Origin of the sequence: Lujinxingia vulgaris (assembly GCF_007997005.1) — a bacterium.
Lineage (GTDB): Bacteria > Myxococcota_A > Bradymonadia > Bradymonadales > Bradymonadaceae > Lujinxingia.
On the sequence record NZ_VOSL01000054.1, the window covers coordinates 230,686 to 346,028 of the forward strand.

Sequence of the window (115,343 nt, forward strand, 5' to 3'; positions counted from 1 at the left end):
CATCGCGCCCTCCCCCACGCGCGCGCCTCACAGCCCCCACGGAGCCCAAGATGTCCAGCAACACCGTCGTACTCGCCTTCTCCGGAGGCCTCGATACCAGCTTCTGCGTCCCCTACCTCAAAGAGAAGGGCCTGGACGTGGTCACCCTCTTTGTCGACACCGGCGGCGTCGATGATGAAGAGCGCGCCTACATCGAAGCGCGCGCCATCGAGCTTGGCGCGGTCGCCCACCACACCGTCGATGGCGGCGATGACATCTGGGAAGAGGTCGTGGTGCCGCTGGTGCAGGGCGGTGAGATCTACCAGCAGCAGTACCCGCTGCTCTGCTCCGATCGCTACATCATTGTGCGCAAGTCCCTGCAACTCTGCCGCGAGCTGGGTACCAAAAAGTTCGCGCACGGCTGCACCGGTATGGGCAACGACCAGGTGCGCTTCGACCTGACCGTCAAGACCCTGGGTGATTTTGAGATCCTGGCGCCCATCCGCGACATCCAGCAGGAACACGGCAACGTGCGCGAGTACGAAAAAGCCTTCCTCGAAGAGCGCGGCTTCTCCACCCGCGCCAAGGCCTCGCGCTACACCATCAACGAGAACCTGCTCGGCGTGACCACCTCGGGCTCGGAGGTCGACGAGTGGGAAGCCCCCGGCGATGAGACCTACCAGCTCACCGCCCACCCCTCCCAGTGGCCCCGCGAGGCGCTGCGCGCCTCGATCACCTTTGAAGAAGGCGTCGCCGTCGCTCTGGACGGCGAGCCCATCGCCGGCCCCGAGCTCATCTCGGTGCTTAATAAGCGCTTTGGCGCTTACGGCGTCGGCCGCGGCTACTACACCGGCGACACCACGGTGGGACTTAAGGGCCGCATCGTCTTTGAAGCCCCCGGTCTGACCTGCCTGCTCGCTGCGCACCGCGCGCTCGAAGAGGCCGTCTCCACCGGCTACCAGAACCAGTTCAAGCCGGTCGTCGCCCAGAAATGGGTGGAGCTCGTCTACAAAGGCTTCTTCTACGAGCCGCTGAAGTTCGACCTCGAAGCCTACATCGAGAGCTCGCAGATCTTCGTCAACGGCACGGTCACCCTGGAGACCTGGGGCGGCAAGGTCAGCGCGGTGAAGATCGACTCGCCGCACATCCTGCGACGCGCCGGCGCGGTCTACGCCCAGTCCGCCGACTGGAACGTGACCGAGGCCGAGGGCTTCATCAAACTTCTGGGCCAGAGCTCGACCCTGCACGCGCTGGTCAACAGCGACGAGGACTGAGCGATGGCCAACGACCTCCTTGAGCAGACTCTGGAGCATCTTCGCGCGCTGGTCGGCTTTAAGACCCCGAACCCGCCGCGTGAGATGCGCGCCGGTGAAGGCATCTTCGCCTACATCCGCAGCGCGCTCGACGAGGCTCCCGGAGACTTCAGCATCGAGGAGGTCGACCTGGGCGAGGGCTGCGTCTGGCTTTATGCCAGGCGCGGCCAGCCCGAACTTCTCTTCAATGTGCACCTGGATACCGTCCCGGCCGCCCCCGACTACAGCGCCGATCCCTGGACCCTTCGCATCGAAGATGAACGCGCCATTGGCCTGGGCGCCTGCGACATCAAAGGGGCCGCAGCCGCGCTGCTCGCTGCAGCCCAGTCAAGCGAGGGACCCTGCGCGCTGCTCTTCACCAGCGATGAAGAGGCCGGGCAATCGCGCTGCGTCGGCGAGTTCTGCGAGCGCGCGCCTCATGACTATGAGGCGGTGTTGGTGGCCGAGCCTACCGGCGTACGCGCGGTGCTCGCGCACCGCGGCATCCGCACCTTCAGCGGCACGTTTCATGGTCGCGCCGGACACTCATCGGGCCCGCGCGCGTTGGAGGAGAGCGCGCTGCACAACGCCGCGCGCTGGATCACCCGGGCGGTCGAACATGCGCGGCAGGCACGCGACGGCGACACCCACGAGCCAGCCAACTCGGAGGTGCGGGGCTGGGAGATCACCCAACACCTGCGCGGCCATTGCTTCAACGTCGGGGTCGTCGAAGGCGGCAAAAAACCCAACATCGTCGCCCCCTCGGCTTTTCTTCGCTGGGGCGTTCGTCCTCGCCCCGGAGACGATCCGGGCGGCGTCGCAGAGGCCTTTATGACCCTGGCTGAAAACGACGCGGTCACCTGGACCAACGGCTTCGTCGGCCCCTCACTCCCGGCCGAGTTCGGCCCCCGGGGGCTCGACCTGCTCAAGCGCGCCACCGACGTCTGCGAACGCTACGCGTTACCTGCTGGCCCTGCGGTCGACTTCTGGACCGAGGCCGCGATCTTCTCCCAGGCCGGCTGGCCCGCCATTGTCTTCGGACCGGGTGACATCGCGCAGGCCCACACCGCCGACGAGTTTGTCTCGCTGGAGAACCTGAAGCACGTCGCCGCCCACTACCGACGCCTCATGAGCCCGGCGACCTCCTGAACCTCCGGTCGGCTCGCCAGGCCCTCCCCGGCACGACGCCCACGCATCTGCCCCGACCTCCGGCACCCATCTCCGCAGAGAAGTTGCCTCCGCACCCGGGGAGCGCTAACGTGGCCTCGTTCCAGTGGATTGTCCCCTCTCTGCGAGCCCGACTGTGACATCGATGCCATCCGCAACGTCGTTTCTACGCCTGTCGACCCTCGCCATCGCCGCCGCGCTCTCCGCCAGCTGCTCACTCGCGCTGGAGTTGAACCAGTGCGTCAGCGACGATGAGTGCGGCGCTACCGGCCAGTGCTTCGACGGACTTTGCAAAGAAAATGAACGTGTTGAGATCACCGACCACATCGTCGAAGACACGGTCTGGACCGCGGACAACACTTACCTGCTCAAAGACCTGGTGATGATTGTCGCCCCGGCGACTCTCACCATCGAGCCGGGCACCCGCATTCTCGCCGAACGCAGAGCCGGGCTGGTCTCCCTCAAAGGCGCCAAACTCATCGCCGAAGGTCGACGCGATGCGCCCATCGTCTTCACCAGCGCCAGGCCGGTGGGGCAGCGCCTGGCCGGCGACTGGGCCGGGCTCGCCATGGTGGGCCGCGCCCCCACCAACCGCGTCGACTTCAATCTGCGCATCGATAGCGAACAAGACACCAGCGTCGGCGGCAGCGACGAGTCCTGGGATTGCGGCACTCTGCGCTACGTGCGCGTGGAGTTTGGCGGCGCCGAGCTCTCCAACGGACAAAAAGCCCTCAAAGGCATCACCCTGGCCGGCTGCGGCAGCGAGACGACCGTCGAATATGTGCAAACCCACTTGAGCGATGATGACGGCATCGCCGTCTTCGGCGGCAACGTCGACCTGCGCTACGCCGTGAGCACCCGCGCTCAGGATGACGGTATTGACCTCGACACCGCCTGGCGCGGCACGGCGCAGTTTCTGGCCATTCAACAAGACATCAACAGCCGCGAGGGCATCGAGATCGAGAACCTCGCCGAAGATCCCGACGCCTCACCACAGACCGACGCGCGCATCTACAATTTCACGGTGATCGGCTTCAATCGCGACGGTGATGGCCAACGCGGCCTCTATTTCAAGCTCGGCGGTCTGGGCACCCTCTCCCACGGCATCGTCCTCGGTCAGGACGGCGCCGGGCTGCATATCGAAGGCCCCGAATCCATCGCCCACGCCAATGAAGGGCGCGTCATCGTCGAGAACACCCTCTTTTTCGACCAGGGCGACTCTGGCGAGGACTACTTCGAGCCCGACGCTCCCGGCGATGAGTTCCCCTCCCTGGGCGACTACAGCGCCTACCAGGCCGAAGAGACCGGCAACCGCTTCGGCCTCGACCCGGGCTTTTCCGACCCCTACAACCTCGGCAACCCCTCCTGGATCCCGGCCGCAGAACACACCACAGACCGCGATCTGGAACGCCCCCCGGAAGGGTTCGACCCGACCGCGGTTTTCCTCGGCGCGTTCTCCCCGAGCGCCGCGCCGTGGACCGAGGGCTGGACCTCCTACCCCCTCAACTAGTCCCGTCGGCTTCGAGGACTGCCCCGCGCCTGGCGACCCATCGTCTGATCTCGCACCCTGGTAGGGGCATGCGTCGCCTCATGCCCCATGCTCGTCTCCCTCCCTCGGACGTCCTGTCCATGCGCCATCAAGCCCTTCGCTGAGCTCCCCGCGGCGGTGTTTTCTCCACGGCTTCAGGCTTCCTCACTTCCTGTGCTCGCCACGGTTGCATCCCCTGCCTTCGAGCACTACCCTCGCGCCGCCAGCGCCCCTCCCTCCGCACGACGAGGCCCTCCCATGCCGAACACCCGCAACACCATCGTTCGTCTTCTTCAGAATATCGGCAGCCGCAAAGAGGTCGAGCAATACCTCAAGCAGTTTGCCAGCGTGGAGTCCAGGCAGTTCGCCGTCATCAAAGTCGGCGGCGGGGTGCTGCGTCACGACCTGGAGGCGCTGGCCAGCTCTCTGAGCTTTCTGCACCAGGTGGGGCTCTTCCCTATCGTCGTGCTCGGCGGCGGGCCGCAGCTCAACGAGGCGCTCGACGAAGCCGGCATTGAGACTCCGCGCATCGACGGCATGCGTGTGACCTCGCCAGATGCGCTTGAGGTCGCCCGCAAGGTCTTCCGCGATGTGAACCTCCAGCTCGTCGACGCCCTCGAAGCGCTGGGAACCCACGCCCGCCCCATCACCAGCGGCGTCTTCGAGGCCGAGCTCCTCGACCACGAACGTTTCGGGCTGGTGGGCGAAGTGCGCGGCATCCACACCGAGGCCATCGTCTCGGCCATCCGCAGCGGGTGCCTGCCCATCCTCTCCAGCCTCGGCGAGACCCCCGCAGGCCAGATCGTCAACATCAACGCCGATGTGGCCGCCCGCGAGCTCGCTCTGCGCGTTGAGCCCTTCAAGATCGTCTTCCTCACCCCCACCGGTGGGCTGCTCGATCAATACGACCGCATCATCCCCTCGGTGAACCTGACCGAAGACTTCGAGAGCCTGATGCAGCAAGACTGGATTCACTCCGGGATGCGCCTCAAGCTCCAGCAGATCAAGGAGCTCCTCGACAAGCTCCCCCTCTCCTCCTCGGTCTCCATCACCACCCCCGGGCAGCTCGCAAAAGAGCTCTTCACCCACCGCGGCTCGGGCACGCTGGTGCGCCGCGGTGAGGCGGTGCACTGCCACCCCAGCCTCGATGGCCTGGACACAGGACGCATCCGCGAGTTGCTTGAAGCCTGCTTCCAGCGCCAGCTGGCCGAAGACTACTTCTCGCTCAAGCCTTTTCATCGCATCTATTTGACCGACTCCTACCGGGCCACGGCCATCCTCACGATGGAGGAGGGGCTTCCCTACCTCGATAAGTTCGGCGTGACCCGCAAAGCCCAGGGCGAGGGCCTCGGCCAATCCTTGTGGGCGCGCATGAAGCGCGAGAACAGCAAGCTCTTCTGGCGCGCGCGTACCGAAAATCCCATCAACACATGGTACTTCCAGGAGTCCGACGGCACCTACCGCGAGGGCCCCTGGACGGTCTTCTGGTATGGGATGGAGAGCTTTGAAGAGATGAAGCGCTGCGTCGAGATCGCCCTGGCGATGCCCGCGACCTTCTTCGAGCACGCCGTGGCCGACACCTGAGCCCAACCTCTCTCAGCCGCCCCCTCGCCTTAAGCCTCCTCCTCGCCACACCCCGAGCCGCATATGCAGAAAAAACGCGTCGGATTGATCGGCGCCCGTGGTCACACCGGCGCGCAACTCATCCCCATGCTCGCTCGCCATTCGGGCGTGGAGCTGGCCTGCGTCAGCTCCCGAGAGCTCGACGGTGAAGCGGTCATCGACCACATCGCCGACGCTCCCGCGGGGCTGAACTTCCAGGCGCTGGCCCCCGAAGACGTCGCTGCGCTTAACCTCGACGCCGTCATCCTCGCGCTCCCTAACGGCGTGGCATCGCGCTTTGTTGAGGCCATCGATCGCGCCGGCGCCTCGCCGGTGATCATCGACTTAAGCGCCGACCGACGCTTCGACGCCGGCTGGACCTACGGGCTCCCCGAGCGCAACCGCGACGCCATTTCCAAGGCACGTCGCATCGCAAACCCCGGATGCTACGCCACCGGCATGCAGCTCGCGCTCCTGCCCTATGTCGATCTTCTTGCCAGCGCGCCGCGCGTCTTCGGCGTCTCAGGCTACAGCGGCGCCGGCACCACGCCCTCGCCCAAAAACGACCCGGAGGTGCTGCGTGATAACCTCCTCCCCTATGCGCTCACCGGGCACATTCACGAGCGCGAAGTCAGCCACCAGCTTGCCCATCAGGTGATCTTCATGCCGCATGTGGCGCCCTTTTTTCGGGGCATCACGCTGACGATCACTTCAGAGCTAACTCGCCCGCTCAGCTCCGAAGAGGCTGTCGCGCTGGCGCGCTCACGCTACCAGGGCGAGGCCCTCATCACGGTCAGCGAAGACATCCCGCTTGTGCGCGACGCGGCCTACACCCACCGCGTGAACATCGGCGGCTTCGCCACCACCTCTGAGGGGCGCCTGACGCTGGTCGCTACGCTGGACAACCTGCTCAAAGGCGCCGCCACCCAGGCGATGCAGAACCTGAACCTCGCCATGGGCTTTTCCGAGCTCGAAGGAGTCTCCCCATGACAACGCCTCTCTGGGACAAAGGTCAAACCGACATCGACCGCGAGCTGATGGCGTTCACCGCCGGCGAAGATGTCATTCTCGACCGCCAACTCTTTCGCTACGACATCCAGGCCAGCAGCGCACACGTTCGCGGTCTGGGGCGCATCGATATTCTGAGCCGCGAGGAGGTCGACGCCCTCACCGGCGCGCTCCAGGATCTAAACCTCGCGTTTGAGGCCGGCGAGTTTCTGCTCAATGACCGCTTTGAAGATGGCCACTCCGCCATCGAGTTCTACCTCACCGAAAAGCTCGGCGAGTTGGGCAAAAAAGTGCACACCGGCCGCAGCCGCAATGACCAGGTGCTCGTCGCCCAGCGGCTCTTTTTGCGCGATGCGCTCGGCAGCATCGCCGAGCACAGCCAGGCGATCGCCGGCGCGTGCCTGGAGCGCGCCGACCAGAACCGTGACACGCCGATGCCCGGCTACACCCACCTGCAGCGCGCCGTCCCCTCTTCGGTGGGCATGTGGTTTGCCGGCTTCGCCGAGGCCTTCCTCGACAACGCGGAGCTCGCCCGATCCACTGCGCGCTGGCTCAATGCCAACCCCCTGGGCACCGCCGCGGGTTACGGCGTCAACCTGCCCCTCGATCGCAGCGGCGTCGGCGAGGAGCTGGGCTTTGCGCGCATGCAGATCAACCCGATTTACACCCAGAACAGCCGCGGAAAATTTGAACTTCAGGCCTTGATGGCGCTCTTACAAGCGCTGCTCGACCTGCGTCGCCTGGCCTGGGACTTAAGCCTCTTTACCACCGAGGAGTTTGCGTTTGTCGATCTTCCGGACGCCTACACCACCGGCTCCTCGATCATGCCGAACAAGCGCAACCCGGACGTGGTGGAGCTGCTCCGAGCCGCGACCAGCCCGGCGATCGGGGCGGTCAATGAGCTCCTCTCGCTTCTCTCACTTCCGAGCGGCTACCACCGCGATCTTCAGCATACCAAGGGTCCTGTGCTGCGCGCCTTGACCCGCGGCATCACCGCGCTCGGCCTGACCGCCCCGCTGCTTCAGGCGCTGAGCTTCGATGAGCGACGCCTCAAAGACGCCATCACCGGCCCGATGTACGCCACCGACCGCGCCGTCGAGCTCACCACCACCGGCGTGCCCTTCCGCGACGCCTACCGCCAGGTGGGCGCCGAGCTCGACCAGCTCAACGCACGCACTCCGGCCGAGAGCCTGCAGAGCCGCACCTCCCCCGGTGGCTGTGCTGACCTGCGCCTGGATGAGCTCCGAGAGCGACTTCAAGCCCTCGCGACATCCGGGGCCTGAAGACGCCCTCCGGGGCCACCTACTCGCCCGATCCCCCCGCGACCCGGTCTCGAATCAGGACGAGACGATGGCGCCACGCGCGCCATCGCCTCGTCAGTGTGGAGGTCAGGTTTGAGCCAGCGCCTCCCTTATCAGGCCTGCGCCCCGGGCGACGCCGCCGCACGCCCGGCGCGAACCCAGCGCTCGGCCGACTCCTCCTCACCCACATCGAAATAACGCACCTCGGTATGCATCAGCGGCGCGCTCATCTGGCCGATCCAGGCGTCTTCGCGCGCATCGCCCACCACCCCAAAGCGCATCACCGAGGCCAGCTCGCGCTGGGACAGCCCCAGCTCCTCCCACACGTTCGATGCGTCCAACCCTTCGGTCGACTCCACCACCACGAGCATGTTGAGCTGTCCGTGCTCCCCGAAATAGCGTTTCAGACGCGGGATCACACGATCGTAATCTTCCCCCTGAACGCGACCATCGACGCGCAAGATCACAAAGTTGCCACCCTTCGGATTGTCCAATTCGAACATGTCTCCCCCAGGTTCTGGTTGTCTCAGATCCATCCAGGGTTGCGAACCTCATCGCCTGGACCAGACGGCATCGCATCACCGCCTGGCCGCGCCCGGGGCGACCGCCGGTCATGTCGCAACACAGGTCCACACGACGCCTCGACACACCGGCCCTCGCAACCCCTAAAAAATCTACGCGCCGCCTCCCGAGTTGCGAGTCCCAATCGCCCCGGCCCGCCGGCCCCTCCCTTTTGGCCCCACGCCCCGCACCGCGCCCCACCAACGGGACGCGCCAAATGCGCCCTCACCACGCGCGCGTTTCCGCATTGTGGGCCCTCAGAAGAACCCGCGAAACTGCACGTAATAGAACCCGCCGTAAGCCCCGAATTCACTGCCGATCTCCGGCTGCGGCATCAGGCTCACGCGCTCGCCAATCCCCTCAAACGCCCCGAAACTCACGTCGGAGTTATCCGACAACGCATAAAAAACCGAGGGGCCCACAAGCACACTGCCATCGAGCAGGTTGACCTGCGCCGTCACATTCGCCTGCAGCCGCCCCTCCCCCTGATACCCCACCATCGCGCCGGCGTAGTGCTTGCCCAGGTAGTACGACTCCCCGCGGGCAAGCGCCTCCTGAACCGCCGGCTCAAGATAACGCTCCGCCTCACGGACCCCTGTGCCGTTGTAATGGTACTCCGCGCTCACCACCCAGCTCTGCCGCAGAACATCCGCGCCGAGCGTCACCCTGGGTCGAAACCCGGTGCGCGCATCGCGCTCCAGCGGCACATAGCCCTGCGCCCGCGCTTTCCACGACGAGAAGTCGTAGCTCGCCCCGAACAAGAGCGCGGCGCGCTTCCAGAACCGCCCGCCGCCGACCGACACATCCGCATCACCCATGGTGCGCGACGCCCGCAACCCAAAGGAAGCATCCTCCCAGCCCCCCCGATCCGAGACCACCATATCGAGCTCCACCCCGGCGCCCGGGTAGACGAGCACGCGCGCGGCGTCGACGCCGGGCTTCTCGGTCTGATCGAGCTCCAGCGGGCTGAACTGCGCCCACACATCGGCCACCGGAAAGAGCATGGAGCGCCCCCAGGTGATCGCCTGACGCCCGACCACCACCTCGCCCCAGGGCGCAAAATAACGCAGCACCAGCCGGTCCACGTCGTGGGTCAGACGCACGCCGGGCTCATCGATCAGATCCCACTCCCAGTCCACGCTGCGCGCCGGCGTGACGCTGCTTCCGAGGCCGTAACTTCCGCCCTCCTCAAGCAGGGCTCCCGAGACCACGCGCGACAACAGACGTTGATCAAACTCCACCATCAGCGCCCCCCCGAGGCTGGCTCGCCATTGCAGTCGGAGCGCCTGACCGTGCAAACCACCGTAGGTGGCATCCCCCTCAATGCCCGGCCGCACCACCCCGCCGGCGCTCTGCACATAGCCGCCCAGGCTCAACCCGTAGCCCTCCCCCTCCAACAACTCCCAGGCGCTCGCATCGCGCCCGGGCAGCAGCACCGCCGCCACGCAGAGCAGCGTCACAACCCCCATCCGGGTTCGCCAGCCTCCACCTTCGCGTCGCTCCCGAGATCTCCCATCCATCTGCCGCCTCCTCCTCATTCCCACCCTCGCATCCCCCGGGCCCGTGCCCCCGCATCGACTCACGCCCCCTCATCCCGCTCATCGGCCACCACCCGTCCCGAGTCGAGCCGGATCACCCGCCGCGCGCGCTCGATGACCATCTCGTCGTGGGTTGAAAACACGAAGGTCACCCCGCGCTCCCGATTGAGCTCCAGCATCAAATCCAGCAGCGAAGCGCTCGTCGCGCTGTCGAGGTTTGCCGTGGGCTCATCCGCGAGCACGATGCGCGGGCGACTTCCCAGCGCTCGGACCACCGCGACGCGTTGCTGCTGCCCGCCGCTCATCTCGTGAGGTTTGCGATCTTTATATTCGGCCAGCCCCACCCGCTCAAAGAGCGGGTCGAGGATGGCGTGACGCTCCTCCCGGCTCACCCCCTGCATCAAGAGCACAAACTCGGCGTTTTCCCAGGCGGTGAGCACCGGGATGAGGTTGTAGGCCTGAAACACAAAGCCGATATGCCCCAGCCGATACTCCGCGGCCTGCGTCCGGCTCATCCCACTGACCCGCTCCCCCTCAATGCGCACCTCCCCGGAGCTCGGATCGTCGAGGCAACCGATCATGTTGAGCAGCGTCGTCTTTCCCGAGCCCGAGGGCCCGGCCAGGGCCGTAAACTCCCCGCGCTCCACCTTCAGGTTAATCCCCCGCAACGCCCGTACCTCCACCTCACCCTGATGGTAGATACGCTCCAGATCCCGCACCTCAATCAGGGGTGCGTCCTCGCCAGCTGCTGAATCACTCATTCGTAGAACCTCATCGCCTGCGACGGCGCCAGGCGCATCGCCCGCACCGCCGGATACACCGCGCTGATCATCACCACGGCCAACACCATCGCCGACGCCAGGAGCCAACGCCCCGGCTCCAGATGACTGCGCACCACCAGGTCGTTCATCGCGATGCCCGCCATCTCCATATCGCCCGCCCCCATCGCCGCCATATCGATCCCCACCGAGGCGATCGTCAGATGCCCCGTAAGCCCCAGCACCAGGCCGGCGAGCATCCCGACCAGCGCCAGGTAGAACGCCTCCCAGATCACGAGGCGTCCGACCTGCCCCGGCCCCACACCCAGCGCGCTGAGCAGGCCGTACTCCCGAACCCGCTCCATCACCGCCATCAAAAAGGTGTTGGCGATGGCAAAGAGCACGATCAAAAAGATCACCACAAAATAGATCCCGTTGACCGCCGCATCGAACTCCAGAAGCCCGCTCATCTCCGGGACGGCCTGCTGCCAGCTCAACACCTCCAGGGCCTGCGCGCCTTCGACCTTTTGCAACGCCGCGATCACCTCGTTCTGCGCCTCCACAGCGCTCACAAGCACGCCGACCTGCGTCAGCGCATCGCCCATGCCCACCGCCTCCTGCGCGAGCTTGAGCGGCGCGTAGGCCTGCAGGTCGGCCTCCCCTGCCATGCCGCTTGTGAGCAACCCGCTGACATAAAAGAGCGCCCGGGTGACCTCCCCGTCGACCCGCGAGGCCGTCAACACCACCTTATCGCCCACCTCCACACTCAAACGCTGCGCCAGCCCCTCGCTGATCACCACCGGCGAGTCGAGCTCTTCGGAGAAAAACTCCCCGGCCACGAGGTCCTCGCGCAGGTCGGCCAGGGCCTGCTCCCGCTCCAGCACAACCCCGCTCAGACGCACCGCCTCATTGCCGCGGGCGCTGGAGAGCAGACCGTTGATGATCACCCGCGGCATCACCGCCTCAACCTCGGGCATCGCCTCGGCGCGAGTCATCACCGGCTCCGGGTCGGCCACCACCACATCGCTGCCCTGCCCCTCCCACCAGCCCGCGCCATGCACCAGCACACTTCCCCCGGTGGCCTCCCGGGCCTTCTCCTCCATCCTCGCGTAGCTGTCGGCGCTGACCCCCATCGAGATCAGCATCAGCCCGTAGGAGAACGCGATCGCCGAGGCGATGATCACCGTCCTCGTGCGATTTCTCCAAAGATTGCGCCAGGCGATCTTCCACATCCTCAGCTCCTCCCCGAAATCGCCGGTGCGATCGCCACCCGCGCGCTCTGCGTGGCCGGCCACAGCCCGCATAATAGACTCACCACAACCATTACCACCGCCGGCTCCACGATCGTGCGCAGCTCCACCGCCGTGTAAATCCGCTCGTCAAAGGAGACCCCCATGTAGCTAAAGGAGGTCTGTGGCGAGAAGATCGACAAGTCCAGGCCGGCGCTGGCGTGGTAGAGGCTCAAGCCCGCGCCAAGCAGCACCCCGAGCAGCGCTCCCATCACCCCGAGCACCACCGTCTCCAACACCACGATCCAGAAGAGCCGCCGCGGGCTCACCCCAATCGCCATCAACACCCCGAACTCTCGGCGACGCTCCAACGCGCTCATGCGCTGGGTGTTCATAATGCCCAGACTCGCCACCAGGTAGATGATCAGATACATCACCGCGTTCGAGCTTCCGGTCAGCTCCACCATCTCCGCGATGCTCGGCAAGACCTCCTGCCAGGGCCGCACCGCCATCTCCTGATCGTTGACGATCTCTTCGATCACCGGCGAGAGCCGCTGCGCCAGCGCCGGCGCCTGCGAGAGGTCGGCGGCGCCAATCACCACCTCGTGCACCTGGCCCTCCAGCGCGCCCAGGTAGCGCGCCCGCTCCAGATGCACATACGCCGCCTGCCGATCGATGATCGTGGTGCCGGTGCGCACCACCCCGACGACCTCAAACACATCGTTCCCCAGCGATCCGTCGGCGGCCTCCAGAAAAACCACCAGCTCATCGCCCACCTCGGCCTTGAGCTGACGCGCCAGGCGATCCCCGAGCACTACCTCCCCGGGCCCATCGACGATGTCCTGCTCCGACAACCAGCGCCCCTGCACCACCGCCTCCTCCACCGGCGTGGCCTGCGCCTCAAGCTGCGGATCCACACCGAGGATCTGCGCGACCTGCGAGCGCTGCTCATCGCCAAGCAGTCCAAAGAGGCGCACCCGAGCGCTCACCGCCTCCACCCCGGCTTCACCCTGCAGGCGCTCCAACCCCTGCGGCGTCATGGCAAAGGAGCGGTAGATCACCGGCTCTTCCACATAGTCGGCGCGCTCGATCTGAACCTGCAGCGAGTCCAGGGCGGTGCTCCCCCGCACCATCGCGCCCATCCACCCGTCGAGAAAACTCACCGTCCAGATCATCATCGCCACCGCCAGCGCCACCCCTCCCGAGGTCAGCACGCTGCGCCACCGGTTGCGCAATAGATTTCGCAGTGCCAGGCGCACGATCATCGCGTCCTCGCCACACGTCGTAAGCCCTGCCGCGTAAACGTTGAAGCATCCACGGGCACATCAAAGGCCATCTCCAGATACTCCATCCGCGTGTACTCCCCGGGCTCCGAGGGCCGCATCGTCATCACCCGCGGAAGTCGGCGCCCTCCCATCTGCGCGACCTCCGAGAACTCCATCGTCCGCTCCACCTTTCCGCCCGAATAGAATCGGGCACGGCGCGGAAGCCCATCCTCGCTGCCAACCTCATAGACCACCTTCTCCCAGACCACCGGCGCCCCCTCTCTGGGCCGAAGCTCCACCTGGACCACCCGCTCCCCATCAAGCTCCGCCCACAGCAGCTCGGCATGGTAGTCGTCTTCAAGGCTCGTCTCGCGCATCAGATCGTCGTTGGAGAAGTGACTCCCCATCCACGACTCGCTCAACATCCCCGTCGGCACGCGAATCAGGCGGTCGGCACGCGGCGCGTAGTTCCAGAGCCCCTCCTCAGAGCGCAACGTCGCGGTGCCCGCCTCTCGCGCCGGCGACCGAATCACCATCAGCGCCTCATCGCGCCCCCGACTCCATTGCTCGATCTCCAGCTCCCGGGAGCCCCGCTCATTGACGACCGTCATCTTCAGCCGCCCCCGAGAGCTTGAGGCCATATAGAGGCGGTCAAGCCGCTCAAGCACCGCGCCCAGCTCCGGCAACTCCGCCGCCTCTCCCGGAGCCTCTCCCGCCTCAGCATCCGCACGTCCGGCCTCCGGCGCCTTCGCCTCACTCCCCGCAGGCGCCCAGGCTGCCATCAACCCCAGCATCATCGCACACAGCCACCTTGAGCCTCGCTCCCTCATCGCCTCTCCTCGTCTGCATCGACATCCCACGCCACCGCCTCATCAGGGCTCCAGAGGCGCCGGTACGCATCGAGCGCCCGCGTCAAAAACGCCTCCACATCGCGCTCCTCCATCGTATCGATATGCTCAAGCATCCATCGATCCGAGGCCTCTCCCAACGCCATCGTCATCGTCACAAGCCAGGCCATCGGTACGTCCTCGCGCACAAGCCCCAGCTGCTGCCCTCGCTCCAACACACGCTCGGTGTGCCGCTCCCCCCACGCCTGGATCTTCGCCGCCGCCTTCTCCGAAAGCCCTCCCGGCCCTCCCTGCTTCAAGGAGCGCACCAGCCGCACATACCAGCTGTCCCGACGCAACGCCTCCAACCCCAACCGCCCCATCCGCTCGATCTCCGACCAGAACGTCTCCTCGGTCAGCGCCTCCACATCAAACCCACCCACCCGGCTCAAGAAGCGCTCGCTGGCCTTCGTAAACACCGTCGCAAAGAGGTCCGCTTTGTCTTCAAAATAGTAATAGAGCGACCCCTTGCTGATCTTTGCCCGCCGAATGATCTGATTCACCGACGCCGATTCGTAGCCGCGCTCGGCAAACTCCTCACCGGCCGCCTCCAGGATCTCCTCCTGGCGCTCCCCATCCAGATTCTCAAAACGCGTCCTGACCACGCTCTCTACTCCTGCTCTCAACGCTCTCGCGTTCGCTCCGACCGGCGACGCATGTAACACCACGTCTAGCTCGCCATGCTCTAAACCAACCATTCAAACCAATCGGTTCGACCAGCTGGTCTAGTCATAATAAGATAAATTCATACGTAATCAAGAGCGGCACAAATCAGCTGCCCGATCCTCACCGCCCATCACGTCTTCGAGCGCGTGCCACGCCGGCGCACATCCGCGTGCCACGCGGTCAGGAACGAAGGGCTCAAGCCCTCAATGCCCCCCCTTGATTGCGATCACACATCATCCCCCCTCTGGCGTCACTCCACCTCAAACACCATCCCCGCCCCCTCCAGGCGTTCGATCAACGCGCCGCCCAGCGCAGCTGCTGTGGTCAAAACGCCGCCCCCGACCGCCGCATCGCCGACCGCATCCTCCCCGTCGGCCAGCAGCATCGCCGACTCACTGAGCATCAACGCCGTCGCCCCGTAGCCCGGATCTTTGTCCGCCTCCACCCGCACCACCAGCGGGGCCTCTCCCGCCTTCATCGCCCCCACATCTTTCCAGCCGTACACCTTCACACAGAAGCGTCCCTCCTCCATCGTCTTCTCGGAGGGCCCCTCGCCGGCCGCCGGCAACACAAAGCGCCGCAGCAACGCCCGCGTCGGCTTAAAGGCAAGCCCCGCCACAAGGCCTCCCAACCCCAGGGTCATCGACCACGCTCCCACCGCCCCGCCGACCCCGCGCCCCAGCCGGACGACTTCGCCGTAACGAAAATCACGTCCATACTCAAAACCCCGGAGCGCATTGCTACGCCGGACCACCTTCTCGTTGACCCTCGCCATCATAAAGGGCCCCGTCCACGCCCCGATCGCCGGGTCAAAACGCGCCCGATCCTGCGGCGCCCGATCCGCGCCCGGCGCCTCCCCGGCCGGATAAAGCGCGTAGGGATCGGCCAGACGCTCCCGCACCGTCGCATCCCGCGACGCCCGCTCCACCGTCTCCGCCGCGCTCGCTACCGTCCCGCCCGAAAACCCGCCCCGGGCGTCCCACAAATAGAACTTCGCCAGACCCGCAGGCGCCTCCCACCGCCGCTGCGCCTCCTGCTGCAGGCGCAACACCCCGAGATCGCTGGGAATCGAGTCAAACCCGCAGCTATGCACAATGCGCACCCCCGCGCTCCGGGCGGCCTCGTGATAGTGCTCGATCATCTCCGCCACCCAGTCCATCTCACCGGTCAAATCGCAATAATCCGCCCCCTCCTCCACACACGCTTTGACCACCGCCTCCCCGTAGAGCGCGTAAGGCCCCACCGTCGTGCACACCACCCGGGTGCGCGCGGCCATCGCCCTCAAACTCTCCGCATCACCGACATCGGCCACGACAACACTCGGCGCCACGCCCCCCGAGGCAAGCTCGGCGATCAGCGCCTGCAACTTCGCCTCATTGCGCCCGGCCACCGCCCAGCGGCGCGCCCCGCCCTGCTGCGCCAGATAACGCGCCACCAGACGCCCGGTAAACCCGGTCGCACCAAACACCACCACATCAAACTCGCGATCGCTCGAAACCATCCCATCCTCCTTCGCGTTGCCATCACCGATCATCGTCGTTCTCACTCAACCTGCCTCGCCACGCCTACGGTCACAACCCACCTTGATACGTCGGCTGCTGCGCCCACCTTTTCTTCGTTCTTCATCACATCCAGGGGGATCTCCCTGCAGCCTCTATCTCAGTGGGCGACGAACTTATGAGCTTCGAGCTGAGCTTTGTCTTCTTATTGACCCTGGTCGCTCTGGTGCTCTTTGTCACCGAGCGCATGCGCGTCGATCTGGTCGCCCTGCTCACCATGGCCGCGCTGCTTCCCACCGGCATCCTCACGCCCGCCGAAGGCTTAAGCGGCTTTAGCAACGAGGCCACCGTCACCATCGCCGCGATGTTCGTGCTCAGCCGCGCCCTCCACCGCACCGGCTCGCTCAAACACATCGCCACCCACCTGGGCCGCCTCTACGCCTACGATCCTCGCCTGGCCACCGCGGCAATGATGCTGGGCGTGGCGGCCATGTCGGCCTTCATCAACAACGTGGCCGTGGTCGCTATCATGCTCCCGGTACTCCTGGGCGTCAGCCGGGCCAACGGCATCAACCCCTCCAAGATCATGATGCCCCTCTCCTTCGCCGCGATCTTCGGGGGCACCTGCACGCTGGTGGGTACCTCCACCAACATCCTCATCAGCGGGCTTCTTACCGATCTGAACCAGCCGGCCATCAACATGTTCGAGATGACCCTGGTCGGCCTGCTCTTCCTGATCGCCGGCACCGGCTACATGCTCACCGTCGGCGGCGCCATCCTCCCCGACCGCGACAACCCCGACTACCGCCGCGACGACTCCGAGACCCAACCCTACCTCACCGAGCTGCGCTTCAGCGCCGACTACCCCGACATCGGCAAAGCCCCTCACATCATCTTAGGGGGCACCGAGGCCACGCTCCTGGCCATGATTCGCGACGATCAGGTGCTCGACGCTCCCGAAGAACGCCCCCTGCAACCCGGCGACATCCTGCGCATCTCCGCGCCGGCCACCGTCGTCCGAGACCTGCTCGACACCCCCGGCGTCACCTCCCTCGCTGACCCCCAGCCTGAACCCGAAGACCATCAACCCATGGAGCTCATCGAGGTCGTCATTGCCCCCGACGCCGCCGTCGTCGGTCGCAGCCTCGGCGAGTCGGGTTTCGCCAGGTACCACCCCGCGCGGGTGCTGGCCCTGCGGCGTTCGGCCGACACCGTCGTCGATCAGCTCCTCGACGTCCCCATCCAGGGCGGCGACGTCCTGCTGATTCAGGCCATGCCCGGCCAGGTCCCCATCCTCCAGGACAGCCCCGACTTCATCGTCGTCTCGGAGATCGGCCTCTGGGAGTTCAAACACGCCTTCACCCTCCCGGTCATCGCCGCCCTGCTGGCCGTTATCCTGCTCGCCGCCTTTGGCGTTGCCCCCATCGTCACCCTGGCCAGCGCCGCAGCGGTGCTCGTCGTGCTCATCGGCGTCATCTCCATCGAAGAGGCCTACGAGGCCATCGACTGGCAGGTGATCTTCCTGCTCGGCGGCCTCATCCCCCTGGGCATCGCCCTCGAAAAGACCGGCGGCGTCACCATGCTCGCAAACGCCACCCTGGCGCTCGTCGGTGACTTCGGCCCCCGCGTCATCCTCACCACCTTCTTTCTGATCACCATGGCGATGACCGCGATCATCTCCAACCAGGCCACCGCCGTGCTCATCACCCCGGTCGCCGTCAGCGCCGCCATCAGCCTCGGCGTCGACCCGCGCCCCTTTGTCTTCGCCATCGTCTTCGGCGCCTCGGCCAGCTTCGCCTCCCCGGTCGGCTACCACACCAACGTGATGGTCTACAGCGCCGGCGGCTACCGCTACATGGACTTCGTGCGCGTGGGCATCCCCCTCTCCCTGCTCTTTCTGATCGTGGCTGCCTTCGTCATCCCCTGGTACTGGCCGCTCTGAGCCTGACCTCCAGCCCCCTTGCTCGAGCCTCAGGGCGTGATCGCCACACAGATCTTCCCGAGATGGCCACCGCGCTTCATCACCTCAAAAGCCTCCACGGCATCCTCAAATCCCACCACTCGGTCCACCACCGGTCGCAGCTCATGCTGCGCCATGGCCCGATTCATCCTCTCGAACATCTCGCCATCGCCCACGATCACCCCCTGCACACGGATGTTCTGCATCAGGATCGGCACCACATTGACCTCCTGCACCCCGCCGGCCAGCACGCCGATCAGCGCTATGGTGCCCCCCACCCGCACCGCATCTACCGACTCTTTGAGCGTCCCGGCCCCGCCCACCTCCACGACCACATCCACGCCTCGCCCTCCCGTCATCTCCCGCACCGCACGCCCCCAGGCCGGCGTCTCGCGGTAATTAAGAACCTGCGTCGCCCCGAGCTCCTTCACCCGCTCGAGCTTCGCATCACTGCTCGACGTCATGATCACCTCCGCCCCCATCATCCGGGAAAACTGCATGGCAAACACAGACACGCCCCCCGTGCCCAGGCAGAGCACCACGTCGCCGGCGCGCACGCCCCCCTGCTCCACCACCGCGTGCCAGGCCGTCACACCGGCGCACCCCAGCGTCGCCGCCTCCGCGTCACTCAGATAATCGGGCACCTCCACCACGCTCCCCACATCGCAGACCATCTCCTCGCGCAGCGTGCCGGGCAGCGGCCCACCCAGGGTGGTGCGCAACTTCTCCCGGGTCGGCGCACCGCTTCGCCACCCCTGCGCAAAGATCGGCGAGACCCGTCGCCCGAGCCACGCCGCATCGACGCCCTCTCCCACCTCCACCACCTCGCCAACCCCGTCCGAACACGGCGTCAGCGGCAGGGGCTGGCGCGGGTTGTAGTGCCCCTGCATCATCATCAAATCCCTGAAGTTGAGCCCGACCGCCCGCATCGCCAGCCGCACCTGCCCCCGGCGCACCGGCTCCGAGGGCACCTCCACCATCGTCAGCCGATCCAGCCCAAACGCCCCTTCGATCTGCCAGGCTCGCATACCCATCCTCTCCTCTCGCAACCTTTTTACACACTCCGCGCCATTGCGCGCAGCGATCGTTGTAACTACACTCTCCTACATCTTAAGGTCCACCAACTGACCTGGCGAGGACGAGATGGCAACTTCTAGCGGCTCCATCCATCGCACGATCTGGAACTCCCTCAAGATCACCGGCTGCGCGCTCAGCGTCGCCGCCATCGCCTGGGGGGTCGGCGTCTTCACCCCGCAGGGGGAGGTGGCGAGCTCCCACGCCGACACCGCCTGGCTCAGCCCCTTTAAGCGCTCCAACACCGAACGCTTTAACACTGCGCTCGAAAAACTCGGCCACCCCGAACCTCGCCGCTACGACCTCAACGGCAACACCGTCTACTTTTCGACCACGACCTCGTTGAAGACCCCGCAGGAGCTTCTTCTGGACTACCAGGACGAGTTTGTGCGCCAGGGCATCAACCAGGACACCTTCACCGCGCTCGCTCCCGCCGATGAAGAAGCTCGCCTCCTCAATGCCCTCCAGGGCGGTCTGAGCCCCATCGCCATCTCGCCAGACCATATCGCGCTGGCCGGTGTGCTCACCAAGAACCGCGCCGACTCCCCCGAAGCGCTGCGCGACGACTACCTGGGCACGGACAACCCCCACGAGCTCTTCCGGGCCCATCGTTATATCGAGATCTCCCGCGATCCCGACCGGCGCCACACCGAGGTCGTCGCCTCCTGGAGCGACGAAGCCTTCGACTACAGCCGCATGGTCCCCGGAAACGACGCTGACCACCAGGCCTTCGACGAGCTTGTGCCGGCCTGCCCGGGCTGCACTCGCCTGACCCGTTTCGCCGACGAGAACCCCGGCGCCCACCAGGTCGACCTGACCTTCGCGTCGCCGGCGTCGGCCGACACGCTGATTCATTTCTACGACCAGGCGCTCCCCTCCCGCGGGTGGTCGCTGGCCGATGAGGGCGACGCCATCGCCCTTGCCTCCGAGTTCTTCGAGCTCCCCGAGACCGGCCACACCCGCCGCTACACCGGGCCCGACAACCTGGGGCTGACGCTGGTCTTCCAGCGCGACGCGCGCACCGGCCACACTCTGGTGCACGCCGCACGCTCGCGCTGACCCGCTCAAGGGACGCTTCGGGCTTGCCCCGGGCGCTCCCGGTGTGAACCTTTTGTGATGTTGCATCGTCATCACTTCACCCCGGGAGTCGACCCATGAGCACGTCTACGATCTTCCTCGACGACAACATCCTCTCCTACCTGCGCCACTTCTCGATGCGCGAGCCCAGCCGCTTTAAGCGCTGCCGCCATGACACCTCAGAGCTGCCGATGGGCAGCATGCAGATCGCCCCGGAGCAGGGTCAGTTTCTGCATATGCTCCTGCAGATCATGGGGGCACGCCGCGCGCTGGAGCTCGGAAGTTTCACCGGCTACAGCGCCCTCTGGCTTGCCAGTGCGCTGCCCGAAGACGGCTGCCTGGTCGCCTGCGAAGTCAACGAGAAGTGGGCCTCCCAGGCGCGCCACTGCTGGGAGGAAGCCGACCTGATGAAACGCATTGAGCTGCACGTGGAGCCGGCGCGCCAGACCCTGGATCGCCTCCTTCAGCGCGACGCTCAGAACACCTTTGATTTCATCTTCATCGACGCCGACAAAGAGCCCCTGGATCACTATTACGAGGCCGCCCTCAAACTGGTCCGCCCCGGCGGACTCGTCGCCGTCGACAACGTGCTCTGGGGTGGGAAGGTCGCCGACTCCTCGGTGCACGACCCCGACACAAGCGCCATCCGCGCGCTCAACGAGAAGATCCACAGCGATGAGCGCATCGACTTAAGCGTGGTGCCCATCGGCGACGGCATGGCGCTTTGTCGCAAACGCGACGCCTGATCCCCACGCACTCCCGGCCTTGAAACACAATGAGCCCGCCTCCCCTCTCCGGGAAGGCGGGCTCTGTAAACCTGGCTCAAATCCGCCGGTCACGTAACGCCCTCAGACCTCGAGTCCGAGGGCGACGCGTCTGCGCCTTATTCGGCGACCTTCACGAACTTCAGGGTCATGCGGTCACTCTCACCGATGGCCTCAAACTGCTCCGCGGTCTCTTCACCACCGCGCAGCGAGGGCGGCAGCGCCCACACACCATCTTCATAGTCGCGCGTGTCGTTGGGGTTGGCGTTAATCTCGGAGCTCTCCACAAGCTCAAAACCCGCCGCTTCCACCGTCGCGATCACAAAGTCCTGTGGCAGGTAGCCCTTGGGCGCGGTGACGGCAGGATCGCTGCCCTCGGCCGCGCGATGCTGCACCACACCGAAGATCCCGCCCGGCTTGAGCGTCTCATGAACAGCTTCGAGCGCCGCATCCAGTATGCCGTTGTTGTACCAACCGTGCATGTTGCGGAAGGTCACGACCATATCGGCACTCTCCGCCTCTCCGATCTCAACGACGCTCGGAGGCGCAAACGTACCAACCTCGACATCTCCCAGCGTGTCGGTGTTCTCACCGACCCATGCCTCGTATGCCGCTGCCGTCTTACTATAGTAGCTCTCGGGATCCTCCGGATCCGCCAGCAGGTTACCGGCCACCAGCTTGCCATTCTCCGCCAGCACCGGTGCCAACACCTCGGTATACCAGCCGCGACCGGGGGACAGCTCCACCACCGTCATATCGTCGCTAAGACCGAAAAAGAGCAGCGTCTCCACCGGATGACGCGCCTCGTTGCGAGCGCGGTTCTCTTCGGAGCGATGCGTGCCCTCGGCGGCCGCCTCCAGCTTGGCCTCCACCGACATCGAAGGCGCCGACTCCGGATCGGCCTCCTCTTCCGCTTCCATCGCTTCGGCTTCGGCAGCCACTTCTTCTTCGACCGGCATCTCGTCGCTCTTCGGCTCATTCGACGAGCACGCCGCAAGTCCAACCACCAGCGCCAGCAACATCCATCGCGTCTTCACGTTCACTTGTCACTCCTTATCAGGTACGTAACGTCTGCAAAAACCAGGGCTGCAGCCGCTCTGATGTAGCATCGTCAGCGGCCCGGGCACAAACTCCGCCCAGACGTTTAACACCCGAAACTCAAAGGCAACCGATGACTTCGTATCAAGACGTACTTGAGTACTGGTTCGGCACCACCTCCGCGCTGGAAGACGGCAACTTCCCCCAGGAGCAGTTTCAGATCTGGTTTGGAGGCGGTGATGCGGTTGACCGCGAGATCACCGAGCGTTTTGCCGGGCTGGTCGAAGAGGCCCGCGACGGCGGCCTGCAGAGCTGGCTCGAGCGCGCCGAGAGCCGCCTGGCCCTGGTGCTGCTCCTCGACCAGTTCACTCGCAACATCTACCGCGGCACCGGCGAGGCCTTCTCCGCCGACGCGCTCGCGCTGAAGTACGCGTTGGATGCCATTGAGGTCGGCCACGACACCGCCCTCTCTCCCATCGCGCGCTCCTTCTTTTATTTGCCACTTGAGCACGCCGAGTCCCTGGATCTCCAGGAGCGCTGCGTCACCCTGATGGAAAACCTCACCCACCAGGCCCCCGACGGTCAGGTGGAGCTTTTTCAGGGCTTTCTCGACTACGCCGTGCAGCACCGCGATATCATCGCGCAGTTCGGGCGCTTCCCGCACCGCAACGCGCTGCTCAGCCGCACCTCCACCCCCGAGGAAGAGGCCTACCTGGAGGCCAACGACGTGCACTTCGGGCAAAAAGCCTGATCCCCTCTCCGCGCTCCGGCGCCTGCCCGCAGGCGCCGGAGCCATCCTGAACGCCTCAGCGCGCCCGGCTCATAGCGTCAGCTGCCGATCTTCGATGCAGATCCCACCTTCGCAGGTCGTCCGCAGCGGGCAATCTCCCGGATCATCGCAGCTTACCCGGTTGCAGAACCCCGACTCACTGCAACCAAACATCGGATCGGGGCAGATGCCGCCTTCGCACCTCTGAATCACGCAGGCTCCTCGCGAGCAGCGCATCCCGGGCGGGCACTCCACATCCCCGGAGCACGACGCCACGCACGAGCCGAACGTGCACTCATAGCCCGCCTCACACCCGGCAAATTCGCTGCATCCTGCGCAGATCCCCCCGGGCGCGGTGCGCGTGCATGAGGTCCCCCCCGGTCCCCCGCCGGGGCAGTCGGCGCTCACGTTACACTGCCCGCTCGGACGTCCCGCGTTCGGATCCTCACCGGCATCCCCCTCATCACCGCCATCCTCCTCCCCGCCGGACGCATCGCCTGCGTCATCGTCCGCGTCGGTGGGCTCTGAGGCGTCTTCCACATCATCGCCCCCGTCATCGGCATCCGGGTTCGGCTCACCGGAGTCGCCCTGAGCATCGGCGTCACCGTCGTTCGCGTCTTCGACGTCGAGATCGGTGTCCTGCCCGCCGACGCCCGGATTTCTCCCGGTGTCCTCATCGACCGCAGCGTCGCCACCATCCTCACAGGCCGCACCGCACCCCGCATCCAGCGGAGTCGGATCGACCGGATCGTCAGTGCACGCCCCGAGCAGCCCCACACACAGCACAAGCACGCTCACCACACGCAGCATCATCTTCATAAAAGCTCCTCACTCAAACCTGTCTCAATCCGGCCCGCCGCCGGGATCACATCGCTCCATCGACGCCGGTTCTTAGATTTAATGCGTTCCTTTCTAATGGTGGCCCCCAACCAGGGAGGTGTCCATGTCGAACGTAACCTTGGCACACTCAAAGCGGCGCCAGCCCGTGCTCACGCTCGCCACGATCCTCGTTGGCGTCATCGCGACGTTGCTCCTGAGCCCGGCACCGTCAGCGCATGCCCGACACCCTCCTCGCGAGCCGGCCTCCGCCGAGGCCTTCGCCACCCACAACCCCTACGCCCCCCTCTCTCCGCAGCTCCTCTTCCCTTCGCCCACACCCACGCTCATCGTCGCCGGCGACACCAGCTGCGCCCTCGATCAGCAGTCCCGCATAAGCTGCACCGGCCCCGGCGTCACCGAGCTCCCGACCGCCACGCCCATCGCCACCATCGCCGCCGGCGCAAAACACATCTGCGCGCTCGACATCACCGGTTCGGTGCATTGTGTTGGCGACCGCTCCCACCACCAGCTCGCGCTTCCCGCCGACACCTACGTCGATCTGGCGCTCGGTGACCACTTCTCCTGCGCGCTCACCTCCGGCTCGCGCGTGCGCTGCGCTGGTACCCACGCACAGGGCCCGATGACCTCGCCAGCGGGCGCGTTCCGCCAGGTTGTCGCCACAGACCAGCAAGCCTGCGCGCTGCGACAGTCCGGTCAAATCCACTGCTGGGGCGCCACGCCGAGGTCACCCTTTGCGCTACCCGAAGGTCGCTTCGTGAACCTCGTCACCACCCACCAGCGCATCTGCGCGCAACGACCCGACGGAACATCCCTCTGCTGGGGCCCCCCGGCGCCACCCACACCCTGAGTCCTGAGCCCCCAACGAGGCGCCTACCCCCCCACCGGCTCCACATCGCGTTCCGTCTGCGTCTGGGTCTGCAACAGCGCCTCGGAGGTGGCAATGACGTCGGCATCACCACTCTCACGGGCGATCGCCAGGTTGACCTCAAACATCTCGCGCAGATCGGGGGCCTGCATCCCGTTGGCGCGCACATACCCCTCCACGACCGCTGCATACTCGCGCCAGACCGTCCAGCTCCCGCCGGATGCCAGGCAGGCGAGCATGCCCGAGAGCGTGTAGATCTGCTCGCGCACCATGCCCGCACGGCTCCACGCCCCCTCAGCCTCACTCAACAGGACCATCGCCTCCGAGAAGCGTCGCTGCGAGACCATCATCATGCCCAGATTCGAGCGCGCGATGTTCGCCTCCGGCGCCATCACGTCTTCCCAGCGGGCGATAGACTCCAGATACATCGCCTCCGCCTCGTCCCATCTCTGCTGCTCGCGGAAGATCTCCCCATAGGTGTTGAAGAAGGTCCCCGGCGACACGCGCTCAAAGAGCTGCGCATCCTCGCGAACCTCCTCCATCAACGCGCTGGCACGCTCCGGCTCCCCGACCTGAAGACAGGCCGTGGCAAGCCCCACCGTCGCCACAGCCTGCCCTCCCTTATCTCCAAACTCACGCCAGATCTCCCGGGCCTGCGCATACGCATCGACGGCCTTCTCCCGCTCCCCACGCTCGTTCCACGCGCTGGCGAGCCGCAGCATCGTGCCGGCCAGCTCGCCTCGGCGCGCTTCATCCTGGCAGGCATCCCGGGCTTGCAACAGGATGCGCTCCGCCCCTTCGAAGTCGCCGCGCGCAAACGCCAGCGAGGACTCCAGCCAGAGGGCAGGCACCAGGAGCTCATCTTCGTCCTCAGGCCGCAGCAGCTCTCGAGCCCGCGCGACCACAGGCTCGGCCGCCTCCATCTGACCGGCGGCCTGCAGCGCCCAGCTCTGCCGCAGCATCCCACGCAGCCGGCGCACGTCGTGCTCCTCAATACCCAGGCGATCGCAGGCCTGCTCATAGCGCGCGATCAACCCCAGCGCGCGGCGCGATTCCCCCAGGTTTCCGGCCAGCTGACACCCCCGCAGAAGATGCTCCATCGCCTCGTCGTTCTCGCCAGCTTCAAAAAGATGCACGCCCAGGCGCTCCGCCATCGTCACATCATCTTCCCGCGCCCGATCTTTGACGACGGCAGCGCACGCGCGATGAATCGCCGCATAACGTCCCTGAGCTCGCGCCTCCCGGGCCAGCGCCTCCCGCAACATCGGGTGCACAAACTCAAAGGAGCGCTCCTCGTAATGCTCCGCCACCAGGCGGTTGGCGAGCAGCGCCTGCAACAGGGGCTCCGGCACCGAGATCTCGCAGCGCTCGCAGACCTCAAGCCACTCCTCGTGCATCACCGTCAGCCCCAGCGCGGCGGCGCATTCCATGGCCCGGCGCGCATCGTCGCGAACCTCCGCATCAAACTGGATGATAAGCTGCTCAATCGCCTCGTCCCACGCCTCCAGCATCCCCTCGGGCAGCGTGGCGCGCGCGCCGGCCTTGAGCGTGAGCTGATCCGGGTAGCGCTCCGAGCGTAGGAGCAGCCGCTCATGCACCCAGCGCATCAACATGCGCACGATAAACATCGGGTTGCCGCCGGCGCGTTGCGCCAGATCGTAGGCCAGCTCCTCCTCCAGGGGCGCCAGCATCGAGATGAATGAGAGCTGCTCGGAGAGCGTCAGTGGCGGCACCACAAGCTCCTCCACCTCATCGCGCTCCAGAAGCTGATCGATCTGCACCGTCTCAATCGGACGCTCCACCAGCGCCTCATCATTGAGCGTGATCACTACCATCACCGACACGCGCAGCGGCGACTCCAGCACCCGCTCCACCCAGTCGAGGGTCTCACTGGCCCACTGGCCGTCCTCCACGCAGATCAAAAGCGGCCGCTCTCGGCCCAGCTCCCCGAGCGCCAGCTGCATCGCCGCGGCGCGATTGGCTCCCCCGGCCGGCAAACGCGAGCGCTCACTCCAGGGCAGCATCCAGCCGGCCAGCGCCTCGGCCGCCGCCTGCGCCTGGGGCTCCTCCAGCCCTCGGCCGCTCAGCTCCTCAAACACCCGCCGCTCAACCCCCTCGTTGGAGAGGCCCGTCGCCCGAAAATAGCGCGAGAACATTCGCGAGAGCCCATCGGCCGCGCTCGCCACCGGGCTGTGCGTGGCCCGCATCACCTCGGCCAGCCCCAGCTCATGCGCCCTGCGGGCAAGCCAGGCCATCAGCCGCGTCTTCCCGGCTCCCGACGGCCCGCGCAGTACCATCACCTGCGGGCGACCGTCCTGATGCACCCCGGCCAGTGTGTCCCAGAGCGCGTCCCGCGCCTCTTCGCGCCCGACCAGCGGCACCTCCCGAAAACGATAAAGCTCCTCGGAGCGCCAGAGCTCGCGAAACGCCCCCAGATCCACCACCTCATCGCGACGCCACCCCATATCTCGCCGCACAGCCCCCCGCGGCGGCCCCCAGAAGTGCACATCCAGCGCGCTGAGCACCTGCCGGGCGTCCGCCGCATAGCGAAAACGATCAACCGGCGACTCATCCATGCAGCTGAGCACCCAGCTGGCGAACCCGGAAGGCACAAAATGATGCTGCTCCCCCCGGCTGGGTCGCCCGCGCTCTTCAGCGGGAAGACGCCCGTAGAGCCACTGAAACGCGATCACCCCCACGCTATAAAGATCGCTCCAGCCCCCCTGCTCTCGCCAGCGCCCCTCCACCACCTCCGGCGCCTGATAGGCCGAGATCACGCTGTTCTCACCATCGAGGCGACGCGGCGGAAGCAGCCCGAACTCCAGCAGCTGCACCGCCTCAACCTCGTCCTCCGCGCTCAGTCGAACCGTCACCAACTCCGGACTCAGCCGACGATGCACCACGCCGCGCGCATGCCCGAAGGCCAACGCCTCAAGCATGCGCAGCAGCACCGCGCGAAACTGCGGCCACTCCAACCTCGCCATACACGCCTGCAGCGGTACGCCCCCCGCCATCGGCGCGCTCACCCAGAACGCGTCGCCGGCAAGCAGCGCCCCCTGGCAGGTACCTGCCTCCTCCAGCGTCACCTCCCCGAAGTCGTAAAGCGGAGCCACCCCGGCGTGAAAGATCCCCGCCGCCCCCTGCGCCTGGCGGCGGTACATCTGCAACATCCCCGCAGGCGCATCTGCAGTGTGCGCCGCGCGCAGCTCCAGCCTGCGCCCGGAACTCTCGTCCAGAACCTTCCAGAGCCTCCCCCCGAGCGATGTCTGCTGTGCCTCTTCCAGCCGGTAACTGCGAACTCGCACGTCCTCTCCCCTTGCGCGCCTTCGTCACTCAGTCCACGCACGCGCCCTCGCGCACGGCGCCCTTTAAGTTGTCGCGACTTGTCGTCAGAGCGCGACGTTAACACACCTGATAGGTCGCGTCATCGCCCTCCGCGCTACGCCGCGGTCCGATGACCTCATCCCTACGGTGTACCTTGCGAGCCTCGATCATCGCCATCCCGCCCATCAAAGCAAGCCCCCCGGACGTCTTATCCCCACCCTTCGTCTCAAACACCCCGGCTTTTCATCGGATTGGCCCCATCCATCCACCACCCCGGTTGACCCATCCCGATGCGCTCTTATACCTTGGATCCGTAGAGTACGCCTGCCTGATCAACGATAATGAATATCAAAAACGGAGCACCTCATGAGCTCGAAAGATGAACTGATCAAACGCCTCAACAACGCCATGGCCTGGGAGCTCGCCGGCGTCATTCAGTACATGCAAGCCGCGGTGATGGTCACCGGTTACGAGCGCGAGATCTTCCGCGAGTTCTTCCACGAGTCGAGCGAAGAAGCCCGCGACCACGCCGAAGCCGTCGGCGAGAAGATCGCGGTTCTGGGCGGCGTCCCCACCGTGGAGCCGGCCACCATCCGTCAGGCCGCCGACATTCAGGGCATGCTCGAAGCCGCGCTCGCCCTGGAAATCGACGCGCTCAACGCCTGGCAGGCCTGCCACGAAGTCGCCGAAGCCGCCAACCCCGGCACGATGTACTGGATCGAAGAACACATCGCCGAGGAGCAGGAGCACGTCGATCACCTGCGCAAGCTCACCGGCAAGGTGAAGTTCGCCGCCGGCGACATCGACAAGAGCAAAGGCACCACCGCCTGATCCTCACCGCGTCGATGAAGCGCACCCTGACCGGATGCGCCTCCAAGACCTGAGAGCCCCTCGCCAGCCTGGCGAGGGGCTTTTTATGTGCCGAGACGCGACGCCACCCGGCCTCCGGAAGAATTGATACTCGTTTTCAATTTCACCTTGACTGCGTTTTGAAAGTCATTATCAATATCAACGTCCGCGATGCGCGATTCTTCTCTCAGGCAGAACGCAACCATGACCTACGAAAAACTCCTCGGCGATCTCCTCGGCTTTGAAGCCGACACCCGCGTTGAACTGGTCCAGGTCTCTGAGCCCGGCGAGACGCCCACTCTGGAGCTTCGCCTGCAGCGCGATGGCAAGGAGCTCGGCTGGCTCACCCAGCGCCGCATTCGCCTCTGCGCGGGTCAGATTGGCCAGCTCCGCGACGCGCTCAACCTGATGGATCCCGACGGCCGCGACGCACCGGCCCCTCGCGTCCACCCGATGCGCCGCGACGATAAGGTCATCTCGATGGCCGACCTGCGCCGCTCCTGCTGAGCGTTTCGCCCCCTTCGCATCGCCACAGATACAAAAACGCCCCCCGAGCAACCGGGGGGCGTTTTTTTTCACCCATCACACCGAAGCGCGGCTCAGGGCGCGCACGCCTCCACCGACGAGGCCTCGACGCTGCGCAGCTCTGTGGCCTCCCCGGCCCGCACGCGCGACACAAAGCAGCCGTACTGCGCCTGGGCCTCGGCCACCTGATACGCCACATTATGGCCGTCGAGCACCTCCGGCTCGTACTGCGTCACCACCGCCGTGACCCCGTCGCGGTTGCCCGCCACCGGCAGCTCCAGCACCTGATCACGTCCCACCCAGCGCATCCACTCCAGCGCATCCTCTTCCAGCAGGGGCTCCACGATCTCACCGCCCATCGCCACCGAGAAGGCCGCGCGCGAGCCCGGGCTGAAGTAGCCATCATCAATCCCAGAGTGCTGCAACGCCTGCTTGGCCGGCACGCCCTCATGCGGCTCCTCCAGCAGGTGGCGGCCGTGGGCGACCGGGTCCACAAGGTCCCACACATGCTGCACCGCGCTTAAGATCGGATCGAAACGGTTGAGCTCTTCGCGGGGGTTCATGCGAATCGCCACCCGCAGCGCGTCGCCCACATTCACAGGCTTGACCGACTTCAGCGCGACCTCAATGAGCACGCCCCCCGAGCCCGAAAACACGCCGGCGGCGATGTTGCGATCGACGGTCAACGCCGGGAGTCCGATCGTCGAGCCCATCGACTGACCCATCGCCGAGATGCGGTCGCCGGCAAAACGAATCAGTCCGTCCGACGCATCCCCCGCGTCCAGATACTCCGGGGCTACCGCCGGGTCGATCGTCAGCTCTTGCAAAAGCCGCGCATGCAACGTGATCTCACTGGCGGCGACGTTAAAGTTATCCACCGCCGCGCCCGGGTTGCCGATCAGGTTGTACAGCATCAGCCCCGTCGTATCCGGGGAGGTGTGGCGCGTGCCGTGAAGATTAAAGTCGGCCGCAAAGCCTGCCACCCCGTAAGGCGCGACCACCCCGGCCGGACCGCTTCCCGGCGGCGCGTCGGTATCCGCATCGGGCTTCGGCCCCCGCTCAAAGAGCTCTTCGGCGCGTCCACCGGAGCCGTGCATGTACATCAACACCGGGAACCCACCGTCAGGCATCGCCTGGCGCGGCACGCTGACAAAGAAGCGGATCGTCTGGGTATCGACCTGCATCAACGCCCCATCCTCATCCAACGCCAGCGACCCCGAGGGCGGGCTGGAGTAAGGCCGACTTCCCGTCTGCACCGTGGGCACATCGTAAGTCGCCCGCAGCACCACGTAGTCATCAAACACCTCCACAAGCTCAAAGCCGGGCTCCTCGTTGACCTGAGGCTCCTCCACCTCGTTGAACCAGGCGTTGATCTTGCGCAGCCGCACCGTCGGATCATGCGTGGTGAAGAGCGTCATCCCCCGCACCGCATCGGGCTCCACCCCCAGGTCCTCAATGACCTCCATCGCCTGGAGGTAGGGCTCGCCATCCACCGCCCCCACGTCCTCGCCATTCAGCAGCCGGTCGAGGTCCGCAGAGCGCACAATCGGCGCCCCCTCCTCATCCTGGAGCGCATCACTGAACACCAGCGCGTAGCGGGTGTTCACGCGCCGCACCACGCCGAATGGCGAGAGGCAGGCCACCATATGGGCCTCATGGTAGGTGCCGGCCTCCGGCCGATACTCACACGCGATCGGCAGCACCCGCCCCTGCTCCGAGCTCTGCGGATCCACGTCTACCAGAAAAATCGACGGCGCGCCCTCGTCAAAGTTCAGCGAGGCTTCTTCATCCTCAATGACCGTCGCGGGATCGAGCGCGCCATCAAAGTGCGCAAAGATCCCGCCGACCACCCCCCAGCCCTCCAGGCGCGTGTCGGCGGCATCAAACCACTTCTCCAGGATGTCGATCCCCTCGGCTCCCGGCCAGCTGGAGTAGACGCCTTCAAACCCGTCGATGCTGCGCACATCACTGGGGATCGGCAGGTCAAAATACGCCTCGGAGTCGACGTCAAAGCGCATCTGTCGGCCGACCACCTCCGGGCCCGCATCCCCCCCGTCGACCTGTGCGTCGGCATCCGCTCCGGCATCCACCACGGCGTCATCGCCCGGCTCATCGGAGCAGCCCGCCGCCATCACCATCCCGAGCATCGCCGCATACCGGGCCAACTTCATCCAACATCCTGCTGACATCGCTTCACTCCTGCATCGGATCGCTTCGCTCATGGTTCACCGGCGCCCGCCTGGAACGCCTCGGCATCACCGCATCAACCTTACCCTGCCACTATGGCGAGCCCGCGGCGGGGTGTACAGCCCCGGCGCCCAGAGCATCAAAGCCGGGCCCCGAAGGACCCGGCTCTGCAAAACCGCTCACTCTCCCTCCGAAGACCACTTAACTTCGGAGGGTGACACCGACCTGAATCAGCGCGGCCCGTTGGGTTCCCCGTTGACCGGGCAGCAGCCGTCCTCGCCTTCCCCGGCGTAGATGGGGAACTTCAGAGAGGCCTTGGAGTCGTAGCCGAAGGGCACCATGTCGTCGCCATCCCACATCATGTCGTAGACGCTGGCCTTGAACTCGTAGTCACCACGCTCACCCAGGCGGAGCTTGAAGCACTGGTAGTCGATCGAGCCGTTACCGTTGCCGCCGTTGAACTCATGACCAAGCGTGGAGACCGGGCCGCCGTTGTCGTTGTCATAGCCGACCTTGCGGGGCTGACTCAAAAGGGGCGGGCCGCTCTTCTGCTCCAGGCGGAACTTCAGCGGATCGCCGTCCGGGTCGTAGGCCACCACGCAGACTTTCACCTCATCGCACTCGGTGTTGAACTTATCGAACTTCACCGCGCGAATCACCGGCGGGTGGTTGAGCACCCCGATCACGTCGAGCGCACCGTTCTCCTCGGTGGCATCACACTGGCTGATCAACATCACCTCGGTGGTGCGCCCCTCGTCGACCTTGACGTAGTTCATATACGCCTCGTCGCAGTCCCGCGACGGCCGTCCATACTTGTTCAGGGGCACGATCTTGACGTGGTAGCACCCCTCCTCCAGCACCGTGAACATATCGGCGAAGAGGTGGCTGGAGTCGCCATCAAGCGGCGAGTCCATGAACTCCGGGATCATCCCGGGAAGCTGGAGATCTTCGAGGCGACGCACCTCCTCAAGCACCGGCCGTCCGTGGCAGGTTTTGACGATGTATTTGATCTTCTTAACGTCGGAATCTCCCGAGTAGTCAAAGGAGAGCGCGATCCCCGACGAGCTCACTTCACCCGAATCCGAGGGTCCATCCTCCACCAGATCCACACCACACCCGCTCATCGCAAACAGCCCCGCCGCAAGCCACACCCATCCGTGACGCTTCATATGCATTCCCCTCATGTTTCGGGTTGTTTCAACCCTCGGCCCCACCCCCACGGTCGGGCCGAGGTACTGGTGCTTTCAGGAGCCCTCAACACGAGGGCTCTCTATCGTCCTCGGCGTCAGTCGCCCGCCGGTAAGACCTCATCACAGGCCGGGTAGACCTCCTGCGGCTGAAACACGCCACCGGGGCAGGTCCGCTCCACATCGTCCCACTTATAAGGGCTGCAGAAGAACTGCGCCGGCCAGATCGGGTTGCACCCCGGCGCTCGCTGAATCTCGCGCACCCCCGGCAGAAGATGAAACTCACCGCTGGCCTCATCGTAGCACTCAAGTTCGATGTCCCAGTTGGTATGCACCGGGAAGACCATCTCGGCATGCGAGGGCCGACCAATATAGTCCTCCATACGCACCAGCTCCCCGCCCTGGTGCAGCATGTCGTAGACCCGCACCCGGAACTCGTAGGTGCCGTTCCACAGGGGCGCGGCCTTCATACACGCCCGCGCAAGCTCCCCGTCCTGCTCCACGCTCACAAGCTCCGGCCCCATAAAGGGCTCCTGACCGCCAACTTGATCAAACTCAAAGCTCATAGGGTCGGCGTTGACGTCGCGTGCCGTCACACAGATCTCAACCTCTTCACACTCAAAAATGAACTTCGAGGGGCTGTACTCCATCGACACGATCACCGGTGGCTGGTTCAACGCCGCGATCACATCGAGGGTGCCCGTATGGTCCGCATCACACTGACTCAGGATCAACACCTCGGTGGTCTGCTTCTCGCGAACCTGTACCGACGTGGCGCGTCCCTCATAACACTGCGTCGAAGGCTCTCCGTTGGCCTGTAGAGGCTGCACGCGGATGTCGTAGCACCCCGGATCTGCGACCGTAAAAAAGTCCGAGAAGAGGTGCGCCGAACCCCGATCCAGGGGGTTATCCTCCAGAGTGGGGATCATCCCCGGGATGCGCAGATCCTCCAGATCGCGACGCGCCTCTATGCGCTCGCCACCTCCGCCGCATCGCTCAATCTCAAAGAGAAAGCCCGAGACATCGCTGCCGCCGGTGATATCCACCGTCAGCTCCATCGACGCTCCACCTCGCTCATCTCCCGGCCCGGGCTCCTGCAAGACGCCACAGCTGGCCAAGCATCCGGCGGCAACCGCAAGCCCCCATTTATGTCGATGAATGTTCATCGCGTCTCCCCCTCTCGGATATCGAGTTCCCGGGCAGCGGGACCTGGCGAGACCCCTCGCGCTCCTCCCACCCCGTTCCCTCTCGGCTTAATGGCCCGACACCAACCTCGTGGTGTGCCGGCACCCGACCCTTGCGGTAGGACCGCCGCGACATCGTCCCCCCTACCTCATCAGGTCATAGATAAAACGTAATCCTCAGAACTTCGTGAGCAATCAGATTTAGGCCATTTTATGGAATTCTGTGAATTCTGATCCGACCGTGATGTCACTCGCCACGCGCTCTGCACCGGGGGTTCGCCACTCCCCAGCCTTCCTGGCCTGAGCACCGGCTGCCCACGTCGCGAAGCGAGTTCGCCCCCTCCCTCTTCGCCGAACGCGTTGCACCGGCACCCACCGCGCACGAACGAAAAACGCCCTCGGCGGTCCCCATGGACCCCGAGGGCGTCGGCACCGCGCTCAGCACATCAAGCGCCGCGCGCTACGCGGCGCTCGCTCAGTCGCCGCCCCCATCACCGCAGGCTCCCGGGCCGATATGGCCCCCGTTGTACGAGCGCATCACAAACATCAGGTCTTTGGCCCGCACCCGATCAATCGTATCGGGATCATCGACGCCCAGCAGGCTCTCCGCCTCCGCCATCACTGCAGCTACCTCCGCCGGCACCGGCGCACCGGAGGCCTCGTTCAACCGCGCCACGATGTACTGCTGCGCCATGAAGGCCCAGGCCCGCGACTTCGGCACCCGCTCCTCCACCAGCTCCACCCAGGTCATCCCGTGCAGCTCCGTGTCCTCGCTGATCGGCCAGGAGACCTGTCGGTCCGGGTCTCCCTCATAGCGATTATTGTCGCGCCAGTACTGAAGATCGCGCGTGCATTGCTCCACCTCTCCGAGGACATCTTCCTCCTCATCGCGGTGGTCTTTCTTCTTATGCTCCTCCTCTTCGGGCTCTTCCACCTCTCCGAGGACATCTTCCTCCTCCTCATCGCGGTGGTCCTTCTTCCGATGCTCTTCCTCGTCAGGCTCTTCCACCTCGCCAAGGACATCTTCCTCGTCCTCCTCGTCGCGGTGGTTTTTCTTCTTATGCTCCTCCTCTTCCGGCTCTTCCACCTCGCCTAAGACGTCTTCTTCTTCCTCGTCGCGGTGGTCTTTCTTCTTGTGCTCTTCCTCTTCCGGCTCTTCCACCTCGCCTAAGACGTCTTCTTCTTCCTCGTCGCGGTGGTCTTTCTTCTTATGCTCCTCCTCTTCGGGCTCTTCCACCTCGCCAAGCACGTCTTCCTCAGGGCGCTCCTTATCTTTGTCGTGGTCGTCGGCCGGCTCATCTTCCACCTCGCCAAGCACGTCTTCCTCATCCTCATCGGCCGGAGGCTCCTCGCAGGTCGAATACACCGGGAAGCTCAGCCGGGCGTGGGAGCGGGCGGAGTCGTCGTTCTCGCGGAGCAGATCTTCCACGCGCACACGCTCCCCATCGGCGTCGACAATGACGTCGTAGGCGCGCACCTCGAAGGCGTAGGCTGCGGTGTTGCCCGGGGTCAGGGTCACGCACTCTACCACCTCACCCTCGGCGTTCGGATCGCTGGTTGAGCTCACCTCGACGCCCTCAAGCGGTGTCGGGCCGGAGAGCTGCTCCCACTCAAACTCAATATCGTCGGCGTCGCTGTCGACCGCGGTGGCGCATATCGTGAGCTGCTCGCAGGCCACCAACTTCGAAGGCTCAAAGTCCAGGTGCGTCAGCGTCGGCGAGAAGTTGAGCACCCCGAGCACGTCCATAGCACCGAAGTTGTCGCCCCCGCACTGACTCACCATCGCGATTTCGGTCGTCTCCCCGGCGCGCACCTCCACCCCGGAGGCAAAGGACGGCTCACAGAGCTCGACCTCCTCGCCATCCTCATCAATGGGCACGATCTCCACGTCGTAGCACCCCTCTTCGAGCACCACGAAGTAGTCCGCAAAGATCACTCCCTGCTGACCGGCGACCTCCAACTGCTCGAAGGCCTCGTCGTCCGGGAAGTCCAGCTCGTCGAGCGTGCGCTCATCGACGACGACCTCCTCCCCCTCACAGGTCTCGATCATAAAACGCACCCCGGCGACCGACTCGACCTCACTTAAGTCGACCGTCAGCGCCAGGCCTGTCTCACCTCCACCTCCCGAGGGATCGGGGGCCGGTGGGTCAAGGCTCTCCATGCCACAGCCTACCAGCGCTCCTGCGCAGGCCAGGCTCAGGGCCAACCTGATCGTTCCTCTCATCCTCTACCTCCTCATACGACGCGATGGACAGGCAGTGGACACACCTCCAGTCAGGGTGGGCCCTCTGCGAGGAAGCCCGAGATCCCACGCGCCCCACGCGCGTGCGTCATCTCTGCGGCAACTTCGTGCGACAACGACCAACCGCCGCACTCCCTGTGCGATGGCGGTGATCCAGCATCCTCGCGAGGATTTCAGGAACGAACACAGCGCGTCTGGCTCTACACCAACACTCATACGGCAACGTCGCGCTTTCGAGTTCCTAATGTAATCAGCAGGTTGAGCACGCCAAACAATTCGCACTAATCACACTATAAGCGAAACCAAAACGCGCTGACCGTTCGTCGCGCAACGACAAACGCCGCCCCCAACATCGGGGGCGGCGCGAGATGTCTCAGTGCTGGCAGCGACTTAACCCTCTGCCCCTGTCGACCACTCAGTCGTCGTCATCGTCGTCATCGTCATCGTCGTCATCATCATCGTCGTCATCATCATCGTCATCATCATCGTCGTCATCATCATCGTCATCGTCATCATCATCGTCATCGTCATCATCATCATCATCGTCGTCTTCGTCGTCGCACTCCGTCAGCAGGCCGTTGTTAAACGCGTCCAGGATGCCTGCCAGGGCTGTGGCGACGGCCCCATCAACGCTGGCCGGCGGGATCTCATTGCACTGCTCCAGGAGCGTCTCGGCCTGAGAGAGCGCGGCGAGCACCGCCGGCGGCGCGAAGGCCCCATCGGCAACATTAAGGCTGGCGGCGATGAACTGGGGCGCGAGGATGTACCAGGCATCCCCCATAGGCGGCGTTCCGAGAATGTCGAGCCAGGTCTCGCCACAGAGCGGGGTGTCTTCGTCAATCGGCCAGGGGTAATACTGGTTGCCGGTCTCAAAACGGTTGTGGTTCCGCCAGTAGCCGCGCGTATGCGGGCACACATCCCCCGGCTCGCCAGTGTCCGGTTCGCCCACATCAGGCTCGCCGACATCCGGTTCGCCGACGTCCGGTTCACCCACATCGGGCTCGCCGACATCCGGTTCGCCCACATCAGGCTCGCCGCCGGTGTCTTCCCCGACATCAAGCTCCCCGCCGACGTCGGTGCCCACATCATCGCCGGCGTCAGGCTCCGAGGGGCAGCTCACATACGCGGGGAACTTCAGCGTGGCGCGCGAGCGAACCTCGCCATAGCCGTTGGCGGCATACCACTCTTCAGCGGTCACCAGCTCGTCATCCAGATGAAAGAGGTCCTGCGCCTTGAGGCCGAAGAAGTAGCTCGCCGAGACATCATCGAGCTCATAGCGCACACACTCCACGGTCTTACCGTGGAAGGTGTAGCGGTGGATCACCTCCGGACCGCTGAGCACCGGCGGACCGCTGAGCTGCTTCCAGGTCAGGCGCACCGGATCCTGATCGGCGTCACGCACCGTCGCACACAACTTCAACGTCGCCGGGCAGCTCAGAAACTTGCCCGGGTGGTAGGTCAGCTTCGTGATCTCCGGGGGATGATTGAGCGTGGCGATCACATCAAGCCCCCCGACCTCCTCCCCCTCACACTGGCTGATGATGAGGATCTCGGTGGTGGCGCCCTCTTCCACTTCCACATCCTCTGCGCTGGCCGGCGCGCACTTCGTCGAAGGCGTATCTCGCCCCCGCATCGGCGTGATCGTCACGTCGTAGCAACCCGCCTCCAGCACCGTGAAGTAGTCTGCGAATTGATGCTCCGAGTCTTCGTCGAGCGGTGAGTTGACGAACTCGGGGATCTCTCCGGGCAGCTGCAGATCTTCGAGGAGCCGAACCTCCTCCAGGACCGTCTCCGACTCCCCGCAGCGCCTCACCTCATAGCGCATCGCCCGCACATCGGAGGGCCCCTGCACCGCCAGCAACATGCTCAACCCGGTCTGCTCTTGAGCCGAGTTCTCTCCCGGAACGCCCCGCTCCCGCTCCGCCACCTCATCACAACCTACCAGCGCCCCACACATCACCAGCGCACACCACCACGGTGTGAATCTCGACATGCATCCCCCCTCACGTTGTGTGTTTCTGCTCGTGGGCTGCGACCCCACGCTCACGCAGCCCGCATCGCGTCTGCTCTGCAGGAAGCCCCCGCAGTCGCAACTAAACGTAACCATGCCCCTCGCGTCAGCAACCGCCCCACCTCCCGAGCGCGAACATTTACAACATTTGCCCCCTCGCGTTAGCATGCCTGCAGGATTGGGAATGCCGCGCCCGCGCTGCGCATTGTTGCCCTGCGCGCGGGCCGCGTCGGCCCATCGCCCCCCACCGAGGAGCACTCCCCATCATGTCCAGTCGTCACCAGGCCGTTCTCGGCATCTTTTTCGAAGAAGGCGTCACCACCCTCTCGCCAGCCCACCTGGCGTATCGGATGGGTGTGCCGGTGCGCGAGGCCGAGGCGCTGCTCGACGAGATGGTCACCCAGGATCTGCTGGCGCTCGACTTCAGCGGGGATCACGACTTCGGCTACCGCCTGCCGCCGGGCACCCTGCCTCCCAAACCTCGACAGCCCCACAGCCCGCAGACCGAGGCCTCCCAGGCGGTCCTCTCGCAACACCCTGGCCGGCAGCGCTCGTCGTCGCCCTATGCGGCCGAAGCTCAGGACGGCGCTTACGGAGTGTCCTCCCCTGCGCATTATGCGGCGGGCTCATCCCATCCCGCGCAAGCCTACGGCAGCGCGCAACGCCGGGAGGCTCCCCCGATCTCGTACAGCGCCTCAGCCGATGGAACCGATGGCTCAGTAGGACCGATCCGCACCTCCGGCCGGGGGTATGCGCAGCCCGCACACCCGCATCACCGGCCAACCTCATCGCCCTCGGCGCCCCCCGCGCCATTCTCAAACTCGCCCTACTCCACGGCGGCCGACGCAGGCCGCCAGGAGCTTGTCCCCTTCCGCGACAACCTCCCTCAGCAGCACGTGCGCCCCGACCGTCGCCCCTTTGTCGCCGGGCTGCTCAGCTTCCTTTTCACCGGCCTCGGGCAGGTCTACAACGGCGAGCCCTTAAAGGGCGGGCTGATGTTCGCGACCAGCATGATGCTCTGGCTCTTCTGGATGGGCTGGGTCGTCTCGATGTGGTCGATCGCCGACGCGTACACCGTGGCTCAGCGCGCCGAGTCTCAGGGCGCCTGAACGCCGGTTTTTTCTCAGGACATTTGCAGTGGCTGACGCTGATCTCCAGAAGCACGCCACCGCCATGCCGCCATTCTATCGCGGCGTGCGCTTTCTGGCGCACTGGTCGGTGCGCCTCTATTTTTACGACATCCAGGTGGTGGGCCATGAGAATGTCCCCGAGCACCAACCGCTGATCCTGGCCGCCAACCACCCCAACTCCATCATGGACACGGTGCTGCTGGCCACCGAGACCCCCTTTCGCATCAACTACATGGCGCGCAGCGGCATCTTCAAACATCCCGTGGTGCGCGCGGTGCTCAACGGTGTGGGCGTCATCCCCATCTACCGCGCCAGCGAGCTGGGCGGACAGCCCGCCCGCAACCGGAACAGCTTCTACCGCGCCTATGAGCTCCTGGAGGCCGGGGGCTGCATCGGCATGTTCCCCGAGGGTGCCAACTCCCCCGATCGCCAGGTCCGTGAGCTCAAGACCGGCACCGCGCGCCTTGCCCTGGAGGCCGAGGCCCGCAACGACTACCGCCTGGGCGTGCAGATTCAACCGGTCGGGCTGAACTTCGCCGACCGCGACCGCTTTCTCTCCAGCGTCCTGATCCGCTACGGCAAACCCATCGACGTACGCGACTTTGCCGACCTGCACCGCACCGATCCCCGCCAGGCGGTCTACGAGCTGACCCAACTCATCCTTCAGCGCCTGCGCGATGTGGCGACCCACGTCCATGACGAGCGCAACCGCCAGCTTGTGATGGACATCCACCGCATCTACGGCAACGAGCTCCTCAAAGAGTTTATGGGAGACTACGATGTCGACGTGCGCCCGCTGACCCACAAGCTCTTCGATCGCGTACGCGCCGCCGACGGCCCTCGCCCCGACCTCGATGACCGCTTCACCATTGAGCAGGCCATCGCCGACGCGGTGGACTACTATGAGCAGCGCAACCCGGCGATGGTCGCCCGGGTGCGCATGGACATCCGTCGTTATAAAGATCACTTAAAGCAGGTGCGCCTGCGCCACGACATCGTCCATGAGCACAGCCCCGAGAACCTGAGCAGCCGTCGCGAGGCCATCAAACTCACCGCGTATGCGCTGGGCCTGGGGCCGCTGGCCATCTACGGCATGATCACAAACCTGGTGCCCTACCTGCTGGTGCGCGCCATCGTCTCGCACCAGCCCGAAGAGGCCAAACGCGCCTTTATCGCGCTGATCAACAGCTTCTATGCGTTTCCGCTCTGGTACGTCTTCCTGGGCTGGTATGTCTGGAGCAGCGCGAGGCCGCCGATCTGGGCAATGGTGCTCTTCGTCGGCAGCCTGCCACTGACCGCGTTTTTCTTTCTGACCTGGTGGCGAAAGATCCTCGTCTACCGCGATCGCATCCTCTCGCGGACGCTCTTTCGGACCCAGACGAACCTGCTCGAAGACCTGCGTCGCGAGCGTGAGCGCCTCATTGAGACCTTTGAGAACGTCAAGATCGACTACCTCATCGCCCGCTTCGGCCACCTCTTTGAGGAGGACGCCGCCTACGCGCTGCCCTGGCAGCCGGAGCTGGCGAGCCCTCCCGGCGAAGCGCCGAAGGCCGCGATGAGCCCCCCTGCCCGGGCCGAGAGCGCCCCCACCAGCGCCGGGCTCACCCACGATTCATCCCCCCAACTTCAGGAGCAAGAATGACTCGCAAAGTCTATGTCGTCGGCGTCGGTATGACCAACTTTGAGAAGCCCGGCCGTCGCGAGTGGGATTACCCCGATATGGTCCGTGAGGCCGGCACCCAGGCCCTGGAAGACGCCGGGGTGGACTACAAGGCCATCGAGCAGGTCTTCTGCGGATACGTCTACGGCGACTCCACCAGCGGGCAGCGCGCCGCTTACGAGTTGGGGCTGACCGGGGTGCCGATCTACAACGTCAACAACAACTGCTCCACGGGCTCGACCGCCCTCTTCATGGCGCGCCAGCTCATCGCCGGAGGCATCCTCGACTGCGCCCTGGCGCTGGGTTTCGAGAAGATGCAGCGCGGCTCGCTCAAGACCGACGGGCAGGACGACCGGGCCAACCCGCTCGGCCGCCATTTTGAGACGATGGCTGCCCAGCGCGGCTTTGCCAAAGCGCCGCCTGCCCCGCAGATCTTCGGCAACGCCGGTCTGGAGCATATGGAGCGCTACGGCACGACCGTGGAGCATTTTGCGAAGATCGCGCATAAGAACCACCTCCACTCCACCAAAAACCCTCGCTCCCAGTTTCAGGACGAGTACAGCCTGGAGGCCATTCTAGAGTCGCGCCCGGTGCACCACCCGCTGACCATGCTGCAGTGCTGCCCGACCTCCGATGGGGCCGCCGCCGCGGTGCTGATGAGCGAGGAGAAGGTGCGCGAGCTGGGCCTTGAAGATCAGGCCATCGAGATCGCCGCGATGAGCATGACCACCGACACCCCGGCCTCCTTCGGTAAGAGCGCCATCGATCTGGTCGGCTTCCAGATGAGCAAACTCGCCGCCGCGCAGGTCTTTGAGGCGAGTGGCCTGAGCATCGAGGATGTCGACGTGATCGAGCTTCACGACTGCTTCTCGACCAACGAGCTCATCACCTACGAGGCGCTGGGGCTCTGCGAGGAAGGTCAGGCCGGCGGCCTCATTGACGCCGGCGATGTGACGTATGGCGGCAAGTGGGTGGTCAACCCCTCGGGCGGGCTGATCTCCAAGGGGCATCCCCTGGGCGCCACCGGGCTTGCGCAGTGCGCCGAGCTCACCTGGCAGCTACGCGGTCAGGCCGATCAGCGCCAGGTCGAGGGTGCCGAAATCGCGCTTCAGCATAACCTTGGTCTGGGTGGTGCGGCCGTCGTCACGCTCTACCGCCGCAACTAAGACCGCTCACCCAATCACGCATTCACAAGCAAAATCAACACCTTGCAAAGCAGGGAACCTCCCCACACCCTGCCCCCTCTCCCACCCGGGGAGGCCCGCGAGCCAGGCACGACCGTCGCGAGTCTCCCCGGGAAATAGACCCCGGCGTGGGGTGTTTCCCTCCCTTCGGAGCGCGAGGCTCCCTTCATCGACCCCTTACGGAAAGCGGCATCCATGAGCACCCCATCACACCCCATCACTGACGATCAGGGCCTGCGCGCGATGAGCGAAGATGGCTCATTCCGCGTCATCGCCATCAACGCGACCACCACCGCCCGCGGCATCCTTGAGGCTCAGCGCGCCGGCTCCGAGATCTCGCCAAGGCTGGCCGAGCTGGCTACGGCCACCGTGCTCTTACGCCTGGCGATGAGCCCGGACTACCGGCTGCAGACGGTACTCAAACACCCCGAGCGCGGCTCGCTCGTCGCCGACAGCCACCCCGACGGGGTGACCCGCGCGCTGATTCAGCAGCAGCGCGACGACACCATCCCGCTGGGCGCGGCCACGCTGCTGAGCGTCCACCGCGACACCTACACCGGCAAACTTCACCAGGGCATCGTCGAGACGCTCGAAGGCTACGGGCTCGGCGAGTCGATCGCCGGGTACTTAAAGCAGAGCGAGCAGATCAACTCGGTGGTCGGGCTGCGCACCCTCTTTGACGATCAGGGGCAGCTGACCTACGCCGGTGGGTTCCTTGTGCAGCTCTTGCCCGACGCTCACGTCGACACCCTGGCGGTGGTCACCGAGCGTCTGGAGCAGACCGGCACGCAGAAGGTCTTTGAGGTCGGCAGCTTCGAGAATGAGACCATCCTCAGCGCGATCTTCGAGGAGGTGCCCTACCGTATCCTGGGCGAAGATCGTTTTGGCTTTGGCTGCAACTGCAGCGAAGAGCGCATCCTGGGCGCGCTGGCAACGCTGAGCCCGGCGGAGCGCGCCGAGCTGGCAGCCAGCGACGAGCCGATTGAGATCGGCTGCGACTACTGCAACGTCACCTACAGCATCGATCCGGCCACTTTGGGGTGACCTGGGCACATCGTTACGCCCGATCGCGCCGCCGACGTCGGTAGGCGCGATCGGGGGTGCCGGCGAGGAGCTCGACCTGGGTGATCTCGGCCGGCGCGCCGATGCGCATGGGCGGTCCCCAGTAGCAGGTGCCGCGGCTGACGTAGATCCAGGTCTTGTCTTCGCGCGCCAGGCCGACGGCGTAGGGGTGAAACCAGCCGATGATGAGGTTCCACGGCCACATCTGCCCGCCGTGGGTGTGCCCGGAGAGCTGCAGATCATACCCCGCCGCCGCGGCCTGATGAATGCTCTTGGGCTGGTGGGCGAGCAACACGCTGACGTCGTGCTCCGGCGCCCCGTCGCGGGCGGCCTGCGGATCGGAGGCGGATTCGGGGTCATGGCGCGAGGCCGAGAAGTCGGTGCAGCCGGCCATCAGCACCCGGCCGCCCTGATGCTCGACCAGGGCGTGGGCGTTGTTCAGCACCACGATCCCCTGCTCTTCGAGCGCTTTGCACCAGCCGGGCGCGTCCCAGTAATACTCGTGGTTGCCCGTGCAGTAGAAGACGCCGTGGGGCGCGCGAAGATCGAAGATCGGCTCCACATCGTGCCAGATGCGCTCGACCATCCCCTCGATAAGATCGCCGGTGATGACGATGGCGTCGGGCTTAAGCTCGTGCACCCGGTCGACGATCGCCTGCACATGCCCGCGCCGCACCGTGGGCCCGACGTGCACATCGGAGATCTGCACGATGCGAAAGCCCTCCAGCGAGGCAGGAAGCTCCTCAAAAGGCACGCCCACCTCAACGACATCGGGCACGCGCAACGCCTCGTACATCCCCCACTTGGATGCCACCGCCGCCCCGCCGACGACCGCGGCGTTGAGGCTGCTGCTCATAAAGAGGCGACGCGAGGGGTCGGCCAGCTCCCCGGGCGCGCCCCCACCGGAGGCATCACCGCGCGCGCTGAGCGCGCTGACCCGACGCGTGACCCACTCGGCCAGGTCTTTGAAGATCATCAGGATGAGCACCAGCGAGAAAAACCCCATCGCCACATAGCTCGTCCAGTGGGCGACCGTGTAGAGGGGCTCCACCCGCGGCATGGAGCGCACGGACATCGTGGCGGTGACGAGCACGATATGCCCGACCACAGCCCAGCTCACCACCTTGCGCCAGCGGCTGTCCGGATGCAGCGGCGCTCGCAGCCTTCGCCAGAGGTAGTAGTGGGCACCAAACCAGAGGCTCGTAAAAAAGAGCCCGAACACGATCATCGTCACCATCGCTACGCCTCGGAGACACGTCTTCGTAAAAGGGGCGTCGCGCCGGCCTTAAGGCCGGCGCGGCGCATCGGAAACTTTAGCCCCCGGTGGCCGCTCGGCCAGCTCAGATCACCCGATTCTCGGGCATCCGGCTCAAGTCGACCTCGAAGTCGGCGCGCCCAAAGGAGGTCCCCACCGCCGCAGCCGCGTGCACCAGCAGCGAGTCCACCGGCACCAGACGGGTCTGATCGGCGACCTCTGCGATCTCCACGCTGGTCATCTGCCCCTTCTGCAGGGCGACCATCCGCCCCCAGCGCCCGCCGGCGACCAGCGCCGCGGCATGCGCTCCAAAGGCCGTAGAGAGCACCCGGTCAAAGGCCGTCGGCGTACCCCCGCGCTGGATATGCCCCAGCGTCGTGGTGCGAATCTCACTGTCGACCAGCGGCTTGAGCTGCTCGGCCAGAAGGTTGCCGATGCCGCCCAGGCGCAGAGGATCGGGGCTGTCGTCGATGCGCTCGCGCACCACCTGTTTGCCGTCGAGCAGCGTCGCGCCTTCGGCGACCACGATCATGGTGAAGCGCTGGCGTTTTTTGCGCTGCTGACACACCCGGGCGATCTCTTCGACATCAAAGGGCAGCTCCGGGATCAAGATCACATCGGCGCCGCCGGCGAGCCCGCTGTGCAGGGCGAGCCAGCCGGCGTAGCGCCCCATCGTCTCAAGGATCATCACCCGGCTGTGGCTCTCACCGGTGGTCTGCAGGCGGTCGACGGCCTCGGTGGCCACCGCCACCGCCGTATCAAACCCGAAGGTGCGGTCGGTGTGCATCAGGTCATTGTCGATGGTCTTGGGCACGCCCACACATTTGACGCCCTTCTCGCTTAAGCGATGGGCGATGCTCATGGTGCCGTCGCCGCCGATGACCACCACCCCGTCGAGCTTGAGCCGGTGGTAGTTCTCCACGAGCTGATCGCTCACATCGGCCCCGTCGGCCAGGTAGTGGTTAAAGGGGTTGGCCTTGTTATGCGTGCCCAGGATCGTGCCCCCGCGCGCCAGGATGCCCTTGAGCGCTTTCAGATCGAGCTCGCGGCTGCGCCCCTCGATCATCCCCAGAAACCCCTCTTCAAACCCGATCACCGTGGCGTCGCACTTGAGCAAGAGGCTCTTGGTCACCGCTCGAATCACCGCGTTTAGGCCGGGGCAGTCGCCGCCACCGGTCAGCACTCCAATGCGCATCGTGTCTCCTTGTCCGTCGTAGAAAATGGGGAGGGGGCCATGCCCGCTCGTTCAGCTTCAAGATGCGTGCGAGACGCCTTTTCATCAAGCGCACAGGGCCACTTCTCCCGCTCTTCGGGGTGCCTATTCTCCCGATTCACCAACGTCCCAACGTTGTCTGCGCATTTCGCGACGGCCTCACCCCACCCGCACCTCCCAGGAGACCTGTATGGACGACATGCCCTCGGGCAGTCGACGCAACCCTCGTCAGCTCAAGGCCAACGCCCCGATCACCATCCGCGAGATGGAGCTCGAAGACCTCGCTGCGGTCTTTGCCCTTGGCGAGCGCGTCTTCACCGCCGATCGCTGGCCCAACCTCTACCGCACCTGGGATGAGTTTGAGCTGATTCAGATCTTTGGCACCGACACCGAGACCTGCCTGGTGGCCGAATGCAACGATCAGGTCGTGGGCTTTGCACTGGGAACCCTCATTGAGAAGCGGCGCAGCGCGTGGACCTACGGCTACCTGCTCTGGCTGGGTGTGGAGCCCGGGCTCTCGCGCAGTGGCGTAGGAAAACGCCTGGTCAACCGCCTCACCGAGCTCTTCATCGCGCAGGGGGCGCGCATCATGCTCGCCGACACCGAGTCGGACAACCTGCCGGCGGTGAACTTCTTTCGTCGCCAGGGTTTCAGCAATGAGACCGAGCACGTCTACCTGGCCAAAAACCTCACGCAGCACCCCGAATACGTACGTCGGCGCCGCTCGCTGGCGCACTCCCCCTCCGATCCCACGCCCCCCGACGCCGCGCCGGCGCATCTGCCTCCAGGCGGCGTCAACACCGGCGAAGATCCCACCGCAGGCCGACCTCATGAGCATGATGACTGAGCTCGACGAGCTCCTCGCCCACCTCAACCAGGATCGCTGCGAGCGCCTGCTCATCGACCTGGTCGACATCTACAGCCCCTCGTATGCCGAGAGCGCGGTGGTGGCGCGGGTCTGTGAGGCGCTGCAAAAAGCCGCCGTCCCCTACCGACTTCAACCGGTGGTCGCCTCGCCAGGGGCACCGGGACGCGCGAACATCCTGGTGGAGCTTGGGCCTCAGCCCCCGGCGTTGATGCTGGTTGGTCACCTCGACACCGTGCCCTACTTCAGCGATGAGCACGACGCGCCGGGAAGCGCCCTCGACGGCGGCATCCTTCACGGGCTGGGAAGCGCCGACATGAAGTCGGGGTGCACGGCGATGGTCGAGGCGACCATCGCCCTGGTGGACGCCGGCGCGCGCCTTCGGCGCGGCTTCTTGCTGGCGCTGGTCGTCGGCGAGGAAGAGTACGGCGATGGCGCCGCAAAACTCCTGGAGAGCTCCCACGCCCCGCTGGCGATCATTGGCGAGCCCACCGGGCTGCGCCCCTCGCTGGAGCATTATGGCTATATGGAGCTGCGCCTGATCGCCGAGGGACGTCGCGCCCACGCCGCCCGCCCCGACGTGGGCGCCAGCGCCATCCACGCCATGCTCAGCACCATCCTGGCGATCATCGAGCAGGTCAGCGACGCCTCGCCAGCCACACGCGTGAGCATCAACCCCCGCGAGGTGCACGGAGGTGATTCACTCTTCGTGATCGCCGATCGCTGCGAGGCCGCGCTCGATGTGCACCTGGCCGCCGGCGTCGATCCCGCCGCGCTCCGAGAGACCCTGGCTCGCACCCTGGAGACGTCCAACGCCGATCACCCTCTCTGCAACGTGAGCTCCGAGGAGCTCTTCTTCGCGCCGGCCTACCGCCTCGACCCCGACGACCCGCGCATGCAGACCTCCCGCCGCGCCTTTCTGGCCTTGCAGCAACCCTTCACGCCGCGGCCCTTCCCCTCGCACTCTGACGGCAACCGCTTCTTTGAGGCCGGCATCGCCCCGGTCATTCTCGGTCCGGGCGATCTGGGCGTAGCCCACACCCGTGATGAGCACGTGCACCTGAGCGAAGTTCACCGCGCTGCCGAACTCTACCTCAGCCTGATCGTCCACCACTGCATGCTCGACGCGTGATCGGGCGCGTCGTCCTGGCGCAACACCCACCGAAGATGCACCGCCTCTAGTGCTTCAGAGCGCCCCCGCGAGCGCGTCTGCGACCACCCGCAACCGCTGCTACACGGCAACATCAGAGCAGCCCCGCCAACCTCCCGTGATTCCGATCGCAGAGGGCGGCGAGCTCCCAGATCAGTCGCACGACCTGGGCGGGGTCGGCGACCCGCGCGCTCGCTTCGCTCGCGCGATCTTCCGGGGCGACAAGCACCGTGCTCGCCAGACCGCGCAGCGCTGAAAACGCATCTTCGTCGGTAACGTCATCGCCCACGTAGATCGCATGCACGCCGGAGGCGGCGCCCGCCTCAGCGCGGCGAAGCACTAGCCTGGCCGCGCTGCCCTTATCCCAACGCAACGCCGGGATCGCCTCCACCACGCATTTCCCGGTCTTCAGGCGCACACCGGGGTGTGCACGCGCGACCTCGGCGGCGCGCTCCGCCAGCGCGTGCCATCCCTGCTCAACCAGGCGGTAGTGCAAAGCCACGCCAAAAGGCTTGTGCTCCACCACCACGCCGGGCTCCTCATCGGCCAACCTTCGCCAGGCCTCCTCGATGGTGGCGATGGTCTCACGGGCCCTATCGGCCCCCTCGACCAGCTCGCGCGCCCCGCCATCCCACCAGAGCTCCAGGCCGTGGCTTCCCACAATGCCGACGTTGCTCATGCCCAGCCTTTCGTGAACATCGGCGGCACCGCGCCCGCTGACGACCACCACCTGCGCGCCGGCCTCAATGAGCGCGTCGATCGCCCGGGTGGCACCGGGCGCAGGGCTGGCGAGCTCCGGTCGGGCGGCGATGGGCGCAAGCGTCCCGTCATAGTCCAACATCACCAGCATGCGCTGCCCTCTCGCCAGCGCATGCGCGGCGGCCTGCACCACATCATCAAGCGTCTTCATCTCCCCTCCTTCAGTCAGCGCCGAGGATGCCCCCCGGGCCACCTCATTCCGCTCGCACCTCATCGACACGCTTGCTCTGCCAGAAGTCCAACGCGCCGGCGCGCTCTTTGGGCGGGTCGACAATCAGGCGAGCGCTGCGGCGCATGCCGATGTAAGCAAAGATCCAGCCCATCAGCACGTACGCGCGGTTTCGAAAACCAATTAAGAAGAGCAGGTGCACAAAGAGCCAGGCCAGCCAGGCGACAAGCCCACCGAACTTCCAGCTCCCCACCTCCGCGATGGCTTTAGCCCGGCCAATCGTCGCCATCTTGCCCCGGTCCCAATACGAGAAGGGCTCCAACGCTCGCCCCTCCACGGCGCGCTGGATGTTGTCGGCCACGTGTTTGCCCTGCTGGACGGCCACCGGTGCAAGACCCGGCAACACCTCGCCATCCTCACTCTCAAAGCGAGCGAGGTCGCCGATCACAAAGACCCGCTCGTCGTCGGGCATACGCAGGTCGGGGTTGACCGTCACGCGCCCCATCCGGTCGAGCTCCACATCGAGCGTCTGCGCCAGGGGGCTCCCCTTGACGCCGGCGGCCCACACCACAGTGCGCGCCGCAATGCGCTCGCCATTGACGGTGACACCCTCCTCATCAATTGCCTCCACCATCGCGTTGAGGCGCACCTCCACGCCCATCTTCTCAAGGTCGCGACGCGCCCGGTCGGAGAGCTCCTCATCATACCCCGAGAGCACACGCGGGCCGGCATCCAGCAGAATCACCCGGGCGCGCGTGGGGTTGATGCGACGAAAGTCTTTGACCATCACCTGGTAGGCAATCTCGCGGATGGCCCCGGCCATCTCCACGCCAGTCGCGCCGGCCCCCACCACCACAAAGGTCAGAAGACCTCGCCCCTCGGAGCCCTCCCCCTCACGCTCGGCCTGCTCAAAGACCTCCAGAATGTGGCGACGACACGTCAACGCATCGCGTAGCGTCTTCAGTCCGGGCGCCTGGGCTTCCCACTGCGGGTTGCCAAAGTAGTTGGTCTGCATGCCCGCGGCGACCACCAGATAGTCGTAGCGCACCTCCCCGCCCTCATAGCGCACGAGCTGCGCCTGACGGTCGATCGAGGTGACCTCCCCGAGCATCACCTGCACGTTTTGCTGGCGCCGGACCACCTCGCGAATCGGCGAGGCGATGTCGTCGGCGGAGAGCCCGGCGGTGGCCACCTGATAGAGCAGGGGTTGAAAGAGGTGGTGGTTATGACGGTCGATCAAGAACACATCCACCGGGGCGCGCTTGAGCGACCTGGCCGCGTTGAGCCCGCCAAACCCTCCCCCGACGATCACCACGCAGGGCCTGCTTTTGCCCGCATCGGCAGGAGTTATCGGAACCTCTCCGCGTTCTGAAGTTGTCTCTTGTGGCATCATCACTCCGTATGCTTTCACTTAGAGCCCGGAAGAAGACGCCTCGGTTCGAGGCCTCATCACCTCTCCGGGATGCCCACAAGGGTAATCCCCCCGCCCCCCAAAGAAAGATCTCGACGGAGCCCACCGTGAATGACGCGCGTCAGTACTCGCCAGCCTGCGAACGCAACCGCGAGCCCATTCTCCACGAACTTCGCGACCACCTCGCCAGCGCGCAACATGTCTGGGAGGTGGGGAGCGGCACGGGCCAGCACGCCGTCTATTTTGCGGCGCATCTTCCGCATCTGATCTGGCAGCCCTCCGACCGCTCGCAGTACCACGCCAGCATCGAGGCCTGGCGCGCTGAGACCGCGCTCCCCAACCTGCGACCGGTGCTCGCGTTTGATCTTTTTGATGAGGCCCCCCCGCTTGAGCGCACCGACGCGATCATCGCGTGCAACGTCATCCATATTGCGCCCTTTGAGGCCACCGACCGCCTCTTCGCGCACGCCCGAGCCGCGCTGAACCCGGGCGGAAAGGTCATCCTCTACGGCCCTTTTGTTCACCCAGATCGCGCGCTGGAGGAGAGCAACCAGCGCTTTGATCAGATGCTGCGCCAGCGTGATCCGCAAAGCGGGATTCGCCCGCTGGCGGAGGTCGACGCGAAGGCGCGTGCCTGCGGGTTCGAGCGCGCGCTCACACGTCGGATGCCCGCCAACAACGATCTGCTGGTCTTTGAGCGCCCGCTCTAAGGTTTCAAGCGCGCGCACGCCCAGTCATCGCCCTGCTCGCAGCCCCGCTCCAGCAGCCGGCGCCCGTCCTGGGCGCGGTCCGGGTCGCTCAGGAGCATCGCACCGCGGCGACTGCAGGCGTGCTCCTGACCCAGCCCGCAGGCTTTAGCGTAGAGGAGCATCGCGCGATCGTGATCCTCGCGCACCACCTGCCCCGCCTCATAGAGGTGCCCCAGGCGCAGGCAGCTCTCGCCATCATCGGCCTCACAGCCAGCGGCCATCACCCGACGGGCACGCTGCGGGCTCTGAGGCACCCGCGCGTCATCCATCAGGATCGCGGCGGCCCGGCTGCACGCCCGCCCCGGTTCAAGGCGACAGGCCCGCTCAAAGGCCTCCAGCGCCTCGATCACCTCGTCGGCACCGGCGGCGCGATCAAAGAGGCGATGCCCGAGATGCCAGCACGACCGACCGAAGCCTCCCTCACACCCTTTGCGGTAAGCCTCAATGGCCTCGGGGCTTCCGGCGCGCGCCTCGCCAGCGAGCTCAAAGCTCACCGCGACGTTGTAGCACCCCTTCGGCCAGCCCGACTCACAGGCCCGCTGGTGCAGCGCCTCGGCCAGCGCCGCGTCCTTCTCGGTGCCGCGCCCGTCTTCCACCATCAACGCCAGCGCATCACAGGACTGGCCGCTTCCGCGCTCGCACCCGATCCAGAAGTGCACTACAGCCTGCGCCTCATCGACCTCCCCGCCGCGCCCGTCTCTGAGCGCCACACCCAGGTTATAACACCCCCGAGCGCTGCCCATCTCACAGGCCTGCTCAAAAGTCTCGCGCGCCTGCACCGGTCCGCCCACGATGCCGCGCCCCTGCAGCTGCAACACCCCCAAACTCGCACACCCCACCGTGTTGTTCGCCTCACAGGCCTGAACATAGAGCTCGCCGGCGCGGCGAGAACTCTCGCTGACCCCGACGCCGCGCTCATAGAGCATCCCCAGCAGCGTGCAGCCGTAGTACTCGCCAGCCTCACACCCCCGACGGTAAAGCGCGGCGGCGCGCTGCGGATCTTTGCCGCGGCCTCGCCCCTCCTCGGCAAACGCCCCGGCCAGCACACACGAGAGCGCGACCTCGGAGTCACACCCCGCTCGCAAAAACGCCAGCACCCGCGCCGAGTCATCATCGTCCTCGGCGCTGGCTCCGAGCCGCAGACCGTAATGCTCCTGAAGATCGCCGCAGCCCTGCACATCGCCGCCGGCGCAGGCGCGCGTGAAGTAGGTCACCGCAAGCTCCGGGGAGGGCTCCACCGCGTTGCCAAAATGGTAGAGTCCGCCGAGCTGACGGCAGCTCGGGGCATCACCCAGCTCGCAGCCCCGCTCCCAGGTAAGCAGCGCCCGCTCGGCGTGGACCTCGCCACCCTGGCCGTGAAACTGCATCCAGCCAGCCCCCAGACATGAGGCGCTGGCCCCCAGCTCACAGCCCCGCTCATAAAGCGACCGGGCCACATCGAGGTCTTGCTCCACCCCGCGACCGAGCACGCGCAGCGACGCCAGCGCCGCACACCCCGAGCCCACCTCGCGTGTGCAACCCTCTTCGAGCACGACGACCGCCGCGCTGAGATCTTCGGGGATCGGGGTGCCATCCCAGAGGTAGCGATCCAGCCCGGAGCACGCCGCAGACAGCTCGCAGAGGTTCTGCGCTTCGGGCGAAGTTCCCCGCTCCCCTTCGGCCTCCGAAGCCGGGGCGCTGTCCATCGTCTGAGGCAGCGCCACCGACGCACCCGACGCGCATCCGGCCACGCCCAGCCAGCCGAGCACCACCAGCATCACCCCCCACACTCTACGATCTCTTACAAGCACGGCAGTTCTAACCTCCCGGCCGCTATGGTAACGTCGGCGTAGTTCAGTGAGCAAGCACCTACGCGGCGCCGAGCCACCTCTCGGATACCTCGCAGCCTCCGGCCCGTCCGGGGCGGTGCGCTTTGAACCTCTCCACTGCACACGACCCGCAGGAGCGTTGTGACCACGATGGATGCCGGGGACTTCTTAGAACGCGCGACGATCATCGGTGGCAAGTACCGCCTCGATGAGCTGATCGGCCGCGGCGGCTTTAGCAACGTCTACGGCGGCGTGCATACCGGTATGGATCGGCGCGTGGCCGTGAAGATCTTCGACCCCTCGCTGCCCGCCAACCAGGACCCGGCCCGTGCGCAACGGCGCGCCGAGCGCTTTGAGCGCGAGGCCCGCCTGGTCAGCAAGCTCACCCACCCCAACACCGTCACCATCTTCGACTACGGCGTCGATAAAGAGGGCCTGCTCTACCTGGTGATGGAGTACATCGAGGGCCCCACCCTCAAAGAGGCCATCGCCGAGCGCGGCCCCTTTGAGGAGCGCGCCGCCGTCACCACCTTTCTGCAGATCCTGGCCAGCCTGGAAGAAGCGCACCACCGCAACATGCTCCACCGCGACTTAAAGCCGGCCAACATCATGCTCACCCGCAACTTCAAGGGTGAAGAGATCGTCAAAGTCCTTGATTTTGGCATCGCGCGCATCGTCGGTGAGTCCGCTCCGGAGACCGGCCCCAACGGCCGAAAGCTCTTTCTGGGCACCCCGCGCTACGCCCCGCCCGAGCAGCTGCGCGGGCTGGAGCTGAGCTTTGCCACCGACATCTTCGCCGTGGGCGCGCTCCTCTATGAGACGCTGGTCGGCCAGCCGATGATCGCCTCCTCCACGCTGCGGGACTGCGCGCGCGAGGTCCGCGAGACGCCGGGCTGGAAGATGCCGTCCACGCTCACCCTTCGCCCCGCGCTGGTGGAGGTGGTTGAGCGGGCGGTGAGCAAAGATCCGGCGAAGCGTTTTGCCTCGGCCTCCGAGATGCTGCAGGCGCTGGAGGCCTGCGAGGTCGTCGCCCGCGACGAGCTTCCCGATCCGACCAGCGAGGAGGAGTCGCTCTTTGGCGCCAGCGGTCGGCTGATGGACCCTAACGTGCTCGATCCGGATCAGTCCCAGAACTATTTTCTATGGGCCTCCCAGCCCCGCGAGCAGCGCTCGACGCCGCCGCCCTCCCCCGCCCGCTCCCCTCGCCATACCCCGGCACGCCAACCACGCTCGACCCCGGGCCGCCCCCCTCGCCACACCCCGGGAGGCGCACTGCCCACCGCTTCAGGCCCGCACACCGCACTTGAGAGCGATCTGGAGCTCGATCTGCCGCGGCGCCCCTCTCGCCACACGCCCGACCACCAGGCCAGCGCGCCGACCACACGCCCGATGGCCGCCGCTACGCCGACCACGCGCCGCGTGCGCCACGCACCCGCACGGCGGCGCTCACTGCTGCTGCTCGCGCCCCTGGCCCTTGTCTTGCTGGCCGCCGGAATCTGGGGCTACCAGCAGCGCACCGCAGCCGATGACCCGGCCGCCCCGGCTTCAAGCGCGACGACCCCACTCGTCACAGACGACGAACCCGGCGAGCCGCCACCTCCCGCCGCCCCGCGCACCAGCCCCTTCACCACCGAGGGCATCCTGCTGGCAGCCCGCTCCGAGGGCTGGCGCGTGGTCAGCGCACGCGATCCGGTCACGATCAAGGGGCTCTCCTACCAGGCCACCGCCCTTGCCCGTGGCCCTTCCACCCTTGAGGTCACCATCTACCAGGCCGAGGATCGCGAGGCCCTCGATGACATCGTCGCCACAATCAAAGCGCCCGATCTGCATCTTCTGCTCGACCACCACGTCGTGCGCATCCACCCCCGCGATGATCGCGCCACCCGCGACGCCACCGCCCTGCTGGAGCGCCTTCGAGCGTACCGCGCGCTCGTCTACGCCGAACTCAACGACTCCCCCCCTTCTCCTTGACAGCCTGTAGCCGCTGCGCGTTCACTGTAATGACCCTGCCATTCGCCAAACTGACCCCACAATGAAGATGATGGTGCCGATGTCTCGCAACCACTCGCCAGTCCTCGCCATGTGTGCCTTTTTCGGGCTCACCCTCGCCATGACCGCTCCTGCCGCCGCCCAGTCGCGCCTGATCCTCGGCGGCACCGCCTACTCCGAGACCGGTGAACTCACCGGCGAGCAGCAGATCAGCGTCCAGGAAAACGACGAGAGCTTCTCCTATGAGAACGCCGACTTTCTGAGCGCGCGCATCCTCTATCTGCGCCCCTTCAAGGAGAGCTTCCGCATCGGCGGCGGCATCGACTTTATCGGCAACTACCGCGCCAGCGTGCTCGACGAGGAGGGGCAACCTCAGGATCCGATCGAGGTCTACGAGTTCGGTCCGCTGCTCGAGGTAATGGCTCACGCCGAGTGGGGCATCGACATCACCGAGAAGATCGGTGTGGGCCTGGGCGCCCAGCTTGGCCTCTCCGGGCTCTTTCCCCGCGGCGATCTTCGCGAGGAGATCCTGGAACTTCAGGACCAGGACGTAAGCACCTTCATGCTGCCGCGCCTCGGCTGGAGCGTCGCCCCTCAGGTCTCGGCTCGCTACAAGCTCGACGACCGCCTGGCGCTGCGCGCCGACGCCGGCGTGCAATGGCAGACGATCTGGATCTTCAACACCGAGCAGACCGTCAACGACGTCGCCTTTCGCAAAGAATGGACCGCCAGCACCGTGCGTACCCGGGTGGGGCTGTCCCTGGAGATTCAACTCTGATCGCAGGCCTGGCGGGCTGATTTGACCGCCCGGACCTGCCCCGATACCCTGACCTTACCCGCTTCGTGCCCGACAACCTGGCCCCGCGCCGTCCTCTCAGGGAGGCTCCGTGAACCGTCCTCAAGCACGCCCCACCCCCAGCCGCGGCTGGCTGCGATGGTTGACCCCGCTGGCATTGAGCCTGGCGCTGGTCGCCTGCCACGAGAGTGACTTCGACCCGCGCGATCCCGCCCGCGGACCGGGTAGCGCCGTAGGCGACGGGTCGACCATCACCGACGGCAACTTCCCCGGCGGCAATGACACGATCCCCGCCGCCCTCGACGTCGAGCCCCCTCAGGGCGCCCAGGTGCCCGACTGCGGCGCCGACTGCCTCTCTTTCTGCGACGCGCAGGGTTTTGAGAACCCCGTTCACCAGGGCCTGTGCACCAGCCTCTGGGGCGTGGGCCTGGAGCCGCAGCCCGTCTACGCCAACGAGGCCTGCCGCCGCCTGCACGTCGACCTGACCGGGCGCTTCCCGACCCGCGACGAGGTCAACCGCCTCTGCGCCGGCAGGTCCTGGGATGACATCGTCAAGACCCTCCTCGACTCCGAAGCCTTCGTGGAGGTCAACCAGCGCCACTGGGCAGACCGCTTCCTCTACAACACCCGGGCGCTGAGCATTGAGCGCATCTACGATATGGACGCGCTCGTCGGCAAACTTTACCGCGGGGAGGTCGCCTACGATCACTTCGCCGCCATCGCCAGCGCCCACCCCGTGCTCACCCGCCGCCATGATACCGCCGGCGACCGGGCCGAAGCCCTCTTCCACCTCTTTATGGGCCGCCCTCCCCTGGGCAGCGAGCGCAGCGACCTGGCCCGCCTCTACACCCTGTGGACCAACGGCTACTACGATCACCCCACCCTCAACATGCGCCTGAGCGACTCCTTTATCCGCTACCGCTGCGTGGATGAGGAAGGCAACATCGACCCGGAGAGCCGCGGCCAGTGCACGAGCATCTTGTACGGCTACAACGAGCTCATCCTCACCCCCGACATCCGCTCGGTCGGCGAGGATAACCAGATGTGGAGCGGACTTCTGCGCGCCGATGAGTGGGAGAAGCTGCAGATGCCCGGCCGCCTGCTCGCCAGGCAACAGGCCTTCTGGGAGACGGCCGTCGACGATGTGATTGAGCGCTACCTGGGCTACGACCTGGGCACCATGGTCCCCGAAGTTCGCGCCGCGCTCGTCGACCACCTGCTCGCCCACGACGGCGACATCCGCTCGGTGCACCACGCCATCCTCACCTCGGTGGCCTACCTGCAGAGCGCGCGCGGGCTCACCGACACCGACCACCGCTGGACCTTCGGGCCCTTAAAGCAGGTCGACTCCGAGGTCTGGCTCGACACCATCAAGCACTCCGTCGACTACGAGCTCTCCAGCTGCGACCACCGCATCAGCGACCCGCGCGATCTTCTCGACGCCGACTCCATCAGCGCCATCGCGCTTCTGGAAGCCTCCAAATGGGAGATGCGCGAAGACGGCGACGATGTGCGCCGTGACTACAGCGACCTGGCCCGCAACCTGGGCGGCTGCCCGGCCAACGAGGTCGGCGGACGCTTTAAGATCGTCAGCATCCTGACCACCTCCACCCAGCTCAACTTCGTCAACCAGGTCTGCAACCCGGCGATGACCGAGGGCCGCGGCGCCGCCATCGAGACGCTGCTCCCCGACGGCGTGCACCCCGACGCCGCGGTCACCCCGCAGCTCGCGACACAGATCGTGGAGCACCAGGTCGAGACCTTCTTCGGCCGCCCCCTCACCGATGACGAACGCGAGATGGCCGCCACCCACGGCGACACCTGCGAGCGGGCACGCTGCCGCGCCGCCGAGTTCGCCCGCCCTGGCTGCTTTGCCCTGCTCTCCAGCTCCGAGATGCTCTTTTACTGAGTGCCTGCCCAACCTCGACGAGGACTACGATGACCGATCATAACGCCAAAAAAGGTTTCAAGCCCGGGCGGCGCTCCTTCCTCAAAGGCATGGGCGTGGCCGCGGCCACCATCGCCATGCCGCATGTCTGGGTGCCCAACAAGGCGCTCGCCCAGACCGAGGCGCGCGGCGCGGCCAAACACCTGATCTACATCCGCCTCTCCGGCGGCTTCCGCTTCAGCGCGGCCTTCAACGGGGATACCGCCTCGGAGTTCAACCCCTTCGGCAAAGCCGAAAACGTCGCCAGCGCCACCGAGTGGGGCGTGGGCAAACTCTTTGAGCTCGCCGGCTGGCTCAACGGCGACCAGGGCGCCGAGCGCGCCGCGCTCGGCATGCGCCCGGTCACCGAGATGTCCGACCAGATGGCGGTGCTCCCCTGCGTCGACCACGAGCCCCTCTCAGCCCGCGCCGACGGCAACCACAACACCGGCCTGCAACGCTTCAACACCGGCTATGTCGGCGGCGGCACGAGCTTTCTGACGATGATCAACTACGGCCTGCGCGAGCGCTTCGCGCTCGCTCGTGAGCAGGGCACCGTGGCGCTGCCGGCCTTCTCGCTCGGCGACTCCGGCATGGCCATGGGCGCCGGCCCCTACGCCGCCCACCGCCCGCCTGTGATGCAGGGCGACGGCTTTGAGCGCTTCGGCTTCTCGGCGGCCAACACCCTGCCCGACTGGGCCCAGTCGATGGCCAGCTCCGTCGATGAGCGCTACCGGGCGATCCACCACCCTCAGAACCGCGCCGGCGTCGACGCCTACATGCAGACCCGGGCGGCCACCGAGCTCTACGCCGAGATCTTCAACGACGAGATCCTCAAGATCCGCAACAACTCCGATGAGCCCATCGACGGGCTGAGCAACCGCCAGCTCGCCACGATCTTCGGCGACAGCCGCGCCGCCCGAAACGTCCGCCTGGCGCTGCGCCTCTTTCACTTCGGCTGCCCGGCGGTCTACCTCAACCAGGGCTCCTACGACATGCACTCCGGCGAGGAGGCCGGGCTGCCGCGTCATATGGAAGAGCTCGGGCGGATTTTAAGCGGCCTGGAGGTCGCGCTCAAAGCCATGGACCACCCGGACGGTGGCACCTACTGGGACAACACGCTGGTGGTCTGCGGCAGCGAGTTCGGCCGCACCGCCCGCGGCAGCCGCTTCAACTCCGCCCGCGGCAGCGACCACGCCGGCGACTACGCCACCCGCTGGATGTCGATGCCCGTGATGGGCGGCCTGGTCACCGCGGCCGGCAACGGCGGCAAATCCTTCGGGATGACGCGCCCCTCCGATCTGGCCCCGGAGGGCCAGGTCTACAGCTACCGCTCGCTGCTCAAAACCCTGATGGACGCGCTGGGCTGTGATCACCGCGAGTTCTTCCCCGCCGATCGCCCCTTCGACGATCTCTTCGCCTGAGAGCTGCCGATGTTCGCGCAACGACTTCATACCCTGCTTCTCTGCGGCTGCCTGGCCACCGTCTCGCTGGCCTGCGGCCCCGACTTCTCGGCCGACGCCCTGGGCGACTTTTCTAACTTTGATCCTCAGCGCCCCGACTTCGGCGACGAGCAGCAAAACGCCCCGCCGACTTACGAGGGCGACAACGCCATGGTGATCGAAGCCATCGAGCGCTACCGCACCGGCAACGACCTGCACAAAAAGGTCGTCACCCGCACCTGCAGCCCTAACGGCGGCGTCTGCCACAACCAGTCGGAGTACCCCGATCTGCGCACGCCGGCCAACTTCCTGGCCACCATCAACGCCCCGTGCAACGTGCAGCCGGGCGACTGGACCTCGGTCGATGATCGCTGCGAGCAGAGCGGCGATCGCTTCTTCATCGCCGGTCAGAACGCCTCGGAGGTCGAGATCGGCCACGTCGAGTACATCGCCGGCGACATCGGGGATTACCGCGCCGAAGACATGGTGCCCGAGGCCGGCAGCCCCGGCTTTCACGTCTTTTTGCGCGACCCGCTCCCCATTGAGCGCGAAGAGGTCTGGGGCGGGGGCCGCTTCATCCGTACCTTCATCAACGATGAGGGCATCATTGAAGATCTTCCCTACGCCACCTTCACCACCCGCTGGTGGATCCTCGACGGCGGTCGCCACCTCGTCGGCGAAGTGCGCAACTACCAGATCGACCAGGTCAATGAGCTCAACAGCGTCGGCATCGTCCAGGGCGACATGAACCGCAACGGCATCTACGGCGCCCGCGAAGAGCGCCCCGTCTCGCTGCTGACCCCGGGTAGCCCCGAGCGCAGCTACCTCATCGGTCGCATGCGCGGCACGATGATGGGCGAGCCCGTGGCCGGCTCGCGTATGCCGCTTGCCAACCAGCCCCTGACCATTCCCGAGATGCTCGCCCTCTTCTGCTTTGTGGAGGGCCTGCCCGCCGACGGCACCTGGCCCGATATGGGTGCGCCCATCAACTACGCCGAGTGCAGCTACAGCGAGGATCCCGAAAACCTCAACCTCCTGGGCGAAGGCGTCACCTGGAAGGGCCGCGTCTCCAAAGTCTTGCAGGCCAACTGCGGCGGCTGCCACGGCGGCAACAACCCGGCCGAAGATCTGGATCTGCGCAGCGAAGACGCCTACGAGCACCTCTTCGACGCCTCGGTGCAGAACCCCGAGCTCAAGCTCATTGAGCCCGGCGAGCCCGAGCGCAGCTACCTCTGGCTCAAGCTCATCAACGACGAGAGCATCGAGGGCTACCCGATGCCCTACAACCCCCTGACCGGTGAAGGCAGCCTGCGCGAAGGCGAACTTGGCGATATTCAGACCTGGATCACCAACGGCGCCATCCGCGACGAATAGCCCCCGCTCTCCTTGCCATGACCGATCCCCATCAAGCGCTCCACGCCTACCTGGAGCGCGTCATCGCCCTGCGCGACGCGCACGAGCGCAGCCTCGATCATGACGAACTTCGCCAGGTCGCGCGCGAGGTCGGCTTAAGCGACGCCGACGTCGAGCGCGCCGCCCGGGCCGCAGCCGATCACCTCGAGCGCGCTCGCGGCTTCGTCGATCATCGCCTTTTCGATGAGGCCATCGCCGAGCTGCAGCACGCCTGCGTGCTGGTCCCCGACGATCCGCAGATCCTCCACCGCCTCGCCAGCGCCTACGCCGCACGCTGGGAACGCGACCAGAACCCCGCCGACCTGCGCGAGGCCATGGCCAGGTGCAAAGCGGTCGTGACGATCGACCCCGGGCACAGCGCCGCCTACGAGCTGCTGGGGCGTCTCAACGCTCAAACACCACAGACCCCGACCGCATCCTCCCCCCGCGTCGTGTTCTTCGCGCTTGCCCTGGTGGTGCTCATCGCCGCCGGCGCCGGCGCCTTCTTCATCATCGCGCAGGACAGCCCCGCACAGTCCGCTGATCCCCAGGCCCGGAGCGGACATCCCCCGGCCACAAAGACGCTGCTCAACGCGCCGCCCGCCCCACGCAGCGCGCAGGGCCAGCCGGTAGAGACCAGCGGCAACATCGAGGTGCGCCTGGTGCTCGCCAGCGAACTTCCCCCGGTGACGCTGAGCCATGTGCACGCCGAGTTCAACACCTACCCCAACGGCTCCTTCTTCAAACTCAACGGGCTCTTCGCGCACGAGCGCTCCGAGCTTGAGCTTCACGAGGTTCAGGCGCGCCTGCAGGGCTTCAATGAGGCGGGCGCGCCCCTCGGTGAGCCGATGCCGCTGGCCATCAAGCCCTCGTACATGCCCGCGCTGCGCCCGGGCGATGCGCTCGCGTTTCGTCACCAGATGGCGACCGCCGCTGAGCTCGCGAGCGTCGAGATCCGCATCGAGAGCGTAAAGACGCAGCCCGCGCCCTCCAGCTACTCTCCGAGTCCCGCGATCGAAGCGACCGTCCAGCCCGGCCCTGACGGGATGACGCCGGAGCTTACGTTTCGCGAGCGTCGCTTCGAGATCACGACCAACGAACTTCTCGATCGCCGCTCGATGCGTCTTCATCTGGAAGTTGAGAACACCGGCACGCACCTCGTGGAGCTTGTGCGCCTGCGCGTCGATCTGATCAATGAGGCCGGGGAGGTTGTCGATGAACGCTTGAGCTACCTGACAAGCTCTGGCTATCCTGCGTTCGCCCCGGGTCAGACACGCCTCGGCGCGATCCTCGTCGCCGACCTGGCCAAAAGCGTCGCCGACTACCGCGTTTCTGTGGTGGAGTGGCGCTGAGAGATCGAGCCGCAGGTCCCGACACCGCCCACCCGGCCCCTCAGGTTTCTCCCTTCTTTCGCCCAGGCCACGCGCCATGCTCCGCCGCTCTCCCCGTATTCTCCTGATCCAGGCCCGCACCGCCGACGACCCGATGGCGCGCCATGAGCTCGACGCCTTCGCCACCCAGTGCGACCTGGAGCCGGAAGCCTTCGCCACCTTCAACATCGCCACAACGCCGGCCGGCACCTTCCCGAGCGAGGGCTACGACGCGGTGATGGTGGGCGGCGCCGGCGCCTTCTCGCTGGTGAGCGGGGGCTTTGACTGGCACCAGGACTTCCTCGATCTGACGCGGCGAGTGATCGAGGCCCGCGTGCCGATGTTCGCGTCCTGCTTCGGGTTTCAGGCCATCGTTCAGGCGCTGGGCGGCACGCTGGAGCGCGATCCGGCGCGCGCCGAGCTGGGCACCTTTCCCATCTCCCTCACCTCCGAGGGTCATAACGACCCGCTCTTCGGCGAGCTGCCCGAGGTCTTTGATGCGCAGCTCGGGCATAATGACAGCGCGATCACGCTTCCCGATGAGCTGGTGCACCTGGCCTCCAGCGAGCGCTGCGTGTATCAGGCGGTCAGGGTGCGAGGGCGGCCGGTGATCGCCACCCAGTTCCACCCGGAGCTGGGGCGCGAGGGCAACCTGGATCGTTTTCGCAACTACCTCAACAACTACAAACCCGAAGGGCAGACCTTCAACGAAGCCATGGCCTACGCCGAGCGTATCCACCGCCCCAGCCCGCACGCCTGCGGGTTGCTCAAGGCCTTTGTCGCCGACGTTGCCCTGCACATCGAGGGGCGTCGCGCGCTTCAATCTGGCGACGTCTGAGCCCCACCTTTCCCCACTGCTGCGGCCCACCGACCATGACCCCCAACCCGATCGACGACTACCTGCAGCGCGCCGAAGCGCTCTGGTCCGAGGGCACCCACCTCCCCGACGCTGAGGCGCTCCGCCAGCTCGCCATCGACGCCGGCTTCAACGCCGAGCTCTCCGAGCACGCCGACGCCCGCGCGCTTGAGGCCACCGCTCAGGCCCGCGACCTCCTCGCCATCGACGATCCGGACGCCGCCGAGCCCCATCTTCGCCAGGCGGTCCTCCTCTCTCCGGTTCGCCTGGAGGCGCACATGCTGCTGGCCAGCCTCTACGCGCGTCGCTTTGAGACCTCGGGCGACACCGAGCTCCGCCAGCAGGCTCGCCAGCTCGCGCTGCGCTGCCAGGAGCTCTCACCGAAGCACACCCCATCGGCCGAACTTCTCAAAGAGCTCGGCATGGTCGAGCAGCGCGACACCATGTCGTGGAAACAGGCCGCGCTTATCACGGCCATTCTGGTCGGCATCAGCGCGTCGATGTCGCTCTGCGTGCGCTACACGATGGTGCCCCCCGAAGACGAAAACGCCCGCGAAGAGGTCCGCGAGCACTTCGAGCAGACGCCCCCGCCTCAAGAACTCCCCTCGCGCTGAGTTCACGATTAGCTCTTCGGCCCGCCGATCACCGGCTCAAAGACATAGGCCTCACCGGTCTCGTGGGCGTAGAGCATATCGATCGCTGCCCAGGGGATGTCACAGAAGAAACGCTTGCCCTGAAAGGAGAGCGAGGCCCGCACGCCCTGGCCGTCGTAATCAAAATCGGCCAGGTGAAAGTTATGCGAGAAGTTCAGGCGTAGCTCCGGCTGCCCCAGAAATCGCGACGGCACGATCACCCCCTCGACCCGCGGGTCCAGGGTGACCATCACCATCCCCTCCTCAATGAGCCGGGAGAAGAGCGCGAGCTTGGCCGCCGCCCGCGGATCGTCGGGCGCTTTGGGCTGGCCCGGCGCTGGCGAGCGCCGCGTGTCGGAGCGACCAAAGGGAAGACGCACCACGTTGTCGACCTCCTCAGCCCCCTCCTCCTGAGACGCCTCCTCGACGTCCGCCGACGAGGTCTGGGCCGCACGCTCCTCGGAAGACGCGTCGGCCTCCTCGGCGTCTCTGGCGCCATCCTCACTGGAGTCGTGCGCCGGAAAGAGCCTGCGAACCTTCCCCGTTAACTCGTCGTCGCGCTCGCTCATCTGCGTGCTCCTTGGTTGAACTCGTGCGGGGGGCTCAGGCCCACCCGCCCGAGGGCGGGACGTGCGCCCCCGACCTTAACTTTCACCATCGCGCTGCATACGAATACGCGCGCCGGAGAGTCGTTGCGCCTGCTCGCGCGCCCGATGCTCTTCATTGGCCCGGACCAGCGCGGCGACAATACCGCGCAAATTCGCAAGTTCGAAGGGCTTGCGCAACCAGGGGTTAGGAAGCTCATCGAGCATCAGACGCTGCGAACGCGAGCAGGCGCTGGCCGTCATTGCCACCAGCCGCTGCCAGTAGCGTGGCGCGTGCCGCCGCACCCACTGCACCGTCTCCAGGCCCGCCCCACCGCGCAGACGCACGTCGCAGATCACCACGTCGTACTCCGGAAGCGCCTGCCCCAGCGCTCGGGACGCTTCCTCCACATCGGTGACCACATCGACATCGTGCTGGGCGCGAAGCACCCGCTTTAAGCTCGCCCCGATCGTGGGGTCCGGGTCAACCACCAGCACCTTTCCCCGCCGCTCACTCTCGGCCTCACTCTCAAAGACCTCAAAGATCTGCGTGGTCGGCTCACTGGCCGCCGGCAAACGAAGACGCATCAAGCAGCCTCCCTGCTCACCACGCTCGGCGCGAATCTCGCCGCCACAATCCGCCACGATCTGATGGCAGATCGCAAGCCCGAGCCCGGTGCCTCTGGAGGCCTCTTTGGTCGTCACAAAGGGCTCAAAGACGTGGGGCAAAACCGCCTCATCAATGCCCGGGCCGTTATCCTCAAACTCCACCCAGACCCAGTCGCCCTTCTGGTACGAACGCACCACCACCCGGGGCTCACCCACGGCCGCATCGCTGAGCGCGTGGGCGGCGTTGATGAGCAGGTTCATAAAGATCTGCCCGAGCTGCGCCTGACTCATGGTCACCGGCGAGGTCGACCCGAGCTGAAGATCGATCTCGATGCGCGGCCCCATCTCACCGCGCGCCATGCGCACCGACGAGAAGAGCGGCTGATCGATCCAGGTCGCCGAGGGCATCCCCCGCTCCAGCGCCGAGAAACTCTGGATGCTCTCGACGACCCCGCGAATGCGCTCGGCCCCCTCCAGCGCAGAGCGCAGCCCGGCGAAGACCTCTTCGAGCCCGTGGCTCTCATTGTCCTCATAGCCGCGCGCGCTCATCCACAGGTCGAGCTCTTCGAGCGCAAAGTCGAGGTTGGCGTGCACATAGGAGAGCGGGTTGTTGATCTCATGGCCCACGGTCGCGGCCATCGTGCCCATAACGACCAGGCGATCCATGCGCAGCCGCTCGGCGAGGATCGCCTTCTTCTCGGCCACCCCGCTGATCATCAGCTGCATGGCGTCGCGCCCGTCAAAAACAATGGGCTGGGCGCTGGCCTCCACGCTCAGCGTGCTGCCATCGGCGCGAACCGCCCAGGCCTCGGCGCTCTCCACGCTCTCGCGATGCTCCACCGACTCCAGATACGCCCCGGAGCGCCACCCGTCGAAGAGCTCCGCCAGCCGCCGCGCCTCAAAGTCGTGCGGACTCATCCCCCAGAGCCGGTGGGCGGCCTGGTTGGCAAAGAGCACCTCATCGCCCCCCACCACCACAATCGCCGAGCGCGACATCTCCACCACCGAGCGGTGGCGCGCCTCGCTCTCGCGCAACGCCTCGCTGACCATTGCGCTGCTCAACAAGAGCCCGGCCTGGCTTGCAGCGACCTTCAAGAGCTCCAGATGCCAGGCGGTAAACGCGTCGGTGATGCGATGCACCGACGCGTAGATCACCCCGGCGATGCGCCCCTCAATGCTGTAAGGCGCGCAGATGGCGCTGCGCAGGCTCAACTCAAGAATCGACGGCGCCCGCCCCAGCACCGGGTGGTTAGGAAGATCGTTGATCAGCAACGGCTGACCGCTCTCAAAGACCCGGTTGACGATGCTCGTGGAGAACCCCTCCTCGTCGTAGCTCTCGCTCAGGTCGTCGCCATACTCGCTGGTAGCCTGAGCGCGGATCTCCAGCCCCTGGCCGCGGCTGGTGAACAGAAAGACGTGATCGGCATTGGTCAGCTCACGTGTCGCCTCGACCAGGCGCCGAAGCGCCCCGCCCTCGGCCTGACCCGACAACACATGCCTTGTAAACTCATAGAGTTTACGCAGGCCCTCCAGCTCGCTGGTTGACTCGCTCATCGGCTCCACCTCGCCATACGTCTCCTCCCGCTTAAGGCTTCATGGTATAGATCCACCGTTCGAAAATAGAAAGCGCGCTGCCTGAAAATCACTCGCCTCACCACCTGCTGTGTTTACGCTCGCCGTTGGAACGCGCGTTGTAACAGGGCCTTCCGCACCGCCTGCACCCGGAGACGCGACCCCCGTGTCGCCATCCCCCAACGTTCCAGAGCGATCGCTGCGAGCCCTGGCTTACTGACCCTGATGGAGGTTCGATGTCTGCATCCACACCCGGCGCCCCTCACCCCGATCTTGAAGCGCTGCAAGAACTTCTCGACGCTCGTCAGCTTCTTCCCTTGCTCCCGATGATCTATGTGGCATGGGCCGACGGCGAGCTTCACGAGCGAGAGATCCTCGAGCTGCGCGAGCGCATGACGAAGATGCTGGGCTTGAGCGCCAGCGATCAACAGGTGCTCGCCAGCTGGCTCGACCCCGAGAACCCGCCCGGCCCGGTGGCGCTGCGCTACCTCCTGCGCGCCCTGCACCGCGACGGCGGCGCGCTGGCCACCGATGAGCGCCTGAGTCTGGCGGAGCTGGGCATGCGCATGGCCCTGGCCGCGCCCCCCGAAGAGGGCTCCCCCGGCGATGAGGAGTTGCGCGCCTCCCTGCGTGAGATCGAAGACGCGCTCGGCGTGGTGGGCGAAGAGGCCACAGAGCAACTTCGCCCCGAGACGCGCGAGGCCGCCGCCCAGCCCCCTTTGCGCAACCTCGACTTTGAGCCCGCGAAGCTCGGCGCGCTCCTCGACGCGCCGCACCGAGACACCCGACAGATGGTCCGCGAGCTCCTCGCTGGCGAGCAGTTTGAGTACACCGACGGTCTTCCCCTGAAAGAATACCGCGAGCTGGTCGTCACCTGGCTCAAAGCCCTGGCCGACTCCGGCATTGGCGAGCGCTGCGTGCCCGACAAACGCGCCGATGGCACGCGCGATATGAGCGAGTTTCTGGCGATCTTCGAGTCCCTCGGTCATTTCGACCTGAGCCTGCTGGTGAAGTTTGGTGTGCAGTTCGGCCTCTTCGGCGGCTCGATCATGTTCATGGGCACCGAACACCATCACCGCACCTACCTGCCCCGCCTCGCAAGCCTGGAGCTGCAGGGCTGCTACGCGATGACCGAGATGGGTCGCGGCTCGAACGTGCGCGAGTTGGAGACGACCGCCACCTACGACCCGGACTCCAAATCCTTCGTCATTCACACCCCCACCGAGACCGCTCGCAAAGAGTGGATCGGCGGCGCGGGCACCTATGCGACGCTGGCCACCGTCTACGCCCAGCTCATCGTCGAGGGCGTCAACCACGGGGTGCACGCCCTGCTTGTGCCCATTCGCGACGACCAGGGCCAACCGATGCCCGGGGTGCGCATTGAAGATCAGGGCCTGAAAATGGGGCTCAACGGCGTGGACAATGGCCGCATCTGGTTCGACCAGGTGCGCGTGCCGCGCGAGAACCTCCTCAACCGCTATGGGAACGTCAGCGAGGAGGGGCATTATGAGAGCCCGATCCCCAGCCCCAACAAGCGCTTCTTCACCATGCTGGGCACGTTGGTGGCCGGCCGCCTCGGCGTGAGCGCCGCCGGCCTGAGCGCGGCCAAATCCGCGCTGACCATCGCCACCCGCTACAGCGATCAGCGTCGCCAGTTCGGGCCCGCCGGCGCCCCGGAGATCCCGGTGCTCGACTACCGCATGCAACAGCGCGCGCTGCTGCCCCGCATCGCCACCTCCTACGCGCTGACCTTTGCGCTGCGCGAGCTCACCCGCCGCTACAACAGCGTCGATCCCGATCGTCGGCAGACCGAAGCGCTGGCCGCCGGCCTCAAAGCCTACGCCTCGAACTTCGCCCTGGGGGCCACCCAGGCCGCCCGTGAGGCCTGCGGAGGTCAGGGCTACCTCTGGGTCAACCGCATCCCGGCCATCCGTACCGACGTCGACGTCTTCGCCACCTTCGAGGGCGCCAACGTGGTGATGTTGCAGCAGGTCGCCAAGGCGCGCATTGGCGAGTACGCCCACGAGCTCAACGACGGTAACTTCTTCACCATGGCCCGGGTGCTGGCCCGCCAGGCCACCCGCACCCTCTCGGAGACCAACCCCGTCGTCACCCGCAACACCGACACCGAACACCTCGACGACGCCGACTTCCAGCTCAGCGCGCTGAGCTACCGCGAGAGCGATCTGGTCTCCGGTGTGGCGCGGCGCATCAAGCGCCGGATCGACGATGGCATGGACAGCTTTGAGGCCTTTAACGACTGCCAGGATCACGTCATCGCCGTGGCCAACGCCAACATCGAGCGCTTTGTCCTGGAGTGCTTCATCAAGGCCGAAAAGGCCACCGACGACGCCTCGCTTCGCCGCGCGCTGAGCCAACTTCGTAAGCTCTTCGCCCTGAGCATCATCGAGGCCGACATGGCCTGGTTTCTGGAGAATGGGTACGTCCAGGGGGTCAAAGCCGCCGCGATCCGCGACCGGGTCAACACCCTCTGCGCCGAGCTTCGACCCGACGCGGTGGCCTTTGTCGACGCGTTTCAGATCCCCGACGCACTGCTCTCGGCGCCGATCGCCTTTGCCGATGGCAAAGCCCCGGCCGACGCGCAGGAGCACCACGCCCGCGGCATCGCTACGGACTGAAGCGCCACGCTACGCCCGACCTCCGCGCGCCTCATCCACCTCATCGAGAGCCAGCGCGTGGAGCTCGTTGTCGTAGCTCTCGTAGTGTGCCTCACAGGGTGGACCGTCGGCGTGCTCAAAGCGCACCCGCTCTCCCAACGCCACAATCGTGGAGGAGCGGGTGCCGTAGCCGAGCTCCGGCATATGCACGCACGTGCTCTCAAAAGGCTCCTGCGCATCCCGCCAGGCCATCGCCTCAATCAGCTCCGCGCGCAGCGCGTCATCGAACTCGCGCCACCCCGCCGAGCGCAACGCCAGCCGCTCCAGCCGTTTGGACGGCCCGGCCCCAAAGCTGCGCTCGCTCAACGCGTGGTACCCGGGCGCGAGCACCTCTTCGCGAAACACCGTGCCATCGCTCCAGATCACCTGTGCGCCGGTGCGGTCGGCCAGCAGCAGATGAAACCCGCCGTAGTCCGTCGGCGATAGCCCCCGAACGTGCTCCAGCGCCTCGTCCACGCCCGACCTCCCCAGCGACGTCCACACCAGCTCCCCGCGCGATCGATGGTGCGGGCGTCGCTCCACCTCAAAGCGGTTGGTGATCGCCACGAAGAGCCCGGCCTCATTGAGCCCCAGCCACGTTCCCCCGGAACGCTCATCGCGAGGCGCGAGCACCCGCATCCCCTCAATGCTGCGCAACGCCGGCGCCGACGCCGGCCGCGCATAGGATTCGTCGCGGTTGGCCACCACAAAGAATGGACACTCCGACGCACAACGGGTGGCAATGAGAATGGTGCACATCACGCTCACTCCTGATCAGGTTTTGCGAAGACCGCCGTAGATTTGGACATCTTCGCCCGCTTGCTTAGTCTCTCTCCACGTGGATCAACGCTCAAGCACTTCCTCTCTTCCCGGGACGCCCGTCCCTGCTGCCGAGGTCATGATGTTCAGGCGTCTTCTCGCTCTCCTTCTCGTCGCGATGCTCTTGCCAGCGGCGGCCTGCTCCAACCAGCGCAACGCCCCCGCCGACAACCCTCAAGATCCCGACGACTTCGATCTGGAGGAGCCCGCCCCCGACGACTCCGAAGATGACGAAGCCAACGCCGACGACGATGACCAGGCCGACGCCGACACCCCCGACGAGCCCGACCCGGAGCCTGACCCGCCCCGCGATCCGGTGGAGTGGGAGGCCTCCATTGTCGCCACCGGCCTGGCCGCCCCCTGGGATCTGACGGTGACCCCCGGCGATCGCGTCTTCCTCACCGAGCGCGACTCCGGCCGCGTCGGCGAATACGTCGACGGGCGCACTCGCCGCCTGCGCCAGTTTCCGGTCGACAACGCCGGCGAGGGTGGACTTCTGGGCATCGCCCACTCCCCGAACTTCGCGCAGGACAACCTCCTCTACGTCTACTACACCACCGAGGAGGACAACCGCATTGTGCGCTTCGACCCGGATAACCCGGCCGAGCTCGACCTGGTCTTTGAGGGCATCCCCCAGTCACGCATCCACAACGGAGGTCGCATCGACTTTGGCCCTGACGGCATGCTCTACGTCGGCACCGGCGACGCCGCTCGCCCGGCGCTGGCTCAGGATCCCGACTCGCTGGCCGGCAAGATCCTGCGCATGACCCCCGATGGCGAGCTGCCCGACGACAACCCCACCGCCGGCTCCTTCGTCTACTCGATGGGGCATCGCAACGTGCAGGGGTTGGCCTGGGACAGCCAGGGCCGCCTCTTCGCCACCGAGTTCGGCCCCAACGAAAACGACGAGGTCAACCGCATCCTCCCCGGCAACAACTACGGCTGGCCCGAAGTCACCGGCCAGGCCAACCAGGAGGGCTTCACCGATCCGATCTTCGTGCAGCAGCCCCCGGATGCCTCCTGGAGCGGTCTTACCGCCTCGGTCCAGGGCGCCATCCCCCAGTGGGATGACAACCTGCTGATCGCCTCGTTGCGCGGCCAACGCGTCTGGCGCCTCGCGCTCAATGAGGAGGGCACAGAGGTCGTCGAATCCGAGGCGCTCTTTGTGCGCGAATGGGGCCGCCTGCGCGCGGCCGTCCAGGCGGGCGACGGCTCGATCTGGGTGCTCAGCAACAACCGCGACGGCCGCGGCACCCCGCGCGAGGGCGATGACCATATCTACCGACTCGGTCCGCAGTAACGCATAGGTTCTCAACGTGTCGCCGCGCCGCGCCCCGGGGCGCGGCGCGGCGTTGCTGGCCTGGCCTCTGCGACCTTGCCGGAGCGCGGCAACGGTGCGTCTCCAGCGGCCCGGGCGCAGGAAAACGCGCCCGAACATTGACATTCGCCGGCAGCTGACCTACGCACTTCGCGACGCCCCCCCGGCGCTCCGGCCGCACCTGATGCGGAAGAAGCCCGGCCCCCGGCGCGTTGCTGACCGACACCATCCCCTCCCCCCCCACAAGTTCATAGGATCCGCTCATGCCCAAGATTATCTGCGCCGAATGCAAAGCGATCGAAGACGTCGCGCAGGCTCCTCCTCCCGGCACGCGCGCGATCTGTGGAGCCTGCCAGCAGGCGCGCATCGCCAGACGCAAAGGCGACAAAAAGCACATCCCGCGCCGCAAACACGGCACCCGCGTGATGCTGCCTATTACCTGCAGCGAGTGCGGCAAGCACGACACTCTCGACTACATGCCCAAAGGCGCCAAACTCGAAGAGGTGCTCTGCACCGCCTGCGCTCGCACCCTCTTTGGCTCCGACTCCCCCTGGGCCCGCACCGAGCAGGCCAAACGCCGCGAAGAGGAGCGCGAGTCCAAGACCTCCTGGGAGTTCAAGTGCGCTGAGTGCGGCCGCCAGGATCTTCTTCCCTTCCGCCCCAAACCCGGCGAAGACTTCTTCTGCAAGCGCTGCCACCAGGAGCAAGAGACCCCCTCCAAAGAGCGCCTGGCCGGTCGCCAGAAAGCCGGCGGCGGCGTCTTCATTCGCAAACGCGACAAAGCCGACTCCTGAGCCCGGATTGACAGCGTCGGTCCCCCCTCACTACAACCGACGCTTCCCGCGACGCCCCCCGGTCCGATCTTCGGCCCCGAACCTGCCTAACCCCGGATTTTGAACATGTCCGAGCCCACCCTCCTTGAGCGCGCTCCCCTGGCCCCCACCCTCGACGAAGACGCGCTGCACAACGCGCTGGTCAAAGCGACCTTTATCGAGGCCACCGACCAGGCCCTGGTCTTCGACCTGGGCGAAGCGCGCAAAGCCCACGTCGCCCGCGAGGAGCTCCCCGGCGAGCTCCCCTTCGCCGCCGGTCAGGAGGTCAGCATCCTGGTGGAGCAGCCGATGGCCAACGCCTGGAGCGCCTCTTACACCAAGGCGCGTAAGCTGCAGACCTGGGAGTGGCTCGAACATCTGGCCAAATCTGGCGAGGTCGTCGAAGGCACCATCACCGGCGAAAACAAAGGCGGCCTTTCGGTGGACATCGGGCTGCGCGCCTTTTTGCCGCGCAGCCACGTCGACCTGCATCGCGTCAACGACATGACTCCTTACATCGGCCGCCGCGCCGAGTTTCAGGTCGTGGAGTTCGACAAAAAGCGCGGCAACGTCGTGGTGAGCCGCAAAGCCCTCCTCGAGCGCGAGCGCAAGGCCGAGCGCAAATCGCTGATCGAAGATCTGGCCGAAGGCCAGCGCTTCACCGGCACGGTGCGCAACATCACCCACTTTGGCGCCTTCATCGACATCGGCGGCATCGACGGGCTCCTGCACGTTACCAACATGAGCTGGGGCCGCATCGATCACCCCTCCGAGCTCCTGCGCCCGGGCGATGAGGTCGAGGTCGTGGTGCTCTCCTGGGATCCGGCCAAAAAACGCCTGGGCCTCGGTCGCAAACAACTTCTGGCCGACCCCTGGGAGAAGATCGACGAGCGCTACTCCGAGGGTCAGACCCTGGAGGGCGAGGTTGTGAGCCTGGCGGACTTCGGCGCGTTTGTGGCGCTGGAGCCCGGGCTCGAGGGCCTGGTGCACGTCACCGAGCTCTCCTGGACCGAGCGCATCAATCACCCGCAAGACGTGCTCAAGCTGGGACAGAAGATCGCCGTCAAGCTCTTGAGCATCGACAGCGAGAACCGCCGCTTGAGCCTGAGCGTCAAAGCGCTCAGCGAGAACCCCTGGAACGCGGTGGTGGAGCGCTACCCGGTGGGCTCGGTGCAAAAAGGCCCGATCAAGAACATCACCGACTTCGGTCTCTTCGTGGAGCTCGAAGAAGGTGTCGAGGGCCTGGTGCACGTCAGCGATCTCTCCTGGACCGAGAAGATCGAAAACCCGCGCGAGCACTTTGAGGTCGGCCAGGAGGTCGAGGTCAAAGTGCTCGACGCCGACGCCGACAACCAGCGCATCGGTCTGGGCATCAAGCAACTCACCAGCGACCCCTGGGAGCAGGCTGCCGAGACGATCAAGCCCGGCCAGAAGGTCGACGTGGTCATCACGCGCCTGACCGACTTCGGCGCCTTCGCCGAGATCATCCCGGGCGTCGAGGGCCTGATCCATATCTCGGAGCTGAGCAACGACCGCGTCAACTCGGCCTCTGAAGTGGTGCGCCCCGGCCAGCAGGTCAACGCGCTGGTGATGAGCTTTGAGCGCGCCAACCAGCGCATCGGCCTCTCGCTCAAACGCGACGAGCTCGAAGACGAGTCCTCCAACCTGCGCGAGTACTCCGACGAAGACGCCTCGGCCGCGACCCTGGGTGACATCCTGCGCGATCGCCTCGGGCTCGCTGCCAGCACCGACGACAAGGCCGACGAGCCCACGGCCAGCGCTCCCGACAGCGACGAGGCGGCGCCGGAGCCGGACGCGGTAAAAACCACCGACGACGTGGTGGAGACCACCGACGAGGTCGTGGAGACAACGGATGAGGTTGTGGCGACCACCGATGAGGTCGTGGAGACGAGCGACGACGTGGTGCGCGGCGATGACGACGCCGCCGACGGGCAAGGCTCCGAAGAAGAGACCAAGACCGAGCAATAAGGACGTTCGGGAACACGTCGGCTTATACGCGCGTTCCGAGCGATGTGGGTTGACGTGGTCCTCACACGTGCTCAGGAGGACGACCTCCCCCCTACCCCAGGGGCGCTACCCCCAGGACGACCTGGCCCTTTCGAACAAGGATGTCCTATGGCCTGGTTGTACCTGACCCTTGCCGGCGTACTGGAGATTGTCTGGGCGTACGCCATGAAGCAGTCCGCGGGATTTACGCGGCTCGTCCCCTCCCTCATCACGCTGATCACCATGGCGGGCAGTTTCTGGCTGCTCGCCATTGCCATGCGCACCATCCCGCTGGGCACAGCCTATCCCATCTGGACGGGGATCGGCGCCGTGGGCACGTTTCTCATCGGCATCATTCTGCTCGGCGAAGCGATGACCCCGCTGCGACTTGTGGCGGCGGTGTTGTTGGTGTCGGGGCTGATCTTGTTGAAGATCGCGAGCTGATCGCCCACGCATCCCCCCGCGAACCCGGTGCTGCGACGACGCGCCAACCGTTTCGACCCGCGCCCCCAAAAAAACAAACATTCCCCAACAAAACCAACAACTTAGCAGGAAACCCCAGGCGTGCCAGACAAAAAAACCGACGCCTTCGCGTCGGTTTTTTTGATCCCTGCCTTAACATCGTCGCGCTCAGCTCAGGTAGTCCTCGCGCAGCTCATCGAGGTAGCCGTCTTCATCGTCGAGGGGCTCGGCCGGGCTCGACGAAAGGTCTTCATCCGTGCGGTTCTCGTCACCGGCCATCCGACGGCGGGCCAGCGCCACGACGGCAACCACCGCCAGGATCAACCCGACGACAATGGAGCCCAGCAGTTTGGCGTTGTCTTCCGCCGGGGGCTCGACCACCTCAAAGCCCTCGCCGTAACGCTCCAGGAGCTCAGCCTTGATGGCCTCTTTCTCCATGCCCTCGCTGGCCATCTTCTGGATGTCCATGCGCGCCACCCCGGCGTTGGCCGAGGGGCACATCGCCAGGGTTTTGCCCGGGCAATAGGGGCTGTAGATCTCCTGAGAGATCTCACGGGTCATCCGCGAGACCTCATCGGCGGTGCGCGCCACATCCTGGGCCAGCGCCAGAGAGGCGGGAGCCATCAAAGCCAGCGCGAGCAGCACGGCCGCGCCTCTATGTCGTTGTGTTTTCACCACGTCTCCACTCCGAGCCAACCTTTGCGAAGTTCGCGCGCCTTCTGCGAGGCGTCCGCGCGCACCTCCAGCTTGTAGGACTTCGGGCCGGGCTTGGCCAGCGTCATCGTCAGCGTATGCAGCCGCCCGCGGCGCAGCACATGCACGTCGACGACATCGCCCTCCTCATAGTCGATGAGGAGCTCATCGGGGTCGCGCTCAGCGACCTCCCAACGATCGATGGCCACGAGCACGTCGCCGGCGCAGAGCCCGGCCTGCTCGCCAGGGCCACCGCCGAGCACTTCCCGCACCACGCGCCGGTCATCCTCGGCGCGCGTCACCGCCTTAATGCTCGCCCCGCCCCGCTCATCGTGCACGGGCTTCAGGCGAAGCCCCACCGGGGCCAGAAACTCCTCCCAGGCGATCTCGTGGGTGCCGCGGATGTAGCGGTCGAAAAACTCGGTGGGGTCCGCGCCGCTGACCTCGCCAACGGCCGCCTCAAACGCGCCGCGCGGGTAGCCCTCGTCACGGGCTTTATAATGCTCGCGGTAGAGCTTGCGCAGCACGTCGGCCAGCGTGCGCTCGCCAGCGGTCTTCGTGCGGATCCACAGGTCCAACACCCAGCTCACAAGCTCGCCCTTGAGATAGTACGAGACGGTGGAGTTTCGGGTGTTCTCATCGGGGCGGTAGAACTTGATCCAGGCGTCGAAGCTCGCCATCTCCAGCGAGTGCAGAAGCCGCCCCGGGTATTGCGAGAGCTCCAGCACGCGCTTCTCCAGCAGCTCAATATATGCCGCCGGCGAGAGCAGGCCTGTGCCCATGAGGTTGTAGGTGTCGTAATAGCTCGTGACGCCTTCGACCGCCCAGAGGTCGTGGGTGTAGTTCTCATTCTGATAGTCAAAAGGCCCCAGCGCCTCGGGGCGCAGGCGTTTGACGTGGTAGGCGTGAAAATGCTCGTGGCAGAGCAGACGCAGGAAGTTCCCGTACTTGTCGCCCAGGTTGCCATCCTCATCGAGGGCAACCTTATCGAAGCCCCGCGCGTCAAACATATTGACGCTGCTGTGGCGATGCTCCAGCCCGCCAAAGCCGCCGTCGACCAGGTGGTTGATGAAGACGTAGCGCTCGTAGGGGATCTCGCCAAACATCTTCGCATTAACCTTCACAAGCTCCGGCACGTGCTTTTTGAGCGCGTCGACATCGGCGTTGCTCACGCCCCACATCACAAAGCGGTGGGGCACGCCCTCAACCTCGAAGTCGAAGTAAGGGTGCGGCCCGAGCTCCACCGGCGTGTCGAAGAGCTCGTCGAAATCGGCGACCTCAAAGTAGGTCTTCGAGCCCTCGGCCGGCGCCAGCCCGCAGAAGATCTCCCAGCCCTCCGGCGGCGAGATGTGCAGGTCGATGGCGTCGTCGAGTCGACCGTCGGGGTACATGCAGGTGGCCACACCGTTGAAGAAGGCGTGGCTGGTGTCGACGTGGTTGGTGCGCACGGTCAGATCGTGGGCGTAGACCTGGTAGGTGACGCGCACCTGGTCGACATGAGCCACGTCGATCTTCCAGCTGGCCTTGTCGATCTTCTCAAAGCGAAGCCGCTCGCCATCTTTATCAAAGGCCGCAAAGCGCTGAACGTGGCGCGCATACTCGCGCACCAGATAGCTCCCCGGGCTCCACACGGGCATGCGTAAGACCAGCTCGGAGTCGTCGGAGAGCGCCATCACGCGCATCTCCACCTCAATAAGGTGGGTCTGAGGTTGGGGGACCTGAATTCGAATCGCGATGGGCGCGCTCATGGAAGCTCACTTGCTCGATGAAAAGGTTGGGCAGAACGACAGGGCAGAACAAAAAGAAGGGCCCTCTGGCGAAAATCAACCGCCAGAGGGCCCTCATTATTCACAGCGTGCACCGCGGCGCAAACGCCGCGGCCTGCTTACTGCGCGTCGGCGTCGTCTTCGAAGATCCGGCGCCCGAAGGTGATCTCGTACTCGTTGGGGTTGTTGACCGCGGTCATCGCCCCGGTGAAGAGATCGTCGTTATCGCGGCTGAGCTCCAGGGTGTAGAGCTCGTCGAGATCGGTGGTGGGATTAAAGGTGATCGTCAGGTCATCACCCTGCAGCTCCACCGAGTTCAAGTCGCCGGTAAGACCGTCGAGCATCTCGGAGAGACCGTCCATCATCCAGTAGGTGCCCTGAGCTTCGGTGGCACCCTGGTCGTGGAAGATGTCGAAGTAGGCCACCGGGGCGTCGTCCTCGGCCATCGCCACGCGCCAAGATCCGCTGAGGATGCCGGTCTCAATAAGCTCGGCGTCATCGTCCATCATCTTCTCGTCGTCTTCCGAGATCGGATCCCCGGTATCGGGATCCTCATCGGGGACTTCGGTGTCGGGCTGGTTCTGGTTATCGCCCGGGACCGTCACGCTCCCACGCTCACACCCGATGCTGAAGCCAGCGCTCAGGCTCAGAAGCGCGATGATGGCCAGGGTTCGGCCCAGCGCCCGCAGGCGCCGGGAGACTCGTTGTTCGCTATCGTTTCGCATCACAAGACCTCGTGTTGGCTTAGTTGATCGGCATATAGACGCTGGCACAGTGAGGGGCATTGCCGCGAATGCGTCCGCAGAAGTCGGAGCAGGCAATGCCGGGCTCGCGCACAATCTCGATATGCCCGTGGACGGCGTGGTAGCCGATGCAGCCCCTATCCCACGAGATGATGGCGCCACGAGGGGCATCGGTGGTGGCAATGTCGACCTTCTGCAGGCCAATCGAGCGCAGCACATCGGGGTTGGCGTCGGCGTTGCAGCGGAAGCCGAAGGCCGAGAGCTGGAAGGTATACGCCGAGCAGGGGCCGTGACCTTGGAGCTTATCAAAGTTGATGCCCGCACGACGAAGCGCACCCTTCACACCCGCCCAGCAGCGACCCAGGCTGTAGCCGTTGTTGCCCGGTGAGCAGCGCTGCGCTCCGCCGGTCTCCTGACACTTGGCCGCCTCGGTGGCCAGACGCTCGGCCATCGCCGAGTCGACGTTGGCGTCCGGGTAGTAAGGCAGCGCGCGGCGATCTTCGGGGATGGTGCCGTCGAAGTCGGTGATCGTGACACGCACCTCGCGGCGAGCAACTTCGTTGCCGTTGGCGTCGAGTCCGATGGCGAAGATCACGCGCTCGCCGAAGAACTCGTAGGTGTAGCCTTCCTCAAAGTTCGAGGAGCGGTCCGAGGAGGTGCCCAGGTGGAAATTGTCGTGCTCGGCCTCGTAGCGGACCTCCACGATGCGGGGGTCGCTGGCCACGACCTTAAAGGTCATGTCGGGGCGGTACCAGTGGCCGGCGCGCGGCACGATGAACTCCAGTCCGCCGCCGTTGGGGCCTTCGGCTTCATCGTCTTCATCGTACACGAAGTGCTCGGTGCCCAGCGTCCAACGCTGATTGCCCTGGGCCGCAGAGTCGAGAACCTTCCAGATGGAGCCGTCGTTGGAGAGGCTGATCTTGGCGGTGCCGTTTGGCGAGCAATCCGAGAGCGCCACCGGGTAGCCGGCCTGGGTCACGTAGAGCACATCGCCCTTCTTGACGGGCTCCTGCAGCTCCACGATGAGGTCAGCACCGGGGGGAACGCCGGCGGCGGTCTGTGCGCGGTTATCGCAGCTGGTGTTGTCGCTGGCACCGATCGCGGCGTTGGCGTTTTGCACCCCGGGGCTGCAGGCGACGCGAGCGGCGTTGACCACCGTGCCGTCGGCCTTCTCCACGTAGATGGCGTCGACCTCATAGCCGTCGAGCGGACTGTCGCTGTTGGTGGGCTCCAGATCCACGCCGCTGACGCGCACGTAGCGGTAGGAGGCCACGTCCTGACCGTCGACCTGCTCTTCCTCGTCGCTGTCGCCACCTTCGCAGACGGCGTCGGCTTTGGCGTTTGCCAGAATCGAGTCGAAGCGGCTCATCACCTGCTGGCCCGGGCACAGCGTCGCGGCGCGCTCGCCATGGCCCTTCACCTGGGTGCGGTTAATGGGGATGTTGTACTTGTCGCTCAGGTGACGGATCAGCCGCGAGAGGCTGCTCAGCTGGGCGTCCGAGGGCGGCGTGCTCAGGTGGAAACTTCCCAGAAGCGAGATGCCCAGGTTGCCGGTGTTCTGGTTACCGACGTGCGCGCCGACCTTATTCTCCGGAGTCCCCTGGTAGATGGTGCCGTCGTGGGAAATCAGGAAGTGGTAGCCCACGTCGTGGAAGCGGCGGTTGAAGTGCATCTGCTGAATCTTACGCACTTCGTTGGCGCCGTCGGCCACCCCGTTGGCGGTCACGGTGTGGTGCACCGTGATGCGGTTAGGCGTATGGGCCGGGGTGTTGTAGCGCGGTGCACGGGCGTTCCAGGCCGAGCGCGGCATGATCCGAACCGCCTGGCTCGAATCGGTGCAGCTCGGCGTGTTCGACCCGCCGTCGTTGCCCGAACCACCCGAGCTCAGGCCCGAGCAGACGTCGCCGCCGCCCGGGTTACCCCCGTCGTCGGCGCACTGGCTGTTGGGGGGCACCATCGGGCGGATGTCGTCGCCGTAGTAGAAACGCAGGATGCGCTTGTAGTCCCAGCCGTTGTTGGCCAGGCAGGCTGCGCCGTTCTGGCTCTTGGCGCCCCGGTTGGCCGGGTTGACGAGGCTTCCCAGGTGGGTGCCCTGCACGCCGGAGCCGGTGCGACCCTGGTTGTAGGTGACCCACTTCTCGGTACCGGTCGGATCGCGGTCACCGCGCGCCGGGCGGCAGCTGCTGGTCGAGGGAATCGCCCCGGCCACATAAAACGCCGCCGCCAGGCGACCGTTATGCGTCAGGACCTGACCGCGGGTGGCGTTGACGGCGTCGCGGTGGCGCTGCTCAACCTGCGCGTGGCTGCAGTCGTAGACCTGGTCGCGGGTGGTCGGAACCAGCGGGCGACGCTCCGCCTCCACGATAAACGCCGCGTACGTACGCGCGGCCACTGCCTGCGCTTTGAGCGCCTCCATCGGAGCGTTGCCGTTCTCACAGGCAATGACGCTGGGGAGGTAATCCTCCTCAACATCAACCGCTCCGTAACCCTCGACTTGAACCGAGCAGAAGGAGCTCAGCTCCTGAACCCGCACCTCCACGGTATCATCGAGATCCAATCCGTCGTTGAAGCCGCAACCCGCGGCCACCATCGACGCGAGAAGCGCCAGCCCCATCGCCGGCCACATCTTCATCACCATCCTCGCCATTGTGTCGTCCTCTGCTGAGTCGATTTCCGTTAGAGCGGCTCCGAAGTCACACCGATGAATCCGGACAGGCCGCGCCACTGGCACGGTGGGTTGAGTGTGCACGAAGTATACCGACCCCGCAAAAGAGGATCGCATTTATTCCCGTCACAGCCGTAATTCGACGCTATATCGGAGGATCGCGGCACGGGTACGTTTATGTAGGACAACCCCTCACACCTCACCACAGACACTTACCCATCGGTCAGCTTCGCCCGTCCTCACCCGATCATGTGGACCTGAGCCCCCAACGTGCCCGATAAGGTGTGACAGAAGTGCACACCCCCTGCGCAATACCTGACCTCACGGTCAACGCAAAGGGGGCGGCGCACCCGTCGGCTCCCGCGCGTTGACACCCGCGCGCGCCATTTCTAGGTTGCCGCCTTCACGCGCGCACCGGTCACTCCGCCCCTTCGCGCCACGGAGCTGCTATGACGACCCTTGAGATCATTGACCGCCCCATCCTGATGACCGGTTTTCCGGGATTTCTGGCCACCCATCTGGTCGAGGAGTTAGCCCAACGCACCGAGGCGTCCCTGGATCTTCTGGTGCTGGCCTCGGAGATGGCGCAGGCCACCCGTCGGCTGGAGACGCTCACCAGGCGCCACCCCTCGCTTGAAGGTCGCGCGCGGCTGGTGCGTGGCGACATCACCCGCGAGCACCTGGGGCTCTCGTCGTCGGACTACGATCGGCTACGGGGTAGCGTGGGCGTCGTCTGGCATCTGGCGGCCATCTACGATCTGGCCGTTCCCCGCGATGTGGCCTTTAAGGTCAACGTCGGCGGCACCCGTCAGGTGCTCGACTTCTGTGAGTCGTGCAAGGAGTTGGATCGCCTGAACTACGTCTCGACCTGTTACGTCTCCGGCGATCGCCGCGGCACCTTCCGCGAAGATGAGCTCGATCTGGGGCAGGGATTTAAGAACCACTACGAAGAGACGAAGTTCTGGGCGGAGGTCGAGGTGCAGCGCCGCTCCGCCGAGATCCCCACCGCGATCTTCCGCCCGGGCATCACCGTGGGCGACTCGCGCACCGGCGCCACCGAGAAGTTCGACGGCCCCTACTACGTCTTCGGCCTCCTGGAGCGCCTGCCGGAGTGGATGCCCATCCCCAATGTGGGCCGCGGTGAGGCAAAGGTGAACATCGTGCCCATCGATGTGCTGGTAGCCGCGCTGGCCGCCCTGGGTCACGAAGCCGGCAATGAGGGGCAGGTCTTTCAACTCGCCGATCCCAACCCGATGCGCTCCCGCGACATCATTGAGCGCACCCTGGAGCATATGGGGCGAAGCCCCGCCGTGGGCAGCGTGCCGGAGTCCCTGGTAGAGAAAGCGCTGGCCAACGCCCGGCTCGAATCGTGGACCGGTGTGCCCCAGGAGGCCCTGGCCTACTTCAACCACCCGGCCCACTACGACACCCGCCAGGCCAACGCGGCGCTGGCGCGCCACGGGATCGAGTTCCCCCACTTAAGTTTCTACCTCCCCACGCTGCTCGACGCCTTCGCGCGCCGCGACGAGGCGTAAGCCCGCCGCCCCGCACGCCTCTCCCACCTCAGGCGGTAGGCCGCACGTTGGAGGGCGCCCCGCCTCAGTCCAGCTCCGGCACCGAGGGCGCGCCCGGACCGGGCAGCGGCTGCTCGCTGGCGATCCCCAGCAGCTCGCCATAGGGCTCATGTGCCCCCAGAGAGAGGCGGCTGATGGCGGTCGATGCGCCGTCGCCCTGCACCGGCGCCGGGGCCACGAGCGTGTTGAAGTACACCTTCATCGGCAGCTGCCAGCCCATGATCTCCATATCATCTTCGACCAGGGCGACGGCCGTGCCGTAGCGGTTGCCAGCGCCGAGCACCGCCCTCAAACCGAACCCGTGCCCCAGCGCTCCGGCCGGCCCCTGCCCTGCGCCCAGCTGGAAGTTCCCGCGGGAGGGCGCGTCGTTGAGCATGTCGTGGGCAAAATCACTCTCGCCAATAATGCCCGAAGCGCTCCCGGTGCGGTGGGAGCCGGCACCGGCGAAGTTAAAATGCGAGGCCGCGGGTGCGGTGCGTGCGTTGGACTCCCCAAAGGTTCCGGCGCTGGCAAGCCCGCCGTAGGTCTGCGTCTCCTGTATACGCACCCGCGGCGCCAGCAGAGTGTAGTCGTTGACCGGGGGCTGCTGGTTGACCTTGAGCAACGCGTGCGCCCCGGCCGGCGTCGGGTGCACATGCACCTGGAGCGGGTCGCCCGCGTTGACGATCTGATCGGCCTTGCTCACCGGGATCGCCTCATACCAGAGCTGGCGGTAGGCCGTGCCCCAGGCCTCGGTGGAGCTACGCCCCGCCGCGCCAAGCTGACCGATGGCAATAAACACCGTGATGAAGATCGGCAGCGTCATCACAAACTCGGTCAGCGTTGTGCCGCGCTCATCGCGGCACAGCAGCGCCACCCGACGCTCCAGCATCGCCCGCATCCATCGATTCATCGGCTTACCCCGTCAATGGTGCTCTGGCCCATGCCACGGCTGACCTTCTCCATGTAGACCATGTCGTCAAAGAACTCGCTGCCGCCGCCGGCCCCCTGCATCCGGGCGCTGGCGCTCAAGTGAATGATGCTGGAGTGGTAGAGGGCGTTGAAGTCGAAGCCCACCTGCTCAAACTCCCTGGGGAGCGCCACCGGCCGCATCCGGGCCGTCCACGCCGCCTCCCACATCGTGGGGGCACCCTCGCCCTGGAACGAGATCTCGGAGCGGGCCATCCCCCAGTAACCTTCCGGGCGGTAGGAGCGCATCGAGTCGTCGTAGTGGTAGTCCTGCGCGGGCACCGTGAACTTCTTTCGGCGCTCGTCGTAGTAGCTGGCGTCGGCGTGGTAGGTCAGCGTGATGTTGGAGGTGTCGCGCAGCCAGTGGGCCTCATTGCCGTTGAAGTAGAGGCGCCAGGGGCGACCGAACTCACCGATGTCTTCCTCGGTGCGCTGAAGCCCGAAGCTGAAGAGGGCCGTCGCGCCGCGCTGGATCACCGCGGCGTTGGCAGCACCCAGCTCCGAGCGCTCGCGGTGGCGGTCGGTGTTCAGACGATGCTCCCACTGCCAGGTCTCCCGATCGTACATCCCCTCGTCGACCATATTGGCCCAGAACTCCCCGGGGCGAGCCGGCAGGCGATCGACGGTGGAGAGGAAGTTGAAGGGGACCTGACGTCCTGAGGCGTTGATGATCTGCTGCGGAAGACCCTCAATGCCCGAGCGCGGCGTGCCCTGGGGCACCGGAAAGCTCGACGCCATCGTCGCGCCGTTGCGCTGCGCACGGACCACCACCTCGGTCCAGCCCCACCAGGGTGCCATATCGCTGATGTAGCGCTGGTAGTTGTCCAGCGCCCGCATGTCGGCCTGGTAGTAATCGGCGTTATCGCCGTAGGTGCCGTAGTCGTTGTCGGCCTCTTTCCAGTAGAGCTCCAGGTTTCGCGCGAGCTCTTCGATGTCGCAGGAGGGCGACTGCGCCTGGCACTCCGCGTAGCGCGCCATCACCCACATCCCGTAGGACGCGAACATGCTCTCGTAGATCGCGTGCACGCCCACGATGGAGCGTTTGGCGATGTTGGAGAACGCCAGCATGTTCATCGCCCGCGCCTTCACCGAGGCCTGGCTGTAGGCGGCGGCGTCGGCGCTGGTCTGGGCCTCGATCTTGTCGCGGGTCACCTGACCGGCGTCCATGACCACCCAGGCCATCAACATCAGGATGAGCACCGCCGCAAGGCACAGGAGCAGCACCGCCCCGCCCTGCTCGGTATCCAGCGCGCGCAGGCGCCGGGCCGGCTCAGAGTTCCGGAGTTTCAGCATTCGGCTGCACCTGCGCGGGGAGAAGGAATTCGCGAGTGATCGTCGAGAAATTTCCCGAGCGCCCCCCGACGCTGGACTGCTCGCCAAAGATCGCGCCGACGAGCGGGAAGGCGACGTAGTGCTGGTAGGTCAGGCTGGCCCCCACGTCCTCACCCCGGGTTACGACCTCCACCTCGGTGGCCAGGTACGCGAAGGTGATCTTTCGGGAGGTGCGCTCGGGGAACGACGAGCCGTCCAGAGCGCGCCAGAAGGCCGCGTCCTCGTTGGTGGCCGCGTCAAAGCCGGCCTCCTGCACCATGCGTCCGGAGTCGTTGGGTGGGCTCTCCACCTGGCTGGCCATCATCATCCCGCGCATGCGCTCGAGCACCGCCGAGCCCTCACCGCCGGACATCTGATGGTCGCCGGGCGCCACCGGGGCGAGCGCCGCCGCAGCCTGAGCGCGCGCATGGTCGATGACCATCGCGTCGGTGACCCCGCGGCGCGCGCTCTGATCATTGAGCGGCTGCGTCTCGGGATGCCACACCCACACCGCTCGCCCCGCCTGCACCGCCGCATAGTTCGCCAACATCCCGGCGATGTTCACCACGGCGAGCTGCGCCAGCCCGAAGACCAGCAGCAAAAGTACGGGCATGACGATAAGCGTCTCGGTGGCCACCGCACCGCGGGCACGCACCAGGCGTGGCGAGCGCTGGCGCGCACCAAAGCCCTGCAGGGCGCGGCCGGCGACGACGAGCGTGGCCCAGACCAGCGCTGAGAGCGCCAGATGGCCTGCGACCGGGCCCAGCCAGCGCGAGGCGGCCCAACCCTGAGCAAGCTCAACCTCCAGCAGCGCGCGCAGATGGCCCGGGCCTACCACCCACACCAGGCCCACAAGCGCCACCATCCCCGTGGCCGCGACGTGGCCCAGAGACGCCACTGACGCCTCGATCCAGCGCGGACGGCGGGCGCCTTGCGTGTTCAGGTTCTGGGGGTGTGGGCCACTCATCTCAATCCTCAGACATCGCGGGTCGGGTCGAGCTCTCAGGCAACGCGAACGCCTCCTCGGCGCTGACGGCCGGGTCTTTTGCAAAGACGGGGCCAACCCTCTCGGGGTACTCAAATGGGAGCAAAAACCACCCACCTTGCCCTACACTGTGCCACACTGACACACCTGACCGAACGTTTAACCACAGCAGACCCCGCTCTTGTAACGCCTCGCAACGCCGAGCGAGGCCGCGCGCGGCGTAATACGCGTCCGCGACGCTCGCGACCTGGCACGGTGTCGGACTCGGGGTGGAGGGGCGCGACGGCATCATGGCTCTTCTCATTGAGGACGCGGCGCCTGAACGCGCTGAAGGCTCTTGAGCGCCGCGGCGGCGGCCTCCGGTGAGCCGCCTCCCAGCTCGCGCATCCCGGCGAGGTCCCGGGAGAGAGCGCGTTTGGAGCGCTGGCGCGCCGACTCCATCTCGTCGTACTGACGCTGCTCCTCGGCGCTCATAAAGGCCCAGTCCGGCCGCCCCAACCTCTGGCGTTCTGCCCCGTTGGGCGCTGCCGGCCGCGGCTCGTACAGATCTTCGATGGTGATCGGCCCCTGGCGACGCTCCTGCGACCTACGACGCGCGTCGCCCCGCACGATCGACCCGCCCAGCCCGTCGACCAGATAGGCCGTGCGCGCCTTATTGACCGCGAACATCGCGTTGTCGATTACCGACTGACGCACCGCCTCCCGCGCCGACTCGCACCAGGGCACCACATCGACCCGCTCCCCCTGGGCCGTGCTCGCTACCCCCTCACAGGTGCGCTCGATCATCGCCACTCCGGCATAGGAGTAGAGCGGGCTGTCGATCTCCAGGCCGCATTGGGTCTGCACACTTCGGGAGAGCGCCTCGGCGATGGCCTCGGGACGGCGGTGGCTGCCAATAAGCTCGCAGCCCAGGCGCGTCGTCCAGTGAAAGAGGTCGGCCGCCTCCCAGCTCAGCGTCTCACTATAAGGCCCGGGCGACATCAACGTCGCTGCCGGCACATCGACCGCCTCGGACAACCTCTCAAAGAGATCCTCGGCGATCTCGGGCTCCATCGTTGCGTCCACCGCCACCCGGTCGATGCCCTCGGCGCTGACCGCCTGCGCGCAGCACCCCGCCACGCCCGGATGGCTGCTTCCCAGCGCGCAGCTCAAGAGATGGGGGCGCGCCGGCGACCGGCTCACCGCGGCGATGGTGCCAAAGGCGTCGGCCGCCTCACAGCTGACTTCCTCGCTGATCACCTCCGGGCTCATCCACCCCTGGTACCACTGCTCGTGGAGGTAGCGCCCCATGCTGAGCACGATCTGGGGGTGCTTCTCGGCCGCCTGCGCCAGGCAGCTGTCGGCGACCGCCGGGCGTAGCGCCAGAACAGGCTGCAGCCGGCTCTTCACCAGCTCACTCGATCCCTCCAGCATGGCCGTGCAGGCGCGGGTCGCCACCCGCTCGGAGCGATCGGAGCTCCCGCGCACCAGGGCGTCCACGCCCAGAAGATCCCCCGAAAACATCATCATCAACGCGCGGTACGGCCCGGCGTTCCACGCCAGAAACGGGAGCCCGAAGCTCATCACCACCAGAGTCACCGGCAGCATCTTCTTGAGGCTGCGCACGCGCTGCTGCGCGGCCGCCACCACAAGCACCGGCAACGCCACCAGCAGCAGGTAGGCCATCACCGGCACCGAGGGCGCCAGCCACTCCGTCACGGTGAACAGCGCCACGAGCATCGCCCCGGAGAGCGCCGCCGGCACGATCCACCGCCCGCTCTTCCAGGCGTCATCGGGTCTTGCGCCGGTGTCATACATCAGCGTGACGTTGACCCGCCTCGAACGATCTCTACCTTGGCTCATCACTCGCCTCAATCACCTGCTCTGGGGCCGGGGACGCTCACTGCGGCTCACGATGCCAGACCACGAGCGCCTTGTCGATCGCGACCGATCTCGCCGACCTGGCCGGCAGCTGCGAGTTTGAACTCACCTCTACCGGCGCCTATACTCCGAACGCTTGCTCTCACCTCGGCCCTGTGCCCTGTGCAAAACTCGGGCCCGGCTCACTTAAAGGCTGTCGACTCATGCGCCATCTCCGCTTCTCTCTTCGCCACCTGATCGGGCTGGCGTTCTGTATGACCCTTCTGGGCGCGTGCGGCGACGACGTCGTCGAAGATCCCGCCGATGGTGGGCTCGCTGACGTCGATCTCACCGACGCCGGCGACACCTCCGACGCGGAAGACACCCCCGACGCCGAGGTGGATGCCGACGACACCGACCTCGACGCCGACCCGCAGCCTGACAGCTCCGACGACACCGACGCCGACCTCCCCGATGCCGACGTGGAGCCCGACGCCGACGTCGAGCCTCCCCCCACCGAAGTGCTCCTGGAGAGCGTCACCCCGGCGCGTGGCCCGCTGGCCGGCGGCACGCCTTTCGTGTTGCGCGGCGAAGGCTTTAGCGAAGAGACCCGCGTCTTCTTTGATATCGTCGACGTGGAGGTGGACCTGATCGACGGCACGCTCACCGGCACAACCCCACCGGGCGCGGGCGTCGGCCCGGCCACCCTGCGGGTGATCGACCCGGTGCTGGGCGAAGACGCCCTGGTCAACGGCTTTACCTACTTCGAAGATCTGAGCTTTTCGTCGGTGCAACCCGATCGCATCGCCACCGCCGGCGGCGCTGAGCTCAGCGTGCGCGGCCGCGGATTCACCCCCGAGACCCGCGTGAGCCTGGGCGGCACCACCGCGCTTCGTCACACCTTCATCAGCTCGGAGCTTCTGCGCGTCATCGCGCCGCCGGGGCTCCCCGGCCCGGCCGATCTTCGCCTGACCAACCCCGACGCCTCCCTCACCGCCCCGAACGCTCTGCGCTACGTCGCTTCGATCGACCTCGATCGGGTGGACCCGCCCTATGGCGACGCTGCCGGCGACGAGCTTGTCACGATCTACGGCGCGGGCCTCTCCGAGACGATGGCGCTCTACTTCGGCAACGCCCAGGCGACGATCGAAGATGTCGCTCCCGACGGGCGCTCAGCCACCCTGCGTACCCCGGCTGGCGCCTCCGGCCCGGTCGATGTGCGCGTGGAGCTTGAGGGGGATGGGGCGTACCTGAGCGACGCCTTTTATTACCTGAGCGACACGTCCACCTTCTCCGCAGACGCGCTGCGCCCGAACTCTGGAAGCAGCCTGGGCGGCGACGAGGTTCTGATCTTCGGCGGCGGCCTCGACGCTGCCAACCTTGAGGTGACCTTCGACGGCCAGCCCGCCACGATCCTCGAACAAGGCGCCAACCTCATCCGCGTGCTCTCCCCCCCCGGCGCTCCGGGTGTCGTCGACCTGGGTTTGAGCGCCGACGGCCAGCCTGACCTCACCCTGCCCGACGCCTTCACCTACGGCGCGCCCCTGACGCTCGACGCGCTCACCCCGGCAAGCGGTGACGTCGCCGGCGGCTACCCCGTCACGCTGACCGGCGAAGGATTCACGGGCACCACCGAGGTGCGCCTGGGCGGACTTGCGCAGACCTTCACCGTCGAGAGCGACACCACCATCACCATCGAGGTTGGCCCCGGCGCCCCCGGCCCGGCCTCGCTCGAGGTCATTCGCTCCGACGCCCGCGCCACCCTCGAAGACGCCTTCACCTTTACCGAAGCGCTGGAGCTCTGGGGCTTTGAACCCACCCGCGGCGCGGTCGCCGGAAACACCTACGTGATCGTGCGCGGCCAGGGCTTCACCCCCGACACCACGCTCAGCTTCGGCGGCGCGCCGGCCACCGACATCACGCGCATCGACGCCAACACGCTGGCGCTGCGCACCCCGCCCGGTAGCACTGGCGAGGTCGAGGTTCGCGCCGAAGACGGAGCGCAACAGGCCACGGCGCCGGAGCCTTTCAGCTACTTCAACCCCGGCGCGCGCTTCGGCGGCGCCTGGGGCCCGCCGGTCAACGGCTCGGTCAACGTCACCGTCTTCACCCACGACGGCCGCCCGGTCGACGGTGCCTTCGTGATGCTCTCCACCAACGCCAACACCCCCTACACCGGGTCGACCAATGCCGCCGGCATGGTCACCCTCTCCGGTCCCGACGTCTACGGGGAGCAGACGGTCACCGCCACCGCCCCGGAGCATTCGGCGGCCACCGCCCAGCGCGTTGACGCCGAAAACATCACCCTCTTTTTGCACCCGCCCGCCGCCGACGGGGAGGGCACCTTCCCCCCCGGCCCGCCTACGGCCGTCTTCCGTGGCGAGGTCCTGGGCCTCGATAAGGTCGGCATCCCCGACCCCGACGAGATCCTCATGGCCCAGGTCCTCTCCACTCGCCCCTCCATGCTCGCGCAGATCCCCGGCCCGGGCGCCAACAACGTGGTCTTTGAGGAGGGCGAGTATGAGATCATCACGCGCGTGGGCGACCTTGCGCTGGTGGCGCTGGGCGGGCTCTACAACACCCGCACCCAGGAGTTTCGCCCGCTGCGCATGGGCCTTGCTCGCTACCTCTTCGCGGCCGATAGCCAGAGCTACGAGGTCGACATCGACCTGACGATCCCGCTGAGCGCCTCGACCCGCTTTAAGTTCATCGCCCCGCCGGTGCTGGAACCGGGCCCCTCCACTCAGCGCGTCAACCTCTACCTGGACCTGGGCTTCGACGGGGTCTTTGGACCGATGCGCACCTACAGCTCCACCGGCGACATCATTGAGGCCGACCGCATCGCCCACCTGCGCGGCGAGCTCGAGGACGCCTCCTACAGCCTGACGGCGCGGGTCGATAACAACGGGCGCCTGCCCCTGGTCGAGACCTACGCCTACGACCTCACCGAGCTCGATCGCACCCACGACCTCGATGCGCTGCCCGCGCCGGTCGACTTCATCACCCCCACCCAGGGCGGCCGCCCCGCCAACGGGCTGGTGCAATGGGAGCCGATCGGCAGCACACCGCCGGATCTGCATTATGTCTTCCTCGAAGACTTCCAGGGCGCGGTGGTCTGGGAGGCCTTTGTGGCCGGCGACGCCACCGGGCTGCGCTTCCCGGAGTTCCCGGACTTCTCGCACCTGCCCCCCGAGGAGCGCCCGGTGCCCTACCCCGGCGGCACCTACTTCCTGGTGGTCTACGGCATCAAGAAGGAAGGAGTGAGCGCCGACAACTTCGCCTACTCCGATCTCAACGGTGACTGGCAGGGCATCGCCGTCAACGAGGTCTTAATGACCTTCTGAGGCGGGCGGAAACAATTTTGGCGCCCTCACACGTTGGTCGGAGTGCGCGGGAGGGCGGCGGCTTCGCGCTGCGCCCTCTCCCATCTTATGCGATCCCCCAAGGAGTCACCGTGCTGCCACTGTTGCGACCTCATGCCTCGACGCCACGGCCGCCGGCCTGGCGAGCGCTGATGCTCTTGAGCATCCTCCTGAGCGTGCTGATCGGGAGCGCGGCCTGCGGCGATGACGTCGAGCCCGATCCCATCGACGACCCCGCCGACACCTCCCTTCCCGACACCGGCTTTGACGCCGACGAAGGCGACATCGCCGAGGACGACGCCGACGTCGACGAGGACAGCGGCCGCCGCCCTCCCCCCGACGACACGGGCGACTTTGAGTTTGACGAGGATCTGGCGCTCAGCGCGGTGATCCCCGCCCGCGGCCCCACCGCCGGCAACACCTCGGTGCGCTTTGAAGGGAGCGGTCTCAACGCCGAGACGCAGATCTTCTTCGACGATGAACCTCTGGAGACCCGCTTTGAAGGCGGCCAGCTCGTGGCCTCCACGCCACCGGCCTCCTCGACGGGCCCCGTCACCGTGCGCGCGTTCAACCTGGAGGGCGATTCGGTCGAGCTCATCAACGGCTACACTTACGCTGACCCTCTGCAGATCGAGAGCTTCAGCCCGAGTGTGCTCCCGAGCACCGGCGGCATCGAGGTCACCGCCCGTGGTCGGGGCTTCACCTCCGAGCTCGCGATCAACGTAGGCCCGCGCGCCTCCCCCCGCGTCACGGTGATCTCCGATGAGCTTTTGCGCTTTGTCGCCCCGCCCCACCCCGCCGGTGCTGCCCGCGTCGAGCTCATCGGCCCGGACACCCGCGCGAGCTTCGACGACGCGCTGACCTACTTCGACGAGCTCGCGATCACCTCGATCTCCCCGGCCAGCGGCCCCACCGCCGGTGGCCAGCTGGTCACGATCACCGCCGAAGGGCTCACCGACGACACCGAGGTGAGCTTCGACGGCCGCCCGGCCACCATCGAGTCCATCAACGTCAGCGGCGGCTCCGTGCAGGTGCGCACCCCGGCGGCCAGCGCTGCCGGTCCGGCAGACATTCAGATCCTCAGCGAACACAGCGCCGACTTTCTGGCCGACGCTTATTATTATGACGACGGCACAGCCCCCTCGCTGCTCGGCCTCTCCCCGGCGCACGGCGACGCCGCCGGCGGCACCCTTGTGAGCATGGCGGCCCGCGGGCTCGACGCCCCCGGCGCCGAGCTGCGCTTTGGCGGCCAGCCCGCAACGATCCTGACCTCCGGCCCCACCCACGCGCTGGTGCAGACCCCACCGGGCGCGCCAGGCACCGTCGATGTGACGCTGCATCAGGACGCCACGCTCATCGACACCCTGCCCGACGCCTTCGACTACCTCCCCACGCTGGCGCTCGAGAGCGTCACCCCGTCTCAGGGCAGCAGCGAGGGTGGCGAAGTCGTGGAACTTCAAGGCGAAGGCCTCGACCAGGTCACGTCGGTCGACTTTGGCGGCGTGGCCGCAGCCTTTACCCTCATCGACAGCTCCACCCTGGAGGTCACCACCCCGGCCGCAGCGCCCTCGGTGGTCGACGTGCGCGTGCGCCAGGCTCAGCGTCAGGCCACCCTCCCCGACGCCTACCGCTTTGTGGGTGAGCCCGAGATCTGGTCCTTTTATCCGACCCGCGGCGCCATCGCCGGCAACACCTTCGTCACCCTGCAGGGCCAGGGGTTTGAGGGCGATGTCGAGCTGACCCTGGGCGGCCGCCCGGTCGAGGAGCTTGAGCGCACCGGCCCCAACACCCTGACCTTCCGCACCCCGGCACACACCGCCGGACCGCAGGAGCTCGATCTTCGCGTCGAGGGCCAGCCGGTCGAGGCGCCCTACCCCTTCACCTACTTCAACCCCTTAAGCACCTTCGGCGGCGCCAGCGGCGCGCCGATCGACGGCGCCGTCAACATCACGGTGCTGACCCTCGACGGCCAGCCCATCGCCGGCGCCTTCGTGATGCTCTCCACCCGCGCTGAGACCCCCTACCAGGGCCGCACCAACGGCTTTGGCCAGCTCACCCTCTCCGGCCCCGACGTGCTCGGACCCCAGGTGATCACGGCCACCGCCCCCACCTTCTCCACCGTCACCACCCACCAGGTCGACGCCGAGAACCTCACGCTTATCTTAAGCCCCATTGAGCCCGCCGAGGGTGAAGGCGGCGGAGGCTACTACCCCCCCATCGGCGTGATCAGCGGAGAGGTGCGCGTCACCGGCAAAGACAGCGACATCGACAGCTCCCTCAACGTCAACCTCACCCGCGTGCGCACCACCCAGACCTCGATGACAGGCCCCACCATCAACCCGGGGCTGCTCGGCTCGATCGCCGGCGGCGAGGGCGACTTCCAGATCACTACCCGCACCGGGGATATGGCGCTGGTGGCCTTCTGCGGCCATTACGACGATGAAACCGAGACGTTCACCCCGCTCTTCCTGGGCATTGAGCGCTACCTCTTCGTCGGCGACGGCCAGCAGCTCGACGTAGACCTGGAGTGCGACATCCCGCTCAACCGCGAGCTCGCCGTACAGCTCGTGGACCCGATCTTCTCGCCAGATGGCCCCAACACCAACCGCGCCATCGGCTACCTGGACCTGGGCTACGAGGGCTTTGTGCGCCTCTTTGGCGACCGCACCACCCTTGAGAGCCTGATCCGCCTGCAAGGCTTCCCGGCGGCCGAGGGCGACCTCGACGACATCACCTACGCCGTGCTCACCGGCTCCTACCGCTCCGGCGGGGTACCCTACTCCCAGGTCGCCCTCGAAAACATCGCGCCATCGGCCACCAGCACCACCTCGCCGCCCCTGGTGGCGATCCCCCGGCCCGTCTCACCGGCCTCCGGCGGGCTGGTCACCGATGGCAAGCTCCGCCTGGGACTCGACGGCGTGGCCGAGCCCGATCTCTTCTACATCATCGCCCGCAACGCCCAGGGCCTGCCGGTGTGGACCTTCGTGGTCCCCGGTCATGAGCGCGTCGTACAGCTCCCCGAGCTCCCCGACTTCTCGGATCTACCCGCCGACGAGCGCCCCGAGCCCTACCAGCCCGGCCCCCTCTACGTGGTCGCCTACGGCCTGCGCATCGACGACTTTGACTTCGATCGTTTCAGCTACGCCGACTTCAGCAGCGACCGCTGGGCGGCCTTCTCGGTCAACACCTGGGAGCTCCGCCTGAGCGACGACTAGGCCCCACAACGCCGGCAACGACCCACCGGGCCGCCCGCTCCTTTTCGGGAGTAGGGCGGCCTTTTTTGCGCAGATCGCATCCCATGGGCTCCGGTTCGGCCCTTTCCTGGCCCGAGCGGCGATCGCCCCGATGCTCCTAAAACGCGACAATCTGGCACAATCCATCACCTCGCTCCCCACCTGAGCGTGGTATTTTGCGACATGCCATCGGTTTTCGTCTGCCAGAATCCAATCCGGCGGCATCGACGATGCCTTCGCGCGCGACTTTAACGGATTTCGCCCCATACGCGCGCCCCCAACGCCCTCACGAATCCCCCAACATCGCGCACCCCAACGCCCCACAACCACCCAACCACAAATCTCCCCACATCGCGCACCCCAACGCCCCACAACCACATAACCACAAAACTCGAACCCAAAACGACCCTCACGAATCCCCCAACATCGCCTCAATCCCCCACGATCACCACGCACCCGGGTTGTGACTTCACCAACGCCCTTGCTATGGTGCCGCGCCGTTGGATCCCCCCGCGATTTCCCCCTTGATTCGAGTATGTCGATGAAGCTGACGCCGATGCTGCAACAATATCTCGACGTCAAAGCCCGCTACCCCGACGCGATCCTGTTCTTCAGGCTGGGCGATTTTTACGAGATGTTTTTCGAAGACGCCCAGGTCGTCTCCCGCGAGGTGGGCCTCACGCTGACCGCGCGCAGCAAGGGCGAGGACGCAGTGCCGATGGCGGGCATGCCGTATCACTCCTCGCAGACCTATATCACGCAGCTCATCGAGAAGGGCTTCTCGGTGGCGATCTGCGAGCAGATCCAGGACCCGAAAGACGCCGACGGCATCGTCAAACGCGACGTGGTGCGCGTGGTCACCCCCGGGGTCCAGCACGACACCGAGAACCTCGATGCCCGCGCCCCCAATTACCTGGCGGCGGCCTATTTTCCCGACCAACCCACAGCCGACTCGGTGGTGGGCCTTGCCTACCTCGACGTGACCACCGGGGACTTTCGGGCCACCGAGCTCAAAGGGTTGAGCGAGCTGCTCTCGGAGCTCGATCGCGCCGAGGCCCGGGAGCTTCTGCTCAGCGAGGCGGGCCTCGCGCTCCTGGAGCCCCACGCCGAGCGCCTGGGCAAGGTCTTTCTGCGCCCCCGCGACCCGGAGTATTTTGAGCCCGACGGCCTGCGCGCCCGCCAGGGCGACGGGGTGCGCCTGGCCGACGACCTGAGCACCGACGGCTACTTCCTGAGCGCCGAGCAGGTCGAGGGCTTCTTTAAAAGCGCCCGCGACTTCGGCTTCATGACCCCGACGCTCATCGAGGGCGCCATCAGCGCGTTGCTCAACTACCTGATCGACACCCAGCGCGGGGTGAGCTCGGTCATTCAGCGGCTGAGCCCTTACCGCGCGCAATCCTTTCTGGTGATCGACGAGTCCACCAAGGCCAACCTCGAGCTGACCCAGACGCTGATGGGCGGCAAGCGCTCGGGAAGCCTCCTGAGCATCATCGACCGCACGATGACGGCGATGGGCGGCCGCCGGCTTCGCCACTGGCTGAACTACCCGCTGATCGACCCGGCGCGCATCACCGAGCGCCTCGACGCGGTCGAATACCTGGTCAAAAAACCCGCGCTGCGCGCCGACCTGCGCCAGGCCCTCGACGAGGTCTACGATATTGAGCGCCTCTGCGGCCGGGTGAGCGCCGGCACGGCTAACGCCCGCGACTTAAAGAGCCTGCAGGGCACGCTGGCGCTGATCCCGGGCATCAGCGCGCTCTTTCCCCCGGAGGCCCCCGCCCTGCTGCAGCGCCTGGCCGATGGCCTGGACCCCTGCGCCGACCTCTGCGCGCATATCGAACGCGCGCTGACCGACGAGCCCCCCACCCAGCTCACTGAGGGCGGCCTCTTTAAGATGGGCTACCACCCGGAGCTCGACGAGCTCCTCGACCTCTCGCATAACGGCAAAGACTGGATGCTGCGCTTTGAGCGCGAGGAGCGCGAACGCACCGGCATCTCCAGCCTCAAGGTCAAGTTCAACAAGGTCTTTGGCTATTACATCGAGGTCACCCGCGCGAACCTCGACCTGGTGCCCGAGCGCTACATCCGCAAGCAGACCCTGGCCAACGCCGAGCGCTACTTCGTGCCCGAGCTCAAAGAGCAGGAGGAGCGCATCCTGGGTGCCGATGAGCGCCGCAAATCGCTCGAATACCAGCTCTTTGAAGCCCTGCGCCGGGAGGTCGGCGAACACCTGGGCCGCCTCCTGCACAGCGCCGACGGGCTGGCCGACCTGGACGTGCTCGGTGGCCTGGCCGAGCTCGCGCAGCGCCGCGATTATGTGCGCCCCACCCTCGATGAGGGCACCCTGCTGCAGATCGAAGACGGCCGCCACCCGGTCGTCGAGACGACGCTCGCTGCTGGCGAGCGCTTTGTGCCCAACTCGGTCACCATCGACAGCGCCGCGGGCCGCCTGCTGATCATCACCGGCCCCAACATGGCCGGCAAATCGACGATCATCCGTCAGGTGGCCCTGATCACGCTGCTCGCGCAGATGGGCAGCTTCGTGCCCGCAAAAAGCGCGCGCATCGGCGTGGTCGACAAGCTCTTTAGCCGCGTCGGCGCCAGCGACAACCTGGCCCGCGGCCAGTCCACCTTCATGGTCGAGATGACCGAGACGGCGCATATCCTCAACAACGCCACCGAGCGCTCGCTGATCATCCTCGACGAGATCGGCCGCGGCACCGCCACCTTCGATGGCCTCTCGATCGCCTGGGCGGTGGCCGAGCACCTGCATGACGTCATCGGCGCGCGCACCATGTTCGCCACCCACTACCACGAGCTCACCGAACTCACCCGCACCCTCGACGGGGTGGTCAACTTAAGCGTCGCCGTCAAAGAGTGGCAGGAGGACATCATCTTCTTGCGCAAGCTCGTCGAGGGGCAGGCCAACCGCTCCTACGGCGTGCAGGTCGGCCGCCTGGCAGGGCTCCCCCCGGCAGTGGTCGAGCGCGCCACCCGCGTGCTCGAGAACCTCGAGGCAGGCCAGTTTGACGAGATGGGGCTCCCCACCCCCGGGCGCACCCCGGGCGCCACCCCCGAGCCCACGCGCCGCCACAACCCCAACCAGCTCACGCTCTTCGCCGCCGCCGGCGCCGCCATGGCCCCCGAGGAGCGCGATGTGCTCGACCAGCTCGCCGAGCTCAACCCTGACGCGCTCACCCCGATCCAGGCGCTCAACACCCTGCACGCGCTCATCGCCCGCCTGCGCGACGCTTGAAGACGCGAGGCCTGAGGGCGTTGAACCTACGGCGCGCCGACTGCTAGAGTCGCCCCTACCTGACGATCTGACCCCGCTACGATGCCCCGGGCCCGATGATGACCCCCTCGATCTTTCGCTCGTTGAACCTCCCCTGCGACCGCCGCGCCCTCCTGACCCTGGGTGCCGCGCTGGCGTTGGCCGCCTGCGGCTCCTCTCAAAAAGTCGCCGTCGACCCCTTCGCCATGGCCGAGTCCGAGCGCCAGAAGACCGACATCCTCGACGCCCCCACCAACGCCCCTCGCCGAGCCGTGGAGCGCCCCGCTGAAGGCCCCGAGGAGCTCTACATGGTCCCGGAGGCCGACGCCCAACCCGGGCGCACCATCGACGCGCAGCCCGACGGCTGGGACTTAGGCGCGCTGCGCACCTTTGATGCGCGCCAGAACGTCGTCGAGGGCACCACCCGCTGGAGCGGCCCCGACGACGCCAGCTTCCGCGCGACCATCGACGCCGACGAGGGCTTCGTCTACGTCTGGATCGAGGTCCGCGACGATACGATCGTCGACTCCCACCCCCAGGATCTCCTCGACGGCGTCGTCATCTCGCTGCGCGACCCCCAGCTCGACACCCTCTTAAGCTCGCTCCCCGAGAGCATGCGCCGCGCGCTCGACATGCGCGCCGACGCCGCCATCGCCATCAACGCCTTCGGCCAGCTGGCCAACTACCGCTCCTCCACCCCGCTTCCCGAGGGCGCAGCCCTCGCCAGCACGCGCCCCACCCAGGGGGGCTACGTGATCGAGGCCGCCCTGGCGCTCGAAGCGCTCCCCTACATCACCACCATGCCGCTCAACGAGATCGCCTTTCGCATCGATCTCCTCGACACCGACGATCCGGCCGCCACGCGCCACGAGAAGCAGCTGAGCATGCTGCCGCAGACCCGCGACGACGCCCCCCGCTTTGCCATCTATGAAACCGGCGGGCTGCTCCCGCGGGTGGCCCCCACCCAGGGCCCGCCCCGCTTTGATGCGCTGGGGGCCTGGCGTCGCTCCGAGCAGGGCTGGAGCTTTCAGCCCTTTGAATACATCCCCCAGCACTGGAAGGTCCTCGAAGATCTACGTCAGGTCGCAGGCCAGGTCGTCGACAAAGAACCCCTGCCCGAGATCTGCACCGGCGCCGACCGTGAGATGTGGCTTGTCGAGGTCTACGAAGACCGCGGCCGCAACAACCGCGTCGCCCTGGTCCTCTGCGGCAGCGTACCGACCTCCGGCGGCTGCGCCGAGAGCGCCACCACCCAGCTCGTCTGGGCCAACCTGCGCCCCGAAGACGGCGAGATGTGGCGCATCACCCAGAGCTTCGAGATCTTCGAGCAGGACCTCAACCAATGCCCCTTTGAGCCCTCCGGTGACCGGCCCCTCTTCCGCGACTTCTCGCTCTTGCCGCTCAACGTCGTCGACGCCTCGCTCTGGGCTGTTGGCTGGCAGATGCGCCACGACCGCCCCCGCCAGCGCGACCACCGCGCCGGCATCGCCTTTGTCGACCCGCGCGCGCCCTCCCCCTACATCGGCGACGTGCAGCTGCGCCGCGAAGAGGCCACCGCCACCTCGCGCGTGGCGGCGTCGAGCCGCGTCTACCTGGCCAACCTCGACCAGGTCGAGGGCTACGACCTCTGCGAGATCGAAGAGATCGACACCCAGAGCTGCTCGGGCTTTCTCGAAGGCTGCGACACCGTCTCCCGCGGCTTCGAGCGCATCCCCCATGTCAAAAACTGGCAGCCTCAGAACCACCGCTTCGAGCGCTATCTCTTGAGCAACCACCCGCAATGCCGCGCCTCCACCGGCTTCGACAGCATCGACGGCTTCAAGATCCTGCAGGTCGGCAACCGCCTGGGGCTCATCCCCACGCCAAAATCCCCCTGAATTTCAAACACTTAGCCCTATTACCCGAAAAGGCGTCAGGGCATACCCCGGACGCCGTGAGGCAAGGGTGACCGTCAACGTTGGCTCAGGGCGTGATAGTACCGATGCCACCCATCTGAGTGGTGGGGCCCCCGTGGCGCCTGGCCATCTGCACGTAGTGGGCCGCCGAGCGTAGAAGATCGGCGCGCTCCGCCGGGCTCAATGCGCGCACCACCTTGCCCGGCGCACCCATGACCATGGAGCCTGCGGGCACGTGCGTTCCCGGGGTCACCAGCGCCCCGGCGGCGATGATGCACTCGTCTTCGATCACCGCCCCGTCGAGCACAATCGCGCCCATCCCCACCAGCACACGGTTGCCGATGGTGCAGCCATGCACGATCGCGCGGTGCCCCACCGTCACGTCATCGCCGATGACGGTGGGGAACTGCCCGCTGGTCACATGCACCATCGAGAGATCCTGAATGTTGGTGCGCTCCCCGATCGTGATCGGGCAGACGTCTCCGCGCACCACCGCGTTGTACCAGACGCTGGACTCCGCCCCCACTTGCACCTCCCCGATGACTTTGGCCCCGGCTGCCACAAATACCCCGGAGTCCAGCCGCGGAAAGGTCCCCTCAAAGTCCAGCAGTCTGGGTGCAGTCATCAGTCCTCCTCAAAGAGCGCGCCGTATTTATCGAGCTTGCCGAGCACATCGTCATCGCCCTCGGCGGCAACCTCCTCCACCTCGGAGTCGGCCTCATCCTCGGGGATCTCAAACTCCTCCGACACGCTGGAATCTTCCTCACCCACGCTCGAAGAGTCCTCCGAGAGCCCCACGACCTCCTCGTCGATCGCGTCGCTGATCGCCTCGCTCAGCCCACCGCCCATCGACATGGCTGCGGGCGCTTCGACCGCAGGCTGCGCGGCCACGCCCTCAATGCCGACTTCGCCGTGGGTGAGCGGATCGCGCAAAAAGAGCACCCCGCTGCGCTTGTCGAGAATCGACATCACATCTTCCGCCGCATAGAGATCGGCGATGATCTGATCGACACGCTCGTAGCGGTCTTCTTCGCGGTCCATCGACATATGATCGAAAATATCGTCGAGCGCGCGCGGGATGTCCGGGAAAAAGCTCGAAGGCATCGGAGAGCGGCGCCCGGGCACTTTGCCGGTGAGCATCTCGTAGAACATGATGCCCAGCGAGTAGATGTCGCTGCGCACCGTCGCCAGGTTCGGGTCCTGGAACTGCTCCGGGCTCATGTACGCCACGGTGCCCACGCCCACATAAACCTGGTTGCCACGGCCGCCCTCGCGCTCCACAACCCGGCTGATGCCGAAGTCGGTCAGAAGCGCGTTGCCGCTGTGGTCGAGCACCACGTTTTCGGGCTTAAGCGAGCCGTGCACCACCCCCTGGTCGTGGGCGGCGTTGAGCGCGTGCAGAATCTGGAAAAAATACTTGAGCGCCACGGCCAGCGGCGGGCGCTCATCGACCTCAATGAGTCGACGCAGGTTGCCGCCCGGGGCGAGCTGCATGACCACGAAGGGGTACTCCCCGTCGGTGACCACATCGACGATCTGCACGATATTGGGGTGCATCAACGACGCCTGCGTCTGCACGATCTTCTCAAAGCGCCGCAGGATGTCGCCGCGCTGCACGCCGGCAAACACATTGAAGATCTCGCGGACCTCCTTAATCGCCACCTGCCGCTTCAGGCGCGTCTGCTCGCCGCGATAGACCGTGCCAATACCGCCACTACCCAGCTCTTCGTGTCGCTCGTAGGCCTGACTCACTGATCCTCCACCGTATTCGCTGGTCGTCGTGCTCATGTTGGGCTCGCTGGCGGACGGGGCCGCCTCAAAGGTGCTCTCGGGTTGGGGCTCAAACACAGGCGCCGGCGCTTCGGCTGCCGGCTCGTCGGCAGGCGCCGAAAACGCCTCATCGACCTCGTTGAAGACATCGGCAAAGACGTCGGCCACCTCATCATCAGCACCGAGCGTATCGCGCGCGGGGCTCTCGTCGGCGACCTCGTCCTCCTCGATATGCTCGGCAAAAGCCTGCGCGGCCTGCTCGCGCATCGTCGAAGGCGCATCCAGCGCGGCGTCCCCGTCGGGCGTCACCCGCAGCTGGTCGCTGATGCGGTCGTAGGTCATTCGCCCGCTCTGCTCCAGGAAACGGACATAGCTCAGAAGATGCAGGCTCAGGCTGCGCCCGACCTCCCCGGAGATCGCGTCGTAGCTCGCGCTCCCGCTCAAGGCGACCTGCTCGGCGACGGTCCCCATGACGAGCACCAGATCGTCGAGGATATCGCTCAGCGTTAGCGTCTTATCACCGCTCATAGTGCTCCCGAAGTTCGGGCGCCGCTCTCGCGCGCCACAGTATCTGCCGCGCCTGAGTGCCATCGCCTCGACGCCGCATGCTGGTAGGCCAATCGCGGGGAGCTTAACGCAGCCCGAAGAAGGCGCGCAAGGTGGAGGTTAGGGCATGAGTGCGGGGAGCCCGGAGCTCAACGCCGAAGGCGCATCCGCCGGGCACGCCGCGCGTCGACCACCTCCCAGATCGCTGCCCCCTCCAGAAGATGCGCCGCCAGCACCTGCCCCATCGCCGGCGCCCAGGTCAGCCCTTTGGAGCCAAAACCGGCCATCACAAAAAGCGCGCTCTCGCCGGCCACCGGCCCCACAAGCGGGCGATGATCGCTGCCGTAGATGCCGCGCACGCCGCGCCAGATCTGCAGCGCGCGCCCGGGGTCGGCGCCGCCCAGCGCCGCGTTCATCTTCTCGCGAAGCTCCGCATCGGCCTCATCGTCTTCGCGCTCCTGCCAGCCTTCGCGCTTCAGGTACGTGGAGCCCACGCCCACTCGCCCATCGGGGCGCTCAAAGATGTTGGCGGCGCTGTTGATCATCACGTTGAGATCTTCCAGCGGACCGACCGCCTCCCACACCCCCACCTCCCCGGGCCGCTCCCGAAGATCGGCCTCACCAAGCAGCGTGCCCAGCGCCGCACCGGTGGCCAGCACCACCCGGGCAGCCCGCAGCGCCGGCGCTCCGCCTGCAAGGCCGATGGCCCAGCCCTCCTCACCTCCCCGAAGATCCGCAACCTCCCCCTGCACCACCCGCACGCCCCGCGACTGCGCGCGCTTTAAGAGCGCCCCGCACAGCCCGGGCAAATCCACCGCCGCGGCCGGCTCATACACAAGCGCCGGACCGCCCTGCCAGCCCGGCAAAAGCCGACGGCTCGCTTCCCCCTCAACTCGCCAGCTCTCTACGATCTCGGGATAACGCGCGCGCCCCTCCTCCCAGCTCGCTTCGAGCTTTGTGCTGAGCTTATCTCCCTCCAGCAGGCGCATCATCGGCGCCGACCGCCACAGCGGCTCATGCTCGCGCTCACACCAGCGCTTGAGCGTCTCCCAGCTTTTCAGAAACGCCTGCCAGTGCGCCTTACCCGGCCCCATCGTGCGCCCGGCAAAGGGGTGCAACACCGTGGCCGGCGCGTGGGATCCCCGATGCGGATCACCGCCATCGATCAGCAGCAGATCTTCGGGTGACACACCCCGCGCCAGGAGCGCGTCGATGAGCGAGAGGCCGGCGAGCCCGCCGCCTACGACCGCGATCGCGGCTTCAGGTCCGTGTCGCTCCGCCTCACTCACCCCTGCCCCCAGCGTTTTGAGCCCGGCAGCTCCAGCGGCTCGTCGGAGCGCGTCGCCACGGTCATCTCCCGCTTTCGCCCCGGCCCCTTCGCCCGCCACACCATCCAGCCGGCCTCCTCCATCGCCTTACGCACCGCCGTGGCCGCCGAATACGTCGCGAGCCGGCCGTGCGGCGCCGCGCTCGCCAGCGACCACGCAAAACTCGCCATGGTCCATGCCTCCGGGTTCACCTCTTTGGCAAAAGGGTCATGGTAGACCGCGTCGACCCGCTCTTCCTCCCCGAGCCGAACCTCCTCCCAGGCCATCGCGTGCAGCACCACCTCGATGCACCCATCGTCAGACATGACCCGCACCGCTTCGCCAGCACGTCCCTGCGCCGCTGCCGCTGCCGCCCTGGCGAGCTCCCCGCCCTCCCCCTCATGAAACGTGAGCGCCTCGGGCCCCACCGGCCGCCAGTCCACCGTGTGATACACAAGGCGCGTGGCCGCCTCGCTCTCGCGAAACGCCCGCACCGTCTCCACAAGGTTCACCGCGGCGCCAAAGCCCAGCTCCAGCACCCGCCAGGTACCCGCGCGGCCGACAAGACCGCTCCCCTCCACAAAGACATGCCGCGACTCCTGCACCGCCCCGTGGCGCGAGCGGTAATGCACCCCGCGCGCCACATCCACCAGGGTCATTGAGCCATCGGAGGTCTCAAAGACCTCCACTTCGGGGGCCACACCCCCACCATAACCCTTTGATTTCATTGGACTACCCGAATCAAAAAGATCAGCGCGCCGCCTCATCGAAGAGCTCCGCCAGAAACTTGCCCGTGTACGAGCCCTTGACCTTTGCGACCTCCTCCGGGGTGCCCTGCGCCACGATCTGCCCGCCCTCGACACCGCCCTCCGGGCCCACATCGATCACGTGGTCGGCATACGCGATGATGTCGGTGTTATGCTCGATCATCACCACCGTGTTGCCCGCATCGACCAGCTGATCGACGACCTTGAGCAGCTTGCGAATATCCTCAAAATGCAGCCCCGTGCTCGGCTCATCGAGAATGTAAAGGGTGTCGCCGGTGGCGATCTTGGCGAGCTCCCGGCTCAACTTCACCCGCTGCGCTTCGCCACCCGAGAGGGTCGGTGAGGCCTGCCCGAGCTTCATATAATCGAGCCCCACATCGAGCAACGTCTGCAGGATACGACGGATCTTCGGGTGGGCCTCAAAGAGCTCCGCCGCCTCGGCGATCGTCATCTCCAGCACGTCAGCGATCGAGTGCCCCCGGTAGCGCACGCGCAGGGTTGAGGCGTTAAAACGTTTGCCCAGGCACAGGTTGCAGGGCACGTACACATCCGCCAGAAAACTCATCTCCACCCGGTTCACACCCGCCCCCGAACACGCCTCACAGCGCCCGCCGGTGACGTTGAACGAGAAACGCCCGGCCTCAAAGCCGTACATCTTCGACTCGGGCAGCTCCGCAAAGAAGCCGCGGATATGATCAAAGACCTTGGTGTAAGTCGCCGGATTGCTGCGCGGCGTACGCCCGATGGGGCTCTGGTCGATCTCGATGACCTTATCGTAGCGATCCAACCCCTCGATGCTCTCGTGCTCCCCCACCGAGCGGTGCTTGAAATACACCTTTCGTGCAATCGCCGGAAAGAGGATGTCGTTGACCAGCGTGCTCTTGCCCGCCCCCGACACCCCCGTCACACACACAAACGCGCGCGAGGGAATGTGCACGTCGACATCTTTGAGGTTGTTCTCCCGCGCCCCGCGAATCCAGATGCCCTCACCGGGCTCCCGACGCCGCTCGGGCCACCCGAGCTTCTTTCGGCCCGAGAGGTAGTCGCCGGTGACACTGCCCTCGGTGCGACGGATCTCCTCCGGGGTGCCCACCGCCACGATCTCGCCGCCCAGACGGCCGGCGCCGGGACCAAAGTCCACCACCAGGTCGGCGCGCTCCATCGTCTCGCGGTCATGCTCGACCACGATCACGGAGTTGCCCGCGTCGCGAAGCTCCTCCAGCGTGCTGAGCAGCCGGTTATGGTCGCGCTGATGCAAGCCGATGCTCGGCTCATCGAGCACATAGAGCACCCCGCTGAGCTCGCTCCCAAGCTGGCTCGCCAGGCGAATCCGCTGGCTCTCCCCCCCCGACAGGCTCCCCGCCGGGCGGTTGAGCGTCAGGTACGAGAGCCCCACGTCCTGCAAAAATCGCAACCGGCGGCGAATCTCGCCAAGAAGCTCCTCGGCGATCAACGCCTCGCGATCTTTGAGCTCAATCCCCTCAAAAAACGCGCGCGCCTGGTCGATATCCAGCTCGTTGATCTCCGCCAGCGACTCGTCGCGGAAAAACACTGCCCGACTCTCCGGACGCAGCCTGCGCCCCTGACACGTCGGGCAGGTCTGCTCCCCCATAAACTCGCCAAAGAAGTCGCGCGCCCCCTTGCTCGACGCGTGCTCGTAGGCACGCTCCACAAAGCCCACAACGCCCTTAAAGCCCTTGTAGCCCTTCGCGGTATCGTCCGGCCCCTCCAACACGAAGCGACGCTGCGCCTCGCTGAGTTTGGCCCAGGGCTTCTCCAGGTCGATCTTTCGGGCCTTCGCGCTCACCGCCAGGTCCATCCAGAAGTCGGCCACCTCCGCATGCCAGCGCCACTTCCGACCGCCGGGAACAGGCTCGGGCCCGATCGCTTCGATCACCCCTTCCGAGAGGCTCTTGGAGTCGTCGATCACCAGCAGCCCGCGGTCCACCTGAGGCGTCGACCCGATGCCCTGGCACCCGCGACACATCCCCAGCGGGCTGTTGAACGAAAAACTCTGGTGAGTCAGCTCCGGAAACGCCGTCCCGCAGCTCGGGCAGCTGCGCTCGGTGCTGAAGAGCCGCTCCTTCCACGCAACCTCCTGCCCCTCGGGTGCCAGCGCCAGGCACTTGCCCTCACCCACATGCACCGCCCGGTCCACGCTCTCCTGAATGCGCGAGGCAGCCTCCGGCTTGGCGATCAGCCTGTCGACCACCACGTCGATATCGTGGCGGTAGCTCTTCTTGAGCTTCTCCAGCCCCTCCAGCTCCACAAACTCACCGTCGACGCGCGCCCGCACAAAGCCCTGTTTGCGCAGCGCATCAAAGAGCTCGCGGTACTCCCCCTTACGGTTGCGCACCAGCGGGGCGAGCAGCATGAACTTTGTGCCCCGCGGAAGCTCCAGAAGCTGCGCGGCGATGGCCTGGGCGCTCGTCGCGCTCACCGGCTCATCGCACCTGTGGCAGCGCTGCTCGCCAAGACGCGCCCAGAGCACGCGCAGGTGATCGTGCACCTCGGTGATCGTGCCGACTGTCGAGCGCGGGTTGCTTCCGGTGGTCTTCTGCTCGATCGAGATCGTCGGGCTCAACCCGGTGATTTGATCAAAGTCCGGCTTCTCGATCTGCCCCAGAAACTGGCGCGCGTAGGTCGAGAGGCTCTCCACATAACGCCGACGCCCCTCCGCGTAGAGCGTATCGAAGGCCATCGACGACTTGCCCGAGCCGCTGGGGCCGGTAAAGACCACCAGCCGGCGCTTCGGCAGCGTCAGATCGAGGTTTTTGAGGTTATGTTCACGAGCGCCGTTAACCGCGATCTCTTTTTGGTCACGACGGATCAGGGGCAGCTTTAAGCCCGAAGATGCGGACTGCTCCATAACACCTACTTCGCGGGGGGACTACGGGGTGTGGGGGGAGTGCGTCATCGCGCCGACCAGATATTCAGAGGACGCGGGTGGTACCTGGCGAGCAACGCCGCGCTCCGGGTGCGAATTCCTCAAACACACTGGAGCGCCATCGCCGCATCAACCCTCGTCTTCGGCGGCCTCGGCCTCGCCATCGGCGGCGGGCTCTTGAGCCTCACTCGGCCCCCGGGCGGCGGTCGCCGCGCCCCGAAACGCGATGTCGTTAAACGTGCCACCCAGCGTAAACCCGTACCAGTCCTGGTGACGCCCGTTGCGGAACTCCGTCATGTTGAAGACCACCCCCAGGCTGTTGGCGGTGACGTACTCCTCGTTGACCTGCAGGCGCATCTCCAGGCGCGGGCGGCTGTTGCCCATCTGCGCCCCCAGATCCACATGCCCCCAGAACTCGGTGTTGATGTCGCGGCCACGCGTCTCAAACTCGTCGATCACAAGGCGCGGCGTGCCCCCGCCCTCCGGACTCTCCACATGCGCGCGCACCACGATGTTGCCGAAGTTGGTCATGGGCACTTCCAGATCCACCGGCAGGCTCTCGGTGCGCAGCACCGTCGGCCCGACAGTAAACTGCCGCCCGGTCAACGCGATCTCCCCGCCGGTCAGCAGCGGGCGCGTCGGGTGAAGCTCCAGCTCCACGTCGGTGTCGAGCTGCCCGAAGACCGGGATCCCCAGAAACGACGCAATTAAGGTCGACTCGCGCAGATCCACATCATCGCTGTGCACACTCACAAGCCGCCGCTCACTGCCATGGGTGTAGCTGCCGCTCAAGACCCCGCCGCCGATATCCACCTGGTAGTTTACCGTGGCGCCCCGGCGCAAAAGGCTGCCCAGGGGCGCAAAGCGCGCCGAGATCCGCTCCACATAGATCTGCTGCGCAAGCCCCCCTTCGGCGCCGATGAGCTCGGAGGCCGGCACGCGCTCCTTGAGCTGCACCCCTTCGAGCTGCGCGCCGGTCAGACGCCACAGACCCAGCTCGGCGATCGAGACCTCGTACTGATGCCCCAGCGCCTTCTCCAGCTGCACCGTCACGATCTGGCGCACGCGCCGCTCCGGGAAGGTCAGCACCAGAAAGAGGCCAAACATCGCCACCGCAAAGACCACATAGGCCAGCACGCGGAACGAGGGGCGCTCCCACAACTCGGACAATCGCTCTCGCATCAGCTCTCCTCCTGCGCACGGCGCTGGTAGGTCGAGACCACCAGCTGCGCGCGAACCTGCCCCTCACCGCCGACCGAGCGCACGTCGATACGCTTGATGATCACCGGGTCATCGCTCTTCTCAATCCGGTCGAGCAGGTCGACCAGCGCGTTCATCTCCGCGCGACGTATGTCCACCCGCAACAGTCGCTCCACAATGATCGGCCCCCCGTCATCGCCCCGCGCGCTACCGATCGCGCTCTGATCCTCATCGTAGCTCGACACCGAGATGTTGGCCGCGGTGGCGTGCGTGGCCACCAGGCTTGTCAGCTGAACGGTGTTGTTATCGAGCACCTCTTCGCTAAAACGCTCCACCCGCGGATCGACTGCCCCGCCGGCCTCCTGCGCCAGATAATCCGGCCCGGCCGTCGCCAGCAGGTTGAGCACGTCCTCATAGGTCGCCGTCTCCGCCTCAATGGTGTCCAGGGAGCGCTGCACCAGCATCACCGTCACAAAGATCCCCAGCACCACAAAGGTCGCCAACATCAGCCCTAAGAGCTTGCGTTCGCGATCGGAGAGCCCGGCGATCGTCTCGGCCAGACCTTTCTTCTGGCCTTCGTTTGTTTCTTCACTCATCGATCTTTCCTGGCCCTTACGAGCAGTCGCTGGTCACGTGAATCTCAAACTGGACGCGGTTATCGCCCTGCACCGTCACCTTCTCTTTACGCGCGTCGGTCAGACACTCCTGACGCTCCAGCGAGGCGGCGATCTGGTCGACCGACTGCGGCGAATCGGTCACACCCACCATCTGAATGAGCTGGCGGTCGGTGTCGATGTCGATGCGGTCAAGCTGCAGCTCCTCCACATCGGCGGTGCCCTCGGTCACCAGGCTGAGCAGCTCATAGGCGCTCTTCAGCGGCACAAACCCGCGCTCCGGGCCGGCGGCCCCACCCAGGCGCGCGCGAATGGCCGCCGGAGAGGTCAGGCGCTCTCCGAAGAGCGCCTGGGTCTGCTCGGCGGTGGCCTCTTTCATCGCGTCGAGCTGCGCGCTCTGGTCAAGCCGCTGCATCAAGAGCACGCCCAGCCCCAACACCACAAGCGCTGCGGCGGCGATCCCCAACCGCACCAGCTGCGCCCGCACGTAGCTCGATTTGCCGCGGAACTCAAAAGGCCCCTGACGAAGATTCACCGGCTCGGCCTGCCCCTTCTCACGCACGCTCATCAGCGCGGCGCCCAGGGCGACCATCGCCTCGGGCTGGCGCGCGCCGAAGCCCACCGCGGCCTCATCGGCCACCGCAAGCTCCACGCTCAGCGGCATCACCGCCACGCCAAACTCCCGCTCCAGATAAGGCTTAAGCCCCTGAAGTCGGCTGCCGCCGCCGCAAATAAAGATCGTCTCCACCTGCACCCGGTCGCGCGCGTACGCCGACTGAAAGGTTCGGCGAAGATCGCGCACCAGCGGCCCGAGCACCTCGCGGGCCACCTGCCCCACGCGCGCCACGGCCTGGTCGGGCTCATCGGCACCCACATCCAGGCGCGCGCGCTGAACCTTCAACCGGTCAGCATCATCCAGACTCAAGTTAAAGCTCTCGGCCAGCGCCTCACTCAGCGCCTGGCTTCCCTGCTTGATGCCCCGCGCCACCACCGTGCGGGCGCCCTCCTGAATCAACAGACGGGTATGCGCATGGCCGAAGTCGATGACCGCAAAGCTCTCGCTCTGCAGCATCATCGCGCGCTCGGCCGCCTGGCGCAGCGCCAGCTCCGAGATGCCTACCATCGCCGGGTCCACGCCCACGGCCTGCATCGACCCGAGCAGCCCGGCCAGGCGCTCACTCTCCACAAAGCCGACCAGCGCGTCGAAGGGCTCCTCGCCCTTGCCCGGCATCACCTCAAAGTCATAGGTCACCCGCTGCAGGGGCATCGGCAGGCTCCCCATCAACAGGTGGGGCAACACAGACGCCACCTGAGCCTTGCCCTCAAAGGGCACGCCCAGCCGCAGCGTCATCGCCTCGCCATGGGGCATCGTCGCCACCACGCGGCTGACGCCCTCAAAGAAGCCCTGCGCGATCAGCTGCTCGATCCCGCGCACCCAGGGCTCGCGCACCACCTGCTCGGCGCGCTCTTCCGCCTCGATCGCGTCTTCAAAATCCCCGCCATCGGCCGCCTCATCCTCGGCCTCTTCAGCGGCACCGTCAGCCTCACCGGCGTCCGAGCCTTCCACCTCTTCGAGCGCGGCCTCTTCCACCGGCGCCGGGGTCTGGGCCACCTCGTCGAGATCCGCCAGGCGCACCTCGGCAAAGCCCACAACCTCCACCGGACGCTGAAGCGTATCGAGGGCGACCGCCTTGATCGCCCACGCTCCAATATCCAGTCCTACAATTCGATTCGCCATCTATGCATCTCCCGAAAGCCCCGACGCCTGCGGCGTCAGGGCCTCGTTTCACCTTATGAAATCGTGTCCCCGCGCGACCTGACGGCCCCCGGGTCATCTGCGCCCACCGTCATGCATCGACCGGCTCAGCGCTGCGCGCACCGGCATCCTGCCGGGCGTTCTAAGTGCCCTATCGCAACCTCCAGTACAACACGCGTCCGCGCGCCATCTCCTCGCGCTGCTCGCGCAGCGCGGTGCGCAGCTCGCTGACCTCCTCACTGTCGTCTTCCTGCTCCTCCAGCAGTCGTTCATCCGGGGTGCGCCGCTGCGTCTTGCCAAAGTCGACCACCGCCTCGATCTCCGCCTTCGAGCTCCCATAGGTCCCGGTGCTGACGATGCGGTAGATCGTCGACTGATTCGTCGAGATCGAGCGCATCAACCCCTGCCGGTTAAACGACACCAACCAGGCCGGAAACGCCGGCGCCAGCGGCTCAATCGCCATCTGCGGGTTCTCCAACACCATCAGCTGGTAGGTCGGCGAGTAGCTGATGAACTGCGCCATGATCTGGGGGTTCTCTTTGAAGTCGTCGATGTATTCGGGAAGCTGACTCACCCTCAGGTAGGCCACCGGCTGCCCCACCTCCGCCGAGGGCAAAAGCCGACTCTCGCTCGATCCCACATAGGCCATGAACATCGAGAGCGGGTTCTCAAAGAAGGCCCGCACCCCGTCGAGCGCCATCGCAAAATACATCACCTGCTGGCTCACCGTGGGGTTATTAGCGCAGAGGCTGCCAAGCCCCTGCCCCTGACTGTCGACGCCCTCCAGCTCCAGGTTCTGGCAGAGGATCGCATAAAAGACCGGGAAGCTCGCCACATTGGGGTTGGGTCGATTCACCCCGTAGACCGTAAAGGCTTCGCCAAAGACCTCCATAAAGGTCTCACTCACCCCCAGAATGCGGTACATCTCTTCGACGTGGGTCAGCCGGGCGTTGCGGGGCTCAATCTCCGAGTCGATCCGATCGTAGGGGCGCTGCTCGTCGCCGCCGCTCCCCTCAATGGTGCAATCCTCGCCAAGCGAGATCTGCTCCTCATCGAGATCCACAAAGTCGATCAGCCGCTCCATCACCCGGGCGCGGTTCATCGTCTCGCCATTCTCGTCTTTGACCTCGAAGATCGAATCGTAACGCGTATCGAGCATCATCGCGCACAGCAGCAGCAGGTCGCCCTCATCGATCTCTTCGTTGGCAAAGCCGTTGATGTCGATGCGCCCCTCCTCCGGGGTCACCTCCACATCGAAGTTACCGGTGAACTCCCCAAAACCGTTTACCCCCATCGCGCTCAAGTCGATGCTCGCCAACGGGATCTCCACCCGACCCGAGTTAAAGGGTCCCAACAAAATGTCCATGTACTGGTAGAGCTGGAAGTTGCTGCGGCGCATCGCCCGCCCGATCATCTGCCCCATCTCATCGTCGGTCTCACGCGACTCATCCTGCAGCGCGTACTGAAAGCTCAAAAGCAGACGCGAGAGGTTCATCCCGCTCTTGGCCAGGTAGTAGCTCTTGAGCTTATCGCGCTCATTGGTCGCCATCGCCGTGTTCACACGCGCGCTGTAGGCAAACTCCACCACCGCCGTCGACAAGATCGCCAGCGTGACCAGCACCACCATCAGCGCCACCCCGCGCGGACGCCCCGTCAGTGGCGAGACCACCGGACGGTCGAGCTCCCCGAGCAGCGCTCGGGTTATGATCGCGATCGCTCGTAGCATCTCAGTACTCCAGAAGCTCGGTCATCCCCAGAGCGGCCTGGGTCGTGAAGACCTCCGGCTGCCCCCGGGGACCTATCGGCGGCATCGTCAGCGTGATGCGCACCCGGGTGGGGAGCCGCCCGGCATGATCGCGACGGGTCGTATCCCACTCGCTGACCCAGCGCCCCTGGGCGATCTCGCGCGCGGTGCCGATCTCCACAGGTCCCGGATCCCAGTACTCAAACTCCACCGACTCCACCTCCGGGATCATCGTGTGCACGACCCCGCCGCTTAAGATGTCGTCGACAAAGGCGGTATGCGATCGCCGCACAAGGCGGTTGACCACATCCCCCTCCTCGTTGACCTCGCGGCGCACCTCATAGCCGATCTGGGTGTGGTGGCTGGCGCGCTCATCTTCGAGCACCCGCACATGGGCAAACGCTGTAAAGCTGATCTCATCATCGCGACCGATCATCCCGAACTGCACCGGCTCGCGAAGTTGCATCGAGAGCTGCTCCTCTTCCCCCTCGTAGAGCACCTCTTCGCCCGGGATGATCTCCCCGCCGTGCTGCGGTCCGGCCACATAGGCCTGGGCGATCTCATTGGCCATGCGGTTCATCGCCAGACGCACCAGCTGGTAGCGCTCAAAACGCTCGTCGACCGCATCCCGCGTCACAAAGATCTGCGAGACGCTCGCCCAGGTCAGCGCGGTCAGCCCGGCGAGGATGGCCAGCGTGATCATCACCTCGATCAGCGTAAATCCCGCCCGGTGTCGCATAGAGCGTGGCCCAATCATCGTCCCCCCTCGTCCAACGAGAACTCATCGGGGGTGCCGAACATCTGGAAGTCATTATCCTCCAGATCCACCACGTACTGCGCCACCTCGACGTGCTGCTCTCGCCCCATGTAGTCGAAGTAGACCTTCAGGTTGATGCGCCGAACCCGCTCGCCAACCTGGTTCACAAAGACCGGAATCTGCGCCATGAGCATCGGCAGCGCCGCGCTGAACGCGGCGTTACCCTGCATCGCCCCCTGCTGCTGATCCGTGCCGCCGAAGAGCTGGCTGTTGACCTGCGCCATAAACTCATCTTCGATCTCCGGCGGAATCTCCACCGGCTCCACCGTCGCCTCCCAGCGAATCTCGGGATACCCCTCATCGGAAAAATCCCCCGAGAAGGCCCGGTCGCTGACGCTGAACCCCTCCTCCATCAGCACATACTCAAGGTCGGTCATCTTGCTGCGCGCCAGCAGGCTGGCATTGGTCAGCCGGCTCGCATAAATCGACTGCTGCCCGCTCTGCGAGACCGTGCCCATCAAGATCGTGAGCGTGGAGGCCAGGATCGCCAGCGCGATCAACAACTCCACCAGCGTAAAGCCCGCCTCTTGAGGTGTCCGCCATGACTTAATCATCGCGCTCCTCCTCGCCAAAGTCGCGGTCCGGTTCCCAATCCCCGCTGTAGATCTTCACCCGACCTGTCAGCGGCTCGGTCACCAGGCTAAAACGCGAGCCCTCCTCATCGCGCAGCACGATCACCGCCTCCTGCTGAAACCCGTTGGGGAAAAAGCGCAGCGCAGCCCGCCCCTGCGTCAGCGGCTGCTCTCGCCCGGCCAGGCGCACGCTCTCAAAGCTCACCCCGTTGCGAAGCTCGGTCAGCTTGACCACCGCCTCCTCGGCGCGCTCATAGCCCACGCGCTGGCTGATGCCGAAGGGGTCATCCTCACTCTCGTCAAAAAGCGAGCGCTTGTTCTGGCGATGCTGCTCCTCAAGCTCGCGCGCCTCCTCCGGGAGCAACCCCTCGGCGAACGCGTCCTCATCGGGCTGCGCCGCCACCACCGGCGCTTCGGTCATCTCGGTAAAATACTCCCCCGTTTCCAGGTTGAGCACCAACCGGTACTGCGTGTTGTTGAGCGCCGCCTGGTTGTAGGCGTACTTGATCACCGAGGTCAGCCGCATCGCCTCCTCGCGAAGCTGACTCTTGGTCAACGCGCCCATCATCGAGACGCCCGCGCCCATCACGCCGGCCACGATCATCAGCACCACCAGGATCTCGATGAGCGTCATCCCGCGCGCACCGCGACGCCTGGCACCCGATCCTCGGGTCCCCCTGGCCGTGCGATGTGCTCGCGTTTTGATCATCTCATCTCCTGGCTCTGCTCTTGGGCGTCCTGACAAAAAAGGTGGTCAGCACACACATCATCTTCGGTGCCTGCCTTGCCATCTCGCCCGGCACTAAAGATCTCAAACTCACGCTCACCCTTAATGCGGTAGATGTAGGGATTACCCCAGGGGTCGGGGAAAATGTTTTTGGTCAGCGGCGCCGCTCCTTGCGTCAGCTCGTCGAGCTCGTTGGGCAGGCGGTTCGGTGAGCTCGTCAGGTAGAAGGTGTTCACCAGCTGCCTGAGCTGCCTAATCTCGCGATACGCGTCGCGTTCAGGAGGTCTGGAGCATGTCGCGCCAAACACAAACACACCGGCGAAGCCCAGGAAGACAGCCGTGATGAAGCCGACCACCATCATGGTCGGCACCGGCACCATCCCACGCGCCGACGTCACGCCAGCCAGCGCCCGAACCACCTCACCCTCTCGGTGTCTCGTGTTCATGATGATGCTCCCTGCGGTGACCTGATGCGTGAAACCTACGTGGCGAGCGACCTCAAAACTTACTCCGCGCGCACGTCATCTTCGGTGCCTTCGCTGCCGTCGGGACCCACGCTGAAGATCTCAAAGTCGCGGTTGCCGCTCTTCACGTACACGTAGGGGTTGCCCCACGGGTCGTTGGAGACCTCTTTGGTCAGCGGTGCCGCGCCCTGGGTCAGCTCGTTGAGCTCGTTGGGCAGACGGTTCGGCGAAGTCGTCAGGTAGAAGGTGTTGACCAGCTGGCTGAGCTGCTGGATCTCAATGGTCGCCTCGCGCTCGTTGGCACGGTCGATCGCGCCGAACACGAACACGCCGACCACACCCATGATCGAAGCCATGATCGTGATCACGATCATGATCTCCACCAGCGTCATACCCCGGGCCGACTTGATGCTGGCCGCGGCTCGAACCATCTCTTCACGTCGCTTCATCATCTTCATGGTCTTGCTCCTCGTCCTGTGAGAGCGCGTCCCTTGTGCGACGCGCGGGTTGTGCAACTTCGTTGCCTTGCTTGAACTCGTTGCGACCGGGCAGCTGCCCGGCCGGCTTCACATCACCGTCTGATTGAGCTTGAGAATCGGCATCATCACGGCAAACACGATCACCGCCACCGCCACACCCAGCCCCACGATCATGATCGGCTCCAGAATCTTGGTCATCGCCTGAATGCGAATATCAGTCTGCTGGGTGTAGCTGATCGCCACATTCTCCAGCATCTCTTCGAGCTGACCGGAGGCCTCGCCGACCGCGATCATATGCGTGACCAGCGGCGGAAACTCCCCGGAGCGCTTCAAGGGCTGCGCGATGCTCTCACCCTCACGGATGTTCACCCGCGCATCTTCAATCACCTCGACCAGGCGGGTGTTCCCCAGAATGTTTTTGACGATGTCCATCGCCGTCAAAAGAGGCACCCCGCTGGCCAGCAGCGTGGCCAGCGTGCTGGCAAAACGCGAGATGGCGATCATCCGCACCAGCGGCCCGACCACGGGCGTCTTCAAGATAAAGCGATCCCACTGACGGGTGCCCTTCTCGGTGCGCTTCCACTGCACAAACCCCACCACCACCCCGATCATGAGCGGAAAGACGATAAACCAGTACCCGCTCAAGATGTTGCTGATCCCGATGAGCACCGAAGTGATCCAGGGCAGCGCCGCGCCCTGGTCCTCGAAGATCGCGGTGACCTTGGGGATCACGAAGGTAAAGATCAGCCCCAGCACCACGATCCCCACCACCATCATCAACACCGGGTAGATCATCGCCCCGATGACTTTGCCCCGAAGCTCGATCTGCGCGTCGAGGAAGTCCGTCAGCCGGCCGAGCACCATATCCAGGTTACCCGAGCTCTCCCCGGCCTTGACCATGTTGATGTAGAGGTTGCTGAAATGTTTGGGGTGATCGCTCAGCGCGTTGGCCAGGCTTGAGCCCTCGTTGACCTTGCGGCGCACATCGCTGAGCGTGCGCTTGAGCTCCTCCTTCTCGGCCTGGTCGGTCAGCGCGTTAAGCGCCTCCACCAGCGGAATGCCCGCGCGAATCAGGGTGGCCATCTGACGGGTGAGCACGGCGATGTCGCTGAGCGTCACCCGCTCCAGCATCTTGCGAAGATCCACATCGCCGCTGCCGCCGGCCGACCTGGAGCCTTTGCCCTCGAAGACCTCCGTCACAAAGATCCCCCGCGACACCAGCGCCTGTCGGAGCGCGTTCTGGCTCTCGGCGTCGAGGATCCCCTTGACCGTCTTCCCGGCCTTGTTCAGCCCTTTGTATTCGTAAACCGGCATGTTCGTATGCCTCTGAAACCGTCTAGTCGCTTAACTCGCGTCGTCTCACATCGTGGCCGCGGCCTTGTAGGTGCACACACCTCCCTGACCGCATTGCGGCTCATGGGGGTCAGGCGTCCACAAAGTCTTCCTGGGTCACGCGCATCACCTCTTCGATCGTGGTGCTGCCCGCGAGAATCTTCAGCGCGCCGTCATCGCGAAGGCTGCGCATGCCCTGGCGGCCCGCTTCCTTCTTGATCGTGCCAGCGTCGGCGCG

At 66.0% G+C, this 115,343-nt stretch carries 87 protein-coding genes (1 of these 87 running past the window's edge); 38 read left to right on the forward strand and 49 right to left on the reverse strand.

The window, feature by feature from the left end; translation table 11 throughout:
- Positions 1-50 precede the first annotated feature (50 nt).
- The 6 genes from FRC96_RS13460 (at position 51) to argH (ending at position 7,859) form a co-directional block, all read left to right on the forward strand.
- A complete protein-coding gene (locus FRC96_RS13460) occupies positions 51-1,253 on the forward strand; it encodes an argininosuccinate synthase (RefSeq protein ID WP_146975043.1) in 1,203 nt (400 codons plus the stop codon).
- Between the two features lie 3 nt (positions 1,254-1,256).
- Positions 1,257-2,420, forward strand: a complete 1,164-nt coding sequence (locus FRC96_RS13465; RefSeq protein WP_146975044.1) for an acetylornithine deacetylase — start codon at positions 1,257-1,259, stop codon at positions 2,418-2,420.
- 163 nt (positions 2,421-2,583) lie between these two features.
- Positions 2,584-3,948 carry a hypothetical protein gene (locus FRC96_RS13470; protein WP_146975046.1) on the forward strand — a complete coding sequence of 455 codons (1,365 nt, stop codon included), beginning with the start codon at positions 2,584-2,586 and terminating at the stop codon, positions 3,946-3,948.
- Positions 3,949-4,224: 276 nt separating this feature from the next.
- Positions 4,225-5,550, forward strand: coding sequence for an acetylglutamate kinase (locus FRC96_RS13475; protein ID WP_146975048.1), 1,326 nt, complete (start codon positions 4,225-4,227; stop codon positions 5,548-5,550).
- 63 nt (positions 5,551-5,613) lie between these two features.
- Positions 5,614-6,558: an N-acetyl-gamma-glutamyl-phosphate reductase gene (gene argC / locus FRC96_RS13480; protein ID WP_146975050.1), complete on the forward strand. Its 945-nt coding sequence runs from the start codon at positions 5,614-5,616 to the stop codon at positions 6,556-6,558.
- Positions 6,555-7,859: an argininosuccinate lyase gene (gene argH / locus FRC96_RS13485; protein ID WP_146975052.1), complete on the forward strand. Its 1,305-nt coding sequence runs from the start codon at positions 6,555-6,557 to the stop codon at positions 7,857-7,859. Before argC ends, argH begins: the two co-directional genes overlap by 4 nt.
- Positions 7,860-7,990: 131 nt before the next feature.
- On the opposite strand, the gene FRC96_RS13490 is transcribed toward argH, so the two are convergent.
- From FRC96_RS13490 to FRC96_RS22670, 8 genes are all read right to left on the reverse strand, one after another.
- Positions 7,991-8,380, reverse strand: a complete 390-nt coding sequence (locus tag FRC96_RS13490; protein ID WP_230470232.1) for an STAS/SEC14 domain-containing protein — start codon at positions 8,378-8,380, stop codon at positions 7,991-7,993.
- A 315-nt stretch (positions 8,381-8,695) separates the two neighbouring features.
- Positions 8,696-9,958: a hypothetical protein gene (locus FRC96_RS13495; protein WP_146975055.1), complete on the reverse strand. Its 1,263-nt coding sequence runs from the start codon at positions 9,956-9,958 to the stop codon at positions 8,696-8,698.
- Between the two features lie 59 nt (positions 9,959-10,017).
- Positions 10,018-10,737 (reverse strand): ABC transporter ATP-binding protein, encoded by a 720-nt coding sequence (locus FRC96_RS13500; RefSeq protein WP_146975057.1) that lies wholly within the window; start codon positions 10,735-10,737, stop codon positions 10,018-10,020.
- Positions 10,734-11,966: an ABC transporter permease gene (locus FRC96_RS13505; protein ID WP_230470233.1), complete on the reverse strand. Its 1,233-nt coding sequence runs from the start codon at positions 11,964-11,966 to the stop codon at positions 10,734-10,736. The genes FRC96_RS13500 and FRC96_RS13505 overlap by 4 nt, the downstream gene beginning before the upstream one ends.
- Before the next feature lie 2 nt (positions 11,967-11,968).
- A complete protein-coding gene (locus FRC96_RS13510) occupies positions 11,969-13,228 on the reverse strand; it encodes an ABC transporter permease (RefSeq protein ID WP_146975060.1) in 1,260 nt (419 codons plus the stop codon).
- Positions 13,225-14,058, reverse strand: a complete 834-nt coding sequence (locus tag FRC96_RS13515; RefSeq protein ID WP_146975062.1) for an outer membrane lipoprotein-sorting protein — start codon at positions 14,056-14,058, stop codon at positions 13,225-13,227. Before FRC96_RS13515 ends, FRC96_RS13510 begins: the two co-directional genes overlap by 4 nt.
- A complete protein-coding gene (locus tag FRC96_RS13520; protein ID WP_230470234.1) occupies positions 14,055-14,720 on the reverse strand; it encodes a TetR/AcrR family transcriptional regulator in 666 nt (221 codons plus the stop codon). The genes FRC96_RS13515 and FRC96_RS13520 overlap by 4 nt, the downstream gene beginning before the upstream one ends.
- Positions 14,721-15,031: 311 nt before the next feature.
- On the reverse strand, positions 15,032-16,282 hold the full coding sequence (locus FRC96_RS22670; protein ID WP_146975066.1) for a saccharopine dehydrogenase family protein: 1,251 nt from the start codon (positions 16,280-16,282) through the stop codon (positions 15,032-15,034).
- A gap of 176 nt (positions 16,283-16,458) precedes the next feature.
- Between FRC96_RS22670 and FRC96_RS13530 the strand changes: the two genes are divergently transcribed.
- Complete coding sequence (locus FRC96_RS13530) at positions 16,459-18,222, forward strand: SLC13 family permease (protein ID WP_146975067.1); 1,764 nt, start codon at positions 16,459-16,461, stop codon at positions 18,220-18,222.
- Positions 18,223-18,251: 29 nt separating this feature from the next.
- Here the strand turns inward: FRC96_RS13530 and FRC96_RS13535 are convergent, their stop codons facing one another.
- A complete protein-coding gene (locus FRC96_RS13535) occupies positions 18,252-19,268 on the reverse strand; it encodes a zinc-dependent alcohol dehydrogenase family protein (RefSeq protein ID WP_146975068.1) in 1,017 nt (338 codons plus the stop codon).
- 115 nt (positions 19,269-19,383) lie between these two features.
- Here FRC96_RS13535 and FRC96_RS13540 point away from each other — a divergent pair, with 115 nt between their 5' ends.
- Together FRC96_RS13540 and FRC96_RS13545 are read left to right on the forward strand one after the other, a co-directional pair.
- Positions 19,384-20,373 carry a hypothetical protein gene (locus FRC96_RS13540; protein ID WP_146975070.1) on the forward strand — a complete coding sequence of 330 codons (990 nt, stop codon included), beginning with the start codon at positions 19,384-19,386 and terminating at the stop codon, positions 20,371-20,373.
- A gap of 95 nt (positions 20,374-20,468) precedes the next feature.
- A complete protein-coding gene (locus FRC96_RS13545) occupies positions 20,469-21,137 on the forward strand; it encodes an O-methyltransferase (RefSeq protein ID WP_146975072.1) in 669 nt (222 codons plus the stop codon).
- A gap of 137 nt (positions 21,138-21,274) precedes the next feature.
- Here FRC96_RS13545 and FRC96_RS13550 read toward each other — a convergent pair whose 3' ends face one another.
- Positions 21,275-22,198: a class I SAM-dependent methyltransferase gene (locus FRC96_RS13550; RefSeq protein ID WP_230470235.1), complete on the reverse strand. Its 924-nt coding sequence runs from the start codon at positions 22,196-22,198 to the stop codon at positions 21,275-21,277.
- 128 nt (positions 22,199-22,326) lie between these two features.
- Between FRC96_RS13550 and FRC96_RS13555 the strand changes: the two genes are divergently transcribed.
- Complete coding sequence (locus tag FRC96_RS13555) at positions 22,327-22,944, forward strand: DUF924 family protein (RefSeq protein ID WP_146975073.1); 618 nt, start codon at positions 22,327-22,329, stop codon at positions 22,942-22,944.
- Positions 22,945-23,013: 69 nt separating this feature from the next.
- Here FRC96_RS13555 and FRC96_RS13560 read toward each other — a convergent pair whose 3' ends face one another.
- Complete coding sequence (locus FRC96_RS13560; RefSeq protein WP_146975075.1) at positions 23,014-23,781, reverse strand: hypothetical protein; 768 nt, start codon at positions 23,779-23,781, stop codon at positions 23,014-23,016.
- A 124-nt stretch (positions 23,782-23,905) separates the two neighbouring features.
- Here FRC96_RS13560 and FRC96_RS13565 point away from each other — a divergent pair, with 124 nt between their 5' ends.
- Positions 23,906-24,649, forward strand: coding sequence for an RCC1 domain-containing protein (locus FRC96_RS13565; RefSeq protein ID WP_146975077.1), 744 nt, complete (start codon positions 23,906-23,908; stop codon positions 24,647-24,649).
- A gap of 23 nt (positions 24,650-24,672) precedes the next feature.
- Here FRC96_RS13565 and FRC96_RS13570 read toward each other — a convergent pair whose 3' ends face one another.
- A complete protein-coding gene (locus tag FRC96_RS13570) occupies positions 24,673-27,972 on the reverse strand; it encodes an ATP-binding protein (RefSeq protein ID WP_146975078.1) in 3,300 nt (1,099 codons plus the stop codon).
- A 385-nt stretch (positions 27,973-28,357) separates the two neighbouring features.
- On the opposite strand from FRC96_RS13570, the gene FRC96_RS13575 reads away from it, so the two are divergent.
- On the forward strand, positions 28,358-28,822 hold the full coding sequence (locus FRC96_RS13575; RefSeq protein ID WP_146975080.1) for a ferritin-like domain-containing protein: 465 nt from the start codon (positions 28,358-28,360) through the stop codon (positions 28,820-28,822).
- Positions 28,823-29,044: 222 nt separating this feature from the next.
- Positions 29,045-29,347 carry a hypothetical protein gene (locus FRC96_RS13580; RefSeq protein ID WP_146975082.1) on the forward strand — a complete coding sequence of 101 codons (303 nt, stop codon included), beginning with the start codon at positions 29,045-29,047 and terminating at the stop codon, positions 29,345-29,347.
- A 92-nt stretch (positions 29,348-29,439) separates the two neighbouring features.
- On the opposite strand, the gene FRC96_RS13585 is transcribed toward FRC96_RS13580, so the two are convergent.
- From FRC96_RS13585 to FRC96_RS13605, 5 genes are all read right to left on the reverse strand, one after another.
- Entirely contained in the window at positions 29,440-31,554 is a 2,115-nt protein-coding gene (locus FRC96_RS13585; protein ID WP_146975083.1) for a hypothetical protein, read from the reverse strand.
- Between the two features lie 228 nt (positions 31,555-31,782).
- Positions 31,783-32,721 (reverse strand): hypothetical protein, encoded by a 939-nt coding sequence (locus FRC96_RS13590; RefSeq protein WP_146975085.1) that lies wholly within the window; start codon positions 32,719-32,721, stop codon positions 31,783-31,785.
- Between the two features lie 116 nt (positions 32,722-32,837).
- Positions 32,838-33,905, reverse strand: coding sequence for a hypothetical protein (locus FRC96_RS13595; protein ID WP_146975087.1), 1,068 nt, complete (start codon positions 33,903-33,905; stop codon positions 32,838-32,840).
- Between the two features lie 493 nt (positions 33,906-34,398).
- Positions 34,399-36,147 carry a hypothetical protein gene (locus FRC96_RS22185; RefSeq protein WP_230470236.1) on the reverse strand — a complete coding sequence of 583 codons (1,749 nt, stop codon included), beginning with the start codon at positions 36,145-36,147 and terminating at the stop codon, positions 34,399-34,401.
- Between the two features lie 433 nt (positions 36,148-36,580).
- A complete protein-coding gene (locus FRC96_RS13605) occupies positions 36,581-38,158 on the reverse strand; it encodes a hypothetical protein (protein WP_146975088.1) in 1,578 nt (525 codons plus the stop codon).
- A 284-nt stretch (positions 38,159-38,442) separates the two neighbouring features.
- Between FRC96_RS13605 and FRC96_RS13610 the strand changes: the two genes are divergently transcribed.
- The 4 genes from FRC96_RS13610 (at position 38,443) to FRC96_RS13625 (ending at position 43,194) form a co-directional block, all read left to right on the forward strand.
- Positions 38,443-39,285: a hypothetical protein gene (locus FRC96_RS13610; protein ID WP_146975090.1), complete on the forward strand. Its 843-nt coding sequence runs from the start codon at positions 38,443-38,445 to the stop codon at positions 39,283-39,285.
- A gap of 28 nt (positions 39,286-39,313) precedes the next feature.
- Positions 39,314-40,948: a 1-acyl-sn-glycerol-3-phosphate acyltransferase gene (locus FRC96_RS13615; RefSeq protein ID WP_146975092.1), complete on the forward strand. Its 1,635-nt coding sequence runs from the start codon at positions 39,314-39,316 to the stop codon at positions 40,946-40,948.
- The gene (locus tag FRC96_RS13620; RefSeq protein WP_146975094.1) at positions 40,945-42,132 is read left to right on the forward strand and encodes a lipid-transfer protein; all 1,188 of its coding nucleotides are present in this window, start codon (positions 40,945-40,947) and stop codon (positions 42,130-42,132) included. Before FRC96_RS13615 ends, FRC96_RS13620 begins: the two co-directional genes overlap by 4 nt.
- Positions 42,133-42,345: 213 nt before the next feature.
- Positions 42,346-43,194, forward strand: a complete 849-nt coding sequence (locus FRC96_RS13625; RefSeq protein WP_146975095.1) for an Hsp33 family molecular chaperone HslO — start codon at positions 42,346-42,348, stop codon at positions 43,192-43,194.
- A gap of 13 nt (positions 43,195-43,207) precedes the next feature.
- On the opposite strand, the gene FRC96_RS13630 is transcribed toward FRC96_RS13625, so the two are convergent.
- Positions 43,208-44,449, reverse strand: a complete 1,242-nt coding sequence (locus tag FRC96_RS13630; RefSeq protein ID WP_146975097.1) for a metallophosphoesterase — start codon at positions 44,447-44,449, stop codon at positions 43,208-43,210.
- 103 nt (positions 44,450-44,552) lie between these two features.
- On the reverse strand, positions 44,553-45,662 hold the full coding sequence (locus tag FRC96_RS13635; protein ID WP_146975099.1) for a 6-phosphofructokinase: 1,110 nt from the start codon (positions 45,660-45,662) through the stop codon (positions 44,553-44,555).
- A gap of 208 nt (positions 45,663-45,870) precedes the next feature.
- Here FRC96_RS13635 and FRC96_RS13640 point away from each other — a divergent pair, with 208 nt between their 5' ends.
- On the forward strand, positions 45,871-46,527 hold the full coding sequence (locus FRC96_RS13640; RefSeq protein ID WP_230470237.1) for a GNAT family N-acetyltransferase: 657 nt from the start codon (positions 45,871-45,873) through the stop codon (positions 46,525-46,527).
- Entirely contained in the window at positions 46,511-47,677 is a 1,167-nt protein-coding gene (locus FRC96_RS13645) for a M20 family metallopeptidase (RefSeq protein ID WP_230470238.1), read from the forward strand. Before FRC96_RS13640 ends, FRC96_RS13645 begins: the two co-directional genes overlap by 17 nt.
- A 112-nt stretch (positions 47,678-47,789) precedes the next feature.
- Here the strand turns inward: FRC96_RS13645 and otsB are convergent, their stop codons facing one another.
- Both otsB and FRC96_RS13655 read right to left on the reverse strand, forming a co-directional pair.
- Entirely contained in the window at positions 47,790-48,605 is an 816-nt protein-coding gene (gene otsB, locus FRC96_RS13650) for a trehalose-phosphatase (protein WP_230470239.1), read from the reverse strand.
- A 43-nt stretch (positions 48,606-48,648) separates the two neighbouring features.
- A complete protein-coding gene (locus FRC96_RS13655; RefSeq protein WP_146975104.1) occupies positions 48,649-50,013 on the reverse strand; it encodes an NAD(P)/FAD-dependent oxidoreductase in 1,365 nt (454 codons plus the stop codon).
- 128 nt (positions 50,014-50,141) lie between these two features.
- On the opposite strand from FRC96_RS13655, the gene FRC96_RS13660 reads away from it, so the two are divergent.
- Positions 50,142-50,744 (forward strand): DUF938 domain-containing protein, encoded by a 603-nt coding sequence (locus FRC96_RS13660; RefSeq protein ID WP_230470240.1) that lies wholly within the window; start codon positions 50,142-50,144, stop codon positions 50,742-50,744.
- Here FRC96_RS13660 and FRC96_RS13665 read toward each other — a convergent pair.
- A complete protein-coding gene (locus FRC96_RS13665; RefSeq protein ID WP_146975107.1) occupies positions 50,741-52,540 on the reverse strand; it encodes a tetratricopeptide repeat protein in 1,800 nt (599 codons plus the stop codon). The genes FRC96_RS13660 and FRC96_RS13665 overlap by 4 nt on opposite strands.
- Positions 52,541-52,741: 201 nt before the next feature.
- On the opposite strand from FRC96_RS13665, the gene FRC96_RS13670 reads away from it, so the two are divergent.
- The 8 genes from FRC96_RS13670 (at position 52,742) to FRC96_RS13705 (ending at position 62,977) form a co-directional block, all read left to right on the forward strand.
- Positions 52,742-54,562, forward strand: a complete 1,821-nt coding sequence (locus tag FRC96_RS13670) for a serine/threonine-protein kinase (RefSeq protein ID WP_230470254.1) — start codon at positions 52,742-52,744, stop codon at positions 54,560-54,562.
- 79 nt (positions 54,563-54,641) lie between these two features.
- Positions 54,642-55,358, forward strand: a complete 717-nt coding sequence (locus FRC96_RS13675) for a hypothetical protein (protein WP_146975111.1) — start codon at positions 54,642-54,644, stop codon at positions 55,356-55,358.
- Between the two features lie 109 nt (positions 55,359-55,467).
- On the forward strand, positions 55,468-57,285 hold the full coding sequence (locus FRC96_RS13680) for a DUF1549 domain-containing protein (RefSeq protein WP_230470241.1): 1,818 nt from the start codon (positions 55,468-55,470) through the stop codon (positions 57,283-57,285).
- A gap of 29 nt (positions 57,286-57,314) precedes the next feature.
- Positions 57,315-58,727 carry a DUF1501 domain-containing protein gene (locus FRC96_RS13685; RefSeq protein ID WP_146975113.1) on the forward strand — a complete coding sequence of 471 codons (1,413 nt, stop codon included), beginning with the start codon at positions 57,315-57,317 and terminating at the stop codon, positions 58,725-58,727.
- Between the two features lie 9 nt (positions 58,728-58,736).
- Positions 58,737-60,119 carry a c-type cytochrome domain-containing protein gene (locus FRC96_RS13690; protein ID WP_230470242.1) on the forward strand — a complete coding sequence of 461 codons (1,383 nt, stop codon included), beginning with the start codon at positions 58,737-58,739 and terminating at the stop codon, positions 60,117-60,119.
- A gap of 17 nt (positions 60,120-60,136) precedes the next feature.
- On the forward strand, positions 60,137-61,489 hold the full coding sequence (locus tag FRC96_RS13695; protein ID WP_146975115.1) for a hypothetical protein: 1,353 nt from the start codon (positions 60,137-60,139) through the stop codon (positions 61,487-61,489).
- Positions 61,490-61,565: 76 nt separating this feature from the next.
- Positions 61,566-62,345, forward strand: a complete 780-nt coding sequence (locus tag FRC96_RS13700) for a type 1 glutamine amidotransferase (protein WP_146975117.1) — start codon at positions 61,566-61,568, stop codon at positions 62,343-62,345.
- 35 nt (positions 62,346-62,380) lie between these two features.
- A complete protein-coding gene (locus tag FRC96_RS13705; protein WP_146975118.1) occupies positions 62,381-62,977 on the forward strand; it encodes a hypothetical protein in 597 nt (198 codons plus the stop codon).
- 8 nt (positions 62,978-62,985) lie between these two features.
- Here the strand turns inward: FRC96_RS13705 and FRC96_RS13710 are convergent, their stop codons facing one another.
- A complete protein-coding gene (locus tag FRC96_RS13710) occupies positions 62,986-63,564 on the reverse strand; it encodes a ClpXP protease specificity-enhancing factor SspB (RefSeq protein WP_146975120.1) in 579 nt (192 codons plus the stop codon).
- A gap of 75 nt (positions 63,565-63,639) precedes the next feature.
- A complete protein-coding gene (locus FRC96_RS13715; RefSeq protein WP_146975122.1) occupies positions 63,640-65,742 on the reverse strand; it encodes a hybrid sensor histidine kinase/response regulator in 2,103 nt (700 codons plus the stop codon).
- Between the two features lie 254 nt (positions 65,743-65,996).
- Between FRC96_RS13715 and FRC96_RS13720 the strand changes: the two genes are divergently transcribed.
- A complete protein-coding gene (locus FRC96_RS13720; protein ID WP_146975124.1) occupies positions 65,997-68,399 on the forward strand; it encodes an acyl-CoA dehydrogenase family protein in 2,403 nt (800 codons plus the stop codon).
- A gap of 9 nt (positions 68,400-68,408) precedes the next feature.
- Here FRC96_RS13720 and FRC96_RS13725 read toward each other — a convergent pair whose 3' ends face one another.
- Positions 68,409-69,176: an NRDE family protein gene (locus FRC96_RS13725; protein ID WP_146975126.1), complete on the reverse strand. Its 768-nt coding sequence runs from the start codon at positions 69,174-69,176 to the stop codon at positions 68,409-68,411.
- Positions 69,177-69,318: 142 nt separating this feature from the next.
- On the opposite strand from FRC96_RS13725, the gene FRC96_RS13730 reads away from it, so the two are divergent.
- The 4 genes from FRC96_RS13730 (at position 69,319) to FRC96_RS13745 (ending at position 73,817) form a co-directional block, all read left to right on the forward strand.
- Entirely contained in the window at positions 69,319-70,536 is a 1,218-nt protein-coding gene (locus FRC96_RS13730) for a PQQ-dependent sugar dehydrogenase (RefSeq protein ID WP_230470243.1), read from the forward strand.
- Between the two features lie 281 nt (positions 70,537-70,817).
- Positions 70,818-71,348, forward strand: coding sequence for a hypothetical protein (locus tag FRC96_RS13735; RefSeq protein ID WP_146975128.1), 531 nt, complete (start codon positions 70,818-70,820; stop codon positions 71,346-71,348).
- Positions 71,349-71,453: 105 nt separating this feature from the next.
- Positions 71,454-73,355, forward strand: a complete 1,902-nt coding sequence (locus FRC96_RS13740; RefSeq protein ID WP_146975130.1) for a 30S ribosomal protein S1 — start codon at positions 71,454-71,456, stop codon at positions 73,353-73,355.
- 147 nt (positions 73,356-73,502) lie between these two features.
- Complete coding sequence (locus FRC96_RS13745; protein WP_146975132.1) at positions 73,503-73,817, forward strand: DMT family transporter; 315 nt, start codon at positions 73,503-73,505, stop codon at positions 73,815-73,817.
- 186 nt (positions 73,818-74,003) lie between these two features.
- Here FRC96_RS13745 and FRC96_RS13750 read toward each other — a convergent pair whose 3' ends face one another.
- From FRC96_RS13750 to FRC96_RS13765, 4 genes are all read right to left on the reverse strand, one after another.
- Positions 74,004-74,510, reverse strand: a complete 507-nt coding sequence (locus tag FRC96_RS13750; protein ID WP_146975133.1) for a cytochrome c-type biogenesis protein CcmH — start codon at positions 74,508-74,510, stop codon at positions 74,004-74,006.
- Entirely contained in the window at positions 74,507-76,276 is a 1,770-nt protein-coding gene (locus tag FRC96_RS13755; RefSeq protein WP_146975135.1) for a M61 family metallopeptidase, read from the reverse strand. The genes FRC96_RS13750 and FRC96_RS13755 overlap by 4 nt, the downstream gene beginning before the upstream one ends.
- A 137-nt stretch (positions 76,277-76,413) precedes the next feature.
- Positions 76,414-77,019 (reverse strand): hypothetical protein, encoded by a 606-nt coding sequence (locus FRC96_RS13760; RefSeq protein ID WP_146975137.1) that lies wholly within the window; start codon positions 77,017-77,019, stop codon positions 76,414-76,416.
- Positions 77,020-77,038: 19 nt separating this feature from the next.
- On the reverse strand, positions 77,039-79,684 hold the full coding sequence (locus tag FRC96_RS13765) for an N-acetylmuramoyl-L-alanine amidase (protein ID WP_230470244.1): 2,646 nt from the start codon (positions 79,682-79,684) through the stop codon (positions 77,039-77,041).
- 467 nt (positions 79,685-80,151) lie between these two features.
- On the opposite strand from FRC96_RS13765, the gene FRC96_RS13770 reads away from it, so the two are divergent.
- Positions 80,152-81,237, forward strand: coding sequence for an SDR family oxidoreductase (locus FRC96_RS13770; RefSeq protein WP_146975141.1), 1,086 nt, complete (start codon positions 80,152-80,154; stop codon positions 81,235-81,237).
- Positions 81,238-81,301: 64 nt separating this feature from the next.
- On the opposite strand, the gene FRC96_RS13775 is transcribed toward FRC96_RS13770, so the two are convergent.
- The 4 genes from FRC96_RS13775 to FRC96_RS13790 form a co-directional block, all read right to left on the reverse strand.
- Positions 81,302-82,168, reverse strand: coding sequence for a TadE/TadG family type IV pilus assembly protein (locus tag FRC96_RS13775; RefSeq protein ID WP_146975143.1), 867 nt, complete (start codon positions 82,166-82,168; stop codon positions 81,302-81,304).
- Complete coding sequence (locus FRC96_RS13780) at positions 82,165-83,517, reverse strand: Tad domain-containing protein (RefSeq protein WP_146975145.1); 1,353 nt, start codon at positions 83,515-83,517, stop codon at positions 82,165-82,167. The genes FRC96_RS13775 and FRC96_RS13780 overlap by 4 nt, the downstream gene beginning before the upstream one ends.
- Positions 83,495-84,502, reverse strand: a complete 1,008-nt coding sequence (locus tag FRC96_RS13785) for a TadE family protein (RefSeq protein ID WP_146975146.1) — start codon at positions 84,500-84,502, stop codon at positions 83,495-83,497. The genes FRC96_RS13780 and FRC96_RS13785 overlap by 23 nt, the downstream gene beginning before the upstream one ends.
- 318 nt (positions 84,503-84,820) lie before the next feature.
- The gene (locus FRC96_RS13790; protein WP_146975148.1) at positions 84,821-86,362 is read right to left on the reverse strand and encodes a hypothetical protein; all 1,542 of its coding nucleotides are present in this window, start codon (positions 86,360-86,362) and stop codon (positions 84,821-84,823) included.
- A 272-nt stretch (positions 86,363-86,634) separates the two neighbouring features.
- On the opposite strand from FRC96_RS13790, the gene FRC96_RS13795 reads away from it, so the two are divergent.
- From FRC96_RS13795 to FRC96_RS13810, 4 genes are all read left to right on the forward strand, one after another.
- Positions 86,635-89,703, forward strand: a complete 3,069-nt coding sequence (locus FRC96_RS13795; RefSeq protein ID WP_230470245.1) for an IPT/TIG domain-containing protein — start codon at positions 86,635-86,637, stop codon at positions 89,701-89,703.
- Between the two features lie 110 nt (positions 89,704-89,813).
- Positions 89,814-92,936, forward strand: coding sequence for an IPT/TIG domain-containing protein (locus tag FRC96_RS13800; protein ID WP_146975151.1), 3,123 nt, complete (start codon positions 89,814-89,816; stop codon positions 92,934-92,936).
- A 553-nt stretch (positions 92,937-93,489) separates the two neighbouring features.
- Positions 93,490-96,210: a DNA mismatch repair protein MutS gene (gene mutS, locus FRC96_RS13805; protein WP_146975153.1), complete on the forward strand. Its 2,721-nt coding sequence runs from the start codon at positions 93,490-93,492 to the stop codon at positions 96,208-96,210.
- 98 nt (positions 96,211-96,308) lie between these two features.
- Entirely contained in the window at positions 96,309-98,105 is a 1,797-nt protein-coding gene (locus FRC96_RS13810; RefSeq protein WP_146975155.1) for a hypothetical protein, read from the forward strand.
- Between the two features lie 85 nt (positions 98,106-98,190).
- On the opposite strand, the gene FRC96_RS13815 is transcribed toward FRC96_RS13810, so the two are convergent.
- The 16 genes from FRC96_RS13815 to gspE form a co-directional block, all read right to left on the reverse strand.
- Entirely contained in the window at positions 98,191-98,748 is a 558-nt protein-coding gene (locus tag FRC96_RS13815) for a gamma carbonic anhydrase family protein (RefSeq protein ID WP_146975157.1), read from the reverse strand.
- Entirely contained in the window at positions 98,748-100,421 is a 1,674-nt protein-coding gene (locus FRC96_RS13820; RefSeq protein ID WP_146975158.1) for a serine/threonine-protein kinase, read from the reverse strand. Before FRC96_RS13820 ends, FRC96_RS13815 begins: the two co-directional genes overlap by 1 nt.
- Positions 100,422-100,588: 167 nt before the next feature.
- The gene (locus FRC96_RS13825; RefSeq protein WP_230470246.1) at positions 100,589-101,728 is read right to left on the reverse strand and encodes an NAD(P)/FAD-dependent oxidoreductase; all 1,140 of its coding nucleotides are present in this window, start codon (positions 101,726-101,728) and stop codon (positions 100,589-100,591) included.
- Positions 101,725-102,447 (reverse strand): tRNA (5-methylaminomethyl-2-thiouridine)(34)-methyltransferase MnmD, encoded by a 723-nt coding sequence (gene mnmD / locus FRC96_RS13830; protein WP_230470247.1) that lies wholly within the window; start codon positions 102,445-102,447, stop codon positions 101,725-101,727. The genes FRC96_RS13825 and mnmD overlap by 4 nt, the downstream gene beginning before the upstream one ends.
- Before the next feature lie 49 nt (positions 102,448-102,496).
- Positions 102,497-105,382 (reverse strand): excinuclease ABC subunit UvrA, encoded by a 2,886-nt coding sequence (gene uvrA, locus FRC96_RS13835; RefSeq protein ID WP_146975164.1) that lies wholly within the window; start codon positions 105,380-105,382, stop codon positions 102,497-102,499.
- 147 nt (positions 105,383-105,529) lie between these two features.
- A complete protein-coding gene (gene gspN, locus FRC96_RS13840) occupies positions 105,530-106,582 on the reverse strand; it encodes a type II secretion system protein GspN (RefSeq protein WP_146975166.1) in 1,053 nt (350 codons plus the stop codon).
- The gene (locus FRC96_RS13845; protein ID WP_146975168.1) at positions 106,582-107,196 is read right to left on the reverse strand and encodes a hypothetical protein; all 615 of its coding nucleotides are present in this window, start codon (positions 107,194-107,196) and stop codon (positions 106,582-106,584) included. The genes gspN and FRC96_RS13845 overlap by 1 nt, the downstream gene beginning before the upstream one ends.
- A gap of 16 nt (positions 107,197-107,212) precedes the next feature.
- Positions 107,213-108,952: a pilus assembly protein PilM gene (gene pilM / locus FRC96_RS13850; protein WP_146975169.1), complete on the reverse strand. Its 1,740-nt coding sequence runs from the start codon at positions 108,950-108,952 to the stop codon at positions 107,213-107,215.
- 169 nt (positions 108,953-109,121) lie between these two features.
- Positions 109,122-110,696 (reverse strand): type II secretion system protein GspK, encoded by a 1,575-nt coding sequence (locus FRC96_RS13855; protein ID WP_146975171.1) that lies wholly within the window; start codon positions 110,694-110,696, stop codon positions 109,122-109,124.
- 1 nt (position 110,697) lies between these two features.
- On the reverse strand, positions 110,698-111,471 hold the full coding sequence (locus tag FRC96_RS13860; protein WP_146975173.1) for a type II secretion system protein GspJ: 774 nt from the start codon (positions 111,469-111,471) through the stop codon (positions 110,698-110,700).
- A complete protein-coding gene (locus FRC96_RS13865) occupies positions 111,468-112,085 on the reverse strand; it encodes a type IV pilus modification PilV family protein (RefSeq protein ID WP_146975175.1) in 618 nt (205 codons plus the stop codon). Before FRC96_RS13865 ends, FRC96_RS13860 begins: the two co-directional genes overlap by 4 nt.
- Positions 112,078-112,737 carry a pilus assembly FimT family protein gene (locus FRC96_RS13870; protein WP_230470248.1) on the reverse strand — a complete coding sequence of 220 codons (660 nt, stop codon included), beginning with the start codon at positions 112,735-112,737 and terminating at the stop codon, positions 112,078-112,080. The genes FRC96_RS13865 and FRC96_RS13870 overlap by 8 nt, the downstream gene beginning before the upstream one ends.
- 71 nt (positions 112,738-112,808) lie before the next feature.
- Positions 112,809-113,249: a type II secretion system protein GspG gene (locus tag FRC96_RS13875; protein WP_230470249.1), complete on the reverse strand. Its 441-nt coding sequence runs from the start codon at positions 113,247-113,249 to the stop codon at positions 112,809-112,811.
- 86 nt (positions 113,250-113,335) lie between these two features.
- Positions 113,336-113,752, reverse strand: a complete 417-nt coding sequence (locus FRC96_RS13880; RefSeq protein WP_146975179.1) for a type II secretion system protein GspG — start codon at positions 113,750-113,752, stop codon at positions 113,336-113,338.
- A 108-nt stretch (positions 113,753-113,860) separates the two neighbouring features.
- The gene (gspF, locus tag FRC96_RS13885) at positions 113,861-115,087 is read right to left on the reverse strand and encodes a type II secretion system inner membrane protein GspF (protein WP_146975180.1); all 1,227 of its coding nucleotides are present in this window, start codon (positions 115,085-115,087) and stop codon (positions 113,861-113,863) included.
- 109 nt (positions 115,088-115,196) lie between these two features.
- Positions 115,197-115,343, reverse strand: the end of a protein-coding gene (gene gspE, locus FRC96_RS13890; protein WP_146975182.1) for a type II secretion system ATPase GspE. 1,590 nt of this gene lie beyond the right edge of the window; 147 of the gene's 1,737 nt are visible here — the last part of the coding sequence; its start codon lies beyond the right edge, outside the window — the gene reads right to left on this strand; it ends in the stop codon at positions 115,197-115,199.

Coding starts and splice junctions, on each gene's coding strand:
- FRC96_RS13460 (WP_146975043.1), top strand. CDS start 51: ATGTCCAGCAACACCGTCGTACTCGCCTTCTCCGGAGGCCTCGATACC.
- FRC96_RS13465 (WP_146975044.1), top strand. CDS start 1,257: ATGGCCAACGACCTCCTTGAGCAGACTCTGGAGCATCTTCGCGCGCTG.
- FRC96_RS13470 (WP_146975046.1), top strand. CDS start 2,584: ATGCCATCCGCAACGTCGTTTCTACGCCTGTCGACCCTCGCCATCGCC.
- FRC96_RS13475 (WP_146975048.1), top strand. CDS start 4,225: ATGCCGAACACCCGCAACACCATCGTTCGTCTTCTTCAGAATATCGGC.
- argC (WP_146975050.1), top strand. CDS start 5,614: ATGCAGAAAAAACGCGTCGGATTGATCGGCGCCCGTGGTCACACCGGC.
- argH (WP_146975052.1), top strand. CDS start 6,555: ATGACAACGCCTCTCTGGGACAAAGGTCAAACCGACATCGACCGCGAG.
- FRC96_RS13490 (WP_230470232.1), bottom strand. CDS start 8,380: ATGTTCGAATTGGACAATCCGAAGGGTGGCAACTTTGTGATCTTGCGC.
- FRC96_RS13495 (WP_146975055.1), bottom strand. CDS start 9,958: ATGGATGGGAGATCTCGGGAGCGACGCGAAGGTGGAGGCTGGCGAACC.
- FRC96_RS13500 (WP_146975057.1), bottom strand. CDS start 10,737: ATGAGTGATTCAGCAGCTGGCGAGGACGCACCCCTGATTGAGGTGCGG.
- FRC96_RS13505 (WP_230470233.1), bottom strand. CDS start 11,966: ATGTGGAAGATCGCCTGGCGCAATCTTTGGAGAAATCGCACGAGGACG.
- FRC96_RS13510 (WP_146975060.1), bottom strand. CDS start 13,228: ATGATCGTGCGCCTGGCACTGCGAAATCTATTGCGCAACCGGTGGCGC.
- FRC96_RS13515 (WP_146975062.1), bottom strand. CDS start 14,058: ATGAGGGAGCGAGGCTCAAGGTGGCTGTGTGCGATGATGCTGGGGTTG.
- FRC96_RS22670 (WP_146975066.1), bottom strand. CDS start 16,282: ATGGTTTCGAGCGATCGCGAGTTTGATGTGGTGGTGTTTGGTGCGACC.
- FRC96_RS13530 (WP_146975067.1), top strand. CDS start 16,459: ATGAGCTTCGAGCTGAGCTTTGTCTTCTTATTGACCCTGGTCGCTCTG.
- FRC96_RS13535 (WP_146975068.1), bottom strand. CDS start 19,268: ATGCGAGCCTGGCAGATCGAAGGGGCGTTTGGGCTGGATCGGCTGACG.
- FRC96_RS13540 (WP_146975070.1), top strand. CDS start 19,384: ATGGCAACTTCTAGCGGCTCCATCCATCGCACGATCTGGAACTCCCTC.
- FRC96_RS13545 (WP_146975072.1), top strand. CDS start 20,469: ATGAGCACGTCTACGATCTTCCTCGACGACAACATCCTCTCCTACCTG.
- FRC96_RS13555 (WP_146975073.1), top strand. CDS start 22,327: ATGACTTCGTATCAAGACGTACTTGAGTACTGGTTCGGCACCACCTCC.
- FRC96_RS13560 (WP_146975075.1), bottom strand. CDS start 23,781: ATGAAGATGATGCTGCGTGTGGTGAGCGTGCTTGTGCTGTGTGTGGGG.
- FRC96_RS13565 (WP_146975077.1), top strand. CDS start 23,906: ATGTCGAACGTAACCTTGGCACACTCAAAGCGGCGCCAGCCCGTGCTC.
- FRC96_RS13575 (WP_146975080.1), top strand. CDS start 28,358: ATGAGCTCGAAAGATGAACTGATCAAACGCCTCAACAACGCCATGGCC.
- FRC96_RS13580 (WP_146975082.1), top strand. CDS start 29,045: ATGACCTACGAAAAACTCCTCGGCGATCTCCTCGGCTTTGAAGCCGAC.
- FRC96_RS13585 (WP_146975083.1), bottom strand. CDS start 31,554: ATGTCAGCAGGATGTTGGATGAAGTTGGCCCGGTATGCGGCGATGCTC.
- FRC96_RS13590 (WP_146975085.1), bottom strand. CDS start 32,721: ATGAAGCGTCACGGATGGGTGTGGCTTGCGGCGGGGCTGTTTGCGATG.
- FRC96_RS13595 (WP_146975087.1), bottom strand. CDS start 33,905: ATGAACATTCATCGACATAAATGGGGGCTTGCGGTTGCCGCCGGATGC.
- FRC96_RS22185 (WP_230470236.1), bottom strand. CDS start 36,147: ATGAGAGGAACGATCAGGTTGGCCCTGAGCCTGGCCTGCGCAGGAGCG.
- FRC96_RS13605 (WP_146975088.1), bottom strand. CDS start 38,158: ATGTCGAGATTCACACCGTGGTGGTGTGCGCTGGTGATGTGTGGGGCG.
- FRC96_RS13610 (WP_146975090.1), top strand. CDS start 38,443: ATGTCCAGTCGTCACCAGGCCGTTCTCGGCATCTTTTTCGAAGAAGGC.
- FRC96_RS13620 (WP_146975094.1), top strand. CDS start 40,945: ATGACTCGCAAAGTCTATGTCGTCGGCGTCGGTATGACCAACTTTGAG.
- FRC96_RS13625 (WP_146975095.1), top strand. CDS start 42,346: ATGAGCACCCCATCACACCCCATCACTGACGATCAGGGCCTGCGCGCG.
- FRC96_RS13630 (WP_146975097.1), bottom strand. CDS start 44,449: ATGGTGACGATGATCGTGTTCGGGCTCTTTTTTACGAGCCTCTGGTTT.
- FRC96_RS13635 (WP_146975099.1), bottom strand. CDS start 45,662: ATGCGCATTGGAGTGCTGACCGGTGGCGGCGACTGCCCCGGCCTAAAC.
- FRC96_RS13640 (WP_230470237.1), top strand. CDS start 45,871: ATGGACGACATGCCCTCGGGCAGTCGACGCAACCCTCGTCAGCTCAAG.
- FRC96_RS13645 (WP_230470238.1), top strand. CDS start 46,511: ATGAGCATGATGACTGAGCTCGACGAGCTCCTCGCCCACCTCAACCAG.
- otsB (WP_230470239.1), bottom strand. CDS start 48,605: ATGAAGACGCTTGATGATGTGGTGCAGGCCGCCGCGCATGCGCTGGCG.
- FRC96_RS13655 (WP_146975104.1), bottom strand. CDS start 50,013: ATGCCACAAGAGACAACTTCAGAACGCGGAGAGGTTCCGATAACTCCT.
- FRC96_RS13665 (WP_146975107.1), bottom strand. CDS start 52,540: ATGCTGGTGGTGCTCGGCTGGCTGGGCGTGGCCGGATGCGCGTCGGGT.
- FRC96_RS13670 (WP_230470254.1), top strand. CDS start 52,742: ATGGATGCCGGGGACTTCTTAGAACGCGCGACGATCATCGGTGGCAAG.
- FRC96_RS13675 (WP_146975111.1), top strand. CDS start 54,642: ATGTCTCGCAACCACTCGCCAGTCCTCGCCATGTGTGCCTTTTTCGGG.
- FRC96_RS13685 (WP_146975113.1), top strand. CDS start 57,315: ATGACCGATCATAACGCCAAAAAAGGTTTCAAGCCCGGGCGGCGCTCC.
- FRC96_RS13690 (WP_230470242.1), top strand. CDS start 58,737: ATGTTCGCGCAACGACTTCATACCCTGCTTCTCTGCGGCTGCCTGGCC.
- FRC96_RS13695 (WP_146975115.1), top strand. CDS start 60,137: ATGACCGATCCCCATCAAGCGCTCCACGCCTACCTGGAGCGCGTCATC.
- FRC96_RS13700 (WP_146975117.1), top strand. CDS start 61,566: ATGCTCCGCCGCTCTCCCCGTATTCTCCTGATCCAGGCCCGCACCGCC.
- FRC96_RS13705 (WP_146975118.1), top strand. CDS start 62,381: ATGACCCCCAACCCGATCGACGACTACCTGCAGCGCGCCGAAGCGCTC.
- FRC96_RS13710 (WP_146975120.1), bottom strand. CDS start 63,564: ATGAGCGAGCGCGACGACGAGTTAACGGGGAAGGTTCGCAGGCTCTTT.
- FRC96_RS13715 (WP_146975122.1), bottom strand. CDS start 65,742: ATGAGCGAGTCAACCAGCGAGCTGGAGGGCCTGCGTAAACTCTATGAG.
- FRC96_RS13720 (WP_146975124.1), top strand. CDS start 65,997: ATGTCTGCATCCACACCCGGCGCCCCTCACCCCGATCTTGAAGCGCTG.
- FRC96_RS13725 (WP_146975126.1), bottom strand. CDS start 69,176: ATGTGCACCATTCTCATTGCCACCCGTTGTGCGTCGGAGTGTCCATTC.
- FRC96_RS13730 (WP_230470243.1), top strand. CDS start 69,319: ATGTTCAGGCGTCTTCTCGCTCTCCTTCTCGTCGCGATGCTCTTGCCA.
- FRC96_RS13735 (WP_146975128.1), top strand. CDS start 70,818: ATGCCCAAGATTATCTGCGCCGAATGCAAAGCGATCGAAGACGTCGCG.
- FRC96_RS13740 (WP_146975130.1), top strand. CDS start 71,454: ATGTCCGAGCCCACCCTCCTTGAGCGCGCTCCCCTGGCCCCCACCCTC.
- FRC96_RS13745 (WP_146975132.1), top strand. CDS start 73,503: ATGGCCTGGTTGTACCTGACCCTTGCCGGCGTACTGGAGATTGTCTGG.
- FRC96_RS13755 (WP_146975135.1), bottom strand. CDS start 76,276: ATGAGCGCGCCCATCGCGATTCGAATTCAGGTCCCCCAACCTCAGACC.
- FRC96_RS13760 (WP_146975137.1), bottom strand. CDS start 77,019: ATGCGAAACGATAGCGAACAACGAGTCTCCCGGCGCCTGCGGGCGCTG.
- FRC96_RS13765 (WP_230470244.1), bottom strand. CDS start 79,684: ATGGCGAGGATGGTGATGAAGATGTGGCCGGCGATGGGGCTGGCGCTT.
- FRC96_RS13770 (WP_146975141.1), top strand. CDS start 80,152: ATGACGACCCTTGAGATCATTGACCGCCCCATCCTGATGACCGGTTTT.
- FRC96_RS13775 (WP_146975143.1), bottom strand. CDS start 82,168: ATGAATCGATGGATGCGGGCGATGCTGGAGCGTCGGGTGGCGCTGCTG.
- FRC96_RS13780 (WP_146975145.1), bottom strand. CDS start 83,517: ATGCTGAAACTCCGGAACTCTGAGCCGGCCCGGCGCCTGCGCGCGCTG.
- FRC96_RS13785 (WP_146975146.1), bottom strand. CDS start 84,502: ATGAGTGGCCCACACCCCCAGAACCTGAACACGCAAGGCGCCCGCCGT.
- FRC96_RS13790 (WP_146975148.1), bottom strand. CDS start 86,362: ATGAGCCAAGGTAGAGATCGTTCGAGGCGGGTCAACGTCACGCTGATG.
- FRC96_RS13795 (WP_230470245.1), top strand. CDS start 86,635: ATGACCCTTCTGGGCGCGTGCGGCGACGACGTCGTCGAAGATCCCGCC.
- mutS (WP_146975153.1), top strand. CDS start 93,490: ATGTCGATGAAGCTGACGCCGATGCTGCAACAATATCTCGACGTCAAA.
- FRC96_RS13810 (WP_146975155.1), top strand. CDS start 96,309: ATGACCCCCTCGATCTTTCGCTCGTTGAACCTCCCCTGCGACCGCCGC.
- FRC96_RS13815 (WP_146975157.1), bottom strand. CDS start 98,748: ATGACTGCACCCAGACTGCTGGACTTTGAGGGGACCTTTCCGCGGCTG.
- FRC96_RS13820 (WP_146975158.1), bottom strand. CDS start 100,421: ATGAGCGGTGATAAGACGCTAACGCTGAGCGATATCCTCGACGATCTG.
- uvrA (WP_146975164.1), bottom strand. CDS start 105,382: ATGGAGCAGTCCGCATCTTCGGGCTTAAAGCTGCCCCTGATCCGTCGT.
- gspN (WP_146975166.1), bottom strand. CDS start 106,582: ATGCGAGAGCGATTGTCCGAGTTGTGGGAGCGCCCCTCGTTCCGCGTG.
- FRC96_RS13845 (WP_146975168.1), bottom strand. CDS start 107,196: ATGAGTGAAGAAACAAACGAAGGCCAGAAGAAAGGTCTGGCCGAGACG.
- pilM (WP_146975169.1), bottom strand. CDS start 108,952: ATGGCGAATCGAATTGTAGGACTGGATATTGGAGCGTGGGCGATCAAG.
- FRC96_RS13855 (WP_146975171.1), bottom strand. CDS start 110,696: ATGCTACGAGCGATCGCGATCATAACCCGAGCGCTGCTCGGGGAGCTC.
- FRC96_RS13860 (WP_146975173.1), bottom strand. CDS start 111,471: ATGATTGGGCCACGCTCTATGCGACACCGGGCGGGATTTACGCTGATC.
- FRC96_RS13865 (WP_146975175.1), bottom strand. CDS start 112,085: ATGATTAAGTCATGGCGGACACCTCAAGAGGCGGGCTTTACGCTGGTG.
- FRC96_RS13870 (WP_230470248.1), bottom strand. CDS start 112,737: ATGACGCTCATCGAGATCCTGGTGGTGCTGATGATCGTGGCCGGCGTG.
- FRC96_RS13880 (WP_146975179.1), bottom strand. CDS start 113,752: ATGAAGATGATGAAGCGACGTGAAGAGATGGTTCGAGCCGCGGCCAGC.
- gspF (WP_146975180.1), bottom strand. CDS start 115,087: ATGCCGGTTTACGAATACAAAGGGCTGAACAAGGCCGGGAAGACGGTC.